Annotated in this window: 93 protein-coding genes, 9 tRNA genes, 1 rRNA gene and 1 other RNA gene (2 of these 104 only partly in view); 87 read left to right on the forward strand and 17 right to left on the reverse strand. The window is 39.6% G+C overall.

The genetic code is table 11. The features are described 5' to 3' along the window. From PQ456_RS00540 to hisJ, 25 genes are all read left to right on the forward strand, one after another. A 23S ribosomal RNA gene (locus tag PQ456_RS00540) occupies positions 1-2251 on the forward strand; it begins 672 nt to the left of the window's first position. 78 nt (positions 2252-2329) lie between these two features. Further along, positions 2330-2421: transfer RNA gene (locus PQ456_RS00545), tRNA-Ser, on the forward strand. 60 nt (positions 2422-2481) lie between these two features. Continuing rightward, positions 2482-2558 (forward strand) — tRNA-Met (locus PQ456_RS00550). A gap of 10 nt (positions 2559-2568) precedes the next feature. After that, a tRNA-Val gene (locus PQ456_RS00555) sits at positions 2569-2644 on the forward strand. A 6-nt stretch (positions 2645-2650) separates the two neighbouring features. Then, a tRNA-Thr gene (locus tag PQ456_RS00560) sits at positions 2651-2726 on the forward strand. Positions 2727-2752: 26 nt separating this feature from the next. Then, a tRNA-Asp gene (locus tag PQ456_RS00565) sits at positions 2753-2828 on the forward strand. Positions 2829-2864: 36 nt separating this feature from the next. Next, positions 2865-2940 (forward strand) — tRNA-Phe (locus PQ456_RS00570). Positions 2941-2956: 16 nt separating this feature from the next. After that, positions 2957-3041 (forward strand) — tRNA-Tyr (locus PQ456_RS00575). A 25-nt stretch (positions 3042-3066) separates the two neighbouring features. Then, positions 3067-3139: transfer RNA gene (locus PQ456_RS00580), tRNA-Lys, on the forward strand. A gap of 155 nt (positions 3140-3294) precedes the next feature. Continuing rightward, the gene (locus tag PQ456_RS00585) at positions 3295-4455 is read left to right on the forward strand and encodes a PucR family transcriptional regulator (protein WP_273614370.1); all 1161 of its coding nucleotides are present in this window, start codon (positions 3295-3297) and stop codon (positions 4453-4455) included. Between the two features lie 290 nt (positions 4456-4745). Next, a complete protein-coding gene (locus tag PQ456_RS00590; protein ID WP_273614371.1) occupies positions 4746-5876 on the forward strand; it encodes an ABC transporter ATP-binding protein in 1131 nt (376 codons plus the stop codon). Positions 5877-6238: 362 nt separating this feature from the next. Beyond that, a complete protein-coding gene (hprK, locus tag PQ456_RS00595) occupies positions 6239-7177 on the forward strand; it encodes an HPr(Ser) kinase/phosphatase (RefSeq protein ID WP_204826883.1) in 939 nt (312 codons plus the stop codon). A 12-nt stretch (positions 7178-7189) separates the two neighbouring features. Continuing rightward, complete coding sequence (gene lgt / locus PQ456_RS00600; protein ID WP_273614372.1) at positions 7190-8245, forward strand: prolipoprotein diacylglyceryl transferase; 1056 nt, start codon at positions 7190-7192, stop codon at positions 8243-8245. A gap of 7 nt (positions 8246-8252) precedes the next feature. Then, on the forward strand, positions 8253-8906 hold the full coding sequence (gene ppaX / locus PQ456_RS00605; RefSeq protein ID WP_273614373.1) for a pyrophosphatase PpaX: 654 nt from the start codon (positions 8253-8255) through the stop codon (positions 8904-8906). Next, a complete protein-coding gene (locus PQ456_RS00610; protein WP_273614374.1) occupies positions 8903-9442 on the forward strand; it encodes an acyltransferase in 540 nt (179 codons plus the stop codon). The genes ppaX and PQ456_RS00610 overlap by 4 nt, the downstream gene beginning before the upstream one ends. A gap of 123 nt (positions 9443-9565) precedes the next feature. Then, positions 9566-10780 carry an acyltransferase gene (locus tag PQ456_RS00615; RefSeq protein WP_273614375.1) on the forward strand — a complete coding sequence of 405 codons (1215 nt, stop codon included), beginning with the start codon at positions 9566-9568 and terminating at the stop codon, positions 10778-10780. Between the two features lie 310 nt (positions 10781-11090). Further along, positions 11091-12293, forward strand: coding sequence for an ATP phosphoribosyltransferase regulatory subunit (locus PQ456_RS00620; RefSeq protein ID WP_273614376.1), 1203 nt, complete (start codon positions 11091-11093; stop codon positions 12291-12293). A gap of 46 nt (positions 12294-12339) precedes the next feature. Beyond that, positions 12340-12981, forward strand: coding sequence for an ATP phosphoribosyltransferase (hisG, locus tag PQ456_RS00625; protein ID WP_273614377.1), 642 nt, complete (start codon positions 12340-12342; stop codon positions 12979-12981). Between the two features lie 88 nt (positions 12982-13069). Beyond that, complete coding sequence (hisD, locus tag PQ456_RS00630; RefSeq protein ID WP_273614378.1) at positions 13070-14353, forward strand: histidinol dehydrogenase; 1284 nt, start codon at positions 13070-13072, stop codon at positions 14351-14353. 46 nt (positions 14354-14399) lie between these two features. Beyond that, on the forward strand, positions 14400-15005 hold the full coding sequence (gene hisB / locus PQ456_RS00635; protein WP_273614379.1) for an imidazoleglycerol-phosphate dehydratase HisB: 606 nt from the start codon (positions 14400-14402) through the stop codon (positions 15003-15005). Between the two features lie 3 nt (positions 15006-15008). Beyond that, positions 15009-15635 carry an imidazole glycerol phosphate synthase subunit HisH gene (hisH, locus tag PQ456_RS00640; RefSeq protein WP_273614380.1) on the forward strand — a complete coding sequence of 209 codons (627 nt, stop codon included), beginning with the start codon at positions 15009-15011 and terminating at the stop codon, positions 15633-15635. A 104-nt stretch (positions 15636-15739) separates the two neighbouring features. Then, positions 15740-16471: a 1-(5-phosphoribosyl)-5-[(5-phosphoribosylamino)methylideneamino]imidazole-4-carboxamide isomerase gene (gene hisA / locus PQ456_RS00645; RefSeq protein ID WP_273614381.1), complete on the forward strand. Its 732-nt coding sequence runs from the start codon at positions 15740-15742 to the stop codon at positions 16469-16471. A gap of 29 nt (positions 16472-16500) precedes the next feature. Continuing rightward, positions 16501-17259: an imidazole glycerol phosphate synthase subunit HisF gene (gene hisF / locus PQ456_RS00650; RefSeq protein ID WP_273614382.1), complete on the forward strand. Its 759-nt coding sequence runs from the start codon at positions 16501-16503 to the stop codon at positions 17257-17259. Beyond that, the gene (gene hisIE, locus PQ456_RS00655; RefSeq protein WP_273614383.1) at positions 17256-17993 is read left to right on the forward strand and encodes a bifunctional phosphoribosyl-AMP cyclohydrolase/phosphoribosyl-ATP diphosphatase HisIE; all 738 of its coding nucleotides are present in this window, start codon (positions 17256-17258) and stop codon (positions 17991-17993) included. The genes hisF and hisIE overlap by 4 nt, the downstream gene beginning before the upstream one ends. An 18-nt stretch (positions 17994-18011) precedes the next feature. Further along, positions 18012-18836: a histidinol-phosphatase HisJ gene (hisJ, locus tag PQ456_RS00660; RefSeq protein WP_273614384.1), complete on the forward strand. Its 825-nt coding sequence runs from the start codon at positions 18012-18014 to the stop codon at positions 18834-18836. A gap of 97 nt (positions 18837-18933) precedes the next feature. On the opposite strand, the gene PQ456_RS00665 is transcribed toward hisJ, so the two are convergent. From PQ456_RS00665 to PQ456_RS00675, 3 genes are all read right to left on the reverse strand, one after another. Beyond that, complete coding sequence (locus PQ456_RS00665) at positions 18934-20184, reverse strand: ABC transporter permease (RefSeq protein WP_273614385.1); 1251 nt, start codon at positions 20182-20184, stop codon at positions 18934-18936. Beyond that, on the reverse strand, positions 20168-21478 hold the full coding sequence (locus PQ456_RS00670; protein WP_273614386.1) for an HlyD family secretion protein: 1311 nt from the start codon (positions 21476-21478) through the stop codon (positions 20168-20170). The genes PQ456_RS00665 and PQ456_RS00670 overlap by 17 nt, the downstream gene beginning before the upstream one ends. A 137-nt stretch (positions 21479-21615) precedes the next feature. Beyond that, positions 21616-22137 (reverse strand): MarR family winged helix-turn-helix transcriptional regulator, encoded by a 522-nt coding sequence (locus PQ456_RS00675; RefSeq protein ID WP_273614387.1) that lies wholly within the window; start codon positions 22135-22137, stop codon positions 21616-21618. A gap of 239 nt (positions 22138-22376) precedes the next feature. Here PQ456_RS00675 and PQ456_RS00680 point away from each other — a divergent pair, with 239 nt between their 5' ends. From PQ456_RS00680 to PQ456_RS00715, 8 genes are all read left to right on the forward strand, one after another. Next, positions 22377-23324, forward strand: coding sequence for a ribose-phosphate diphosphokinase (locus tag PQ456_RS00680; RefSeq protein ID WP_069325830.1), 948 nt, complete (start codon positions 22377-22379; stop codon positions 23322-23324). Positions 23325-23512: 188 nt separating this feature from the next. Then, positions 23513-24892 carry a tetratricopeptide repeat protein gene (locus PQ456_RS00685; RefSeq protein ID WP_273614388.1) on the forward strand — a complete coding sequence of 460 codons (1380 nt, stop codon included), beginning with the start codon at positions 23513-23515 and terminating at the stop codon, positions 24890-24892. Between the two features lie 50 nt (positions 24893-24942). Next, on the forward strand, positions 24943-25896 hold the full coding sequence (gene trxB / locus PQ456_RS00690) for a thioredoxin-disulfide reductase (protein WP_273614389.1): 954 nt from the start codon (positions 24943-24945) through the stop codon (positions 25894-25896). Between the two features lie 303 nt (positions 25897-26199). After that, the gene (locus tag PQ456_RS00695; protein WP_273614390.1) at positions 26200-27147 is read left to right on the forward strand and encodes an ROK family glucokinase; all 948 of its coding nucleotides are present in this window, start codon (positions 26200-26202) and stop codon (positions 27145-27147) included. Between the two features lie 51 nt (positions 27148-27198). Next, positions 27199-28092, forward strand: coding sequence for an RNase adapter RapZ (gene rapZ, locus PQ456_RS00700; RefSeq protein ID WP_204826902.1), 894 nt, complete (start codon positions 27199-27201; stop codon positions 28090-28092). A gap of 12 nt (positions 28093-28104) precedes the next feature. Beyond that, positions 28105-29097, forward strand: a complete 993-nt coding sequence (locus PQ456_RS00705) for a gluconeogenesis factor YvcK family protein (RefSeq protein ID WP_273614391.1) — start codon at positions 28105-28107, stop codon at positions 29095-29097. Positions 29098-29102: 5 nt separating this feature from the next. Next, positions 29103-30041 (forward strand): DNA-binding protein WhiA, encoded by a 939-nt coding sequence (gene whiA / locus PQ456_RS00710; RefSeq protein ID WP_204826904.1) that lies wholly within the window; start codon positions 29103-29105, stop codon positions 30039-30041. A gap of 148 nt (positions 30042-30189) precedes the next feature. Further along, complete coding sequence (locus PQ456_RS00715; protein WP_069325823.1) at positions 30190-30459, forward strand: HPr family phosphocarrier protein; 270 nt, start codon at positions 30190-30192, stop codon at positions 30457-30459. A gap of 72 nt (positions 30460-30531) precedes the next feature. On the opposite strand, the gene PQ456_RS00720 is transcribed toward PQ456_RS00715, so the two are convergent. Continuing rightward, the gene (locus PQ456_RS00720) at positions 30532-30993 is read right to left on the reverse strand and encodes a stalk domain-containing protein (RefSeq protein WP_273614392.1); all 462 of its coding nucleotides are present in this window, start codon (positions 30991-30993) and stop codon (positions 30532-30534) included. Positions 30994-31287: 294 nt separating this feature from the next. On the opposite strand from PQ456_RS00720, the gene PQ456_RS00725 reads away from it, so the two are divergent. Next, positions 31288-32049, forward strand: a complete 762-nt coding sequence (locus tag PQ456_RS00725; RefSeq protein ID WP_273614393.1) for an SIMPL domain-containing protein — start codon at positions 31288-31290, stop codon at positions 32047-32049. Positions 32050-32404: 355 nt separating this feature from the next. Beyond that, positions 32405-33562, forward strand: coding sequence for a PdaC/SigV domain-containing protein (locus tag PQ456_RS00730; RefSeq protein ID WP_273614394.1), 1158 nt, complete (start codon positions 32405-32407; stop codon positions 33560-33562). A 158-nt stretch (positions 33563-33720) separates the two neighbouring features. Here the strand turns inward: PQ456_RS00730 and clpP are convergent, their stop codons facing one another. Both clpP and PQ456_RS00740 read right to left on the reverse strand, forming a co-directional pair. Next, positions 33721-34317, reverse strand: a complete 597-nt coding sequence (gene clpP, locus PQ456_RS00735; RefSeq protein WP_273614395.1) for an ATP-dependent Clp endopeptidase proteolytic subunit ClpP — start codon at positions 34315-34317, stop codon at positions 33721-33723. Between the two features lie 357 nt (positions 34318-34674). Beyond that, positions 34675-34749, reverse strand: a tRNA-Arg gene (locus PQ456_RS00740). A 250-nt stretch (positions 34750-34999) separates the two neighbouring features. On the opposite strand from PQ456_RS00740, the gene PQ456_RS00745 reads away from it, so the two are divergent. The 21 genes from PQ456_RS00745 to PQ456_RS00845 all read left to right on the forward strand — a co-directional run bounded on the left by PQ456_RS00745 (position 35000) and on the right by PQ456_RS00845 (position 57305). Next, positions 35000-36031: a sugar-binding transcriptional regulator gene (locus PQ456_RS00745; protein WP_069325818.1), complete on the forward strand. Its 1032-nt coding sequence runs from the start codon at positions 35000-35002 to the stop codon at positions 36029-36031. 131 nt (positions 36032-36162) lie between these two features. Next, a complete protein-coding gene (gene gap / locus PQ456_RS00750; RefSeq protein ID WP_273614396.1) occupies positions 36163-37167 on the forward strand; it encodes a type I glyceraldehyde-3-phosphate dehydrogenase in 1005 nt (334 codons plus the stop codon). A 134-nt stretch (positions 37168-37301) separates the two neighbouring features. Beyond that, a complete protein-coding gene (locus tag PQ456_RS00755) occupies positions 37302-38483 on the forward strand; it encodes a phosphoglycerate kinase (protein WP_273614397.1) in 1182 nt (393 codons plus the stop codon). Positions 38484-38587: 104 nt separating this feature from the next. Continuing rightward, a complete protein-coding gene (tpiA, locus tag PQ456_RS00760) occupies positions 38588-39340 on the forward strand; it encodes a triose-phosphate isomerase (protein WP_204826911.1) in 753 nt (250 codons plus the stop codon). After that, complete coding sequence (gene gpmI, locus PQ456_RS00765; RefSeq protein WP_273614398.1) at positions 39341-40885, forward strand: 2,3-bisphosphoglycerate-independent phosphoglycerate mutase; 1545 nt, start codon at positions 39341-39343, stop codon at positions 40883-40885. It begins immediately after the preceding gene. Between the two features lie 81 nt (positions 40886-40966). Then, positions 40967-42271 (forward strand): phosphopyruvate hydratase, encoded by a 1305-nt coding sequence (gene eno / locus PQ456_RS00770; RefSeq protein WP_204826913.1) that lies wholly within the window; start codon positions 40967-40969, stop codon positions 42269-42271. 340 nt (positions 42272-42611) lie between these two features. Next, positions 42612-42842, forward strand: coding sequence for a preprotein translocase subunit SecG (secG, locus tag PQ456_RS00775; RefSeq protein WP_069325812.1), 231 nt, complete (start codon positions 42612-42614; stop codon positions 42840-42842). A 425-nt stretch (positions 42843-43267) separates the two neighbouring features. Further along, positions 43268-46030: a ribonuclease R gene (rnr, locus tag PQ456_RS00780; RefSeq protein ID WP_273614399.1), complete on the forward strand. Its 2763-nt coding sequence runs from the start codon at positions 43268-43270 to the stop codon at positions 46028-46030. A gap of 175 nt (positions 46031-46205) precedes the next feature. Continuing rightward, positions 46206-46688: an SsrA-binding protein SmpB gene (gene smpB, locus PQ456_RS00785; protein ID WP_273614400.1), complete on the forward strand. Its 483-nt coding sequence runs from the start codon at positions 46206-46208 to the stop codon at positions 46686-46688. A gap of 383 nt (positions 46689-47071) precedes the next feature. Continuing rightward, positions 47072-47436: a transfer-messenger RNA gene (gene ssrA, locus PQ456_RS00790) on the forward strand. Between the two features lie 206 nt (positions 47437-47642). Beyond that, positions 47643-48764 (forward strand): protein kinase family protein, encoded by a 1122-nt coding sequence (locus PQ456_RS00795; protein WP_273614401.1) that lies wholly within the window; start codon positions 47643-47645, stop codon positions 48762-48764. A gap of 88 nt (positions 48765-48852) precedes the next feature. Then, positions 48853-49116, forward strand: coding sequence for a hypothetical protein (locus tag PQ456_RS00800; protein ID WP_273614402.1), 264 nt, complete (start codon positions 48853-48855; stop codon positions 49114-49116). A gap of 185 nt (positions 49117-49301) precedes the next feature. Next, on the forward strand, positions 49302-49745 hold the full coding sequence (locus PQ456_RS00805) for a MarR family winged helix-turn-helix transcriptional regulator (protein WP_273614403.1): 444 nt from the start codon (positions 49302-49304) through the stop codon (positions 49743-49745). After that, positions 49742-50329: an AAA family ATPase gene (locus PQ456_RS00810; RefSeq protein ID WP_273614404.1), complete on the forward strand. Its 588-nt coding sequence runs from the start codon at positions 49742-49744 to the stop codon at positions 50327-50329. The genes PQ456_RS00805 and PQ456_RS00810 overlap by 4 nt, the downstream gene beginning before the upstream one ends. A 239-nt stretch (positions 50330-50568) precedes the next feature. Further along, a complete protein-coding gene (locus PQ456_RS00815) occupies positions 50569-51729 on the forward strand; it encodes a uroporphyrinogen decarboxylase/cobalamine-independent methonine synthase family protein (RefSeq protein ID WP_273614405.1) in 1161 nt (386 codons plus the stop codon). A gap of 177 nt (positions 51730-51906) precedes the next feature. Continuing rightward, the gene (locus tag PQ456_RS00820) at positions 51907-52200 is read left to right on the forward strand and encodes an AbrB/MazE/SpoVT family DNA-binding domain-containing protein (RefSeq protein WP_273614406.1); all 294 of its coding nucleotides are present in this window, start codon (positions 51907-51909) and stop codon (positions 52198-52200) included. 1 nt (position 52201) lies between these two features. Continuing rightward, positions 52202-52594, forward strand: coding sequence for a type II toxin-antitoxin system death-on-curing family toxin (locus tag PQ456_RS00825; RefSeq protein ID WP_273614407.1), 393 nt, complete (start codon positions 52202-52204; stop codon positions 52592-52594). Positions 52595-52776: 182 nt separating this feature from the next. Continuing rightward, on the forward strand, positions 52777-53568 hold the full coding sequence (locus tag PQ456_RS00830; protein WP_273614408.1) for a carbohydrate-binding protein: 792 nt from the start codon (positions 52777-52779) through the stop codon (positions 53566-53568). Positions 53569-53663: 95 nt separating this feature from the next. After that, positions 53664-53861: a hypothetical protein gene (locus PQ456_RS00835; RefSeq protein ID WP_273614409.1), complete on the forward strand. Its 198-nt coding sequence runs from the start codon at positions 53664-53666 to the stop codon at positions 53859-53861. Next, on the forward strand, positions 53845-54435 hold the full coding sequence (locus tag PQ456_RS00840) for an ATPase (protein WP_273614410.1): 591 nt from the start codon (positions 53845-53847) through the stop codon (positions 54433-54435). The genes PQ456_RS00835 and PQ456_RS00840 overlap by 17 nt, the downstream gene beginning before the upstream one ends. Before the next feature lie 83 nt (positions 54436-54518). After that, positions 54519-57305, forward strand: coding sequence for a glycoside hydrolase family 3 C-terminal domain-containing protein (locus tag PQ456_RS00845; RefSeq protein WP_273614411.1), 2787 nt, complete (start codon positions 54519-54521; stop codon positions 57303-57305). A 139-nt stretch (positions 57306-57444) separates the two neighbouring features. Here the strand turns inward: PQ456_RS00845 and PQ456_RS00850 are convergent, their stop codons facing one another. Further along, positions 57445-57840 carry a type II toxin-antitoxin system death-on-curing family toxin gene (locus PQ456_RS00850; protein ID WP_273614412.1) on the reverse strand — a complete coding sequence of 132 codons (396 nt, stop codon included), beginning with the start codon at positions 57838-57840 and terminating at the stop codon, positions 57445-57447. Then, positions 57840-58103 (reverse strand): AbrB/MazE/SpoVT family DNA-binding domain-containing protein, encoded by a 264-nt coding sequence (locus tag PQ456_RS00855; protein ID WP_273614413.1) that lies wholly within the window; start codon positions 58101-58103, stop codon positions 57840-57842. The genes PQ456_RS00850 and PQ456_RS00855 overlap by 1 nt, the downstream gene beginning before the upstream one ends. Before the next feature lie 225 nt (positions 58104-58328). Here PQ456_RS00855 and PQ456_RS00860 point away from each other — a divergent pair, with 225 nt between their 5' ends. The 4 genes from PQ456_RS00860 (at position 58329) to PQ456_RS00875 (ending at position 68059) form a co-directional block, all read left to right on the forward strand. Beyond that, a complete protein-coding gene (locus PQ456_RS00860; protein ID WP_273614414.1) occupies positions 58329-62069 on the forward strand; it encodes an alpha-L-arabinofuranosidase C-terminal domain-containing protein in 3741 nt (1246 codons plus the stop codon). Between the two features lie 89 nt (positions 62070-62158). Further along, positions 62159-64696, forward strand: coding sequence for a LamG-like jellyroll fold domain-containing protein (locus PQ456_RS00865; protein WP_273614415.1), 2538 nt, complete (start codon positions 62159-62161; stop codon positions 64694-64696). Positions 64697-64948: 252 nt separating this feature from the next. Next, complete coding sequence (locus tag PQ456_RS00870) at positions 64949-66340, forward strand: MATE family efflux transporter (protein ID WP_273614416.1); 1392 nt, start codon at positions 64949-64951, stop codon at positions 66338-66340. A gap of 174 nt (positions 66341-66514) precedes the next feature. Next, positions 66515-68059 (forward strand): right-handed parallel beta-helix repeat-containing protein, encoded by a 1545-nt coding sequence (locus tag PQ456_RS00875; protein WP_420540633.1) that lies wholly within the window; start codon positions 66515-66517, stop codon positions 68057-68059. A gap of 22 nt (positions 68060-68081) precedes the next feature. Here PQ456_RS00875 and PQ456_RS00880 read toward each other — a convergent pair whose 3' ends face one another. Both PQ456_RS00880 and PQ456_RS00885 read right to left on the reverse strand, forming a co-directional pair. Continuing rightward, positions 68082-68402: an AzlD domain-containing protein gene (locus tag PQ456_RS00880; protein WP_273614417.1), complete on the reverse strand. Its 321-nt coding sequence runs from the start codon at positions 68400-68402 to the stop codon at positions 68082-68084. Beyond that, entirely contained in the window at positions 68395-69087 is a 693-nt protein-coding gene (locus tag PQ456_RS00885) for an AzlC family ABC transporter permease (protein WP_273614418.1), read from the reverse strand. Before PQ456_RS00885 ends, PQ456_RS00880 begins: the two co-directional genes overlap by 8 nt. 190 nt (positions 69088-69277) lie before the next feature. Here PQ456_RS00885 and PQ456_RS00890 point away from each other — a divergent pair, with 190 nt between their 5' ends. Then, a complete protein-coding gene (locus PQ456_RS00890) occupies positions 69278-69847 on the forward strand; it encodes a helix-turn-helix domain-containing protein (RefSeq protein ID WP_273614419.1) in 570 nt (189 codons plus the stop codon). A 239-nt stretch (positions 69848-70086) separates the two neighbouring features. Here PQ456_RS00890 and udk read toward each other — a convergent pair whose 3' ends face one another. After that, positions 70087-70722: a uridine kinase gene (udk, locus tag PQ456_RS00895; RefSeq protein ID WP_273614420.1), complete on the reverse strand. Its 636-nt coding sequence runs from the start codon at positions 70720-70722 to the stop codon at positions 70087-70089. Positions 70723-70933: 211 nt separating this feature from the next. On the opposite strand from udk, the gene PQ456_RS00900 reads away from it, so the two are divergent. From PQ456_RS00900 to PQ456_RS00945, 10 genes are all read left to right on the forward strand, one after another. Beyond that, complete coding sequence (locus tag PQ456_RS00900; RefSeq protein WP_273614421.1) at positions 70934-73444, forward strand: SIR2 family protein; 2511 nt, start codon at positions 70934-70936, stop codon at positions 73442-73444. Positions 73445-73719: 275 nt separating this feature from the next. After that, the gene (locus PQ456_RS00905; protein ID WP_273614422.1) at positions 73720-74946 is read left to right on the forward strand and encodes a Zn-dependent hydrolase; all 1227 of its coding nucleotides are present in this window, start codon (positions 73720-73722) and stop codon (positions 74944-74946) included. A gap of 238 nt (positions 74947-75184) precedes the next feature. Then, positions 75185-75700 (forward strand): hypothetical protein, encoded by a 516-nt coding sequence (locus PQ456_RS00910; RefSeq protein WP_273614423.1) that lies wholly within the window; start codon positions 75185-75187, stop codon positions 75698-75700. Positions 75701-76086: 386 nt separating this feature from the next. Then, positions 76087-76689 (forward strand): hypothetical protein, encoded by a 603-nt coding sequence (locus PQ456_RS00915; RefSeq protein WP_273614424.1) that lies wholly within the window; start codon positions 76087-76089, stop codon positions 76687-76689. Between the two features lie 162 nt (positions 76690-76851). Continuing rightward, positions 76852-77130 (forward strand): hypothetical protein, encoded by a 279-nt coding sequence (locus PQ456_RS00920; RefSeq protein ID WP_273614425.1) that lies wholly within the window; start codon positions 76852-76854, stop codon positions 77128-77130. Positions 77131-77415: 285 nt separating this feature from the next. Further along, positions 77416-77646 carry a hypothetical protein gene (locus PQ456_RS00925; RefSeq protein WP_273614426.1) on the forward strand — a complete coding sequence of 77 codons (231 nt, stop codon included), beginning with the start codon at positions 77416-77418 and terminating at the stop codon, positions 77644-77646. Between the two features lie 673 nt (positions 77647-78319). Beyond that, positions 78320-78829, forward strand: a complete 510-nt coding sequence (locus PQ456_RS00930) for a hypothetical protein (RefSeq protein ID WP_273614427.1) — start codon at positions 78320-78322, stop codon at positions 78827-78829. Between the two features lie 327 nt (positions 78830-79156). Beyond that, the gene (locus PQ456_RS00935; protein WP_273614428.1) at positions 79157-79441 is read left to right on the forward strand and encodes a hypothetical protein; all 285 of its coding nucleotides are present in this window, start codon (positions 79157-79159) and stop codon (positions 79439-79441) included. Between the two features lie 232 nt (positions 79442-79673). Then, positions 79674-79901 (forward strand): hypothetical protein, encoded by a 228-nt coding sequence (locus tag PQ456_RS00940; protein ID WP_273614429.1) that lies wholly within the window; start codon positions 79674-79676, stop codon positions 79899-79901. A gap of 145 nt (positions 79902-80046) precedes the next feature. Then, positions 80047-81183, forward strand: a complete 1137-nt coding sequence (locus PQ456_RS00945; protein ID WP_273614430.1) for a threonine aldolase family protein — start codon at positions 80047-80049, stop codon at positions 81181-81183. Between the two features lie 496 nt (positions 81184-81679). Here PQ456_RS00945 and PQ456_RS00950 read toward each other — a convergent pair whose 3' ends face one another. Continuing rightward, positions 81680-83188, reverse strand: a complete 1509-nt coding sequence (locus tag PQ456_RS00950) for an FAD-dependent oxidoreductase (protein WP_273614431.1) — start codon at positions 83186-83188, stop codon at positions 81680-81682. Positions 83189-83327: 139 nt separating this feature from the next. Between PQ456_RS00950 and PQ456_RS00955 the strand changes: the two genes are divergently transcribed. From PQ456_RS00955 to PQ456_RS00980, 6 genes are all read left to right on the forward strand, one after another. Further along, on the forward strand, positions 83328-83990 hold the full coding sequence (locus PQ456_RS00955; RefSeq protein WP_273614432.1) for a peptide-methionine (S)-S-oxide reductase MsrA: 663 nt from the start codon (positions 83328-83330) through the stop codon (positions 83988-83990). Between the two features lie 695 nt (positions 83991-84685). After that, a complete protein-coding gene (locus tag PQ456_RS00960; protein ID WP_273614433.1) occupies positions 84686-85684 on the forward strand; it encodes a LacI family DNA-binding transcriptional regulator in 999 nt (332 codons plus the stop codon). 12 nt (positions 85685-85696) lie between these two features. Beyond that, complete coding sequence (locus tag PQ456_RS00965; RefSeq protein WP_273614434.1) at positions 85697-86692, forward strand: N-acetylglucosamine kinase; 996 nt, start codon at positions 85697-85699, stop codon at positions 86690-86692. Between the two features lie 73 nt (positions 86693-86765). After that, positions 86766-88103, forward strand: coding sequence for a 6-phospho-beta-glucosidase (locus PQ456_RS00970; protein ID WP_273614435.1), 1338 nt, complete (start codon positions 86766-86768; stop codon positions 88101-88103). Between the two features lie 84 nt (positions 88104-88187). Then, positions 88188-89456 carry a family 8 glycosyl hydrolase gene (locus PQ456_RS00975; protein ID WP_273614436.1) on the forward strand — a complete coding sequence of 423 codons (1269 nt, stop codon included), beginning with the start codon at positions 88188-88190 and terminating at the stop codon, positions 89454-89456. Positions 89457-89715: 259 nt separating this feature from the next. Then, a complete protein-coding gene (locus PQ456_RS00980; protein WP_273614437.1) occupies positions 89716-90546 on the forward strand; it encodes an endonuclease/exonuclease/phosphatase family protein in 831 nt (276 codons plus the stop codon). A 108-nt stretch (positions 90547-90654) separates the two neighbouring features. On the opposite strand, the gene PQ456_RS00985 is transcribed toward PQ456_RS00980, so the two are convergent. The 4 genes from PQ456_RS00985 to PQ456_RS01000 all read right to left on the reverse strand — a co-directional run bounded on the left by PQ456_RS00985 (position 90655) and on the right by PQ456_RS01000 (position 97198). Next, a complete protein-coding gene (locus PQ456_RS00985; RefSeq protein ID WP_273614438.1) occupies positions 90655-93681 on the reverse strand; it encodes a DEAD/DEAH box helicase in 3027 nt (1008 codons plus the stop codon). Continuing rightward, entirely contained in the window at positions 93678-94925 is a 1248-nt protein-coding gene (locus PQ456_RS00990) for a hypothetical protein (RefSeq protein WP_273614439.1), read from the reverse strand. The genes PQ456_RS00985 and PQ456_RS00990 overlap by 4 nt, the downstream gene beginning before the upstream one ends. Before the next feature lie 422 nt (positions 94926-95347). Next, the gene (locus PQ456_RS00995) at positions 95348-96478 is read right to left on the reverse strand and encodes an MFS transporter (RefSeq protein ID WP_273614440.1); all 1131 of its coding nucleotides are present in this window, start codon (positions 96476-96478) and stop codon (positions 95348-95350) included. 180 nt (positions 96479-96658) lie between these two features. Beyond that, positions 96659-97198, reverse strand: a complete 540-nt coding sequence (locus tag PQ456_RS01000; protein ID WP_273614441.1) for a TetR/AcrR family transcriptional regulator — start codon at positions 97196-97198, stop codon at positions 96659-96661. A 208-nt stretch (positions 97199-97406) separates the two neighbouring features. Between PQ456_RS01000 and PQ456_RS01005 the strand changes: the two genes are divergently transcribed. The 10 genes from PQ456_RS01005 (at position 97407) to PQ456_RS01050 (ending at position 114899) form a co-directional block, all read left to right on the forward strand. Then, a complete protein-coding gene (locus PQ456_RS01005) occupies positions 97407-98039 on the forward strand; it encodes a LysE family translocator (protein ID WP_273614442.1) in 633 nt (210 codons plus the stop codon). Between the two features lie 264 nt (positions 98040-98303). Then, entirely contained in the window at positions 98304-99881 is a 1578-nt protein-coding gene (locus PQ456_RS01010; protein ID WP_273614443.1) for a response regulator transcription factor, read from the forward strand. A 251-nt stretch (positions 99882-100132) separates the two neighbouring features. Beyond that, positions 100133-101923: a cache domain-containing sensor histidine kinase gene (locus tag PQ456_RS01015; RefSeq protein WP_273614444.1), complete on the forward strand. Its 1791-nt coding sequence runs from the start codon at positions 100133-100135 to the stop codon at positions 101921-101923. 762 nt (positions 101924-102685) lie between these two features. Next, the gene (locus PQ456_RS01020; protein WP_273614445.1) at positions 102686-103969 is read left to right on the forward strand and encodes an ABC transporter substrate-binding protein; all 1284 of its coding nucleotides are present in this window, start codon (positions 102686-102688) and stop codon (positions 103967-103969) included. A gap of 171 nt (positions 103970-104140) precedes the next feature. After that, positions 104141-105043, forward strand: coding sequence for a carbohydrate ABC transporter permease (locus PQ456_RS01025; protein ID WP_273614446.1), 903 nt, complete (start codon positions 104141-104143; stop codon positions 105041-105043). Beyond that, the gene (locus tag PQ456_RS01030) at positions 105036-105860 is read left to right on the forward strand and encodes a carbohydrate ABC transporter permease (protein WP_273614447.1); all 825 of its coding nucleotides are present in this window, start codon (positions 105036-105038) and stop codon (positions 105858-105860) included. The genes PQ456_RS01025 and PQ456_RS01030 overlap by 8 nt, the downstream gene beginning before the upstream one ends. An 800-nt stretch (positions 105861-106660) precedes the next feature. Further along, positions 106661-109744 (forward strand): beta-galactosidase, LacZ type, encoded by a 3084-nt coding sequence (gene lacZ / locus PQ456_RS01035; RefSeq protein WP_273614448.1) that lies wholly within the window; start codon positions 106661-106663, stop codon positions 109742-109744. Between the two features lie 355 nt (positions 109745-110099). After that, positions 110100-110717, forward strand: a complete 618-nt coding sequence (locus PQ456_RS01040) for a VC0807 family protein (RefSeq protein ID WP_273614449.1) — start codon at positions 110100-110102, stop codon at positions 110715-110717. A gap of 122 nt (positions 110718-110839) precedes the next feature. Continuing rightward, on the forward strand, positions 110840-111391 hold the full coding sequence (locus PQ456_RS01045) for an MOSC domain-containing protein (RefSeq protein ID WP_273614450.1): 552 nt from the start codon (positions 110840-110842) through the stop codon (positions 111389-111391). A 31-nt stretch (positions 111392-111422) separates the two neighbouring features. Beyond that, on the forward strand, positions 111423-114899 hold the full coding sequence (locus PQ456_RS01050) for a DEAD/DEAH box helicase (protein WP_273614451.1): 3477 nt from the start codon (positions 111423-111425) through the stop codon (positions 114897-114899). Between the two features lie 50 nt (positions 114900-114949). On the opposite strand, the gene PQ456_RS01055 is transcribed toward PQ456_RS01050, so the two are convergent. Next, positions 114950-115343, reverse strand: the final stretch of a protein-coding gene (locus PQ456_RS01055; protein WP_273614452.1) for an HD-GYP domain-containing protein. 707 nt of this gene lie beyond the right edge of the window; only the last 394 of its 1101 coding nucleotides appear in the window; the start codon falls outside the window, past its right edge — the gene reads right to left on this strand; it ends in the stop codon at positions 114950-114952.

Here is a 115343-nt window from a genome sequence, read left to right on the forward strand (position 1 = left end):
CAGCGAAAGCGAGTCTGAATAGGGCGACTGAGTACGTGGACGTAGACCCGAAACCAGGTGATCTACCCCTGTCCAGGGTGAAGGTACGGTAACACGTACTGGAGGCCCGAACCCACGCACGTTGAAAAGTGCGGGGATGAGGTGGGGGTAGCGGAGAAATTCCAATCGAACCTGGAGATAGCTGGTTCTCCCCGAAATAGCTTTAGGGCTAGCCTCGGAAGTTGAGTCGTGGAGGTAGAGCACTGATTGGATGCGGGGCCCGCAAGGGTTACCAAGTTCAGTCAAACTCCGAATGCCACAGACTTTATTCCGGGAGTCAGACAGTGAGTGCTAAGATCCATTGTCGAAAGGGAAACAGCCCAGACCATCAGCTAAGGTCCCCAAGTGTGTGTTAAGTGGGAAAGGATGTGAAGTTGCACAGACAACCAGGATGTTGGCTTAGAAGCAGCCACCATTGAAAGAGTGCGTAATAGCTCACTGGTCGAGTGACTTTGCGCCGAAAATGTAACGGGGCTAAACACACCACCGAAGCTATGGCTTGATACTTTGTATCAGGGGTAGGGGAGCGTTGAATGAAGATTGAAGGTGTACCGCAAGGAGCGCTGGACCTCATTCAAGTGAGAATGCCGGTATGAGTAACGAAAAGATCAGTGAGAATCTGATCCGCCGAAAACCCAAGGATTCCTGAGGAAGGCTCGTCCTCTCAGGGTAAGTCGGGACCTAAGGCGAGGCCGAAAGGCGTAGTCGACGGACAACAGGTTGAAATTCCTGTACCACCGAAAGCCGTTATGAGCAATGGGATGACGCAGGAGGATAGTGACGCGGACTGATGGATGTCCGTTCAAGCAGTGAGGCTGGTATGTAGGCAAATCCGCATACCCCAAGGCCAGGCTGTGATGAGGAGCGAAAATTACAGTAGCGAAGGTCATGATTTCACACTGCCAAGAAAAGTCTCTAGCCAGGAAGCAGGTGCCCGTACCGTAAACCGACACAGGTGGGTGAGAAGAGAATTCTAAGGCGCGCGGAAGAACTCTCGTTAAGGAACTCGGCAAAATGACCCCGTAACTTCGGGAGAAGGGGTGCCCCGGTAGTGTGAATAGCACGAGGGGGCCGCAGTGAAAAGGCCCAAGCGACTGTTTAGCAAAAACACAGGTCTGTGCGAAGCCGCAAGGCGAAGTATACGGGCTGACGCCTGCCCGGTGCTGGAAGGTTAAGGGGAGTGGTTAGCGCAAGCGAAGCTATGAACCGAAGCCCCAGTAAACGGCGGCCGTAACTATAACGGTCCTAAGGTAGCGAAATTCCTTGTCAGGTAAATTCTGACCCGCACGAATGGCGTAACGATTTGGGCGCTGTCTCAACGAGAGATCCGGTGAAATTTTAATACCTGTGAAGATGCAGGTTACCCGCGACAAGACGGAAAGACCCCATGGAGCTTTACTGCAACTTGATATTGAACTGGGGTGCGATTTGTACAGGATAGGTGGGAGCCGTAGACATCGGAGCGCAAGCTTCGGTTGAGGCGCCGTTGGGATACCACCCTGATCGCATTTGAGTTCTAACCTCGTACCGTGATCCGGTACAGGGACCGTGTCAGGTGGGCAGTTTGACTGGGGCGGTCGCCTCCTAAAGTGTAACGGAGGCGCCCTAAGGTTCCCTCAGAATGGTTGGAAATCATTCGAAGAGTGTAAAGGCATAAGGGAGCTTGACTGCGAGACAGACACGTCGAGCAGGGACGAAAGTCGGGCTTAGTGATCCGGTGGTACCGCATGGAAGGGCCATCGCTCAACGGATAAAAGCTACCCTGGGGATAACAGGCTTATCTCCCCCAAGAGTCCACATCGACGGGGAGGTTTGGCACCTCGATGTCGGCTCATCGCATCCTGGGGCTGAAGTAGGTCCCAAGGGTTGGGCTGTTCGCCCATTAAAGCGGTACGCGAGCTGGGTTCAGAACGTCGTGAGACAGTTCGGTCCCTATCTGTCGTGGGCGTAGGAAATTTGAGAGGAGCTGTCCTTAGTACGAGAGGACCGGGATGGACGCACCGCTGGTGTACCAGTTGTTCCGCCAGGAGCATCGCTGGGTAGCTACGTGCGGAAGGGATAAGCGCTGAAAGCATCTAAGCGTGAAGCCCCCCTCAAGATGAGATTTCCCAGTATGTAAGACCCCTTGTAGACGACGAGGTTGATAGGTTGGGGGTGGAAGTGCCGCAAGGCATGGAGCTGACCAATACTAATCGGTCGAGGGCTTATCCAATAAGCTAACACGCGATGTTTTCGTTTTCGGATTCAGTTTTCAGGGAGCAACTAACCTGTCTGTATATGATTTAATATTGGAGAGATACCCAAGTGGCTATAAGGGGACCCTCTGCTAAGGGGTTAGACTGCGTTAGCGGTGCGAGGGTTCGAATCCCTCTCTCTCCGCCACTAGAACTTATTTATAAATTTTTAGTGGATAGCAATTCATGACGATTGGTTTTTAAATGTGGCGGTGTAGCTCAGCTGGCTAGAGCGTACGGTTCATACCCGTGAGGTCGGGGGTTCGATTCCCTTCGCCGCTACCATACATATCCTGGAGATTTAGCTCAGCTGGGAGAGCATCTGCCTTACAAGCAGAGGGTCGGCGGTTCGATCCCGTCAATCTCCACCACCATATGCCGGTGTAGCTCAGTTGGTAGAGCAACTGACTTGTAATCAGTAGGTCGGGGGTTCAAATCCTCTCGCCGGCACCATTTTTATTTCTATGTATTATAACCCTGGAACCGTGGTGTAGGGGTTAACATGCCTGCCTGTCACGCAGGAGATCGCGGGTTCAAATCCCGTCGGTTCCGCCATTTTTTTAATTAAATAAAATGTAATGAATACAGTATGGCTCGGTAGCTCAGTCGGTAGAGCAGAGGACTGAAAATCCTCGTGTCGGCGGTTCGATTCCGTCCCGAGCCACCATTTTTTTGTTCATTATGGAGGCTTAGCGAAGTGGCCAAACGCAGCAGACTGTAAATCTGTTCTCTCCGAGTTCGGTGGTTCGAATCCATCAGCCTCCACCAGTTTTATTTACGTTAAACTTAATATGAGTCATTAGCTCAGTCGGTAGAGCACCTGACTTTTAATCAGGGTGTCGAAGGTTCGAGCCCTTCATGACTCATCATATGAAAAAGCATCTTGCTATTAAGCAAGGTGCTTTTTGTTTTGTCTGCTTTTTTGTATAATTTGAGGGAGTAGTCTTATTTTATTTATTTCTGATTAATAGTGTAGGGTAGCCATCAGTGTACGATTCTAGCTATGGAAGGAATTTATGATATGCATTGGAGTACATTAAAAGAACATATTGAATCAATCATAGATTACCGTATTGAAGAACAGTCTGTGGCTTTGAAAGATTGGGCATCGGATACGTATCAAGCAGGTCTAGAAGAAAGTGGATGGATCGCTGTGAAGCAGGATCTTACTGTAGTCACATTATGGCAGATTCAACCGAAAGCTATTTCTCCAAGTAATTCGAGTCTTTCGCAAGAGTTACTAGATAGTGATCATCAACAAGTCATAGGCAAGCTTAAATCGTTGTTAGAGTTATTGTTGCCTGCTTTTACAGCGTCTATGGCTATAGGAAATCATGCTTCTTCGTTGTCTATTCGTGAACAAGGGATACAAGAGTTAAGTACCTGGATGATGGAACAACTAGATAGCGGACAGTCAAAAGCGAGTATTCCTAATGGATACCTTTTGAAAGAAAGATTAACCAGCTCGATGATTCCGTTTCTACTGGTAGCTGATAGTGTACAAACAGGAACATTAGCAACCAAAGAGTTAGAAAAGTTGCTATATAGCTATTTTGGTGGAGAAGTACTGTTATTGCCATTATCTGAAAATGAGTGGTTTATTCTGACGAATCGTGAATTGATTGAAGATAGTTCTGATCTCAAGCAAAGTAGTAGTCGGGATGCTAATGTAGAGATAGAAGATACAGAAGAAGATATACTGATGGAATTTTCGTTAGGGTTATATGAATTGATTGCTAGCGAATGGGTAGGTATATTCCATATTGGAGTGTCTAAGCCTATTATTCCTAGTGAAAAGTTATTATCTGAAGTCTCTTTATTGAAGGAAACCGTTGCTTTGGGTAGATTATTTCATGTGAAAGATCATATTCATCTTCCGTGGGAATTGTCTTTGGAACGTTTATTATATCGGATTCCTGATGAAGATCGTGCTGATTTTGTAGCTAGAGCTGATCGTTATTCCGATATGTTGGATGATGAAGAAACGGTAGCTACGTTAGAAACCTTTTTCAAAATGGATTGTAATGTTAGTGAGACTGCGAAGCAATTATATATCCATCGGAATACGTTATTGTATCGTCTGGACAAAATTAAACAAGAAACTGAATTGGATGTTAGAAAGTTTGAAGATGCTGTTTTGATGAAGTTAACACTACTATTGTATAAAGTGACAAAAAGCTGACGAATTTTTTGTATAGTTTGTCGATAGATGTCTACGCGCGATTAGGGTAAGATAATAATAGAAAAAGAAATCGGTTACATAGGCGATTGGATCACCTTCGCAGCCGTAATTCATAGCTGATTTTACGATTGAGCTAAAGGTAGAACGTCCCACATGATGTTGTACATTTCACTCATTACTGTAGATCAGACTACGAATTGATTAAGACATATGGTTAATTGCCATATGCTGACAAGCTCATTTATTATGTACTTAAAAAATTACATTCATATTCTAGGGAGGCTATTATTATGGCAGGCGTACGCTTAGAACACATTTTCAAAAAATATCCGGGTTCTGATAAAGCAACAGTTATTGACGTTAATTTGGATATCAAGGATAAAGAGTTCCTAGTATTGGTTGGACCTTCTGGTTGTGGTAAATCTACAACTCTTCGTATGATCGCTGGTCTGGAAGAAATTTCAGAAGGTAAATTGTACATTGGCGATCGCGTTGTTAACGACGTAGCTCCAAAAGACCGCGATATCGCGATGGTATTCCAATCTTACGCGTTGTACCCTCATATGGATGTATATTCTAATATGGCGTTTGGTTTGAAATTGCGTAAAGTGAAAAAAGAAGAAATCGAAAAACGTGTACGTGAAGCAGCTAAAATTCTCGATATCGAGCATTTGCTAGATCGTAAACCAAAAGCACTTTCTGGTGGTCAACGTCAGCGTGTTGCTTTGGGACGTGCGATTGTCCGTGATCCTCAAGTCTTCTTGATGGATGAGCCTCTTTCTAACTTGGATGCTAAACTTCGTGGTCAGATGCGTGCTGAGATTACTAAACTAGCGAAACGTCTGCAAACGACTGTTATCTATGTAACGCATGATCAGATCGAAGCAATGACAATGGGTGACCGTATCGTTGTTATGAAAGATGGTATTATTCAACAAGCTGCTTCTCCAGAAGAATTGTACAATCACCCACGTAACATGTTCGTAGCGGGCTTTATTGGTTCTCCTACAATGAACTTTATCCGTGGTACATTGTCCGAAAAATCTGGCGGTCTAACATTCAGCGCTGCTGGTGTTGAACTAGCTATCCCTGGTGGTAAAGCGCAAATCTTGAAAGACCAAGGATTCACAGGTAAAGAAGTGATTCTGGGTGTTCGTCCAGAAGATATTCATGAAGAGCCTGTATTCTTAGAAGCTTCTCCAGCTACTGCTTTTACTGCTAAAGTAGATGTATCTGAGAACTTGGGTCATGAAATGTTGCTATACTTGAGCGGTGTAGGTACAGACACTGTTGTTGCTCGTGTTGATGGACGTTCCACTACTCGTGATAACGCTACAGCAACGATGGCAATTGATATGAACAAAGTTCATATTTTTGATACAGAATCTCAAGATAACTTGTTCTACACAGATCCTTCTTAATTCGTTATTAAAGGTAACGTAACAGAGTTCGGATAGAACATTTGATAAAAGACTTACTTATTCTGGTTTCGATCAGAAAGGTAAGTCTTTTTTTATGATAAAATGTGCATATTAATAAATGGACGTATCTCATAGCGAAGCTTTGAAATAATCGGTACAATGGTAAGCGAATATGCCAATATAATTGATTTAACTAGCATTTTCTATTACGATGAGTACATTGGACATATTATGTACAGTGCGGAAAAGTCAGGTTTGTGAAAAATCTATCTTTTTGGCGATGATCGTTTGGCTTTAGATGATGAATCACATAGAATACACAATACAGAATCAGCAACCTACTTAGAGAAAGGAAGAACAGAATGGCCAAACATGTGAAAGTTTCAGAATTGGTACAAATGTTCCAGCTTGAAGTTGTGTCTGGAGGACTTGGTTTAAAACGAAAAATTACTGTAGATGATCTGAATCGACCTGGATTAGAAATGGCAGGATATTTTGAATATTATCCTACAGAACGTGTACAGATTCTGGGTAGAACCGAGCTTGCGTTTTTTAAAATGCTTACGCATGAAGAAAAAGCAGATCGTATGAAGCGTCTTTGTAATGATGAGACGCCTTGTCTTGTGATTACACGTGGACTTGAAGTACCTGAGGAGTTAATTGAAAGTAGCGAAGAGCATAATGTTCCGGTACTTCGTAGCAATCTGGCGACGACTATTTTATCAAGCCGGATTACAGGCTTTTTGGAGAAAAAATTAGCACCAACTGCGACAATTCATGGCGTATTGGTAGACCTTTATGGTGTAGGGATGCTAATTACAGGTAGTAGCGGTATCGGTAAAAGTGAAACTGCTCTTGAGTTAGTAAAACGTGGGCATCGATTGATTGCCGATGATGCGGTAGAAATCCGCCAAACTTCGGATAATCAACTGCATGGTACGGCTCCTGAATTGATTCGTCATTTACTTGAAATTCGCGGAGTCGGTATTATCAATGTAATGACATTGTTCGGTGCGGGTGCAATTCGTAACAACAAACGAATTACTTTGGTTGTACGTCTAGAAGCATGGCAACAAGACAAGCAGTATGACCGTATCGGATTGGATGAAGAAACAACTCGTATCATTGATACAGATGTACCTCTAGTTACGATTCCAGTTCGTCCAGGACGAAATCTAGCTGTTATTATTGAAGTGGCAGCCATGAATTTCCGCTTAAAACGTATGGGTTATAATGCAGCATTGCAATTTACTCATAAATTAACAGAGACGATTGCTGAAGATCTCGACGAACTGGATTAAGGAGAGTGCTGTATGGGGACATCATTAATTAACCCGATTGCTTTCTCGATCGGAGCGCTTCAGGTGCATTGGTATGGATTGATTTTGGGTACTGGCGCATTAGTCGGGTTATTACTATTAATTCGCGAAGGACGTCGATTCGGGATTCCACAAGAGTTTTTTATGGATCTAGTGTTGTTCGGTGTTCCTTCCGCTATTATTGCTGCACGTATTTATTATGTTGCTTTCCGTTGGCCTGATTATAGAGATAACTTATGGGATGTCTTTAAAATTTGGAATGGCGGTATTGCTATATATGGTGCATTAATAGGTTCTGTGATTTGTGCGATTATTTATACGCGTAAAAAAGGATATAGCTTCTGGCGAATTATGGATTTGTGTGCGCCTTATTTGCTTGTTGGACAAGCGATCGGACGTTGGGGGAATTTTGTCAATCAGGAAGCTTATGGCGGACCTGTCGAAGAATCTTTTTTAAGAAGTAATTTGCATTTACCTGATTTTATTGTGAATCAAATGAATGTTAATGGTGTATTCCATCATCCTACATTTTTGTATGAATCGCTATGGAATCTGGTTGGTGTAATTGTACTATGTGTATTACGTCGTCGTGCATTTGTGCGTAGTGGAGAAATTTTCTTCTCTTATCTTATCTGGTATGGTATCGGGCGTTTCTTTATTGAAGCACTTCGTACAGATAGTCTTACCTTTGAAGGCCCGCAATGGTTGGTAGCTATAGTAAATGGTCTGTGGACTCCTATGACATGGTTTGGCTTCCAACAAGGAGCGATCGAACCTGGATACGGAAATATTCGAGTATCACAGTTATTGTCGCTTGTGTTGATTGTAGCCGCTATTCTATTGATGATTATTCGTCGTCGTGCTGGTCTAGCTAATGAACATTATAGCGATCCAATTGTGTCATCCAAAGTGGCACAACATGAATTGGTTACTGATCATGATACCACTACAGGATCTTCTTCAGTGCCAACAGTAGATTCGTCATCTTCTTCTAAAGATAGACATGATCTGAAAAAAGAAGATACGATTCACAATGAACGCAAGGAGTAGTGAATTTATGATTGATACGGTTTTATTGGATTTGGATGGAACGATTGTAGATACCAATGAATTGATTATTGCTTCATTTATTAACACATTGGAAAGTAATGGGTTAGCTCCATTGACGAGAGAGCAGATTATTCCGCATATGGGATTAACGTTGGAGCAGCAACTTCGTGCTTTTTCAGGTGTCGATGATGTGACTTCTTATGTTACGGCTTATCGTGAATATAGTGCGATTCATCACGATACGATGGTGGCTCCTTTTCCAGAAGTCACCGAAGTGTTAACACGTCTCCAAGCAGAAGGTATTAAGCTGGGAGTCGTGACGACTAAAATTCGTCCGAATACACTCAAAGTGCTGGAAATGTTTCAATTGGATCAATTTATGGAAGTGATTATTACGCAGGATGATGTTGAGCATACCAAACCTCATCCGCAACCGATTGAACGTGCTATGGAAGCTCTTGGTTCGTCTCCTGAGCATACATTGATGGTGGGCGATAGTCCTGCCGATTTGCAGGCTGCATCCGCAGCAGGTGTTATGTCAGCGGCTGTAGCTTGGTCTCTTAAAGGGGAAGAAGAACTATCCAAGTATCATCCACAGTATATTTTGCATACGATGAGTGATTTGTATGAATTGGTGCTTGGCGATACGGTCGATCGATGAGAAAGACCGAGCGTTTTCCTGTAAAAGAGGGACCTAATGCCTTGCGTCAAATTTATCGCACAGTCAGCCCATGGAAAGGCGTTCGGAACTTTATATGTATTCAAGTAGCGCGGTATTGTCCAGTCCTGGAATGGAAAAACTGGATTTACCGCCACTTGCTACATATGGAAGTGGGTAAAGATACGGCTTTTGGATTGATGGTGATGGTAGATGTATTTTTTCCGGAAAAAATAAAGATAGGGACGAATACAGTGATTGGATACAATACCACTATTCTTGCTCATGAATATCTGATTCGTGAATACCGATTAGGCAATGTTATCATTGGTGATGAAGTGATGATTGGTGCAAATAGTACTATTTTGCCAGGTGTAACAATTGGCGATGGAGCAGTGGTTGCAGCAGGATCAGTCGTACATACAGATGTAGCCGCAGGTACATTTGTTGGTGGGAATCCTTTACGCGTATTAACACGTCGAAGTCCAGAACATACGGTAGATCTTACAAGTGATAAGGATGAAGATCTATTGCATTAAATAGTTGTATCTGAGCGTTGTGGTACAAGGGCGCAATCTTTTGGACTTGTTCGGGAACAGAATAAGCCGACATTTTGCATCATATAGATGTACCATTTTAAAGAATAAGGGGATGCTTTTACATTGAATCAAATAAAGAAGGAACGGCTGACACAGCTTGATTTCTTCCGTGCGATTGCCATTATTGGGGTACTGCATGTTCATTCTACATCGGTGGCAACGACAGAAGCGATGAATACGTCGATTTATTATCTGTTTAACTTTTTGAATATTTTCTTTAAATACGGAACGCCTTCATTTATCTTTTTGAGTAGTTTTGTATTGTTTTATAATTACTATGACAGACCTCTTACAGGCAAATTAATCGGGAGCTTTTATAAAAAAAGAATGCTCTACATTTTGCTGCCGTATGTTTTGATATCTGCTTTATATTTCTGGTATAAGCTTGCTCAGCGTGGTCAATTGGATGATCCCCCAATGCAATTGTTAGGGGATTACTGGTATGCGATCACTCATGGTTCTGCGTATACACATCTTTATTTTGTATTTATTAGTGTGCAGTTTTATCTGTTATTTCCGATTATGCTTGCTTTGCTAAAAAGTCAGCGTTGGGTAGCACGCTTTGCGATTCCTATCGGTCTTGCGTTACAGTGGGGATTCGTGATCTGGAATAAATACGATCTTCATTATGCAACAAAAGGCAGTCTAGCTATTTCATATTTCTCTTATTATATGATGGGTGCATTTGTAGCGATTTATTTCAAACCTTTCCGCGGATGGCTGATGAGCAAATGGACAGACATGTCAGAAAGACAAAGAGTCAGCACAATATTGCTATGGGGAAGCTGGCTGGTCACCGGATTGATCTATGTACAAATCTGGTATGATGCTCGAATGACCAATGAATGGTTAGATTCGTTAGTGTATGAACTGATGTGGAATGTCTATACGATGTTATCTTCATTAGTGTTGCTTCATTCGGCATTTATCTTAAATCGAATAGCACCGAAATGGATACTGGCGATTTTGCGTCGATTAGGAGAACTATCTTTTGCTATTTACTTAGTTCATCCATTTATACTGGCTTACTATCGCGATACAAGAGAATATCTTACTTTAGGCACATTAGGTTACTTTGTCTGGATTTATGGCGGTATGTTGTGTGCTCTAATTATTTCAGCGGTATTTGTACAGATGGTGTTTAGAAGAGTATCATTCTCATGGGTATTGTTAGGCAGTATTCCAGCTTCATTATCTGGACGACATAAAAACAAAAAACAAGCAAAAGTGAGCGGTCGGACGACCAAAACGGATGCTGTAAAAAGACCAAGCCCTTAAAGTTGTCATGACATGATTCATCTAAAAATAAGCTTTGAAAAACCACCTTTATGATGAAGGTGGTTTTTTTATTTTCCGGGAAATAATTAGAGATCTAGTTAGCTTCGATTAGTTAGGTAGCAGGTGTGGTTAATGATACAATTAGAAATAAAAATATGATCTAAACAGAACAACTTTGTGATCTATAACAACAGATGCAGTTGCGTTGACGGTGGATATCGATTTATGTTATTATATCAAATATCCTTTACTTTATTAGCAAAGTAACACTTTAAAGCGTTAAAATATTGATCAATTAGAGGTGACTGTTTTGTCCAAGCCCAAAGGATTCGAAAAGCCCGCAGGTGTACGTGATTATCTACCGCATGTTGTATCCAAATTGCGCCATATTGAACGCAATGTATTGGACTGCATGTCCGAGTGGGGCTACCGTCAGATTATAACGCCTACAATGGAATATTATGATACGGTAGGTGTAGCTAGTTCTACATCAGACCGCAAACTATATAAAATGTTAAATAACCGTGGAACAACGATGGTGTTACGTTCTGATATGACGACACCGATCGCTCGTGTGATGGGTTCTCTTTTAAAAGAAGAATCATTGCCTGTGCGTTTGTCTTACCATGCGAATGTATTTCGTTCGATTGAAGAAGAAGCTGGACGAGAAACTGAATTTTTTCAAACCGGTGCTGAATTAGTCGGAAATGATTCGGCTGAAGGCGACGCTGAGGTCATTGCACTTGCGATTGCTTCATTACAAGCCGCAGGTGTAGAAACATTCAAAATTTCGCTCGGACATGTTGGATTTTTAACAGGATTGTTGGAAGAAGTATTGCCTGACAAAACCATCGAACAAGAAGCGTTAAAAGAAACATTACTTAATCGAGATTTTGTTGGATTTCGTGAGCGTTTATCGCATTTCCAATTATCGGTGGAGCAACGTCAAGAATTAGAAGGATTGCTTCGTCTACGTGGAGCTCAAGATATTTGTCTTCAGGCGACAGCATTGAGCAGTAATCCACGTGCGATTGCTTCGATTCAGCACTTGTGCAAAGTGTGGGAAGTGTTAGAAGCTTATGGAGTCTCTGAGCATGTGATGATCGATTTAACGATGATTGGAGACTTTTCTTATTATACCGGTATGGTATTTGAAGGGTATGCAGCAGAACTTGGCTTCCCTGTATGTAGTGGAGGACGATATGATAACCTGCTGACTCAATTCGGACGTTCTGTGACGGCTACCGGATTTGCTTTGAAAACGAATCGGATACTGGATGGAGTCGATCTTCATTTACCAGAAGAAGAACCACCTGTATTGATCGCTTATGATGTAAATAGTCGGCGCGAAGCATTCACACATGCAGCACAACTTCGCCAGCAAGGCAAAATTGTAATTACAGAACATATAGAAGCAACAGAGAAGCTAGAATCAGCTACTCCATCTGATTCATCTGTAGTTACGTATAGTCAGGTGATTCGCTTTACAGATGGACGAGCAGTTACGGTATAAACATAAATTAAGATACACAGTAAATAACAGGGAGATGTACCCTTCTATGACACAAATTCTTAAAGTTGCGATGCCAAAAGGGCGTATCTATAAAAAGGCAGCAGAGCTTTTCCGTAAAGCAGGAATTGAAGTTCCATTGGATGTTGATGATTCTCGTAAATTGATTGTACATTTACCTGAAGTGGGAATGGAATTTATTCTAGCCAAACCAGTCGATGTGCCTATCTATGTAGAGCATGGTGTTGCTGATATCGGTATTGTTGGCAAAGATGTATTGATTGAGGAAAATCGAGCTGTGTATGAGTTGCTTGATCTAGGAATTGCTCGATGCCGAATGTCTGTGATTGGTCTACCGGATTGGAAGCCAGGTATTCAGCAACGTGTAGCTACCAAATATCCTAATGTGGCTTCTCAATATTTCCGCGAGCAAGGACAACAAGTAGAAGTGATTAAATTAAATGGTTCGATTGAGCTTGCACCGATGATAGGTCTGGCTGATCGTATTGTCGATATGGTAGAAACGGGAGAAACGTTACGCGAAAATGGATTGGTGGAAATGGAGACCATATTCGGTATCACCAGTCGATTGATTGCTAACCGTGTCAGTTACCGCATGAAAAATGAAGAAATTCAAAAACTATGCGATCAATTGCAAATGGTGATTCCAGAGCCAGTTCTGCACCAATAAATATATACTAACTGAACATTAACTATAACGATAAAAGATATCACTCGATCAATAGCAAAAGGGTAGGACGGATAAGGGGGAACCGATAGTGAAGATCGTATCTGCACAAGATTTTGATTTGCGAAGAGAAGTAGATTATGGATCGCCAGAGCAAAATGCTGCAGTAAAGCAAATTGTTCAAGATATTAAGCACACAGGAGACAAAGCTTTGTTGCAATATACGAAGCAGTTCGATGGGGCAGATCTTACAGCTGATTTGCTTCGCGTGACCGATAAAGAATTGCAAGCAGCGTACCAAGAAGTCGAACCTTCTTTTGTCCAAGCGATCACAGCTGCCGCGCATAATATTCGTCAATTTCATGAAAAGCAAAAACGTAACTCATGGATGGATCTACAACCTGATGGCAGTCTATTAGGGCAAATTATTCGTCCACTCAAACGTGTCGGTGTGTATGTTCCGGGTGGGAAAGCAGCTTATCCTTCATCTGTATTGATGAATGTGATTCCAGCTCAAGTCGCAGGTGTACCTGAAATCGTGATGGTCACCCCTCCTTCTACAGGTGGCAAAGAAGGAATTAACCCTTATATTCTAGTGACTGCCGCTGAAGCTGGAGTAACAGAAATGTATCGTGTAGGTGGTGCACAAGCGATAGCAGCACTTGCTTATGGTACTCAAAGTATAGAACCGGTTGATAAAATCTGTGGACCCGGCAATATTTATGTGGCGCTAGCGAAGCGTGAAGTGTATGGGGTAGTTGATATTGATAGTATTGCTGGCCCAAGCGAAATTGTAGTGCTAGCAGATGAGCATGCAAATCCTGCTTATATTGCAGCAGATTTATTGTCCCAAGCGGAGCATGATGAAATGGCTTCTGCTATTCTTGTCACTTGTTCTGCACAGCTTGCCGCGGCTGTTGCTTCTGAAGTACAACAGCAATTAGAAACATTGCCTCGTCAACATATTGCTAATGCTTCGATCCAGAATCATGGAGCGATTATTGTTACAGAAACGATCACAGAAGGTATCGATGTAGTGAATCGACTGGCTCCTGAGCATCTGGAAATTATGGTCGAACAACCGATGAACTATGTAGGCATGATCGAAAATGCAGGTGCTATTTTCCTCGGTAATTATAGTTCAGAGCCAGTAGGTGATTATTTTGCTGGCCCAAATCATATTATCCCGACCAACGGAACAGCTCGTTTTTCTTCACCCGTCGATGTTGACGATTTTATCAAAAAATCGAGTATGATCTATTATAGTAAAGAAGCTTTGCTTGCGAATGGCAATACAATTATGGAATTAGCACGTCATGAAGGATTAGAAGGTCATGCACGCGCCATTGCTATTCGTTTGGAACAAGAAGGTTAATATTTAATTCTATAGATACTTTATAGCCCAAGCAGGAGGTATATGTATGTCAACTGAAAACCAGAGCACACGTCAAGCAGATGTCAGCCGTAAAACCAATGAAACGAATATTCAGCTTGCTTTTAATGTAGATGGAACAGGAATTTCTGAAATTGAGACGGATGTTCCTTTTTTAAATCATATGCTCGATCTATTCACCAAGCATGGACATTTTGATCTGAATATCAAAGCACAAGGTGATATTGAGATTGATGATCATCATACGGTAGAAGATATCGGAATCTGTCTTGGACAGACGCTACGTGAAGCATTAGGAGATAAGCGCGGCATTAAGCGTTACAGCAGTGTATTTATTCCGATGGATGAAGCTTTGGCACAGGTAGTGATTGATATCAGCAATCGTCCGCATTTTGAATATCGTGCCGAATACCCTTCTAATCAAGTGGGAAGCTTCCAGACTGAATTGGTACATGAATTTTTGTGGAAATTTGCACTCGAAGCACGTATCACACTACATGTTATTGTACATTACGGACAAAATACGCATCATATGATTGAAGCGATTTTCAAAGCATTAGGACGTGCTGTAGATGAAGCAACAACAATTGATCCGCGCGTGACAGGAGTACCTTCGACGAAGGGAGTGCTATAACATATGGCGATCGCTATTGTTGATTATGGAATAGGCAATCTGCATAGTGTCAGCAAAGCGATTGAACGATTAGGCTATGAGGGTATAGTCACAGGAGATCGTGATGAGATTCTACGTGCAGAAGGTGTTATTTTACCAGGTGTCGGTGCTTTTGGTGATGCGATGAATCATATTCGTGAAGGCGGTATGGATCATATTGTTAATGAAGTCGCTAACAGTGGTAAGCCTTTATTAGGGATTTGTCTTGGTATGCAGTTATTGTTTACCGAAGGTGAAGAGCATGGTATTCATCAAGGGTTAAACATTTTGCCAGGTAGAGTCGTGAAGTTCGAAGATGAAGATTACAAAATTCCACATATGGGCTGGAATCGATTAGAGTATACACAACCGAATCATCCGTTAGTACGTGATCTGTACAATGGGCATGTATATTTTGTTCATTCTTATCATGTAAAGCCAGATCATGCAGATGATCTTATCGCTATATGTGATTATGGACAACCGGTTACAGCGATCGTAGGAAGAGACAATGTATACGGTATGCAGTTTCATCCCGAAAAAAGTGGAGAATTGGGTACATTGTTATTGCGTAATTTCTTGGCGCTGTGTACAGGTGAACGGATAGATTAATTGATAGATGAATTATTCCAAAAAGTGAAGTTGTAGCCAAGTGTAATGATCGGTAGAGCAACATTTTTGTGCAAAGACTTATTATAATCAAGGGGGAAATCATATTGTCTTCTTTTACTATTTATCCTGCTATTGATATTCGAGGAGGTCGCTGTGTACGTCTGATTCAAGGCGACTATAATCAGGAAACCGTCTATAATGACGACCCTGTAGCTGTAGCTACTGATTTTACAGTAAAAGGAGCACAATATGTCCATCTTGTCGATTTGGACGGAGCCAAAGCAGGTCATCCAGTGAATCATGAGTTGATTGGTCGTATTGCTAATGCTGTCTCTGTACCTGTACAAGTTGGTGGTGGATTACGTACATTAGCTGATGTTGAAAATCTTCTAAATCTCGGAGTAAGTCGTGTTATTATCGGCACAGCAGCTATTGAAGATCGTGAATTTACAGAATCTGTACTAGGTACATATGGCAATCGTGTAGCGATCGGGATAGATGCTCGTAATGGATTGGTAGCGACTCGTGGCTGGTTAGAGACTTCAGAAGTGAAAGCAGAAGTACTGGCAAAAGAATTAGCGGCTAAAGGAGCAGAAACGTTTATTTTTACCGATATTTCGCGCGATGGTATGATGCAAGGACCTAATATCGATGCGATTGCTGCGATTGCTCAAGCTTCAGGTAAGCAAGTTATTGCTTCTGGTGGCGTAACAGTATTGGATGATCTGGTGAAATTAGCGGCACGTCGTGCAGAAGGAATTAGTGGCGCGATTGTAGGCAAAGCGATCTATACAGGCAATATTGATCTGGAACTAGCATTACGTACGATTCAGTAAAATGTTATAAAGCTTGAGGAGGACAAATCATGCTTGCAAAGCGTATTATTCCATGCCTTGATGTCAAAGAAGGCCGAGTCGTCAAAGGTGTGAATTTCGTTAATCTGCGTGATGCAGGTGATCCGGTAGAGCTAGCTGCTCTGTATGATCGAGAAGGTGCAGATGAGATTATATTTCTCGATATTTCGGCTTCGGTTGAAGGTCGGGAAACGATGATTGATGTGGTTCGTAGAACAGCAGGTGAAATATCGATTCCATTTACTGTTGGTGGCGGGATATCCAAAGTTGAAGATATGAAAAATATTTTACGTGCCGGTGCAGATAAAATAGGGATCAACACAGCAGCCGTACTGAATCCGCAATTGATTAATGACGGTTCACAACGATTTGGAGCACAGTGTATTGTAGTCGCTGTTGATGCGAAGTTCAACCCGGAATGGGGCGAATGGGAAGTGTATACTCATGGAGGACGTAAATCGACAGGGATTCGTGCGATCGCATGGATCAAAGAAGCGGAACAACGTGGAGCAGGCGAAATTCTGCTGACCAGTATGGATGCGGATGGAACCAAAGATGGATTTGATATTGATCTCACTTCGGCGGTGTCTGAAGCGGTGAATATTCCAATTATTGCGTCAGGTGGAGCAGGTACATCAGAGCATTTCTATGATGTATTTACTAAAGGCAAAGCGGATGCAGGTCTAGCGGCAACTATTTTTCATTACAAAGAAATCGGTATTCCTGAACTCAAAAATCAGTTAAAAGACAAAGGAGTGGAGATTCGATGAATTCGTCTGATTTTCAACATGAGATTATTCATCAGTCTTTATCCTGGGAACAACTGGTGGCAACGATTAAATGGGATACCGATGGGCTCGTACCTGCGATTGTACAGGATCAGAGCAGTAAGCAAGTATTAATGTTGGCTTATATGAACCAAGAGTCGTTAAAGCGCTCGTTAGACTCGCAAGAGACATGGTTCTGGAGCCGTTCTCGTCAAGAATACTGGCATAAAGGTGGAACATCAGGCAATACACAACAAATCACATCATTATCATATGATTGTGATGGAGATACATTGTTAGTGATGGTTCATGCAAATGGTCCTGCTTGCCATACAGGCAGAATAAGCTGTTTCTATAATGAGGTGAATGAAGTGGATAATCAACCAACATTTAATAATAATGAAGAACAACATACAACTCCATCGGATTCTGGCAAAGAACGGTTTGCGATTTTAGCAGAATTGGAGCAAATGATCTCAGATCGTGACCGCGATCGCCCAGAAGGAGCATATACAACGTACCTGTTTGAAAAAGGGATCGACAAAATCTTGAAAAAAGTAGGCGAAGAAACAGCCGAAACGATTATCGCAGCCAAAAATCAAGATAATGATGAGCTTCGTTATGAAGTTAGCGATCTGATCTATCACCTATTGGTATTGTTGCAAGAGCGTAAATTGCCTTTAGATGATGTACTGGCTGAACTGGATCGCCGTCATGAGCGTCCACGTAAAGACTAAGAGCGGAGGCGAAAGTCTATGCTAATAGATTATCACACACACCATGTACGCTGTGGACATGCAGTGGGTGAACTTGAAGAGTATGTGCAGCGCGGTATAGCGATCGGATTGTCCCAACTAGGGTTATCAGATCATTTGCCATTGATTCATGTCGATCCTGCAACGTATTATCCTGAAATGGCTATGCCGATGGATGAATTACCTCGTTATGTTGAAGAATGTCTGATGCTCAAAGAAAAGTACCGTGATCAGATAGATATCAAAGTAGGCTTAGAAGCTGATTATATAGAAGGATATGAAGAAATGATTCAGAATATTCTAAATCAATATCCTTTTGACTATGTGATTGGGTCGGTTCATTTTCTAGGTGAATGGGATATTTCCGATTTTCGGCAGACTCAGGGTTGGGAAGGCAAGCATGTACTGGACGTATATCGGCAGTATTATGATGCTATCGGCAAAGCCTGTGCGACAGGATTTTATGATATTGTCGGGCACTTGGATGTGATTAAGCGCTTTGGCTATGTGCCGTTGCCAGAAGAGACAGAGGAACGTATAGCTCTTGAAGATATGGCACTACAAGCAGTGAAAAAAGCCGATATGGTGATGGAACTTAATTCGTCCGGTCTATCGAAAGTGTGTAAAGAAATTTTTCCAAGTCGTCGGATTGTACAACAAGCGATTGCGCTGGATATCCCGCTGACACTTGGTTCAGATGCTCATGATCCTTTAAAATTAAGTGATCACTTGGATGAAGCAAGAGCTTTGTTGCAAGAACTAGGTGTACAGCAATTAGCAGTATTTGAACAACGGCAACGTTCTTTTGTGCTTTTACATGGATAATAAAAAAAGCCCTTTGACTGCATAGCAGTGCAAAGGGCTTTTTTGAATAAAGCGTAAAAGATACGCTTATTGATGAAAAATGAATTTGAGATCATGATTATATTTTTTGTGGTTTGCCACCTGAAGGTAATGTAGCAGAAGAATCAGTCGTTGTACTATTAACATCCGATGAAACCACTGTTGTAGGCTCATCTGGAGTCGTATTTAATCCTTCGCGTTCTGCTTTACGTGCTTTACGACGTTCGTTCAAGATCAATAAGAAGATCACGAACAAAATACAAGTGATCAGAATCAAGAATCCACCTATCTCCTGTGAAAAGTATTTCAAATCGCCACCACGGAAACCAAGTCCGCGTAAAAATTTAAAATGCCAGGATAGAGGTAACGCATGACTGACTTGTTGCAAAATAGGTGGTAACAAAGCAACCGGAATCTGCGCACCACTTAGAATAAACGATGGTAATAGAATCATCGTGATTCGACCTGCTGCTTTAGCAGGAGAAGAAGCATTCCAACCGACCATCATACATAACAAGGATAACGCGATTGTATACATAATGAATGGAATAAATAATTGAAATACATTCGCTTCAAATCGTAACCCACCTACTTGCTTCAGACAGCCCATAACCAGATACATTGAGGCTGTTGCTATCAAAGAGTAAGGGATGACTCGAAAAACGATACTGAGCGGTTTCTGTACCATGCCTGCAAGTAAACCTTGCTCACGTAGACGAGGTACAATCGCTAAAGTAGCACCACCCAGAATAGATAGAAATACTGTATTTACAAATCCGATAACCGAACTCATTAACATATTGTTGGTCGGGTTATACAGTAATCGAGTCTGCAAGTTCAGTCCAGTTGATAAATTTGTTGCCTGTGTAGCGTTCAGTCCCATCGCTACAAGCTTACCAGAGGAAGCAGTAGAGTTCTCTGCTGTAATCACCTCGGTAACCCCTGTACGCAAGCTAGCAGTTGCTGTAGACAAAGCGGTATCTACATAGAATCCAATATTACTTTGATTTCCTTGAGCACGGGCTTTCTCCAGACCTGCTGGCAAATAAATAACACCTAAATATTTTTCGTTATATAAAAAGTCATTGGGATCAGTGTAGTTATACGTAATGTAATTAATATCGATATACTGATCAGCATTAAGTTGTTCTATCAAATGTTGACTGTATGTGCTGTGATCCATATCGACCACAGCAACAGGAGCTTCATTTAACTGATTGTTTTTGAAAACATAACCAAAAGCGGCTGAAATAATCAATGGAGCAATAACGATAATAAAAATAAATTTACCATTCAGTATGAGCTTAAATTCATCAATAATTGCTTTCATTGGTTAGAACCTCCACCGTCATTCCCGGCAGCAATTCAGATGTGCGTTTCACATCGACACGCACAATGAAAGAAGTAGTGTCGGCTTGACCTTTTTCACGACTCATACGTAGAGCAGCATACTGTGGTGCAGAAGTAATATAACGAACAGTTCCTTGTACATCTTTGTTGAGTGAAATAACATCTGTTTTCACTTTAGAGCCAGCTTTAAACGCTTTGATGTTTTCTTCGCCAACGTATAGATCATAATACAATTTACCTGTCTCGATCACGACTACCGGTGTACCCGCAGATACGTTTTCGCCTACTTTTGGCACAACACGAGTGACTTTACCATCTACAGCCGCTTTAAGTACACGACGATTTTTTTGCACATTCAATGTATCCATATTGATTTGTAAAGAATCTTTTTGTTTTTGCAATAATTCGATATTGTACTTACCGTTACTGATATCTTCTTGACCTTGTTGAATTTGTTTTAGCGCTTGTTGAGCTTGTTCTACTTTCAGATGCGCTTGTTCACGATCTTCAGCAGTAGCACCATTTTTCATTTTCTCAAGTGCTGTTTCTTGAGCTTTTACTTGATTACCTGTAAGTTCTACTTGTTTTTGCGCAGTTGCTAATTGATCTTGTGCGCTTTGTAATTGTTTATTAGCCGTATCGACAGCATTTTGAGCGCTATCTACACTTGCTTGAGTTGCTAATCCATTATCGAAAAGCGATTTGTTACGATCAAAGCTTGTTTGTGCAAAATCAGCAGCTTGTTGAGCAGCCGATACAGCAGTTTGAGCAGAAGTTACTGAATTGTTAGCAATTTCTACAGATTTTTTAGCTGAATCAACAGCGATTTCTTGGCTGGTAATATCTTCAGCACGTGCGCCTTGATTAACTTGTGTCTCAGCTAATTGAGCAGCTTGAATATTTAATTTAGCATTTGCTTCTTGTTCTGCTAATTTGTTAGCTTGACTGGATAAAGAGCTTTTAGCTTGACTGATCTGCACATCAATTTGAGACATTTGTTCTTTGATTCCTTTGATTTGCAAATTAATATCATTTGTATCAAGCGTCATCAACACTTGTCCTTTTTTAACATGTTGTTCTTCAATGACTTTAACCGAGCTTAATTTACCAGATTGTCCTTCAAATGAACTGTTCACCGTATCTATAGTGAGGACACCTTCTTTTTTGAGAGCAGCCATTGAAACAGCGTCTTTACCATGCATAGTCAGTAAGTATCCACCTATACCGAGGGCAGCAATTAATACAATAATAGGAATTAGTTTTGCAATTTTCACTTTTTGTGCTCCTGTTCTTCATAAATTAAATATTATTTTTTTAACATTAAATTCAAACTATCGCATCGTAATTATCTTAAAAAGATATGGTACGGGGGCTGATAGTAAGGTTCCGTATTACTTTGCCAAAAAAAAAGTTAACCTTGTTTAGATGTTTCTAGTCCTGCTTGAATCTTGTACAATAAACGGTGTAATACTTTTTGCTCATCCTCGGTTATATGAGACATTAATTGATTAATCTGTTCCATATATACAGGAAGCGTACTATGAATCAATTGTTTGCCTTCATCGGTTAAATGAATAGATGTCATCCGGCGATCTTCATGTGCACCCCGTCGAATAAGTCCATCTTTTTCCAAACCGTTAATAAGTCCGGTCATTGTTGAACGTGTTACACCTGAATATTCAGCAAGATCAGAAGGCAACAGCGGCTTTTTGCGTAACAGCAATGGGACTAAAATACGCATTTTACTAGGCGATAATCCATGTCTAGCAAGTAAAGTTGATGTTTCGTTAAATATTTCATGCGAAGTGCGAATCAATAAAATCGAAGTCCGCATACAATCGATATTGAAATCAGGGTATAATTTACTTAATTCGCTTAATTTATCCATCTCTTCTGATGGAACATGATCATCAGATGAATCTATTATCGACATTTTCTTCACCTTTCTTTAGGGCAGGACATATATTTGCATAATAACTGCTTGTACTTGATTATCATATTGTACGGTTCCGTACTATATTTCGTCAAGAAAATTTTATGAAAGTTTCAGAATACCGTTTTCTTTAACGCTTTATACAGGTTTACGGTATGATAGAAATAAATAATCTGTCTGTAACTACCGATAATATAATGTTGAGTGGACGGAGTCTGGATATGAAATAGGAGGCGCTTATGAAAGATAAATTACGTATTTTCTCAGGATCATCTTGCCCGGAGTTAGCAGCTCAGATCGCCGAACGACTGGGTGTACAACTAGGCAAAATCAAATTATCTCAATTCAAAAGTGGCGAAACCTATGTTCATTATGAAGAAAGTATTCGTAATATGGATGTGTTTCTAGTGCAATCATTATCACATCCAATCAATGAAATGTTTGTCCAACTCTTAGTGATGATCGATGCGGCTAAACGTGCTTCTGCAAGAACAATCAATATTATTGTTCCGTATTATGGATATGCAAGACAAGAGCGCAAGTCAGCTCCCCGTGAGCCGATCTCTGCCAAAATGGTTGCTGATGTTCTGACAACAGTAGGCGCGCATCGTGTGATTACGATCGATCTACATGCGTCTGCGATTCAAGGATTTTTCAATATTCCTGTTGATCATCTGACTGCTCTTGATCTGATCAGTGGATATCTCAAAACGAAAAAAATAGAAGACGCTGTTGTCGTATCTCCAGATGCAGGTCGAGCTTCGATGGCAGAAAAGTTAGCCAATCGTCTGGATTCGCCTTTTGCGATGATGATCAAAAAGCGTCCAGCGCATAATGAATCGGTAATTACCCATGTGATCGGTAATGTAGAAGGCAAAACGCCTATTATTATCGAAGACTTGATCGATACAGGTACAACGATTATTAATGTGGTCGAAAGTCTCAAAGAACGCGGAGCCAAAGAAGTGATCGTTTGTGCGACACATGGTCTTTTTTCAGGAGCGGCTTTGCAACGTCTAGATCATCCGTATATTCGTGAACTGGTTGTGACCGATTCGATCAGCTTGCCACCAGGACATCTTGATCGCTTAACTGTATTATCGGTTTCTCCAATGCTTGCGCATGCTGTGCGCATCATCATGGAAGGCGGATCTATCGCTACATTGTTCAGTGATGCAGGTATTTGATCTCACGTGAATATGACAAAAAAGAAGTAACTATGAATAGTTTAGGGTCGTAGCTTTAGTGTGCTTCTGGGATATGATATACTTATCCGATAAGAATTTTTACTTCCCAACTCATAGTCGGCTAATTTTAAATATATGATTAACTATTGATAAAAGTGGTATAGAAACAAAGGAGGTGCCTTGATCCGGTGAATGATTATAAGCGAAAAGTAGGAGAAGATGAACGTAAAGTCATCTCGCTTCATTGGGATGCTAATTTCTTTTTTGAAAGAGCTGTCCGTTCATTAGACCGTCATCGTTATGACAAGGCATTGAAGTATTTTGAAAAAGCTGTTGAATATGAACCTAACAATCCTGTGAATCATTGCAATATGGCGGGTATATTATCAGAGATAGGTAATTATGAAGCTTCGAATCAAGTGCTTGCTAATATTCTGGACGTAGTTGATCCTGCTATGGTTGAATGTCATTTCTATATGGCGAATAATTATGCCAATATGAGTCACTTTGAACAAGCAGAAGCATCATTGCTAACTTATTTAGAATTGGACAAAGACGGTCAATTTCTAGATGAAGCTGGAGAAATGATGGAGTTATTACACAAAGAATTGAAGCGTTCATCAAGTACGAATCATGATACGAAATTACCTGTTAATGATTATGATGCGGCACAAAGCTTATTGGAGCAAGGGCAGTTTGTAGAAGCGGCTGAACAGTTTGAGCAGATTATAAAAGTGCAACCCGATCTTCATACAGCACGTAATCATCTAGCTATTGCGCTGTACTATCAGGGCAAAATGACCGAAGCAGCTCTACAGATTGAAGAAGTGCTCATGCGTGATCCGCATAATCTTCATGGGTTATGTAATCAGGCGATTTTGATGCAACATCTAGGACAGACCGAGCAAGTGAAACAACAAATCGACGTGTTAACACGTATTATTCCTTTTCAACAGGAGCATTTGTTAAAGCTAGCTACAACACTTGGAATGTTAGGTGATCATGAATTAGCGTATACTTATTTTCGCAAGCTGATCAAACAGCAAGAATCTGTTCATCAATGGGCGCTGTATCATTATGCGGCAACAGCAGCATGTCATTTGCACAAAATAGATGAAGCTCGCAAGTTATGGAGTATGATTTTGCGTTTTGAACCGGAGGCTGAAGTACCATCATTTTATATGGAACATGTGGAACAGATTAAGCTTGGCAAGTTGATGCCATCTTATCATTATCAGTTGTCATTTCAGCCCAAAAGTGCAGCTCATGCTAGAGTGAATATAGAAAATTATATGTATGCAGAACCTACACATATTCAATTGCTCCATATTTTAGCGCATGGCAATGAACAACAACAGCTACGTGCGATTGAATCGTATGTATTAGATGATAATGAAGAAGTGTATCAAGCTTTACGTCATTTATTACAGGAACCACAGATTTCAGATCGGTTACGTACAGAAATAAAACGCGTATTACGGCAAAGTGTAAATACACAGGCATTATCTGCCGATTATTTTAGAGTAGACACAGAGTCTACGGTATCGAATCTATCTGTTTTAGATTAGTTTATGTGTGATAACTATACTTTTAACTACATCAAGGAGGTTTTCTATTTATGTATAAAACAATCGTTATTGGTACAGGACCTGCTGGATTAACAGCAGCTATTTATTTGGCTCGTGCAAATCTACAACCTTTGATTATTGAAGGTTTACAACCAGGTGGACAATTAACTACAACTACAGAAGTAGAAAATTTCCCGGGCTTTACAGAAGGTATTATGGGACCGGAATTAATGGACAACATGCGTAAGCAAGCAGAACGTTTTGGTGCAGAATTCAAATCAGGATGGGTAGAAAATGTAGATCTTTCTCAACGTCCTTTCAAAATAAAAGTAGAAGGCATGGGCGAGTTAGAAGCTGAGTCTGTTATTATTTCTACAGGTGCTTCTGCAAGATACTTGGGTATTCCAGGCGAGCAAGATAATGTAGGACGCGGTGTAAGTACATGTGCGACTTGTGATGGATTCTTTTTCCGTGGTAAAAAACTAATTGTTGTCGGTGGCGGCGATTCAGCGATGGAAGAAGCAAGCTTCTTAACTCGTTTTGCGACAGAAGTAACAGTAGTCAATCGTCGTGATGAACTACGTGCTTCCAAAATCATGCAAGATCGTGCACAAGACAATCCTAAAATCAAATGGCAATTAAACCGCAAACCGGTTGAAGTAGTAGCGGATGGTATGGGTGTTAAAGGTCTAAAAGTGCTAAACAATGAAACAGGACAAGAAGAAATCATTGAAGCAGATGGCGTATTCGTAGCGATCGGTCATACACCGAATACCGGTTTCTTGGGCGAGCAAATTCATACTGACGGACATGGTTATGTTATGGTCACTCCAGGCACAACAGAAACCAATATCCCGGGTGTATTCGCTTGTGGTGATGTGCAAGATACACGTTATCGTCAAGCGATCACAGCAGCAGGTAGTGGCTGTATGGCGGCAATGGATTGTGAGAAGTATCTTGAAGGCAGTATGGTACACGACTGGAGCGAATCACTGAACGAGTAAGAACACCAATGGAGAAGGGAGCCATGATGGCTCCCTTTTTGGCGGTATTAGACAAGACAACAGAGCCACGGGTTCGCTTGACCAGAGTCTAAGGTTCGCTTATAGTGGGATACGTACATTCATCAGAAGCATGTTCTATCTTATATATCCAAACCTAATCATATTCCTATGACAAAAAGTCATCATTTTGTTTACTTTCGAATCACTCAAAGGATGATACAATTACGTATAATCATAGTAATGGTTAGAGATTTTATAAATCACGAACTATTAAATTTTGAATGGAAAAGGTGGATCGGTCATATGTCTGAAAATATTTATATTGGTGTTGATCTTGGCGGCACAGCTATTAAAGTAGGTATCTGCAATCAAGAAGGAGAATTGCTCCATACGTACGAAGGTCCGACTGAAAAAGAAAAAAGCTCAGATGCGGTTATCGGGAATATTGAAAAATATGTACGTTATATCGTAGAGCAATCGCCGTATGAGTGGGATCAAGTCGTAGGTGTTGGAGCTGGTGTTGCTGGCTTCACCGATGTGCGTGCTGGCGTTATTTTGATGGCTCCTAACATCAATTTTCAGAATGTGCCGATCCGTGCTATTTTGGAAGAACGTTTAGGCAAAACGATTCGTGTCGATAATGATGCTAACGTAGCTGCACTGGGCGAAGCTTGGAGTGGAGCAGGTAAAGGCATTACCGATTGCGTCTGTTACACATTAGGTACAGGTGTAGGTGGCGGTATTATTGTGAATGGCCATATTTATCAAGGATTTTCAGGATTAGCAGGAGAGATCGGTCATATTTCTGTTGTGCCTGATTTGGAAGCGATTAAATGTGGTTGTGGCAAAATGGGCTGTCTTGAAACGGTATCTTCTGCAACAGGTATTGTACGTATGGCAGTAGAAGCAGTAGAACGTGGCGACCATACTTCTTTATCTGCAATCGAAAAAGTATCGGCAAAAGATATTTTTGATGCAGCCAAAGCAGGCGACGAAGTGAGTATCCGTATTATCAATCGGGCTGCTTTTTACTTGGGTAAATCGATGGCTGCAGTAGCAGCAACATTGAATCCAGAACGCTTTATTATCGGTGGCGGTGTGTCCAAAGCTGGCGATATTTTGTTCAATGAAATCCGTAGAGTGTTTGCTGAATTGACACCTGAACCGTTGCAACGTGGAGTAGAAATTATTCCTGCGAAGCTTGGTAACGATGCAGGGATTGTTGGAGCAGCAGGTCTATTGTTGCGTTAATTATAACTATCATATCAACGTCTAGAGTCGTTAAAGGGAGGGTACTTGAGCATGAGCAAAAGCGAAAATTCATCGACAGCAACAATGATCATTATTACCGGAATGTCTGGAGCAGGCAAAACGATTGCTGTACAGAGTCTTGAAGATCTTGGATTCTTCTGTGTAGATAATTTGCCACCTGTACTTATTCCGAAGTTCGCTGAATTAATAGAGCAATCCAATGGTAAAATCGGTAAAGTTGCACTTGTAATTGATTTACGTGGACGTGAATTTTTTGCTGCTCTGTCTGAATCCCTAAGCTATATCAAAAACCACTATACGATTCATTCTGAAATATTATTTTTGGATTCTAGCGACTCGGTACTGGTTCAGCGGTATAAAGAAAGCAGACGCCGGCATCCGCTAGCGCCTGAAGGTATGCCGCTGGATGGTATCCGTTTAGAACGTCAAATGTTAGATGACCTCAAAACATCTGCGACTCAGATTATAGATACAAGTATTATCAAGCCTGCTCAATTAAAAGAGAAAATCATTGCTCGTTTTTCTCATTTGGAATCCAATCGGTTATCGATTAATGTAACTTCATTTGGCTTCAAATATGGTATTCCGATTGATGCCGATCTCATTTTCGATGTTCGTTTTTTACCTAATCCTCACTATATTGACCATCTAAGGCCACATACCGGACAGGATAGTGATGTGTACGAATATGTAATGAAATGGCCAGAAACACAAGCTTTTCTGACTAAATTATTAGATATGTTGCACTTCTTAATCCCTCATTATCGGAATGAAGGCAAAAGCCAGGTTATTATAGGCATTGGTTGTACAGGCGGTAAGCATCGTTCTGTTGCGATCTCTGAATATCTGGGTCGCATGCTTGGCGCAAGCGAAACAGAAACTGTACGTGTTAGTCATAGGGATGCTGATCGCGATCGGCATTAAGGAGTGAAAGATATGTCTATTTCACAACCCACTTTACCTGTGGTTCGTCCGCGAATCGTGGTTATGGGTGGTGGCACCGGGTTGTCGGTAATGCTTAGAGGTCTCAAAGAAAAGCCACTGGATATTACAGCTATCGTTACTGTAGCAGATGATGGTGGAAGTTCTGGTATTCTTCGAGACGAACTAAAAATGCCGCCTCCGGGTGATATTCGTAATGTACTCACCGCTTTGGCGGATGTAGAACCTCTTTTATCAGAGATGCTCAAATATCGTTTTCAAAAAGGCGAAGGACTTGCAGGTCATAGCTTAGGTAACCTGATTCTGGCAGCAATGACAGACATATCGGGTGATTTCGTGACTGCTGTTCGAGAATTGAGTCGTGTATTTGCTGTGCGAGGACAAGTGCTTCCAGCAGCAGAACAGGCTGTTATTCTACACGCCGAGATGGAGGATGGCTCTATCGTCACTGGGGAGTCGAAGATTCCTGAAGCCGGTCAAAAAATCAAACGCATTTTTTTAGAACCTGAGCATGTAGAACCATTGCCTGATGCGGTACTCGCTATTCAGCAGGCAGATGCGATTCTGATCGGACCTGGCAGTCTGTATACGAGTCTGTTGCCCAATTTGCTTGTGCATAAGCTTGCAGATGCGATATTGAATTCAAATGCGCTCAAATTATTTATCTGCAATGTGATGACACAGCCGGGAGAAACAGATCATTATACAGTAAGTGATCATTTGAATGCGATCTATGAGCATGTCGGTCATCGCTTATTTGATTATGTGATTGTGAATAACGATCCTATTCCTTTGAAAATGCAAAAACGGTATGCCGAACAAGGAGCGAAGCCAGTAATCCTGGATCTGGAAACGGTGGAGTCGCTCGGGTACAAAGTTATTGCAGACAAACTGGTGCTCTATGGAACCTATCTTCGTCATGATGCAGATAAGTTAAGTCATCATATTTATGAACAAGTTAAAAAATCTATGTTATCGAAAGGGTGAGTCCATTGTCATTTGCGGCGCAGACGAAAAAAGAATTAACGATGGTAGAGGCTGATGACTGTTGTGAACATGCAGAACTGTCTGCGCTTATACGGATGAATGGTTCAGTGCAAATTTCCAACAAGAAAGTGATTTTAGATATTTCTACTGAAAATGCCGCTATCGCAAGACGGATCTATTCCCTGATCAAAAAGCATTTTGCTGTGCATACTGAATTACTGGTGCGTAAAAAAATGCGTCTCAAAAAAAATAATGTCTACATTGTTCGTATTCCGATGGGTGTACAAAGCATTCTGACTACACTTAAAATTGTGTCTGAAGGATTTATGTTTACCCCGGGCATTAATACGGAAATGGTACGCAAAAACTGCTGTAAACGTGCTTATTTACGCGGTGCTTTTATGGCAGGTGGATCGGTGAACAATCCAGAAGGATCATCGTATCATTTGGAGATTGCATCGATGTATGAAGAACAATGCCAGGCGCTTGTTGATCTTGCGAATGAATTTGAATTGAATGCTCGCTGTATTGAACGCAAAAAAGGCTTTATTTTGTATATCAAAGAAGGCGAAAAAATTATTGAGTTTTTGAGTATTATCGGAGCTCATCAAGCGCTATTCAAATTCGAAGATGTTCGTATTATGCGAGATATGCGTAATTCCGTAAATCGTATCGTAAATTGTGAGACAGCTAACTTGAACAAAACGATTGGTGCAGCAGTTCGTCAGATTGATAACATCAAATTTATTCAGCGCCGTATTGGACTTGAACAATTGCCTGATAAATTGCGTGAAGTAGCAGAGATTCGTCTAGCACATCCTGATATGAATCTCAAAGAAGTAGGCGAAATGCTTAAAGGTGGAGTCAGTAAGTCTGGCGTCAATCATCGACTACGCAAATTAGACGAGATGGCTGAAAAGATGCGCAATGAACACTATGCTTGAATAAAATAATCTCACGTAAGCTTTATTTTTTTCTAGTACGGTGCGTGCTATAATGGTATAGTGTTATGAACATGGTATTAAACACTGTGAGTTGCGTATGCACGCTCAATAGATGTAATGAATATGTATTATAGGGGGTAACGATCTCATGACAAAACACCCGGTTGTTGTTCGATTGAAAACGGGATTACACGCAAGACCTGCAGCATTGTTTGTACAGGAAGCGAATAAATATTCTTCAGAGATTTTTGTTGAAAAAGATGATAAAAAAGTGAATGCTAAAAGCATCATGGGCATTATGAGCCTTGCAATCAGCTCTGGCACTGAAGTATACATTAGTGCTGAAGGCGCAGATTCAGAATCTGCTGTAAACGCTTTAGTCAGTCTAGTAAGCAAAGAAGAATTAGAAAACCAATAAGCCCCCCATAACATATATGGAGGGCACGCCGTCACAGAATGCTGTGGCGGTTTTTTGTATAGTTAGCATCAATTAGCTTAGAAAAATGCCTTTTTTAGCAAAGTTCAATTTCAATTGAAACGCATTCCATGAACTTTGATATCCGAAGCCATCTCGCAATACAGCAAATGGAATATACATACGTCCATTGACCACTGTAGCATCAGGCCCATTCCATTGATGATTATTCAGACGCATTGTTACGCCAGAATTGCTCATGATCATATCAAGCTGATCATCATTTTGCAATAATGTATATGTTTTGACGCCAGATTCATAGCGTAACGTCATTCCTATAGAGTCACGTAGCATAACGACTGGAATCATCGTATTACCACCGATCAAAAGACCATTTTGCGGAAGGCGTGTTCCATTCCATTCTAACTTCACTTCACGCGGCTTGGCTGGAGTGGCAGCTTGAACGGCTGTTGTATTAAAAATTAGAATACTCATCATAAGCAAAATGGAACTCCATAGATATTTGTTTTTTGACATGGTGACTCTCCCCTCATTCTATTATTCCCGATCTCGTGTACTCATTATAGCGCTAAAGTCCATAATGGTGGGATTATATGAGATTATAAAAAAAATAATCTAACTTGTCACGATGAACTTGAACAATGCTCAACTTGTTGTGTGAAATACATACTCTCTTGTCTGATCTCTCTCTATTTTTCGGCCGAGTTTGAAAAACAACTCCTCTCTCCATAATCGCTCAAATAATCAATGATGCAACTTTTATTTGCTCCTTATCGTTTAGTAGGTACAACCAATTAAGGAGTGAATAAAATGAAAAGAACAAGTAAATCCCTAGCTTCATTGATGCTCGCAGGTACATTACTAACTGGTATGAGTGCGTTTGTAGCACTGCCTAGTCATACAACTTATGCAGCGGAAACGGCAGTTACAACAGCACCAGGTGTGATTAATGTGAGTGGTACAGGTAAGTTAACAGTCAAACCAGACATCTCATATCTAACGATCGGAGTACAGACAACTTCAGCGACTGCTGCCAAAGCCCAATCAGCAAATGCTGAGAAAATGGCAAAATTGAATACTTTGCTCAAAGGAGAATGGAAAATTCCAAACGCGGATATTGAGAGTGTTCAATTCTATGTACAACCCAACTATGATTATAACGGTAAAGACCCGCAAAAAGTTACAGGTTATACGGCATATCATAGTTTGCAAGTGACTTATCGTGATTTGGACAAATTAGGTTCATTGTTGGATGCTGCTGCTAAATCAGGAGCTAACAATATCGGTTCTGTTAGCTTTGGGATCGAAAATGAAGATACCTATCAAGAGCAAGTTATTGCCAAAGCAATGTCTAATGCAAAAGTAAGAGCTCAATCGATTGCAAAAGCAGCAAACCTTTCACTTGGAAGCTTGTTGTCCGTAAGTGATCCAGGTGTAAGTGCACCACCTGTTGTATATATGGAAAAACAAAGTGCTAAAGCGCTGGATACTCCTGATGCTGCCGGTACAAATATTGAGCCAGGTACGATTGAATTGAATGCTACACTTAACGTGCAGTATGCTATGAATTAACAGATTGAAGCGTGAATGAATCTGATTAGAGCAAAATAATCAGAATTGTAACTAATTATACGTGCAAATCCACGTATCGTTTCAGTATAGTAGAAGTTTACTAAAGCAGAGCAGTCCTCAAATTAGAAACGTTTATCTTGTTCAATATCTACATGAGCAAGATAAACGTTTTTTTGATATTCAGCAGAAAAACCTAAAAATGTTTTACAGTTTCATCATTTTTAGTAGGGCAATCGTGACTATGTTGTAAATTGATATTGAGTGATTTGTAAATCTCTTGATAAATGTTAAGGATATAATAAAGAAGGTTAAACCAAATATAACATGATACATAATGTTAAAGGAGAGATAATGAATGAACACGAATCAAAACAATACATCTAAAGCACATTTGAAAAAAATCTCTGCGTTTCTGTTAGCAACAACGATGGCTACTGTAGGAACGGTAGCTGTTCTACCAGGAACTTCTTATACAGTACAAGCGGCTGCTGCAACATCGTCTACTGCTAAATCAGCTATTCATGTACAAGTAGAAGGAAAAGCGATCGCTACAACAGGGATTGTGAGTCCAAATGGTAGTTCGCTACTTCCTTTAAAAGACACAGCCAAAGCAATCGGGGCTACAGTAACGTACAATGCTAAAGAGAAAACAGTTACCGTGACCAAAGACAAAAATAAAGCATCATTTGCTCTAGGAGTAGATGTAAATGACGGTGTATTTGTTACCTTAAATGGTAGTACGGTTGGAGATAGTTATGATGCTAAAATAGTCAATGGTACTTCTTATGTAGCTATCAAAGCAGTTACAGATCAATTCGGATATCGTGCGGTATGGAATGGTGCTACACGTACTGTAAATATAACAAAAGAAGGCATGAATAATATTGAACTAACAACAGCTACTCTAAAACCGACCAAAACGAACAGCTATACAGAGATCAATATTAAATATCCAGTCATATCTGGTTTGGACAATTCAGAAGCTGAAGTAGCTATTAATAAAGCTTTCAAAGCTCATGCGCAAACTTATTTGGAACAAACACAAAAACAAGCTAAAGAATTAGGGGCTCCTCCTAAAGATTCAGCTATGACATATGAAATAGATAGTGGTTATAAAGTAACTTATAATCGTAACGGTGTATTAAGTGTGTTAGTAAACGACTATGAATTTCTCGGCGGTGCACACGGCGGGGCTACGCTAACGGGAATGACATTCTCGTTGAAAGACGGCAAGCAAATTCAATTGAGTGATCTACTCAAATCCAATAGCAATTATCGTAAAGACATCGACAAAGTCATTAATGCTGAAATCAAAAAAGAAGATCTTTACTTTGCAGATAGTTTTAAAGGAATTGCTGCTAATCAAGGATATTATTTAACAGATAGTGGACTAACAATCTATTTCCAACAATACGAAATTGCACCATATGCAGCAGGTACACCAGAGTTCTCATTTACTTTTAAAAAATTGTTGCCTACAGGTGTAAATCCATTGGATGCGTACAAAGCTTAATTTTGATAATATAAGTGATCGGATGATAGAGTAATTGCAATATTATGAAGTAAATGTAGCAGTTATTAGACTGACTATTATAAAAAAGAATACAAAAAAGCCTCCGGTTTATATCCCGGAGGCTTTTTCGCGTGTTGTTCCAGCATGCTGGAGTAAAATTATACCCCTTGTGGAGGTGTATTTTCAATCACTTTATCAACTATGCCATATTCTTGTGCTTCAGCAGCAGTCATAAAGTAATCGCGGTCTGTATCTTTTTCAATACGTTCCAACGGTTGACCTGTGCGATCAGCTAGAATTTTGTTCAATTTGTCGCGCATTTTAAGAATACGACGAGCACGGATTTCGATATCTGTTGCTTGTCCTTGTGCGCCACCAAGTGGTTGGTGAATCATGATTTCGCTGTTAGGCAAAGCAAAACGTTTACCTTTAGCACCAGCGTTAAGCAAGAATGCACCCATACTTGCAGCCATACCTACACAGATAGTAGATACATCAGCTTTGATAAATTGCATTGTATCGTAAATAGCCATCCCCGCAGTGATCGAACCGCCTGGACTGTTAACATATAGGTGGATGTCTTTCTCCGGGTCTTCGGCTTCCAGAAACAGCATTTGTGCAATAATCGCGTTAGCTACAACATCATTAACTTCAGAACCTAGAAAAATAATGCGGTCTTTTAACAGACGAGAGTAAATGTCATAGGCACGTTCTCCACGACTGCTTTGTTCAACGACCATTGGAATATAACTCACTAGAAACCCTCCTTCAAAGTTGTACATCATAATAGATTAATTATAGATCAAATATTGTATTAGAAGATACTCATTGTTCTTACCACATTATAGGATAATTCGAATCAAAAGTCAAAGAAAGTCAAACTATCCTGACCAAAAGTGTAGGAACATCAGTAAAATCGGTTAATGAAGAAGAGGGCAACCCAAATTTGGGTATAAAAATAACCAGCATAGGCTGGTTAAAGGGTGTTCTGCATTTATAAGTCAATCACTTAATGTTGCGCAAATAGTTCTTAGATATGATAGAACATATCAAAAGGCATTCGATCATACCGATTACTTATGTAAAAAAGATAATGAAATAAAAAATATAAATGGCGCGCCCGCCAAGAATCGAACTTGGATCTCAGGCTTCGGAGGCCTACGTCATATCCATTGGACCACGGGCGCACATCAAAACAGCAGTACGATTGATTATAGGATATCTACCTATAAAAAGCAAGTTGGCTTGGGAGGAAATCACGGATAAAAACGATAACATCAACCTCTCACAGAATAGTTGTGTTAAAAACTTGCTTCTGCATGAAAAATTGGTTAAGATAGACGTGGGACTTAAAAAGTTATGCCGGGACATTTTGAGTCCATTAAGAATCGCGGATATAATGAACACTGAGCGAGATAAGTTGCAGGAGTGGAATGCATGCGGAAAATATTAGAAATACAAAAGCAGCTTCTGCCCGATCTCACCGAAGTACTCAAAAAAAGATATACGATTCTGCATCAGGTTATGATGGTAGGGCTGGTTGGAAGAAGATCACTCGCCACATCGCTTAATATGACTGAACGCGTCTTACGTGCAGAGACCGATCTTCTCAAATCGCAAGGGTTACTTGAGATTGAAAGTACGGGAATGAAGGTTAGTGAAGCAGGCAAGCAATTGCTTGATGAGCTGGAACCTATTATTCAGGAACTGCTTGGATTATCGAATCTGGAAGAACGTATTCGCACTTTCTATAAGTTGAGACAAGTAATTGTCGTTCCTGGTGATAGTGACATATCTATTATGGCTAAGCAAGAGCTTGGACGAGCAGGAGCCAAAGCGCTGCTCAGTGTCATCCGTGAGGACGATGTCGTTGCTGTTACAGGAGGCTTTACATTAGCTGAAGTCGCTGAGCAACTCAGTCCATCCATACCGGCACCTCTCAAGAATGCCTGGTTCGTACCGGCAAGAGGCGGACTTGGAGAGAGTATGGAATTTCAGGCGAATTCGATTGCTTCCACTATGGCAAAGCGTGTAGGCGCACAATATCGATTGTTGCATATTCCAGATTTATTGCGTGAAGATGCTTATGAATTGCTTTATCAGGATCAGAATATCCGCGAAATTGTCGGTCTGATTCGTAAAGCACGTATCATCATGCATGGAATTGGAGATGCGATGGAGATGGTGCGTCGCCGTAGACTTGAACCCGAGGCAGCGGAAGAAATTCATGCCGCTGGAGCTGTTGCTGAATCATTCGGTCATTATTTTAATGAACAGGGTGAGACGGTGCACCAGATGTTAACGATGGGACTTCAGCTCGATGATATTTCCAAAGCGGAAGTGGTTATCGGTATTGCTGGAGGTCGTAGCAAAGCCAAATCGATTCATGCTGTACTCAAATTCGGTCAGGAAGATATTCTGGTCATTGACGAAGCCGCTGCTAGAGAAATTGTGAAAGAACTAGACTAGTCCTTTTGCTTCATTTTCGAACGTCTAGCAGTCGGCACACAAGATTTACTCTATAATGTTGTCTTGACATGCCTTTTATAAGGTATGTCTTGAAATAAATTAAATACACTATCTCTAGGAGGAATTAACTCATGGTTAAAGTTGGTATTAATGGTTTCGGACGTATTGGACGCTTGGCTTTCCGTCGTATTCAAAATGTAGCAGGTATTGAAGTAGTAGCAATTAACGATTTGACTGACGCTAAAATGTTGGCTCACTTGTTGAAATATGATACAACTCAAGGTAAATTTGACGGCGAAGTTGAAGTTCATGACGGATTCTTCAAAGTAAACGGAAAAGAAGTAAAAGTTCTAGCTAACCGTAACCCAGAAGAACTTCCTTGGGGAGATCTTGGTGTGGATATCGTTCTTGAATGTACTGGATTCTTCACAACTAAAGAAGCAGCTGAGAAACATTTAACAGCTGGTGCTAAAAAAGTTGTTATCTCTGCTCCAGCTACAGGCGAAATGAAAACAATCGTTTATAACGTAAACCATGAAATTCTTGATGGTACTGAAACTGTAATCTCTGGTGCTTCTTGCACAACGAACTGTCTTGCTCCTATGGCTAAAACATTGCAAGATCAATTCGGAGTAGTAGAAGGCTTGATGACTACAATTCACGCTTACACTGGCGACCAAAACACTTTGGATGCTCCACATGCTAAAGGTGACTTCCGTCGTGCTCGTGCAGCTGCTGAAAACATCATTCCTAACACAACTGGTGCTGCTAAAGCAATCGGTTTGGTTATCCCTGAATTGAAAGGTAAATTGGATGGTGCAGCACAACGTGTTCCTGTAGCAACTGGTTCCCTTACTGAATTGGTAACTATTTTGGAGAAAAAAGTTACTGTTGATGAAGTTAACGCTGCTATGAAAGCTGCTTCTGATGCTGAAACTTATGGTTACACTGAAGACGAAATCGTATCTTCTGATATCAAAGGTATGACTTTCGGTTCTCTATTCGATGCTACTCAAACTCGTGTTCTAACTGTTGGTGACCACCAATTGGTTAAAACTGTAGCTTGGTACGATAACGAAATGTCTTACACTGCACAATTGGTTCGTACTCTTGAGTACTTCGCTAACAAAGCGTAAGAATCTTACGTGAACTGAAATAAATATTAATTCCATAAAGCGGAAACAGGTTTCTTGTGTTTCCGCTTTTTCTAAATGAATATCTGTTTTAAATTGCTCGTTAATCAAAATTCAGGGCATGGAGGAACAATATAATGAATAAGAAAAGTGTTCGTGATGTAGAAGTAAAAGGTAAAGTGGTATTTGTACGTGTAGATTTCAACGTACCTATGGAAGACGGTAAAATTACAGATGACAAACGTATCCGTGAAACTTTACCAACAATTCAATATCTAGTTGAAAAAGGTGCAAAAGTTGTACTTGCAAGTCATATGGGTCGTCCTAAAGGTGAAGTGGTTGAATCACTACGCTTAACTCCACAAGCAGAGCGTCTATCTGAATTGCTAGGTCAACCGGTTGCTAAAGCTGACGAAGCTATTGGCGATGCAGTAAAAGCAAAAATCGCTGAATTAAAAGAGGGCGACGTTTTGGTTCTTGAAAACGTACGTTTCTACCCTGGTGAAGAGAAAAACGATGCAGACTTAGCTAAATCTTTTGCAGAATTGGCTGATCTATTCGTAAATGATGCATTTGGTGCAGCTCACCGTGCGCATGCTTCAACAGAAGGTATTGCACACCACTTGCCAGCAGTATCTGGTCTTTTGATGGAGAAAGAATTAGATGTATTGGGTAAAGCATTGACTAGCCCAGAACGTCCTTTCACAGCAATCGTAGGTGGATCTAAAGTAAAAGACAAAATCGATGTTATCGATAACCTAATCACACTTGCAGACAACATCATTATTGGTGGTGGATTGACTTACACATTCTTCAAAGCTCAAGGTCATGAAGTAGGACAATCTCTTCTAGACGAAAGCAAATTGGATGTTGTACTTGGATTCATGGAAAAAGCAAAAAAATTAGGTAAAAAATTGTATCTTCCAGTAGATATCGTTGTTTCTGACGATTTCAGCGCAGATGCTAACACAGATATCGTAACGATTGATAAAATCCCAGCAGCTTGGGAAGGCGTAGACATCGGTCCTAAAACTCGTGAAATTTATGCTGATGTAATCAAAAACTCCAAATTGGTTGTATGGAACGGACCAATGGGCGTATTTGAAATCGCACCTTTCTCTGGTGGTACAAAAGCAGTAGCAGAAGCATGTGCAACAACTGAAGCTTACACTATCATTGGTGGCGGTGATTCCGCAGCAGCAGCAGAGAAATTCGGCTTGGCTGATAAAATGGACCATATCTCTACAGGTGGCGGTGCTTCCCTAGAGTTTATGGAAGGTAAAGCTCTTCCAGGCGTTGTGGCATTGAACGATAAATAAGTTTAAAATGTATATAGATTTGAGTGCTTTGGATTGTACAAAGCACTTCAGTGTGGCTTTGATCAGAACACTGTAGTTATGCAAACAGAAGGAGTGATATCGCAGTGAGAACACCAATTATTGCAGGGAACTGGAAGATGTTCAAAACCGTTCCTGAAGCAAAAGCGTTTATTGAAGATATCAAAGGCAAAGCAGAAGTAGATGGCGTAGAAAGCGTGATTTGCGCTCCTTTCACTAATCTTCCTGCTTTGGTTGAAGCAGTAAAAGGAACTTCTATCAAAATCGGTGCACAAAATCTTCATTTCGAAGACAATGGTGCTTACACTGGCGAAATCAGTGGTGTAATGTTGAAAGATCTTGGTGTGGACTATGTAATCATCGGTCACTCTGAGCGTCGTCAATATTTTGCTGAAACAGACGAAATCGTTAATAAAAAAGTACATGCTGCTTTCCGTCATGGTTTGACTCCTATCGTATGTGTAGGTGAAAAGCTTGAAGAGCGTGAAGCTAATCAAACTAAAGAAGTATGTAAAGTACAAACAGAAGGTGCTTTTGTCGGATTAAGTGCAGATCAAGCGAAAGAAACAGTAATCGCTTATGAGCCAATCTGGGCAATCGGAACAGGCAAATCTTCTACATCCCAAGATGCGAATGAAGTTATCGCTTATATTCGTGAATTGGTTAAAGGTCTATACAACGAAGAAGTGGCTAACGCAGTTCGTATTCAATACGGCGGTAGCGTGAAACCGGAGAATGTGAAGGAGTACATGGGACAAAGCGATATCGATGGCGCACTTGTCGGCGGCGCAAGCTTGCAACCTGATTCTTACATTCAGCTCGTTGAGGGGGCGAAGTAAATGTCAGCACCCAAACCAGTAGCACTAATCATTATGGACGGATTCGGTCTGCGCGCAGAAGTAGAAGGCAACGGCGTTGCTCAAGCGAAAAAACCGAATTATGATAGATATCTAAGCGAATACCCACACACTACACTAACTGCTTGCGGTGAAGCTGTAGGTCTGCCTGAAGGGCAAATGGGTAACTCGGAAGTAGGTCACTTGAACATCGGTGCAGGCCGTATCGTATATCAAGATTTGACTCGTATTTCCAAGTCGATTCGTGATGGAGACTTTTTCCAAAATGAAGCGTTGGTTGGCGCATTTACAAATGCAAAAACAAACGGCAAAAAATTGCATGTGTTCACCCTGTTATCCGATGGCGGTGTACATAGTCATATCGATCATTTATTCGCTACACTGGATATGGCTAAACGCGAAGACTTCCATGATGTATTGATTCATGTATTCTTGGATGGACGCGACGTATCACCAGATAGCGGTAAACGTTATATGGAACGATTGGTTGCTCAAATAGCAGAAGTGGGCGTAGGTAAAATTGCTACCGTTCAAGGTCGCTATTATGCAATGGATCGTGACAAACGCTGGGAACGTGTGGAAAAAGCTTACCGTGCTATCGCTTTTGGCGAAGGTCCGGCATTCAAAGATCCAGAAAACGTTATTTCTTCTTCTTACCAAAATTCAGTATTTGACGAATTCGTTGAACCATCTGTTATTGTGGATAGTGAAGAAAAACCAGTCGGTACAGTAAGTGATGGAGATTCAATCATCTTCTTGAACTTCCGTCCTGACCGTGCAATTCAATTATCTCAAGCTTTTACGCAAGAAGCATTTGAAGGATTCGATCGTGGACATGCACAACCGCAAAACCTGTACTATGTATGCTTAACCACATACAGCAATACAGTAAGTGGAACGGTAGCGTATGGCCCTAAAGATCTGAGCAACACGCTTGGTGAAGTCTTAGTACAGCATGGCAAAAAACAATTGCGTATTGCTGAGACTGAGAAATACCCGCACGTTACATTCTTTTTCAGTGGCGGTCGTGATGTAGAACTTGAAGGCGAGACTCGTATCTTGATTAACTCTCCTAAAGTCGCTACGTATGATCTACAACCGGAAATGAGTGCACGTGAAGTAGCAGATGCTTGTATTGCTGAGATTGAAGCAGAGCGTCAAGATGTTATCATTTTGAACTTTGCTAATCCTGATATGGTAGGTCACTCTGGTAAGCTAGAGCCTACAATCAGAGCGGTAGAAACAACAGATGAGTGTGTAGGTAGAGTCGTAGATGCGATTCTAGCTAAAGGTGGCGTAGCCCTAATTACTGCTGACCATGGTAATGCTGAGACAGAGATTGATGAATTGGGTCGTCCGCAGACGGCACATACAACAAACCCTGTACCATTTATCGTCACAGATAAAAATGTTACTTTGCGTGAAGGTGGTATCTTAGGTGATATCGCTCCAACCATTCTTGATTTTGCACAATTACCTAAACCGGAAGAAATGACAGGTACATCTATTGTCAACAGCCGTAAGTAATTGCTCGCTATAAAGATATGACTTAAAATGTAATGATCATGTATGATCTAAAATAACGATTTAAAAGGAGAACATTTAACCATGACTATTATTTCTGATGTTTATGCACGCGAAGTTCTTGACTCCCGCGGTAACCCTACAGTTGAAGTTGAAGTATACTTGGAATCTGGCGCTTTGGGTCGCGCTATCGTTCCTTCTGGCGCATCTACTGGTGCTCATGAAGCTGTAGAACTTCGTGATGAAGACAAATCTCGTTACTTGGGTAAAGGCGTTCTTAAAGCAGTAGAGAACGTTAACGAAATCATCGCTCCAGAAATCATTGGTATGGATGCTTTGGATCAATTGGGTATCGATAAAGCAATGATCAAATTGGATGGTACTCCTAACAAAGCTAAATTGGGTGCTAACGCTATTCTTGCAGTATCTATGGCTACTGCTCGTGCAGCTGCTGATGCTCTTGACCTTCCATTGTATGTATACTTGGGCGGATTCAACGCAAAACAATTGCCAGTACCAATGATGAACATCATCAACGGTGGTGAGCACGCTGATAACAACGTTGACGTTCAAGAATTCATGGTATTGCCAGTTGGAGCTCCTAGCTTCAAAGAAGCTCTTCGTACAGGTGCTGAGATTTTCCACAGCCTTAAATCTGTATTGAAAGCTAAAGGACTTAGCACTTCTGTAGGTGACGAAGGTGGATTCGCTCCTAACTTCACATCTAACGAAGAAGCATTGACTTCTATTATCGAAGCAATCGAAAAAGCTGGTTACAAACCAGGTGTTGACGTATTCTTGGGTATGGACGTTGCTTCTACTGAGTTCTACAAAAACGGTAAATATGAACTTGCTGGCGAAGGTAAATCATACACTTCTGCTGAGTTCGTAGACTTGATGGCTTCATGGGTTGATAAATACCCAATCATTACAATCGAAGATGGTTGTTCTGAAGATGACTGGGAAGGTTGGAAATTGTTAACTGAGAAATTGGGAGACAAAGTTCAATTGGTTGGTGACGACTTGTTCGTAACAAACACTGAGCGTCTTGGTCGTGGTATTGAAGAAGGTATTGGTAACTCTATCCTTGTTAAAGTTAACCAAATCGGTACACTTTCTGAAACATTTGATGCGATCGAAATGGCTAAACGCGCTGGTTACACAGCTGTTATCTCTCACCGCTCTGGTGAATCCGAAGATAGCACAATCGCTGACATCGCTGTAGCGACAAATGCTGGACAAATCAAAACAGGTGCTCCTTCACGTACAGACCGTATTGCTAAATACAACCAATTGCTTCGCATCGAAGATCAATTGGGTGACCTTGCTAAATACGATGGTCTTAAATCTTTCTACAACTTGACTGCACACAGAGGCTTGACTAAATAATTGACTTTTAACTTTGGATTCATATTCTTTTAGAAGAAGATGATCAAAGGTCAAAAGATAGATCACAACCATCCGGTATCATGCCGGGTGGTTGTTTTTTTATAGATAGGTGTTGGCTAAGATTATGAATATGTTAACACGTAAAAAAGAAGAGTAAGCTTCAAAAACTGACTTAATCATACATATCGGAGTAAAAAGATTGCTTTTCACTTGAAAAATATGCTAAAATAAGAATGCTGTTTTCTATACGATTATTACATACGATAGTGATAGTCAATCGCTATTGTTCTTATATGATAACGATAGATGTTCGGCGTATTCGTTTGAGGAGGTGGAATTCATGTTATTGACTTTGAAAGTACTGCTTATGATTTTTTCCGTTGGGTTGATCGTTATTGTTCTACTTCAAAAAGGTAAAAGTGCTGGACTTTCTGGTGCCATCTCCGGCGGTGCGGAACATCTTTTTGGTAAAACCAAAGCGCGCGGAATGGAACTGGTGTTGGAACGTACAACAGTAGGTCTAGCTATTGGATTTTTTGTTTTAGCTATTCTTGTAGCGGTCTTTAGTTAAATCATGAATCGCCTGATTCGGTAGAGCATCATTTTACCGGTTCAGGCGATTTTTATATGTTAGGCAAAAGATTGTTCTTTGGTTAATCATTGTTCATAGAGAATTCATATAAAGGAACTATACTTGGAATTGTTCCCGAGCTTGTCCATTATTCCCATGCAAGACATGTAAGACCGAAGTCCATGATGTGCAATACTTTTCAGGCAGTTTTGTTATTCCCAACCAAGGAGGGGATAATAGAACTGCCCTCTTTTTTTATACAGATCAATACAGGCAACTGAATATTTGAAGCGAATTGAATGAGTGAGATTAATTTAGTGTATACTAGGGTATGAGTATACTAAACGCTACAATGCATACAGTTGTACATACGGATCAAGAAGGGAACATAAGCTTACCCTGAAGGTCGTCCGAGGTGAAATGATATGATTACTGAACAACAAGTATTAGATGTAATAAAGAGTATCGATTATAAACCAATGACTTATCAAGAGTTGGAGCAGCAGTTAGAGATTCAAGCAGCTTCTGATTTTAAAGAATTGGTCAAAATATTAAATGAACTTGAGCACACAGGAGTGATCGTGCAGAACAAGTCTCATCGTTATGGTCTACCTGAACATATGGATCTGGTTCGTGGACGTATTCAAGCCCATGCCAAAGGATTCGCCTTTCTGATTCCTGAGGAAAAAGAGCATGGCGATGTCTACATTAATGCCAATGATATGGGAACGGCAATGAACGGTGATATCGTGTTTGTGAAAGTCACTTCTCGCAGTACGACAGGTGGTCGTATGGAAGGCGAAGTGGTCCGCGTGATTACTCGCAAAAATACACGCATTGTTGGTGTATTTCAAGGACTCGATACGTACGGGTTTATTATCCCTGATGACAAGCGGATTAACCGCGATATTTTTGTGCCTAAAGAGTCATTCGGTGGCGCAGTTGAAGGGGAAAAAGTGGTGGCTGAAATCGTCAGCTATCCAGAAGGCAGAGCAGCAGCAGAAGGACGAATCGTTGAAGTGTTGGGTCATAAAGATGATCCAGGCGTAGACATTTTGTCTGTTATTCGCAAGCATCAATTACCAGAATCATTCCCTGATGAAATTATGGACGAAGCGCAAGCAGCTCCTGATTCTATTACAGATGCAGAGATCGTCGAACAAGGTAGACGTGATCTACGCGACAAAAATATCGTAACGATCGATGGTGAAGATGCCAAAGACTTGGATGATGCGGTCAATGTAGAGCGTCTAGACAACGGACATTACCGTCTAGGCGTTCATATTGCAGATGTAGGCTACTATGTCAAAGAGGGCTCTAAGCTCGATATTGAAGCCTACAACCGCGGATGTAGTGTGTATCTAGTGGATCGCGTCATTCCGATGCTACCTCATCGCTTGTCTAATGGTATCTGTAGTCTACATCCACAGGTAGATCGCCTTACCCTTTCATGCGAAATGGAATTCGATGAGCATATGAAAGTCGTGAAGCATGAAATCTTTACCAGTGTGATCAAAACCAAAGAGCGTATGACCTATACGAATGTACGCAAAATTTTGGAAGATGAAGATCCAGAATTGTTAGAACGTTATGCTCCGCTTGTCGAAGATTTCAAATTGATGCGTGAATTGGCGATGCAGTTACGTGATATGCGTGCTCGTCGTGGCGCAGTTGATTTTGATTTTGACGAAGCGAAGATTATTTTAGATGAAAAAGGTAGACCCATCGATATCGTGAAGCGTGAGCGTTCGGTAGCAGAACAGATTATCGAAGAGTTTATGCTAGCAGCGAATGAGACGGTAGCCGAGCATTTCAGTACGCTTCAAGTGCCTTTCTTGTATCGTATTCATGAGAATCCAGATCAAGAGAAATTGCAGAACTTCTTAGCATTCGCTTCGAACTTTGGTCATGTGATCAAAGGAACAGGCGATCATATTCATCCACGTGCATTGCAACAATTGTTGCAAGATATCAAAGGTGAAAAAGAAGAAACAGTGATCAGCACAATGATGCTTCGTTCGATGAAACAAGCAAAATACTCCGCAGACAGTTCAGGTCACTTTGGACTAGCTGCAGATTATTATAGTCACTTCACATCGCCGATTCGTCGTTATCCCGATCTGGTTATTCACCGCGTGATTCGTGAAGTGATCGAAAATGGTGGTAAGCTGAAGCCGAAGCGCCAGGATTACCTCAATTCTCGTATGGCAGATATTGCGCAACAATCTTCAGAACGTGAGCGTGTGGCTGTCGATGCAGAGCGTGATACCGATCAATTGAAAAAAGCAGAATACATGCTGGATAAAGTGGGCGAAGAGTTCGAAGGTATTATCAGCAGTGTGACAAGCTTCGGTATGTTTATCGAGCTGGATAATACAGTAGAAGGTCTGATCCGCTTAGGGATGCTGACTGACGATTATTATCATTTTGACGATAAACAAATGATCTTGCTTGGCGAACGTACTTCCAAAATCTATCGTATCGGTGATGCAATTACGGTACGTGTAGCCCGCGTGAATATGGAAGATCATACGATCGACTTTGAGCTCAAAGATATGCCGAAAAGCAATCGTCCTGAGCGTGCAGATCGTGGTGCTCGTCCTCCACGTGGAGATAGCGACCGTAGAGGTGGACGTGGCGGAGATCGTGGTAAAAACAAAGCAGCTAGTAAAGCGGCGAAATTCGGTAAAGCAGCGAAGGCTGCCAAAGCGACCAAAGCTCCTAGCACTTCAGTAGCGCCTACTACAGATACAGGCAGTAAAAAGCCAGGCAGACGCAAACGTAAATCATCTGCGGCAGCTTCCGGTCAGACGACTGCGGTAAATGTACCGACTACTCAACCACGCAACCTGGACAGTACGACAGCTGTCAATGCAGGTGAGGGTAAGCCTAAAAAAGCGAAAGGCATTTCGACCAATGCTCCGAAAAGTTCGGGTAAAGACAATTCTCGTAACTTTAACTTCGGTTCAGGAAAAGGTGGATATAACAGCCCTGTCGAAAGTAGCAAAAAGCGTAAAGGTAGCCCGGCACCAAGACGCAAAAAGATAGAAGGCCCTGTATTCGATCCAGAAGCAGGCAATATCCAAACGTCTTCAGCTAAAGTAGATACAGGTAAAACAGGTGGCGAAGTGAAAAAAAGTCGTCCACGCAAACGTAAACCAAAATCTACCGAGCAAAAACCTGAATAAATAGCGATAGATCGGCTTTCTTCTTTCTCTGTATACCTTAGAATGAGGAGAGAGGATGAAGAAATGCCGGTCTTTATTTAAAATGATAGGTACACAAGTATAGATAAGAAAGTAAACCTGCAAGGTATAACATAAGTAATAGTTAACTAATCCGTTTATAAAGGAGTGAACCCTTATGGCACCTAAAAAGGGTGAAAGTAAAGTTCTTGCACAGAACAAAAAAGCATCACACGATTATTTTATCGAAGATACGTATGAAGCAGGAATGGTTTTAACCGGAACAGAGATCAAATCATTGCGCCGCGCAAGAGCGAATATTGGAGATGCGTTCTCGACGATTCGTAATGGCGAAGTATTTTTGCACAATATGCATATTAGCCCTTTTGAAGAAGGCAATCGTGCGAATCCAACCGATCCGACACGTACTCGTAAATTGCTATTGCATAAAGGTCAGATTAGCAAATTGATCGGTGCTTCTAAGCGAGACGGGTATACCATCGTTCCGCTCAAAATCTATATCCGCAACGGGTATGCCAAGCTGTTAATCGGTCTAGGAAAAGGTAAGAAACAGCATGATAAACGTGCGTCTGCTGCCAAAAAAGATGCAGATCGCGATATTCAACGCGCACTACGGGATAATCAGAAGGTTTCTCGTTAAGTCAGTAAACGTTGAAAAGCGAAGTCATCATCATTTTGTAGTGAGTTAGTTACAATTAACAGGCAGATGGGTAAATGGATAGTGAAGCTGGTGTGAATCAGCGATGATGTTAGTATGTTCTGGCTGACAGAGCAGATAATGGCTAGAGGAACAACATTGTAAGGATCTCAGAACAACGTTGGCGCATTTGCACAACTGTTCACAGAGCCTAAAATGTGGTATACTCATAGTCTGTGGTCAATGTATATTCTTTCAGTAGAAACAGCATATTGCTGATACATGACACACTTTACAGTTCTTTCTTATGGAGGGAAAGACTGTTGCTGTATATTCGGATAACGAGACTCATGTGATCCGTTCTAATCCAGCACCCTTTTTATTAAGGGGGCGTTTATGGATTCGACGGGGGTAGTTCGAGCATGGGTAGCGGGTAGTGGGGACGCGTCCGCTTTATCAACGCTAAAGCCTATTAAACGGCAAACAACAAACTAACTACGCTTTCGCAGCTTAATAACCTGTGAGCGTGCTCTCCCCTCGCATCGCCCATGTGCCAGGACGAGGGCCCAACTAATAGTGGGCTACGCTGTCACATCTCCGCCTGAGGTGTGCTGAATAAGATAACCAGGCTGACCCAAAGGGAATCCGGTGACAGGGAGTTCCTAGGGTGACATCAAATCTGTCACTACACCCGTAGAAGCTTATGTAACGTTGCCTTCGGACAGGGGTTCGACTCCCCTCGCCTCCATTTTGATTTACCAGAAACGGACACCAATTGGTGTCCGTTTTTTGTTTGGTAGTGGTTATCTGAAATTTAGCTTTGCTTTTTCATTCAGACGCTTGAGCTATACAAGATAGGATTAAATATAATACTCGTGTGTTGACGCCTAATTATAGATGTGAGACCATAAATTCAGTATATTATTCTAGAATTATTTTAATTCGAGGAGAGATCATATGTTAGTACCTGGAGATAATGTGAATTTTGATAGTACAAAAAAATTTAAATATCTTGCTCCTTTAGGATCAGGAGGAACTGGTGATGCACATCTTTTTCAAGATGAGACAACTGACATGTTATTTGCTTTTAAAAAATATTCTCCTAAAGGTACAAATAATATAGATGAAAATTATCAAAGATTCATTGATGAAATAAAAATTTTATTTAATATATCACACAATAATATCGTTAGAGTTTTTAATTATTATTTATATACCGAAGCTAAAACAGGATATTTACAAATGGAATATGTTGAAGGAATATCGATCCTAGATTTTGAACCGAGTTTTGGAAAGGATTGGGAGGATATTTTCAAAGAAATTATATATACGTTTGAATATTTAGAACAAAAGAAAATACTTCATAGAGATATACGACCTTCAAATATAATGATAGATAAAGATGAACGTGTGAAGATTATAGATTTTGGTTTTGGAAAGAAGTTAGAGATTGAGGAAAATGAAGGTAAAAGTGTACGACTTAATTGGCCTGTAACACAGTTAGAAGGAATTTATAATCACCAATCAGAAATTTATTTTGTAGGTAAGCTTTTTCAGAATGTTCTTAGACAAAAAGAAATAGAAAAGCAATTTAAATTCAATTATATTCTAGATAAAATGATTAAAATTGATCCGAGCGAACGATACGCTTCGTTTAACGATATTTCTCAAACTATTTCTGAAGGAGTAATAAGTGAAATAAGCTTTTCCAGACAAGAGAAAAATGCTTATAGAAATTTTGCCGATGCTTTAATAAGTCATATCAGTTACTTTAATGAACAATATGAATTAATAAATGATATAGATATTATATTGAACAAGTTAGGTATACTTATTCGAAACAGTTCACTAGAAACTACTATACAGGATAATTCACAACTGATTAACTGTTTTGTCAGAGCAAACTATAATTATAACGAAAAACGTGATATAGATGTAGTTTGTGTTAAAGATTTTTATCAACTATTAGCACGTTTAGATCCTTACAAGCAAAAAATTGTAATTGATAATATACAAAATCGTTTGATTGGTATAAATATTTTCACTATTAATATTAGTGACGATGATTTGCCATTTTGATTGTAAAATATCGTTGTAACTGGTTTGGGTGCTATTTATGTAGGGGGTAGTATCATCTGCCCAGAATGATGATAAGGAGGTATTTTGAATGGAATTTTTAAATCGTTATATCATGACGATCATGCAATCTTTGGCACTGCTTATTTTATCACTGGTATTAACTGATTTTTACCAAACCAATGTACCTATGTTTTTCCTTGTCTTTGCGGTCATTACTGTTGGGAATTTTATAATAGAGTCACTGTATAATAAAAATAATTATCAACAACAGACCAAAGCTAAAAAAATGGGAATGACTATGATCCCTATTAATACTTTAGTACTCTTGGTTTTTGTTATGGTTCTTTTTTAAGAAATTCAGGATTTTGTAGTTTATATTATGTAAAAATAGATAGTGATCTAGTAGCAGAAAGACCATCTTTTATAGATGGCCTTTTGTATTTCTATTCTGGTGTAGTTAATCTTTATTGATAAGTCTCTCAATATCATTTATTATTGTTAGGTAGCCTAACTCACTAATTTTCAAAAGGAGAACCTATGACTATTTTTAAAAGTATGGATACGTGCTATAAGTTCTTTAACCGCCAATTAAACGCCGAGTTTTTGAAAGCTGGATATGGCGAGATGACCTTCAATAGTTATCAATATTTAATCGCTATTTATAAATTACATAAGGATGGAGATCGAGCTACGGTTACCGAGATTGCTCATCGATTAAGTGTGAAAAAGTCGTCTGTTGTTGAAATGGTCAAAACGTTGTTAAAGCATCAATATGTGATCAAAAAAGAGAATCTGAACGATAAAAGAAGATTTACACTAGAACTGAGTGATAAAGGGTTCGACATGATGAAGATCGAAGCAGCATTTTCAGAGAAAATGATCCGATTTTTCTATGATCCGCTTGAGCCAGAAGAAGCTGAGAAGTTTGAAAAGATTTTGGGGAAAGTAGCACAGCATTTAGAAGATGAGGTGTTCCAATGATTATTTGGATTAATGGAGCTTACGGTTCTGGCAAATCGACTTGTGCGTATGAGTTGCATCGAAGACTGCCCCATTCATTCGTATATGATCCTGAGAATGTTGGCTATTTTATTCGTAAAAATATACCTATAGCTTTACATAAACCTAATTTCCAAGACCATACGCAGTGGCGTTCGTTTAATTACGATATGCTAAAATATTTATCATCTACATATGAAGGGACGATTATCGCACCTATGACATTGATCGATCCTCGCTATTATGAGGAAATTATTGGTCGTTTAGTGAGAGATGGTGTAGAAGTACATCATTTTATTCTTTATGCAGAAAAGGAAACGATTGAGAAACGACTCAAAAAGCGCTTTGAACGGGGAACATGGACGAGGGAAAGAATTGAGCCGTGTATGTATGCTTTTGACCATATCATTACAGAAGAGAAAATTATAACAGACGATAAAAGTATCGATCAGATCATCGAGGAGATTGCAGATCGAAGTCAGCTTCACTTAATAAAGGATTCTCGAAGTGCATTTCAGAAAAAGATGGATCATTATAAAACTACGCTAAAACAGATACGGTTTTAAATTATTTTTGTCGTCTGGGATATAAGTTCTGCTGTATCCGCTAGAGGAAATATAATGGATGTTTGAGTGTATAAAAATATGCATTGGAGTTAGAAATTAATCCTATACATTGCTTTTTGTTTTGCCATAGCTAATAACTATAACCAGATATACCTTTTCAGCTTACGTCAAGAAAGTCTCCCCGTGTTAAAATAAACAAATCATCATTACACGTGAACAATACCAAGGGGGACTTTAATATGAGTGATAAATTTCAAATCGTAGGTAGTTTGTTGCGACCGGCTGAGTTGTTAGAATATAAAACACAAATCGAGCATCGAGACGATATTCACTATCCGTTCTATCAGGAATTCGATGGATACGAGCAGACCGAAGCGAAGGCAATCAAATCTGTTGTGGAAAAAGAAATCGAAAATGATCTGTCGATCATTACAGATGGCGAATATTCCAAATCGATGTGGCATCTGGACTTTGTCTGGGGCTTTCAAGGGATCGAACGTTATATTGCAGATCATGGATACTTTTTCCGCGATACGGATGGTAGCTCCAAGTATGAGACACGCAAAGATATCGGGCTACGGATTACAGGTGAACTAGGTGGAAAAAACCATCATTTTATCGAAGTATTCAAAAAGCTAAAAGATCATGCAGGCGATCGTGAGACGAAGCTGTGTGTACCGTCTCCATCTCATATTTTCGGTGAATTGTCCTGGTCGGATAATATCGGTGGAACGGATGCGGTTTACCAAAATTCCAAAGAACTCAAAGCGGGTCTAGTGAAAGCTTATACTGAATTTTTGAAAGAATTTGCCGACGCTGGTGGTAAAATCCTGCAATTTGACGATTGCTTATGGGAACTATTTGCCGATGATAACCCGAACTCTCCTTACACTGGCGAGCATATCAACCAAGAAGAAGTACAGGCGCTTGCGACTGAATTTATCGATATTAGCAATACTGTTATCGACTATGGTCACAGTTTGGGACTGAAAATGTGGACACATAACTGCCGTGGTAACTACGATTCTCGCAACATGGGTGGCGGATCGTATGTGAAGATTGCGAATCTGTTCTTAAAGCAATTGAAATATGATCGCTTTTTCTTAGAGTGGGATGACGAGCGTGCAGGTTCACTTGAAGCGCTTGCTGTGTTCAAAGACAAGCCAAATACTGAGGTTGTCTTGGGCTTACTATCTTCCAAAACAAGTACGTTAGATGATGAAGAACGTGTTCTTCGACTGTTGGATGAAGCGTCTACGATTATTGATAAAGATCGTTTGTTACTTTCCCATCAATGCGGATTTGCTTCTTGCGATGGTGGTAATGAATTGACTGAAGCAGAGCAGTGGAAAAAAATCAATCAAGGGCAGAAGATTGCTGAGCAGTATTGGGCGAAGTAAATTTCTACTTAATAATAAACGATACAGATTATGATATTACTCTATTATAGTAAAAGAGAAGCCATTCATTATATTTTAATGAGTGGCTTTTTGATATTGACTATGATATCCTCTACTCAAAGTTATAACAGTTATAACTTTGTAACTTCAAAGATTAAATAAATAGAGGTGATTACGGTGAACAAAATTATAAAACTAAATCAAAAAACGTCAGATCATAAAGTATATTCTCGTAAAATTGGTCGGATGGGAAATAGTCTTGGAGTTAGCTTTCCAAAGTTGCTTGCTGAGAAGTTAGATATTTCTCAAGGAGATGAAATTGAGTTTATTGAAAATGATGATGGTGAGATTATATTAAGAAAGGTTCGTCAAATAGAGCTTCCTGAACATGTTCGCCCTGAAGTGTTAGAAGCGTTTTATGATGTATTTGAGGAAGATCGTGCGATATTTGATGATTTGAAGGACAGATAATATGACTCTGTTTTTAACCAAAGAAGAAGTCATTGCTGCTCATTATTACATGATGAGACAAATGAACGATGTGGATCAGGCAGGAATCAAAGATCATACCTTGCTTGATTCTGCTATACATAGACCCGTGCAGAGCTTATTTGGGGAAGATGCGTATCCTAGTTTGTTTGATAAAGCGGGAGCGTTATTAGAATCTCTTGTTAAAAACCATTGTTTTCATAACGGCAATAAACGTACAGCTTACTTAGTGGTGAAATCTTTTTTAATGATTAATGGTTATCATTTGAGAATGGAACGTGTATTTGCTGTTGAATTTATTGTAGATATTGCGAAAGGGAATAGTTCTTTTGAGCAAATTGTCACTATACTTTATGAGCATTCTGTATCCAAATAGTGTTTTATTGAAATTGTGAAAATAAATATAAAAACAAACGTATCTCGACCTAGTATAGATATTTCAGTTTAAATATGATAGCGTTTTCTCTAGCTAGTATTACATATATCTGTCTCGTTGAAAGAGCTCTTGATCAACTTTTCAAGCACTATAAATAAAACAATAGAACGGAGCCAAAGCCCATGACCAACCTATCTCTTGAAATCCAAAACGCTACAGACAAAGTCTTAGCTTCTCATACCGACACCAATCAAGTACATCTTGTCTACACCCAAGCGTACCAACCCGAAGATATCATTGTCCTCAAATGCTCTAACTCCAATACATACCTCATGATCCAACTGGAGGACTCGATGGGTGAAGCTTTTGTTTATTTTACAGGTGAAGAATACCGATATTCTATCCCTTTTGCTGAAAAAAGAACCTCATACTCACCGAAATCTTTTACAGGCGAAATGCATCTATTAACTGCACGTCTAGCAACAAATGAAGAGATACAGTCTTATCGAAATTTAGCCTATAACCCGTATGACCAACACATCAATGAAGTCTGCTATCCACATGCATCGGCAAATGTAGAGACGCGTGGGGAAGCGGTTTTTGCAGCGCGCAATGCGATCAATGGGAATCGTGCCAATCATTCGCATGGAGAATGGCCTTATGAATCTTGGGGGATTAATCAGCGTGCAGATGCGGCGATTACGATTCATTTTGGACGTAACGTATTGATCGATCAGGTGGTACTGACGTTACGAGCAGATTTTCCGCATGATAATTATTGGGAACGTGTGACATTAACTTATTCGGATGGAAGTTCAGAACAAGTGAATCTGGTCAAAACACATCAACCGCAAACGATCTCTATTGAAAAAAGAACAGTGGACTGGGTCACATTGAGCGAGTTAATCCAATCCGATGATCCTTCTCCTTTTCCAGCTTTGACTCAGTTTGAAGTGTATGGTCGGGAAGCTTGATGAAAAAGTGATGTTCTCTTTAGAACGCAAAAATTATTTTAGATTATGATATAATAAATAGAATAAATAGCTTATTTTTAGAGGAGGAAAATCTTATGCTACTTAGTAGAGAGCAACTTCAACAAGCCTTCCAACAAGCCAACATAAATGTGCGTTTAAAAGCGAAAGAAGCAGGAGCTTCTATTTATTATATAAAAAATAATAAACGTCTCCGTGAAGATGCTAGCGGACAAAAATATGAGATTGTTTATAGTGAATCAGGAGAGCGTAAAGAGTATGAATATCACGAGTGAATTGAAGCCAGTGATGACTATTTTTGCTGGAACCAATGGTGCAGGTAAAAGTACGCTGAGTTCACAACTTAAAGATTGGATAGGTATAATTGTTGATCCCGATCAAATTGCTAAACGATTAAGTCCTGAAGATCCAAGAAGCGCAGATCTATCAGCAGGAAGAGAAGCAGTTAAACAAATACGAGCATTAATCCAAAATAAGCAGAATTTTGCTGTAGAGACTACACTATCAGGGACATTCTTTTTAAGACATATGCAAATTGCTAAAGAATATGGATACCATATTGTGATGTATTATATAGGTCTTCAAGATGTGCAAATGCATATCGATCGTGTAGCTTCTCGTGTAGAACAAGGTGGGCATTGGATTGCAGAAGAAGATATACGTTGGAGATATGGACAATCCCTTTATAATCTAAAACCTGCTTTAGCTATAGCAGATCAGGTCATTATTATAGATAATACATATGAGCTTTCTATTATTGCTGAAATAGAAAAAAATAAGATGATTTATTGTATAGCGGAAATTCCAGAATGGTCTTATGATACATTAGCTTTGTTCAAAGAGTATTAACTCTTGAGCATCGCTATTTTTTGCTTTTACACACGATGAAGTACATAATATAGACAGACGTATGAAAACAGGAGGCGATAGATTTGAGTACATCTACAATAGGTGTTCCATTGAAAGGTTTTGCAGAATTCAGTCGTAAAGTAGCTGCGGAAGGCGCCGTATTATTGAAAAATGATGATCAAGTTCTTCCGATTCAGAAAAAAGAAAGCGTTTCAATATTTGGACGCACACAGGTGAATTATTATCGCAGTGGGACAGGCTCAGGTGGTAGTGTACATGTAGCGTATACGACTAACCTTTTAGATGGATTGCGTAGCAAAGCAGACATTACTGTTAACGAACAACTGGCTTCGGTGTATGAGAAATGGATCGAGGAAAATCCGTTTGATAACGGTGGCGGTGGTTGGGCAGCAGAACCGTGGTTCCAGAAAGAAATGCCGTTAACCAATGAATTGGTAGCTGAAGCGCGCAAACATTCAGATAAAGCAGTTATGATTATCGGGCGTACTGCTGGTGAAGATCAGGATAATGCAGATGAACCGGGAAGTTATAAGTTGACGTTAGAGGAAAAATCCATGTTGCAACATGTAACTACTCATTTTGACAAAACCGTTGTGATCTTAAATGTATCCAATATTGTAGATATGAGCTGGATCAATGATACAGGATACATACACCCGATTAGCAGTGTAATCTACGCATGGCATGGCGGCATGGAAGGCGGTAATGCGATTGCAGATGTGCTTGTCGGCGAAGTGACACCGAGCGGGAAGCTAACCGATACTATCGCTTACTCGATTGCGGATTATCCATCTACACGCAATTATGGTAATGAATTTAAAAGTATTTATGAAGAAGATATTTATGTAGGTTATCGCTATTTTGAGACATTTTGTCCGGATAAAGTACAATTCGAATTTGGATATGGATTGTCTTATACGAACTTCACTATAGATCCTCAAGAAGCGAAAGTGATCTCCCGAGATGGAGCAGACCATATTGAGATTAATGTAAATGTGAAAAATAGCGGTTCTACGTTTGCAGGTAAAGAAGTGGTTCAAGTCTATGTCGAAGCACCGCAAGGCGAGCTTGGACAACCGACTAAAGTATTAGCGGCTTTTGCCAAAACCAAAGTATTACAACCGGGAGAAACTGAAACGTTAACGATTACGTTCCCTATGCATTCACTCGCTTCTTATGATGATAGTGGTGTTACCGGGTATCCGTCCGCATATGTGCTGGAACAGGGTACGTATATTTTTCATGTAGGAACCAGTGTGAAAAAGGTACAACCTGTACAGGTCGAAGGACAAAACGGTTATGTATTGGAGCAACTGCAAGTGGTTGAGCAATTAGCAGAAGCGATGGCTCCACTAGAAAGCTTTTACCGTTTCAAACCTGGTGCTCGCAAAGAGGACGGTTCGTATGAACTGAGTTCGGTTGAAGTGCCTACCCGTCAGATTTCGTTAAAAAATCGGATTCAGCAGAATCTACCAGAACCTTTGCCACAGACAGGTGACAAAGGACACAAACTCAAAGATGTTGCAGATGGCAAAGTCAGTATTCAAGACTTTGTATCTCAGTTAAATGATGAAGATTTGGCTGCTCTGGTACGTGGCGAAGGGATGAGTAGTCCGCTCGTAACGTCGGGTACAGCATCTGCTTTTGGCGGCGTGAGCGATAGTCTATTTGGTTACGGAATTCCAGTAGCTTGTACAGCAGATGGCCCGTCTGGTATTCGTATGGATAGCGGAGAGCAGTCTACTCAAGTGTCGATTGGAACACTACTGGCGGCAACATGGAATAGTGAACTGGTGGAAGAATTGTATGTGCTGGAAGGTCAGGAAATGCTGATTAACCATATTGACGCATTGCTTGGGCCGGGACTGAATATTCGCCGTAGTCCGTTAAATGGACGTAATTTTGAGTATTTTTCAGAAGATCCGTTGATCTCAGGTGTATTCGCAGCTGCTTGTACACGAGGCATTATGAAAGGCGGTTCCAATGCAACACTGAAGCATTTCGCTTGTAATAATCAGGAGAAGCATCGTAGCAAAGTCGATGCTGTCGTGTCTGAACGCGCACTTCGTCAGATTTATCTCAAAGGATTCGAGATTGCTGTGAAGCAAGGTGGCGCAAACTCGGTCATGACTTCATACAATCCGATTAATAGTCACTGGGCGGCTTCTAACTATGATCTGAATACAACCATTTTACGTGGTGAATGGGGCTTCAACGGTATTGTGATGACTGACTGGTGGGCGATTATGAATGATCCAGCAGACGCAGGGCCGGCTGATCGTAAACATATGCATGCAATGGTACGTGCGCAAAATGATCTATACATGGTTGTGCCTAACTATGGTGCAGAGACCAATGCATGGGGCGATAATATTATCGAATCATTGGCAAATGGAGCTTTAACTGTCGGTGAGTTACAACGTTGTGCGATCAATATTTGTGAATTTATTATGCAAGCGCCTGTATTTGGGCGCAAAGAAGCGTTTGTTGAAAGTGTAGATGTTTTTAAAGGAAATGCTAATCTATCCGCAGAACAAGCGCAAAAAGTGAAGCCAAACCAACCGATTCCACTGGATACGAATGAATCGACATTTATCGAAGTCAAAGAAGCCGGTATGTACCGATTGTTCGCTTACGTGATGTCACCTGAAAATGATCTAGCGCAAAGTGCTTGTAACTTAACGTTTAATGATCAGTTAGTGACGACGATCCAGACCAATGGTACAGAAGGCAAATGGATCACGCAGAAGTTAGTCAAAGTGGAATTAGAAGCAGGCGTATACGAATTGAAGTTTGAATTTGTGAAGCCGGGCATCGAAGTGAAGCATCTGGAATTAAGAAAAGTATAAATATTTCATTTAATTTCAAAAGGAAGAAAGCCACTAGTTGCATGTAGACTAGTGGCTTTTTGTTCTTTCATGCTATTTTTTGGTGACTGTAACCACATGATTAAAAAATAAATACTACAAAATATAAGCACATAGAAATTTAAAAAGAAACAGAATAATTCTTAATCATGTCAACAATTTCCTCAAAAGTGTACATATGATTAACCATGTTTACTGTGAAATCTGTAGCTTGTTTGGGTTCCATTTTAAAATGGTAGCCGTTGTAATGTAGAAAAATAACGAGAGCAGTGAAGGCTGTTCTTTTGTTTGCATGTTGAAAAGCATGATTTTCACCAAGAGATTGAAATAAAGCAGTCGCTTTTTCAAAAATAGAGGGGGATGCTTCTTCGAAGGCTGAAGATTGAGGACGAAGAAGAGCAGATTCCAATAGACTGTTACTTTTAATACCGATTTGCTCCCCGAGACTATACTTCTGGATAACCGCAATATTGATAGCGACAACTTCTGCTACAGAAAGATAACGAATAGCATCCATTATCTATCTTTCAATTCTTTGAGAGTCGTATCGTATTGCCCCATAACTTGCGAAAGGGTATCTAAAAAATCTGGGCTGATGCCAGCAGGTAAATCTACTTTTTGCACTTTTTTGATCACAATTTCTTCGCTATTTTCTTTAATATTGACCTCTACTTTATCTCCAGCTTCTAATCCGAGTTGTTTAAATGCTTCTGTCATCGTTAAACCTAAGCTGTTGCCAAACTTAGAAACTTTACGTTCTAAGTGTAATGATTTACTCATATCATCAATTCCTCCTGTAAAATAATTATACTGTTATAACAATTATACATCACTTAAAAGCGCTTGTTAACATAAAAATATTTTCTTCTGCTATCTATTTTCCAACGATTACAAAATTAAGCATTGAAAAGTATAACCATAGTAGAGTAATATGACTATATAATATGCAATTATATTAATTTATTAATATTTTTATTAACTATAGATAGAGATAGGAGAATAGCAATGACTCAATTACACGATAAGTTAGTTGTACAATATAAGTTTGATAACGTAGAACATATCGCTCAAGATTCTTCAGGAAAAGCAAATGATGGGATCGTTGCAGGCACGACCAAGCCTGTGATTGCTGAAGTGTATGGTAGAAATGCAGTTACGTTTGCAGGTGGACAAAATGGTAGTTCATTTATCCAACTTCCTGTTGATGCACTGCAAAATGTAAGCGATAACAATGGAATAACAGTTACGACATGGGTGAATTTGGGGATGGGCGTGAGTATCTGGGAGCGTCTTTTTGATTTTGGTAATGGAGAAGGAAGTCCATCTTTATTTATGACACGCCAGATGCGTGGAACATTAACAGCAGATGGGGATTTAGCGATTGATCCGGGCAAAGGATTTGTACGGGATGAATGGATGCATGTAGCTCTATCTGTCAAAGGAACCGAAGGTGGCACACTGAGTAGTGCAGGGCCTGTCGTCTACGTAAATGGTGAAGTGCTTGCAGATGGGTCAATTAGCCAGACATCTAGCGGGAATTATGCACGTCTGCGCCACTGGTTCAAAGCCTTTGCAGAACAGACTAGCAAAGAAGCCAATTATATCGGACGTTCTCAATTTGTAGCCGATGACGATTTTGTCGGCTCGTTATCTGATTTCCGTATATACGAAGCAGGATTATCTGCGGACGAGATTATAGAAGTGATGTGCGATTCGTTAACCGATGAAGAGATTATTCGATTAGCACGTGATAAATATCTTTCATTTCCAACAACGATTATTACCAAAGATATCTTATTACCACAGCAATTAATGGGTGGGCGTGTCAATGTAGCATGGACATCTAATCAACCGAAATGGTTATCTGATCAAGGACAGATCGGAGACGTGACCGAGCCACAAGCGGTGACTTTGACCGCAGTGCTTACTAGAGGCACAACTACGCTGGAGAAAAGTTACCATGTGTCTGTACTTCCTGCACATGTACCACCATATACGCTTACGATTCATGGCGACCGGGAAGTATTGGACGTGAGCGAAGTGATGTATGGCTTATTTTATGAAGATATCAACAATGCGGCAGACGGTGGTATCTATGCGGAGCTGGTGCAGAACCGTTCGTTTGAATCGTTTGCATTTGATACATATTCTCATGCTTCTGGAGAATGTGGATGTTCTACAGGGCGTAATCGTGAGCCGTTATTTGCATGGTTCGGCGATACAGAGCAGATGACTCCACAATCCAGTGGAGGGTTAAATGAACACTTTGGTGTACAAGATCCAGAAGTGAATTCGTATTATGTAACAGTAGCCGATGAAGCGACTATTTATAACCGCGGATTTGGGGATACGAATCATAACTGTGCGATGGCGATCCGTACAGGAGCGCAGTATGATTTCACGATCTGGGCAAAATCTGAATCTGCCGGTAGTATCACGATCCAGTTACAGTCTGCTGAACATGACAGTCTTAGCGAACCAATCACCATTCTGATTGAAGGCAATCACACATGGAAAAAGTATGGTGTAGAGACTCCGATTACATTGACAGGAATAGCGAATGGATTTGGACAATTAGCACTGACTTTTGACGGAGATATCTCGATTGATATGGTGTCGTTAATGCCTCGTGATGTATGGGGAGCGACAGAAGAAGTGTCTTCGTCTTCTGCTCATAGTAATTATACAGGCAATCCGAATTACCGTTTGCGCAAAGATCTGGTCAATGCACTGGTCGATATGCATCCCAAGTTTTTACGTTTTCCAGGAGGCTGTATCTCAGAAGGTTCGTTTATCTGGGAAAATGTATACGATTGGAAAGACTCGATCGGAGATATCGAATTACGCAAAGAAAACTTTAACGTCTGGGGCTATATGATGACGATGGGTCTGGGTTATATGGAATATTTCCAATTAGCCGAAGACTTGAATGCTCTTCCACTTCCTGTGATGGCATGTGGAGTATTGTGTCAGGCACGCTCGGATTATGCACATCCAGCAGGTGGGGAATTACGGGATTACTTTATTAAGAACTTTACCGATCTGATCGACTTTGCGATTAGTACTGATTTTGAACATAACGAATGGGCAGCGATGCGTCGTCATATGGGGCATGAAGCACCATTTGATCTGCGTTACTTAGGCGTTGGAAATGAAAACTGGGGCGTAGAATTTTTTGCTAATTTTGAAGTGTTCAAAGTATCGATTGATCAATATATGGAGAAACATTATCCTGATCATGAACTGCATATCATCTCAACAGTGGGTGCACAGGCAGACGATGATGCGTATCAACAAGGATGGAAATTTTTGAGTGGAAATATGGAAGGATCGGCAGAAGTAGCTTTTGCAGACGGACAGAAAGTGATCGAAGAAACAGTCACATGGTACAAAGACCAATCTAACTATATGGATACGATTGCGGATGAACATTATTACCGTTCGAATGAATATTTGCTAAGTAATGCAGATCGGTATAACTACTACTATAGAGCGTATCAGCCAGATGGCAGTATCGACTGGCAACAATCGTCCAAAGTATTTGTCGGTGAATATGCATCTACTGATAAAAATACATTAGCAGGAGCGGTAGCCGAAGCCGCTGTAATTACAGGATTTGAAAATAATGCAGATGTAGTGCGTCTCGCCGCTTATGCTCCACTATTTAACAAAGTATTAACCGATGGAACTTATCGCTGGACTCCAGATTGTATCTGGTTCGATGATGAAAGTGTCTGGTTTACACCGAACTATTATGTACAGCATTTATATGCAAAATATCTGGGAAATAAAGTACTTGATACTTCCTTCTCCACTTATAAAAATGGTAAATCGATGGAACTTATTCCTCGTGGCGGAATTGAGATTGCAACAGGAAATGGAGAAGTGATCATCAGCCATGTCAAAGTCACATCTAATCGGGATCGTTCAGTACTGTTAGAGCAAGATTTCACACAACCACTCCAATCGATCTGGCAAGAAATTCCGGGTTCTGTTGGTTATACGATCGATCCAGTGCAAGGGTTAGTATTGCACGCTCAAGCCAGTGGCTTAAATGGTCTCTATGTACTGAACGAGGAATGGACAGATTACACAGTGGAGGTGATTGCTTCTAGAGTATCCGGTACAGATGGTTTTTACGTAGGTGCAGGTCTGACCGATATCTCTGCGGAGAACAAAGACGTGATCGAATATGCGATTGGTTATGGCGGTCAGGCTACAGGTGTCAAAGTGCATAAGCAAGGTGTCGAAAGCTATACACTGGGCGATTATTCCACCAGTACAGCAGCAGGTAATCTAAGAGCAGCAAGCTATGAAGCTATTACCGATCATACACCGTATACCATCACTGTTAATTACGGGGGAGATACTGGCAATCGTCTTATCTGCTCCTACACGAACGGTCAGACGGCAAGTAAAGTACTGGATTACAAATTAGAAGCTTACAATCGTGAAGTATTCCATTCGGTTACCAAAGACGAGCATCATGTCTATATCAAATTAGTTAATGCAGATGATGCAGACAAAGCAACACGTATTGATCTGCAAGCATTTACCGTATCCCAGACAGCCAAATGGATTACATTAACAGGGGATGCTGAACTGGTACATGTTCCCAATGTGAACAAAAAGAACGACGAGAAAGTAGTTCCTCAAGAGCAACAAGTACAGATCGATAATCAGTCATTGGTTGTCGTATTACCTGCCAATTCAGTCAATGTACTTGTACTTGATGTACAGTCATAATTCATTGTTATTGATTGCTTATTAATAGTATGACAGAGCGGGTTAATCATATCCGCTCTGATCTTTATAATGCGGAAGGGGCATAAGTAATGAATAAAGGTTGGATTCAAAAAGCGACAGCCTTCACATTAATGATCTCATTAACAATCCCAACATTAGGTTTTGGAGGGGCTTCAACAGTGCGAGCAGAAGAGTATGATCTCAAGCCAGCAGTCACAACGCCTACTTTTTCCAATGTATCGGTACATGATCCATCGATTATCAAAGCAGGTGGAACGTTCTATGTATTTGGTTCGCATATCTCGGCTGCCAAGTCTCCAGATTTAATCAATTGGACTTCATTTGCAAACGGTTACACCACTCCTGGCAATACATTATACGGCGATCTTTCCAAAAATCTAGCTGGCTCTTTCAAATGGGCAGGCGAAAATGATGCAGATAGTAAAGGTGGCTTCTCGGTCTGGGCTCCTGATGTGATCTGGAATCCCAAATATGTGAATGCCGATGGAACCAAAGGTGCTTATACGATCTACTATTGCACATCATCAACGTATATCCGCTCTGCGATCGGAATGGCAGTATCGCAAAAAATAGAAGGCCCTTATACGTATGTTGATACGATGATCTACTCTGGTTTTACCAAAGACAAAGCATTTGATAATAACAGTACTGTTGATAAAAAATGGACAAATACCAATATCCAGACGCTTATTGATCAGAAAAAAGTAACTGGTGAAAATGCAGCATGGTTTAATGCAGATGGAACATATGCCAATCAAACGTATCCAAATGCGATTGATCCGACTATATTTTCAGATACCAAAGGCAAGTTATGGATGACTTATGGTTCATGGTCTGGCGGTATTTTTGTATTAGAAATTGATGCCAAAACAGGCAAACCGATCTACCCGGGCAAAGATGGTAAAACAAAAGATGGGCGCTTAATTGATCGCTATTTCGGCACCAAAGTAGCAGGTGGTTATGGTCAATCAGGTGAAGGCCCTTATATTCAATACAACAAAGAAAGTGGTTACTACTATCTGTATATGACCTATGGTGGATTAGCAGCTAATGGGGGATACAATATGCGTGTCTTCCGCGCGACTAAGCCAGATGGCCCTTATCAAGATGCCAAAGGACAACAAGCAACATGGCCTGCACAAACGTCTAATGTGACGTATGGTAACAAGCTCATCGGTAACTATCTATGGGATAGTAAAGTAGGCGATCCTGGATATGGAGAAAATCTAGGTTATGTCTCTCCCGGTCATAACTCCGTCTACACCGATAACAAAACAGGACAGACATTCCTTGTATTCCATACTCGCTTCCCGGCTAGAGGAGAAGAACACGAACTTCGTATTCACCAGATGTATATTAACAAAGACGGTTGGCCTGTTGTATCTCCTTACCGTTATACAGGTGAAAATTTAACTAAAGTCAGTGAAGATACGATTATAGGCGATTACCAATTTATCGATCATGGTAACGATTCTTCACCAGCGATCAAAAATACCAAATATATTCGTCTAAACAAAGATCGTACCATCTCTGGTGAGCTTCAAGGCACATGGAGACAAAAAGGAACAGCTGATGCTGTATTAACAATCGAAGGCGTCACCTATACAGGCGTATTCGTGAAAAATTGGAATCCAGTATCGAAGCAATATACGATGACATTTACAGCATTGTCTACCAACGGAACGATGGGTTGGGGCAGTCGTTTAGCAGATGTCTCCGATAAGCAAGTGGTTGCCGATGTGTATGGTGATCTTAGTCTAGGAGATACTTCTAATATGGTCAGTGATGTCGTATTGCCTACAGTGGGTAGTCGCGGAACATCGATAGTATGGTCAAGCTCTAATCCAGCTGTAGTTGCGAATACAGGCGCAGTCACTCGTCCACAAGCAGGACAGGCACCAGCGAATGTAACACTGACAGCTACTATTACTAAGGGTAGCAGTAAGCAGACCAAAGTATTTCAGGTGACAGTACAACCATTTGTAGAAGCTACGTTAACTGCTCAATATAGCTTTGAGAATAATTTAAAAGATACAACGTCTACATTTGGACAAGGAACAGTGACAGGAGAACGCTTGGATTCAACAGTAGGCACGATTACGTATGGCACAGGAGTTCAGGGACAATCTGCTATTTTCGATGGAAAATCAGGTATTCGTTTACCACAAGGATTAATCTCGAACAATTCCTATTCGGTGTCTTTATGGGTGAAGCCTGATCAATTAACTACCTATTCGCCAGCCTTTTTCGGAGCGAAAGATACCGATCATTGGGTAAGCTTGATCCCGCGTGGTGCAACAGCAGACAATGCTATGGTCTGGTCTGGAACGGCGTGGTACGACGGAGTGACCGGAGTAACTATTCCAGCGAATCAATGGACACATCTAGCTTTCTCTGTAGATGAAGGTCGCTTAACGATCTATGTGAATGGAGTACAGAAGTTCAGTGGCGATAACTTCCCGAATATTTTTACAGATAATAATGCTAGCTTCGGACTCGGTGTGAACTACTGGGATACCCCGTTCAAAGGACAGATGGATGAACTACGTATTTATAAAGGTAGTCTAACCCCTGCTCAATTATCCGAATTAGCGAAAGGAAAATAAATCACTTAAGATTGCGTCAAAAGTATTGTTCTTTCATGTAAAGAGTGATATATTCATGTACGCAATCGACGAACATGCGCTTGGCAACAAGCCTATTATAGTTAAGATATCATCCATGCTCTTCAGTTGCTTTCTCATCTGAAGAGCTTTTTTTATATTATTTTTTGAAATGATTGTATCAAAAACTTTTGATACACGAACGTCGGTCTATTGTTACGTATGCCCATTCTAATGTAAAAGAAGTGAACTATGATGCAACCATTTGAACTTAAGTTTAAGCGAAGTCATCGGCTACTGGATAAGTACTTTTCAGGCTCAAATATTCATTACCGCCAGATGATTGCGCTGTTTGTACCGATTTTGATCGATCAGATTTTTATTATGGGATTGAACTTAATCAATACAGCGATGATCAGTTCAGCAGGAGTCGCCGCTGTCAGTGCAGTCAATATGATCGATTCGATCAATATTTTTCTACTGAGCGTATTTATTGCTGTGGCTACAGGCGGAACGGTGGTCGTAGCCCAATACAAAGGGCGTGAAGATGAACGAGGAGTTTCCGAAGCGAGTGCAGGGGCGGTATCTTCCGTTTCTTTACTGGCGATAGCAGTCGCGTTGTTCGGGATTATTTTTCATGCACCGCTACTTAATATCCTTTTTGGATCGGCTGAAGCAGATGTAATGAATCTTGCGCGAACGTATTTAATCGGAAGTTGTACTTCTTTTCTAGGCATCGCAATTGTTGAAGCAGTCTGCGGAGCATTGCGCGGGGTAGGGAGTACACGAGCTTCATTGATGTTGTCGCTGATTATGAATGTGATCTATGTATTATTAAATTTTGTATTTATCAACGGGTTACATATGGGCGTATTCGGAATGACGCTTTCGGTCAATATCGCAAGATATTTGGGTGCGGCTTGTGCGATCTATTATTTGTTCAAAATGGATGTAAACCTCAAAGTTCAATTGCGTGAGATTCTGATTATAAAGTTCTCTATGCTCAAAAGAGTACTATTTATCGGGATTCCTTTTGCCGCCGAACAAATGTTTTTCAACGGTGGCAAAATTTTAACGCAAATCTTTATCGTTGGGATGGGAACGTATGCGATAGCGACCAATGCTATCTGTTCTTCGTTGGCAGGGGTAATGCAGATTCCAGCAAATGCGTTATCACTTACTATTATTACCGTAGTCGGGCAGTGTATCGGTAGCGGGCATATCCAAGATGCACGCAAATTTACCAAATCGTTTCTGATGTTATCGTCTCTTTCTTTTGTTGTTATGGGACTGCTGATCTTCCCATTCTTCAATCCACTGATCTCTATTTTCAACCCGCCGGCAGAGATTGTAGATGATATTTTCTTAGTCTTATTTATCAATACCATTGCTCAAGTGCCATTATGGGCGATTGCTTTTATCACACCTTCTTCGTTACGGGCAGCAGGTGATTCCAAGTTCACTTCACTGGTATCGATGTTGTCGATGTGGTTATTCCGGGTTGTTCTTGGATATGTGCTTGGGATTACGCTAGGTTGGGGTATTCTAGGGATCTGGATTGCGATGGATTGTGAATGGGCAGTCCGCGGATTGATCTTTATGAAGCGATTCAGGGGTAAAAAATGGCTGCAACATCGAGTCATTTAGCATAATTAGTCAAAGTCTTGATTGCGGACGTACACTACCGTAATCAAGGCTTTTTTTCGAATAAGGATCTTTCAATAAAAACTACCGAATATATAATCGTATGCTAGACAGCGATCAGATTACGTTTATAATGGGACATGTTCAGAACTTTAGTCAGGAAAGGATGATCATCCATTGCGAAAATATCAATTATATAGCTTGATCGGTCTAGGCTGTATATTATGTATAAGTTTATTAGTATATAGTGCTCCACCTTCAGCAGAAGCAGCGACTACTCAATATTATGTGTCCCCTACAGGCAAAGATAGTCAGGCAGGAACGATCACTTCTCCCTGGAAAACGCTCCAACACGCCGCAGATACAGTACCAGCAGGTAGTACTGTGTATATACGCGCAGGAGTGTATAAGCAACAATTAGCGATCACTCGTTCAGGTTCAGCAAGCAAAGGCAATATTACATTTACCAATTACCGTTCTGAAAAAGCTATTTTGGACGGCACAGGGCAATCTGTAGATGGACTGCAAGGTATGGTCGATATTCAAGATGCTAGTTATATTACGGTCAAAGGATTAGAGATTCGTAATTACACTACCACTCATGTAGATGAAGTTCCTGCAGGCATAAGTGTGCAAGGAGCAGGTAGTCATATTCAAATTACAGGCAATAAAATTCATGATATCAAAAGTACAGTCTCATTATCAGGTAACAATGCGACAGGTCGAGATGCACATGGTATAGCAGTCTATGGCAACAAGGCGCCAGAGTCATTGCATGATATTACGATCAATAATAATGAACTGTACAATCTCGTATTAGGTTCTAGCGAATCGTTAGCCATCAATGGAAATGTAGAGAAATTTACTGTGAGTCATAATCTTTTACATGATAACGATAATATCGGGATCGATGTGATTGGCTATGAAGGAACAGCACCTGATGTCAAATACGATGTCGCTCGTAAAGGATTAATTAAAGGCAATACGATCTATAATATCTCATCTAATCGCAATCCCTTTTACGGAAAAAAGATACCCAATAACAGCAACTCGGCAGGAGCTATCTATATTGATGGAGGGAAAGATACGATTATCGAACAAAATAAAGTCTATAACAACGATATCGGTATCGAAATTGCATCCGAACATAAAGGTAAAGCGACAGATAATATTACAGTACGTACCAATATGATCTACTCTAACCGGTTAACAGGTATAGCTATGGGTGGATATGATACCGAGCGAGGGTCTACCACCAACAGTCATATCATGAACAATACTTTGTATAAAAATGATACGTTAAATCGTGGTAATGGACAGTTATATGTTCAATACGATACCCGTAACAATGTGATCCAAAATAATATTATGGTCGCTGGAGCATCGAACGTTCTAATTTACAATGAATACACCAAAAACAGTGGCAATATTATCGACTATAATCTGTACGATGCACCGGATGGACGTGCCGAAGCCACATGGATCTGGAAAACTAAAGAGTATACAGGCTTCCCGGACTATCGTAAACGTAGTGGAAATGATGCTCATTCGTTATTTGCCAATCCTGTATTTGTTAATCCAGCTCAGCACAATTTCCATCTACAACAAAGTTCACCCGCGATTGATCAAGGAGTTGCCGATCTATCGCTTATCAATACATTAGATATTGATGGAGAAATTCGCAAAAAAGGCGCTAAACTCAATATGGGTGCCGATCAATAGAAGGTAATGGCTTGGTGTTATGTTAACTGGATAGCAAATAACGTATCCCAAGCCCTACAAGTACACCGATGATTACAGTAGGTAAAAAGGAACGTGTAACTTTAATCATCAGTGTAGCAGCCACAGCACCACCTACAATCGGCAATGAGATTGACGTCGATCCCTGATCAGTTATAACGATCTGATCTACAATAAGCGCCACCATCATCGCAATCGGCACATAGTTAAAATACAAACGCAGGGTTGGATGCAATATTCGCCCTGCCATCATTTCAACGCCTATTAGACGTGATAGAAAAGTTACTATACATAGAACGAGAATCAAAATCCACTGTTCAGACATGTTGTTGCCTCCTTGCAATATACATTCCAACGAACGGAGAAATGACACCTGTTATGATTAGATTGAATTCATTAGTAGGCATTATATAATGCAATATACTGGCGATACCGAGTGCAGTTACTGCTGTAGCGATGATAGATTTGTCAGTAAGAGAAGGAATAAGTAAAGCTACAAATGTAATCGGAAACGCTAAATCCAATCCCCAACGCACCGGATCAATTAAATCCCCGATATATGCACCAATATAAGAAGCAATCACCCATGCGCTATAAAATAATCCTGCTACAACGCCAAAATACAACGGATCTGCTCCATACTTCTGATAACGTATATTTCCCAGTACAAATGATTCATCAGAGACGCCAAATGCCAGTAACCAGCGATATTTGCGAGAAGCAGGGGCTAAATTATCTGCTAATGAAGCTCCATATAACAAATTACGCAAATTGAGCAATACCGCAGTGATTATCATGCCCGGTAATGTAGCACCAGATATAACCATAGCTATAATCATCAACTGCACTGAACCTGAAAAGACGAGCACAGACATCATGATAGTACTCCAAAGACTCCAATGTGCCTGAGTAGCAAGCACTCCGTAAGATAATCCATAAGCGGCTATCGCTAATGCCAGCGGAAAAGCTTCAAGTAAAGCCGTTTTAACCGTATGTGGTTTGGTGAGCATCTACGTATTCTCCTTGTGTTCTATTTTTCTAAAGTATAAAATAATAATTAAATAGTATATTATAATTAACTTTTATCAGATTATAGTATAAAAAGATCATAAAAGTAAAATAAAATTAACTATTAGTACTTTAAAATATACATTATAAGAAGAATAATAAAGAGAATGCTTGATATAAAAGGAGAATACAATGGATAAAAATACTGGATTTCAAGCTAAAGAAGAAGAGGTTGGCAAGCAGATTGGTATAAATTTACGACAATTTCGAACAGCAAAAGGCATTACGATAGAAGCATTTGCCAAGCAAATCGGTGTTAGTAAATTAACTTTGATTAAGATTGAGCAAGGAGAAGCGAATCCTACTTTATCGGTAATCTGGAAAATTGCAGATGGTTTGCATGTTCCTATCGCATCCTTGTTATCTGGAGAATCCGATGTGTCTGTTATTCGCAAGCAAGATAGTGTGCAATTAAGAAGTTCTGATGAGGTTTTTGTAGTAGAGCCGTTATTTCGCTCGAATGGATTTGAGTTGTACCGAGGGTATTTGCAACCGCATAGTTCTTACACTTCCGAAGCCCATCAAGCGGGAGTGACCGAATTGGTCACTGTGATGTCTGGTCAGCTTACGGTAGAAGTGAATCAAGAACGATATGATCTGGTAGAGGAAGAATGTATTCGTTTCAAAGCCGATCGTCAGCACACGTACATCAATCCATCTGAACAGAGTACTGTTTTACATTTCGTCATTACGTATCATTAAGAGGGAAGGTAGCTTTTTAATAAATAACGACACTAGGTATTATCAAAAGTCATGTATTCCGTTATATGTGTCACATGATGTTCCAGTGTAGCTCTCAAGCAAGAGCATGAATAGATTGATTAAAAAAAGCTGTTGGATCAATTATCCAACAGCTTTTATAGTAACACAGTCGCAGGCTAACATCATAAAAGGTGTGTAGCCTGTTCTTTTTATATTATTCTAATTATAGATGGGTGAATTTACGCTTCGCCCCATGCACGATCACCGGTTAAATACTTTTCGGTCAAAATAGAAAGCAGTTGAATACCCACTTCATTTTGTCCGCCTTCAGGAATAATCAGGTCTGCATACTTTTTGGAAGGTTCAATAAAAGCTTCATGCATCGGTTTGACTGTTGTTAAATACTGCTGGTGAATCGACTGAATACTACGTCCGCGCTCTTCGATATCTCGCAATACACGACGCAAAATCCGCACATCTGGATCGGTATCGACAAATACTTTGATATCAAGCTCTGCACGCAATTTCTCATCAGATAGTACATGTAGACCTTCAACGATTGCAATATGATTCGGATGCAATTCAAGCGTCTGATCCACAAAACGTGAATCAGTTGTAAAATCGTATACAGGAGCAAATGCCGCCTGTCCTTGTTTGAGCAAATATAGATGTTCGATCAGTAGTTCATTATCAAAGGCAAACGGATGATCATAATTAATCAATCGGCGTTCTTCCGCAGTCAATCGGGAGTGCTCTTTATAATAATTATCCTGAGATATAAAAGTGACTTTGTCTGTGCCAAGACGTTCAATCACTGAACGAGCGACAGTTGTTTTTCCTGATCCGGTTCCCCCGGCAATACCAATAATCAGCATAGTGATTACTTTACCCTCCCTAAATGTTCCCAATACAATTCTAATATTGTAGCATAGCAACCACGTTTTTTCATTATATTTAGTAAAGATCAAAAATGTACTGGTATTAAAAATTAATTACATAGTAATATTACATTTTATTTGCTATATTGTTAAATAGTTACTATAAAGTAGTATCTAGGATTTATAATAGAATAGGAGCTAGATAAAAATGTCTGATATACAAGTTGTACCAATGGAAAACGAAAAATTAAAAAAAGATTTAATTAACTTTATGAACAGCAACCGATTAATACCAGTAATTGGGTCAGGTTTTTCAAGATCAAGTAAAGCTACAAATGGAATCGTACCCAGTGGTCAAGACATGAAAATATATATGATTGCTAAATTAAAAGAAAAATTTCCAAACGAAAAATTTTCTGAAGATTTTAGTAAAATAGCTCAGCAATATGAGAACCATTGCGATATCAATGATAGAAAAAAATATTTGAGTAATAATTTTACTAATGTTCAATTAGAGTGGTATAAAAGAGATTTTTTAAAAATAAACTGGCCTTACATGTATACTCTAAATATTGATGATGCCATTGAATCTAATAGTGACTTTAAGGTAGTGTTGCCTTTAAGTGAAATCAATCAAGAATACGAAGCTATTTTAAACAATCGTTCAATCTATAAAATACATGGAGATGTAAAACATTATTTGCTATATAAAGAAAGTAAGATGTATATATTCTCACAAACGCAATATTTAAACAGTTTAAAACAAAACAATTTTTTATTGAATAAAATTTCGACTGATATTAGGTCCAATTCTGTAATGTTTATAGGATGTAGTTTATCTGATGAAATAGACTTGTTATATTCTTTAAATATTCATGGGTATACACCTTCTTCTATGAAGACAACATATTATGTTACTGATCGTGAAATATCTTTGTTACAGCAAAAAGATTTAGAAATGTATGGTATAGATACAATTATAAAAATTGAAAGTTATGAAGATTTCTATATGTACTTAAATGATATTAATGAAATGGCAAAACGTATTCCAACATCGGATATAGATAATTTTCTGAATCCAAGAATGATTTATGAGCAAGAAGGGTACAATGAAAATATAGAATATATTTACAAATCTAATAAAATATATAATGATTTTGAAAAGAAAAAAAGTATCAAACTTCCTAACTTCATAATTCAAAGAGAATTATTTAATAAACAAGAAGATTTTAGAATTAATTTCATAGATAAAAACTTAATAGTAATATATGGTCATAGGTTCTCTGGTAAAACATATTTTTTGATAAACTTGATGAGAAAATTACAAAATGAAAACTTCTTTTTTATACCTTCTTTATATAAAATTAATCAAGAAACTCTTAATTCGTTAATTAATGTTGAGAATGCTACTTTATTCTTTGATACAGGATCAATTGACGAAATGCAAATTGAATTTATATATAATAAATTTGAAAAAGTAATAAAAAATAATTGTAGAATAGTATTTTCTCTTGATTCTTCAGAAAAAGAAAATTTGAATGCTTTAAACAAATTCAGAACGAGTAAAGAAATAGAAAAAACAATAAGTATAAATTATTTAGATAATAAATTTTTAAATAAAGAAGTATTGGAAATTAATAAAAAGCTAGACTCAAATGCCATAGGAAGATTTCGGGAAAATAAAGAAATAAAGCAAAAGACAAAACAAAAGATAAAGAATAACTCACTAACAGTCCTAGATAATATTTTCGAGATAGTAAGAAGCGCTCCTAAAAATGATTTGAAAATGAGTTACTTTAAAAATATCCATGAAATGGAAATAGATAATGACCGTATGATAGCATTAATAATTTTAGCCACTAAAAATAGATTAAGTGCTCATGATATGAGTTTATATAAACTTAATGAGAGTATAGGAAAATTTATTGAAATGTTAGAGCCTATATCACAGTTTGAATATACTAATAGCTTTGAAAAAAATTCATCTGATCATTCTGGCACAAAAGTTATAATAAACTCGAAATATTGGGTTTTACACGAATTGGGCGAATTCTCTCTTCTCAAAAGAAACATCCCTTTAATATCACGGGCTTATAAAAATATTGTGGAAAGTATTTTAAATAATTATTCTTCAGATTATAAAGGAAGAAGACAGGCAGCAAAAAAAATATCTGAATTTATAAAGTTCGATGTTATAAATGATATTTTTCCAAAAGAATCAAAGGGCTCATTGTTAGTTATTAAAGATATTTATGTGAATTTAGAGCAGCTTTTAAAAGATGATTATCAATATTTTCATCAGAGAGCTAAAAGCTTAGCATGGACTAATAATGAAGAAGATCTTCAAAACGCACTTATTTACGCCACAAAATCGAAGCATGATATGGAAATAGAAATTAGAGAATATAAAATCAAATTTTCATATATGCATGTTTGTTATACAATTGCCTCAATACTTGCAAAACTAGCACAAATTCACAATTATAAAGATAAAACATATATTGAGAAAGCTACTAATGCTATACATGAAGCGTTAGAGTTTGATGAGAACCTAAACTATTTAAAACCATCTGATGGACAGCATATACCAAGAGGATCACAAGCTATAGTTGAACTCATTAAACACATATCTATTAATGGCAAAGAGTATGGCTTGAATTCAGATATAACTAATGAATTATTTTCTAAAACTAGACAGTTAAATAGATATATTAAATAAGCGATTTAAAAAATTAAAGCTTTTATTTAATATAGTGTATAAAAAGCAAAGGCTCTATATAAAGAGTCTTTGTTTTGTAATGTAAAGTAACTTTGAAATCTTATAAAATATTACATTATGTCAAATGACTTTTCTCAATAATGCGGTAAGATGTAAGATACATAAATGGTATATTCATAGATTGAAATAAGCTCTACAAGTTGTGATGTTCACCATGACATAAACGTATCATATTAGCAGTAGAACATATCTCAAAATAGGATAGGGTGATCGCTATGCAACAACAAAAATTATTTATTAATGCTCAACGATTAGCAGATACGATCGAACAATTTGCTGATTTTGGACGGACAGCCAATAATGGTGTGACACGATTAGCATTAAGTGAACAAGATATTGCGGTACGCGGTTACTTTCACTCCTGTTGTGAACAATTAGGGATGACAGTCGTTGTCGATGATATGGGATGTATGTACGCCACATTAGCAGGAACAGAAGATACGCCTCCTATTGTACTCGGTTCTCATATGGATACAGTCAAAAAAGGTGGTCGTTTTGATGGGATATTAGGAGTGATCGCCGGGCTGGAAATTGTCCGCACTCTGGTAGATCATGGTATTACGCCCCGTATTCCAATTACAGTGATGAATTTTACCAATGAAGAAGGCGCACGCTTTGAACCTTCGATGATGGCTTCTGGAGTATTGTCCGGTAAATTTGCCAAAACAGATATGTTAAATAAAAAAGATAGCGACGGCATTACATTTGGCGATGCGTTAGTCCAAAGCGGGTATGCAGGAGAAGAGAGCAACCGAATCCAAGCAGCAACAGCTTACCTAGAATTACATATAGAACAAGGGCCTGTGTTAGAACGCGAAAAATTACACATTGGTCTGGTAGATTGTGTGGTTGGTATGGTCTGTTATGAGATTGAGATTACCGGTGAATCGGATCATGCAGGGACTACGCCTATGGATATGCGCAAAGATGCTTTTTTTGCGATGAATGATCTGGTAAGTACACTTCGCACGCAATTAAGTGCTTTGGATTCGGAATTAGTCTATACTATGGGACGAGCTAATATATATCCCAATATTCATACCGTGATCCCGAACAAAGTCATTTTTACACTAGAAGCCAGACACAAAAACGAAGAGGTCGTCCGCGAAGTAGAGCGTATTATTCAGTCTTTACCTGCGGTACAAGGAGATTGCGAAGTGACTACCACCAAATTATGGGGACGTGATACCGTCTGGTTCGATCCTGCCATTTGCGAAAGACTGGAAAGATCGGTTCAGACATTAGGATATTCCTATAAAACAATGGCAAGCGGAGCCGGACACGATGCCCAATTTGTCGCTTCTTTTTTGCCCTCTGCAATGGTATTTGTACCGAGCGTGAATGGAAAAAGTCATTGTGAAGAAGAGCTGACTTCATATGAGGATTGTGAGAAAGGGATTAATGTGTTGCTGGATACGGTGTTAGGGATATTGGAAGGTTAAGTTGGACTCCTATTTGATAAATACGTAACCACCTTGCGCTTAAGTATGGCTAGGTGGTTTTTTTATAATAGTAATTAGGTCATTTAATAACAAAATCAGTGAAAATATTAACCTTATCCCAAGACACATGAGAATATTAGAATCGTGAAAGAGACTTTGTTATTTGAATGTATAGTATGATGATGTACATATAAGATATATTATTTATCAGAATAGCTTCTAACTAGGGGGAAGTAATATGGAAAGAGATAAAATGAACTACCAAAAAAAATGGGAGTTTTTAGATAAAAGGCGGTATAAAATTGGATTGATTATTGATGGCGAGAATGACATTGATCTATGGATGAATTATAGTCCGGAGGAAATAGTCCAAAACCATATAAATCAAGATTTAATCGAAGATTCTATGTTAGAATTTGTAGAAATGTTTTGGAGTATAGAGCCAGATTATCGATTATTAGAACTTGTGTTTAACAAGGATTTTACGTGTTTAGCAAATGGGAAATATGTAATGGTAAATACTGATGTTACAGATAAAAATAAGTTAGCAATTCCCAAAATTAAAGAAATCCATATGACACTTGATCCAGAGACAGAATATATTCAAACATTTGAACTTATTTTATACGAAATGCCTGATGTAAATATTTTGAATGAGAAAGTAAGACAAATATCTTCAAACTTAGTATTTGAGCATGAGAATAATAAATTGAAATTAAAGTTATCTGGAAAGAGTTTCATTATTTCTAACTGATCCTAATAATAAAAGAAAGAATCTATTGAATATATAACTTATATAAAACGTACATAAATTTTTTGAATAAAATAATAAATTAGGTAGGAGTAGGAGGTAGCAAATTGATAAGTATTAAAGAAGTAGATGCTAAACAATGGATAACTGATGATATTGAAGAGTTGAGAAAGCAAATAAAGTAATAGGTATTTTGAATGAAAAACCTTAGATAAACATTGAAATGTACGCTTTAAAATTTCTTGCTACAGACAAATACTACTGAAAACATCGTTAATAAAGGATAAAGACAGTAAAGCAACTACATATCTGAAAAAATAGCGCTAAATATGTTGTTCACGATAACTCTAAGTAAGGACAACAGCCAAAATAAGACTGGGGGCTGATGAATGAGTCATAGTAAATTTATACAAGATCAAAAGAAATTTGAAGAGACTCTAGATTGGGTGAAAAAGATGTTCAACTGTGAACAACGACTACCCGATCAAGTGTATAAAGTTCCCTTTAAAAGAAATGTTGTTATTGATTTTGATGATGTAATGAGTCCAGATTTTTGGGTTGAACTAGAAAAGTTGATTGATTTATCTAATGACTCATTTGTGATGATGGCTGTTTTAGATCCAGATCCTGTTGAGTATTATTATAGTGAATTCGCTTATTATAATTGGTGCATTTTACAAAAAGGAACTACGTCTGATGAATATTGGAATATACTTGAGCAAGGTCCTGTTGAAAGTCCTGCTGATGCTATTCTGTTTAACTCTGAAGTCGTAATATGGTTATCTTCTTCTATGAAGTGGGCAATATGGGGAGAACGGAGTTATGGTATTTGTATTCTAAGTTTTAATGAGGGTATGGATGACTGCGAAAATGAATATTGGTTTACCATGGAGCGAGCAATTACCGATCTAATATCACTTAATTTTAGAAATTATACTGTTCCTGAAGAAATTGCCTCGAAGTTGATGAAGTTCTATAGCGATATTGATTAAGCCTATTTTAGACTTTGAGGGCTGTAGTTTTCTCAAAAAAACATATACGGAGAATGTGCTGACATACTGATCCTGAAGCAAATACGGATGGACAGAAGAATAGCAGCAACTTACGCAGAGTCAGAGTTATGAATGATAAACTAATACCGTAGGTGATGCGAAATGGAAGAGATTAAAAGAGAAATTGAACGGTTATTCGAGGATTTGGGATTTGAACGTATTTTTATCAAAGAAGATACTGTATTTAAATCAGGAAAAGTGTATTGTAAGCTTACTTTTATTGAAACATTCAAAAGTTATGTAATTGAATATGCAAATAGTTATGAGGAAGCAAAAAATAATCTGTATGAAGACGGTGATTTGCATGCTATAACTCTTGATTTGAATGATTTACTTTTATCATTACGTAAAGAAATAGTTGCAAGCATGCAAAATGATTAAACGCATAGTTTGAAAAAACTGAGATTAAGGATTGTAATATATTGCTTTGAAAATCTAGCTCAATGTTTAATAAGATTGGATTTAACTATCAAATTTCAATATTTTTTAGAATATAGCCAGATCTTATGCCCTACTCTAGCGGATCATATTTTGCTAAATGATTGGAAAAAAGGGTGGAAATGAACATGTTGAATAGGAAAAGAAAATATAAAAGTGCCTATTTATATATCAATGTTATATTAGTAAAGATACATATCACACAATAAGAACTTAGGAGGAATTATTATGGAGCAACAAGAAATATTTATGCCAGCATATCTGGATAGAGATATTAAAATAACGTTTCTTGATAATTTGTTCGTAATCGGACTATATGTTCATTATTACTACTTCAATAATGTTATTGCGATTTGTCCTGAAGAGGCTCATGATGATACAAGACTTCTTGTTCCTATGACTGCTATCAAAAAAATAGAACCTTGGTACGCTTCAGGTGATTATGAATTAGAGGATTAGAATGCTCCATAAATTATGTAGTGCAATAAGAAAAAGCCTTTCCCAAAAAATAGAGAAAGGCTTTTTTTAAAATGATTATTTTAAAATCGATTTCATTGTAATTAGTAGATTAATAATTCACTTGAAAGGTTCCTGCATTTGCAACGACTGGAATAGTAGTAACTGCTATTTTATGTGGACCTACTAATTTTTCGTCGGATTTAAGTAGTGTTGTAGGGCTACTAACGCTACAACTCATTGCAGATACTTGGCAACCTGCACTATCGTAAATTTTAATATTAAAGTTAGCGTATTTACTCGGATTGATTTTTACTTCAAATTCGCCATGTAAAAATAGCTGTTCTGAACTAGTACCTACATTATAACGGGAGAAGCAGTAAACGATGGAGCTACACTTTGGTTGGAACTAGTTGCGTTTAGTGTGTTTGGAGTGCTAGAGAGCTCACTACCAAATCCAATAGGTGCAAGAGCGAGAGAAGCGGCGAGCGACAGGGCTGGAATCAAAATCAGTTTTTGTTTTTCATCATCCTACAAATGGATATTTCAGTTTGCAAGATCTGGAGACTGCTATTGGTTTTGAAATGGGTGAAATTAGAACCGTATTGCCTAATGGAGAATGAATTAGCAAATATGTTATATAAGAGATTAGCTTCTAACATAGGAGGAGAATATAATGCAACAAAATAAAAGTAATTATCAGAATAAATGGGGATTTTTAAATAAAAAACCTTATCAGCCGGGAAATATTATTGAAACCGTAGAGGATATCGATGTATGGATGGTAGATAATCCTTATATTATAGCTGAAAATCGAATTAATACAGGCTCAATCGAAGATACTATTTTAGAGTTTATAGAGCTTTTTTGGAGTATAGAACCAGATTACAGATTACTAAGTGTGGTATTGCAAGTGAACTTGGCAAAAAATTTCTATAAAGAGTATATATTTGTAAAAGCTAGTTATAAAAATAAAATAGGAGTTCCTAAACTTAAAGAAATTCATATGATGCTTGATCCAGATACAGAATATATTCAAACATTTGAACTTATTTTATATGAGATGCCTGATGTAACTATACTAAACGAAAAAGTAAAGCAGTTATCTCAAGAATTAGTATTTGAGCATGAGCATAATAAACTGAAATTAATGGTATCTGGAAAGACTCTAATTATTTCTAACTGATCAAAATAATAAAATAATGAGGTAAGTACTCTTGTTATTATCCAATTTAAGAAAAAAATATAGCATCTTATGCTTTAAATGTCATCAAGAATTGTACGGAGTAGGATTTGGAAGTGAGTCAGATAAACTAAAATGTTTTAACTGTAACGTGTATTATGATTACCATTTAAAAAGCAAAGTTCTAGAAGTGGATAACGATTATAGTAAGCTGTTAAAAAAATGGGATACAGGTAGCGGCGAATATCCTGGTATACCTACAAGCCAAATGTATAGCCCATGGTATTTGAAGATAGGTATTAGCTAATCAATAATATAAGAGGTGATTCGGTGTTTGAAGAAGAAAAATTAAAAAGATTTATACATATGTCTGAAAGTAGTTTATCTTTGGAAGGATTAGAAAATGTAACACATTATTTTCAACATGATGAATACGAAATGTCATTTGAAGGTTTAGTGATAGAACTTTATACAAGTAAAATGTATCCTGCAAAGTTCGACTTTATAGAATGGAAAGAACTTGCATTGGCTTTTAGATTAGATAAAGAATCTATTTTTGACGAGAAATTTTGGGATAACTTTTTTGAGTGGGGAAATGCGTTTAAGATTAAATGAATTATTAGATTAAACTAGTTATTTAGAAAAAAAAGATGACCATATTTCATATCGTTATAATATAGTAGTGGTTCTTTTAAAAAATAGTCACTAAAATAGTGTGAACAGCGAGAATAATGACATAAGTATTTAAAGGAATTTGGCTTCTAGAGATAGTTGTTAGTGTATGTAAATATCGATGCTATATTAGTAAAGATACGTATCATATTATAAAAACTTAGGAGGAATTATTATGGATCAGCAAGAAATATTTATGCCAGCTTATAGAGATAAAGGTATTAAAATAACGTTTCTTGATAATTTGTTTGTAATCGGATTGTACGTTAATTATTACTACTTTAATAATGTTATTGTGATTTGTCCTGAAGAAGCTCATGATGATACAAGAATGCTTATTCCTATGACAGCTATCAAAAAAATAGAACCTTGGTCTTTGGATGATTATGAATTAGAAGATTAGAATATACTATTTTTTATCATAAATAGACAAATTATTAATAGATAAATACTTTTTCGTACAATACATTACGCATCGCTAGATAGATATGATAACGTTGCTATAGTTACATATTCACTTCATCTGATATCCAAAGGAGCTTAATTCCATGTACAATACACCAGAATCTGCTTCATCCAAGCAACCCTCTTTAACCTTACGAGAAGCATTTGCACAAACGGAATATATCTTACCTGGTCATAGCGATCGGAATATAAATGTGTTGCAACAAGCATTTGCAGACATCGATGGTGATCTTTCCAGTGATCAGTATGGTCGTGGACAAGTGATCGAAGATTTCCAGAAACAGATGGCAGACGTGTTAGGCAAAGAAAGTGCAGTGTTCTTCCCAACAGGTACGATGGCACAACAGATTGCTTTGCGTATCTGGTGTGATCGCCACAATAGTGCAAAAGTGGCTTACCATCCTTTATGCCATTTAGAGATTCATGAAGAAGATGGATTGAAAGAATTGCACCATATTCAGTCGATTTTGCTAGCGGATCAAGATCGCCTGATTACCCTTGCAGATGTAAAGCAAATGGATCAAGATATTGCCTGCTTATTGCTTGAATTGCCTCAACGTGAGATCGGTGGACAATTACCACCATATAGCGAACTACAAGCTATCTCTGAATACTGTCGTAAACAAGGTATTTCGATCCATCTGGATGGCGCTCGTTTGTTTGAAATTTTACCGTATTACCAAAAAACAGCCGCTGAAGTATGTGCATTATTCGATAGTGTCTACATATCCTTTTACAAAGGCATCGGTGGTATTGCAGGAGCTATCTTAGCTGGGCCGAGCGATTTTACCGCAGAATCTAAAGTCTGGAAAAGAAGACATGGTGGCGATCTGATCAGCTTGTATCCGTATATTCTGAGCTCCAAATATTACTACGAACAACGTGTCGGCAACATGGAACAATACTACAAAGAAGCGGTGCAATTAGCCCAGTGGATGAACAAATGCACAGCTATTCACACGCTACCTGAAGTGCCTGTCTCCAACATGTTCCATATTCATTTCGAACTGCCCAAAGAACAAATCGAACCGATCTTAATCGAAATGTGTCAGGCGACAGGTGTAGGTATCGTGCAATACTTAACAGACAAAAAAGAAGGGGCTCACTGTTCGACTGAATTAGTAATCGGTGCTCGCTACGAACATGTTCCTCAAGATCGTATCCAAAAAGCGCTAGCATGGCTAGATCAACGTTTGAAAGAAGTCACAGCAAACCAATAGCTTATCTAGCCTAGCTAAGTTGGATAGAAGAGATATCATGATCTGTATGAAGTGATATTTATAATTAAAATAGAAAAAAATAGCTAAGTCGTTGATCCTACACATCTTTCAACTACTTAGCTATTTTAATTATTTAAAGTTTTTCCTAATTATTTTTACACTTATAAATTCTTTCCTCAAAAGCGTAACTCGACTACCAAAATAAAAAAAGAGAGCCACATTAGCCAATCTGCCAATGCGACCCTCTCTACAAGAACGGTTTTCAATGTTGAGAATATTATCTCCACACAGAGCTTAAGAAGAACAATGTTCTGAAAGAGCTACAAGTTTTTATAAGAAAACGGCTTCGGAAACTTCTGTCTATTCGCCTTTGAAGGCGACTGCCGACCGTTATCCAGTCTTATTAAGGGATTCATCTTCAACAGTGACGGCAAAAACCATATTTTTGCTGAAGCGGGTTCCCTTAGAATATCCTCATTTTGCAAACCAACCTCACTCAGTCCAACTTAATATTGTAATCCTCACTCAAATACCGATGAATTCGCTTGAAATCTTCTTCATTCAGATCACGTAATTTTTTCGTTTCCCGTCCTAAAATGATTCCCATCGTCTCAGCTGCAAGTGCGGTTGTTGGGGTAATACGTGCACTACCGTAAGCTTTGATCGAAGCGCCCACATTTTTGCCAGCTACCAGAACATTGTCGTAAGATTTCAATTCAAAGGAACGCAGTGGAATCCCGTAGAAATCCGGTTTGCCGTATCCTTTACCAGTTGGCACAGCACGTGTTCCTTGAATATCCATCGGGTAACCACCAATACTGACATTGTCCCAGAACATTTTACTAGCTACGACATCTTCGTAAGATAATACATAATCTGTTTCGAAGCGATTATAATCTCGAATATACAAGTAATCCGGGAATCCATTTAACTCTGCATGTTCATACCCCGGAATATTTTCTTTGAGAAAAGTTAATACACGTGGCGCTTCGGCTTTACCTTTAGCAATAGCCGATTGTACTGACTCTGGATTCGCAGGATCGACATCATAGATGAGCAGTGCATTGATAATCACTTCGCCATTTTTCTGATAGGTCGAGTTAATACCACGCAATTTGAGCTGTGGGTCTAGCGATTTGAAGTTTTCGGTAATCTTGTTAAAGCCTGTCCCAAAATCATAATCGACATACGTATTAGTACCGTATTTTGCTTCAAGATTGGTTAAAGGATAATCTAACAATGTCGCACTATGAAGCTTTAGCCAGTCTACGCCTTTGAACCGTAGCATATACGTTGCCGCCATATATTCAGGCTTGTCACCACCGAAAATCGATTCTACTCCAGGAATCCGAGTCACATGGAGCTTGGACGTGAGCGCATTGTAATCACTATTTTCAACCCAATACTTCGCTGCAATCGTATGGGATTGTTGGTCTGTTGTTTTATACGTTAGTGAAGTAATCGCATAGTTAGCATCTGCATCACTTTGCTGAATGCCTTCAATCTGAATCCCACTTTGAAGCGGAATCCCTTGAATTAAGCTGTTATAATAGTCTATAAATTGTTTTTCTGTACGAATATCGCCTACATTATAAGCATTGTATAGCTTTTTCATTTCACCTTGAACCAGACTTTTCTTTTTGTTGGTATTCGGTTCATCCAGTACAAGCATCTGTCCTTGTATCAATTGTCCACCGGGCTTTTCACGTGGATCGATAATCAGAACACTTTGCCCTTGATCGTGTGCGGCTTTGGCCATAAGAATCCCTTCGACTTCACTACCAATCACGACAAGGTCGTACGTTTTGGAAATGGTAGGTGCTACAGGTGCTGGCGCTGGAGTATCTGTTGGGTCGTATGTAGAATCTGTTGTCGTCTGGCTGGATGTAGGCGCTTGTTGAGCATTATTGGATGCGGAGAACATTTTCATGCCTAAAGGAATAAGAGCAATAATAATGACGACAAGTAAAAGACTCCACAAAAGTAAAGATTTCTGTCTGTTCACTGTTGATATAACCACCTTATGTATAAGTTTCATGGTACGGATCGAAAATATGCCGTATCCTTTCTAGTGTACTGTAAAATAGAGTGAGCAGGGTTACAAAATTTAAATGTCTATCTATATTGTAAAGGAGTAGCAGATGATGAGTACACAACACACAGAATATAGATCACAATCCGATGAGCAATTGACGTTAGCGATGGGATGCTTTTGGAGCCCTGAAGCATTGTTCGGACAATTCACAGGTGTGATCCAGACGGCAACTGGATATGCAGGAGGAACTACAAGTCATCCAACATACCGCGAGCTAGGAGACCATTCGGAAAGTATAGAGATGACATTTCATCCGCAAGAGATATCTTTAGAACAATTGCTCTGTTGCTTTTGGGACAATCACCGTCCTGATGCGATCAATGGATATAAAGGTAGACAGTATATGTCGATTCTTTTTTATCGTAATCAGCAACAATATGAAGTGATTTTACGTGTTCAACAGCAGTATGCACCAGAGTCGCTCAGTACAGAAATTGTTCCTTATACCGATTTTACAGAAGCAGAAGAGCGTCACCAGAAGTATTATTTGCAACGAAAGCCAGAACTGTTCAAGGGTTGGGTAGACCATTTAGGAAATCATGAAAATCTTTTTCACTCTACAATAGGTACACGATTAAATGCACTTTCCAAAGGACATATGACTTGGGCAGATATAATAAAAGAGTGGGAAAACAAAGAATTACAACACGTTGCCAAAAGACAACGGCATAATATATTGGAATGGATACAGCAAAGCTCTACAAATGACTAATTGAGCCTAAAAACCACGTTATAACAGAGATTATAGCTCATATATATTAAAAATCACTTGAAATAGTCAATAATCGTATCGTAAAATGGAAAATAAAGGTATTAAAAAATCAGAATAGACCTAAAATCTGCTTAAAATAAGCTTGTAATTGACTATAAGATCATCTATGATAGTACCAATATCAAAAGTTAAAGCGCTATAACTTTATAAAATGATCATAAGTGGTATCGGTAGAAAATTTTAAAAGTAGAGCGTATCTTTACAATAAGTTATCACAAAATATGCATAAATATGAATTTGTAATATCTAAGAATAAAAAGCTATTACAGAGTAATATTATGTGTAGGAGGTGAAATGATACCATCGATTTCAGTTGCAAGTGAATGCTTTATTATTTTTTATTTCGAAAGTTAAAGCGCTGTAACTTATGATTTAGGAAGAATATATTTCGTATGAATATTAGTCTAATCACGATGATATATCGCTATTTTACAACAAAATATCTTAATCTATAATGTCGCCCAAAGAAATTATCTGTCTTTAGTAAACTAAATAAATAACAATTTAGCGCATTACAGTGTAGTCCCTATCCTATATCATCCTGTATAATGAGCAAAAACAGGATGTTCGTTTTTTGTAAGGTAGCATATCTATAGCATACTTTCAAAAAATAGCATCAATTAGGAGAATATAAGATGAAAGCCAGTATATTTGATGTTGCTAAAAGATCAGGATTATCTGTTGTAACCGTTTCACGTGTGCTTAATGGTGCAGGAACAGTGCGTGAAAAAAATCGCCAAAAAGTGATGGATGCAATCAAAGAATTAGATTATCGTCCAAGCGCTGCTGCTCGTTCTCTTGCTCGTGGTCGTACCGGAATTATTGGATTGATTGTAACAACACTACATGATTCATTTTTTGATGCTGTCGCTAAAGAAATCAATGATACATTAGCGCTTCAAGGTTATTTTTTAGCAGTATCGGTATCTCGTAGCTTTGGTAATCAGGAAAGTCATTATTTGATTCAAGAAGATCGGGTCGATGGGTTGATTTTGTTATCTCCTGTAGAAGAAGAACGTTTTGTATCGGAATTGAAAAAGCGTAATATTCCTTATGTGCTGATCGATAATCAATTGTCTGAAAACAATGCGTCTGCGATCACGATTGATAATTACAATGGTGGTTATGAAGCGACTCGTCATCTATTGGAATTGGGACACACTAAGATCGCTCATTTGTGTGGATTAGATGTATTTACGAGTACAAGAGATCGTAGACAAGGATTTATCGATGCTTTGCAAGAAGCAGAACTGGAGCCATTTGCTATTATACAAGGTGATTACAGTATGGATTTTGGGTATCAGACAGGGAAAAAGTGGTTGGCTGATAACCAATTGCCGACAGCTGTTTTTGCAGGGGATGATTATATCGCTATCGGTCTAATTAATGCGCTGACAGAAGCAGGTATACGTGTACCGGAACAAGTCTCTGTTATTGGCTATGATGATCAGGATATCGCTTCACAGTTGCGTCCATTTTTGACTACGATGAAACAACCGGCAGATCAGATTGGACTAGCGGCGGCAGATATGATTTTGCGCAAAATCAGTAATCAGAGTAAGCGTACTACAGGACTCAAATTAAAATCAGAATTGATTATTAGGCAATCGACAGCGCAAGTTAGCAACGATTAGAGGTGACTCATATTGGAATATTACCTGGGCATTGATGCAGGTGGTAGCAAAACAATTGCTTACATTACCAATGAACAAGGTCAGTTAATAGGGCAAGGACGTGCGGGTGCAGGTAATCATCAGACGACAGGATTACTTGCAGGAGAACAGATTGGACTTGCTATCGAGCAAGCATTACAGCAAGCCAGTATTCAGCGTGACCAATTAACATCCAGTTGTTTTGGATTAGCAGGAGCAGATCGACCCGCCGATTATGCTATTTTGCATCCTATGATTCAGAGTCTTGGATTTCATCATTATGATCTGGTTGGAGATACCATGATTGGGCTTCGTGCTGGAACTACGAATGCTTACGGGATAGCGGTGATTTGTGGAACAGGAACGAATAGTGCCGGGATGAATCCAGCAGGTGAAAGTTATCAGTGTGGTGGATTTGATTATATGTATGGAGATTTTGGTGGAGGCGGATCATTATGTATCGAAGTGTTTCGATCGGTGATTCGAGCATGGGATGGAAGAGGTCATTCTACTGTACTCACAGAGCTTTTACTGGATATGTTGCATTATTCAGATGTGCATACATTATTTCACGACTATCTAGATCATCATTATCAAGTACCTGTACAAGTGGCTGAATTGCTATTTACAGCTGCCGCATGGGGAGATGGAGTAGCATTAGATATTTTAGCAAAACAAGGTCAGGAAATAGGAAAATCGATTACAGCGATCGTTAATCGATTGCAAATGCACACGTTATCATTTGATGTGGTGATGGCTGGAAGTCTGTTGACACGAGGAGATCGTGATTGGATTCGTCCGCAGATTGAGCAAGCCTTACAACAATCGGCACCGCATGCCTCACTGGTCAAATTAAAAGTCGAACCTGTGATCGGAGCGATATTACGTGCAATGGAACAGGCAGGACGTCATATTACACCCCAAGTGTATAAGCAGTTATACGATATAGGAAGCCTCACTACAGTACAAGCAAAAGAGCAATCTATCTAATAGCAATCACCACTACGCAGATCAAATGTACAGTATACGTCTATTATTTTATAAATACAGGATGTGATCATATATGAATAGGACTCAAGGGTTAAAGGTAGCTGTGATCGGTGGAGGTTCTTCGTATACACCGGAGTTAGTAGAAGGATTTATCCGCTATTATCAGGATCTGCCGATTCGTGAATTGTGGTTGGTCGATATTGAGCAAGGATTACACAAGCTTACTATTGTAGGTGAATTGGCTAAGCGTATGGTCGCTGCTTCAGGGTTGCCGATCAAGATACATTTAACAACGAATAGAAGAGAAGCAATCAAAGATGCTGATTATGTGAGCACGCAAATGCGAGTAGGTATGTTAGAAGCAAGAAGTGTGGATGAACGCATTCCTTTGCAGTACGGAGTGATCGGACAGGAGACGACCGGCCCCGGTGGAATGATGAAAGCACTACGCACTATTCCTGTATTACTAGATATTTGCCGGGATATTGAAGAGTTAGCGTCGAATGCATGGTTGCTGAATTTTACGAATCCGGCAGGTATGGTCACAGAAGCGATTCATAAGCATAGTAAAGTACGCAGTATCGGCTTATGCAATGCTCCTATCGGTCTGATCAAATGGTTAACTGCTCATTATCAAGTAGAGCCTCATCAAGTCTATGCCGAATTTGTAGGGCTTAATCATCTACATTGGGTTACTCGAATCGATATTGAGGGACAATCCAAATTAACAGAACTGCTAGCACAGCGTGAAGAGTATTCAGCCGCCAATGTTCCTCAGCAGGGTTGGGATGCTGAATTTCTACTATCGCTACAAGCATTACCTTCCTATTACCTCAAGTATTTTTATATGACTCCTCAGATGCTCCAAGACCAATTGTTAGCTTTTGAAAATGAAGGAACGCGTGCTCAGGTGGTACAGCGAGTAGAACAAGAACTGTTTGAGTTATATCGTGATCCTGAGCTACAAGAAAAGCCCAAGCAACTGGAACAACGCGGGGGTGCGTATTACTCGGAAGCCGCAGTGAACTTGATGCGTTCACTTCATAATGGCACAGGAGATATACAGACACTTAACGTTCCAAATCGTGGCATTATTGATTTTCTACCTGACGATGCTTGTATTGAAGTCAATTGCGTAGTGACTCAACAAGGCCCGTTACCGATTCAATTATCTACTGTACCGGATCATATTAAAGGGCTTATGCATGCGGTAAAAACCTATGAACAACTAACGATTCAGGCGGCAATAACCGGAGATCGTCAACTGGCTTTGCAAGCGATGGTTCATCATCCATTAGTGCCTTCGATAGCGATTGCCAAAGACATGCTAGACGAAATGTTAGAAGCGAATCGTGACTATTTGCCTTTATTTTTCCCAAAAGAACATCTAGCAGTAGCCGAAAGTAGATAAAATATCTGAAGCAGAAAAAGATGATTCGATCCTACTAGATTCAAAATATGACCTATTACATTATGCTAAGGAGGAATAACCAGTATGCGTACTTCATCGACAAAGGCACGTTGGCTTAGCTTCTCTCTTGTAATCATACTATTTAGTATTTCGTTATCAGGAATATTAGGATTATCGACGTCTGCTTATGCGGCTAATGAAAAGAAACCTTTTCCACAACAGGTGAATTATGCAGGAATCATCAAGCCCAATCATGTGACTCAGGCGGCGATGAATCAAACCGTAGCTTCTTATTATAGTTACTGGAAATCAACCTATCTCAAAAATGACTTGTCTTCTTTGCCAGGTGGTTATTATGTGCGTGGTGATATTACCGGTGATGCAGAAGGGTTTGACCCGCTAGGTACGTCCGAAGGTCAGGGGTATGGCATGGTGATTACCGCTCTGATGGCAGGGCAAGATACACAAGCACAGACGATCTATAATGGATTGTTCAAAACAGCCAGAGCGTACAAAAGTTCAGGCAATCCTGCTCTGATGGGTTGGGTCGTCGCTGATGATACTGCTGCACAAGGTCATTTTGGATCAGCAACCGATGGTGATCTGGATATTGCCTACTCTTTGCTTTTGGCACATACGCAGTGGGGTTCTGCTGGAACGGTAAATTATTTGTCAGAAGCTAAAAAAATGATCAGCGCCATCAAATCTAGCTATGTAACGTCTAATAATGGTATTAATCTGGGAGATTGGGATACCAAAAACAGCTATGATACCCGTCCATCGGATTGGATGCTCAGTCATTTTCATGCTTTTTACGATGTGACTGGAGATCAGACATGGCTGAATGTGATCAACAATCTGTACAGCAAATATGCGCAATTTAGTAGTAGCTATTCACCTAATACGGGCTTAATTTCAGACTTTGTAGTGGGGAATCCAGCGAAGCCTGCACCAGAGTGGTTTTTGGATGAATTTAAAGAGACAAATGAATACAATTACAATGCTTCTCGTGTACCGCTTCGAATCGTAATGGATTATGCGATGTATGGAGATACTCGCGGCAAGAATATAGCTAACAAAATAGCAGTCTGGATCAAAGGCAAAACCAGTGGTAAACCTGCCAGCATCAAAGATGGATATCAGTTAAACGGGACGGCGCGCGGTACCTATGCAACTGCTGTATTTGTCGCTCCATTTGTCGCCGCAGGTGTCACAGATCATGCCCATCAGACATGGGTCAATACAGGTTGGGATTGGATGAAAAATAGCAAAGAAAGCTATTTTAGCGACTCTTATAATCTACTGAGTATGTTATTTATCTCCGGTAACTGGTGGAAGCCTACTGCCTCTTGATGATAGGACGTACATGCATAGATGATTTGCATATAATATTATAACAACAGAGATCAGATAATATGCTTTTCAAATGTAGACATGTTCACCAAACCTCTACTCATTGCTGTCCTGCAATGAGTGGAGGTTTGTCTTGTTTTTCTCGCTAATGAATAGTGTCGCTTGCTTACTTTAGATGTCTATTTTTGGATTGTGGTATAGTGAGATAAAGTATCGCTCAGACAAAAATAATGAAAATAGATGGAGCAGGTGACCACTGTTGAAATGTTTAACTTTAAATACGCATTCATGGCACGAAACGAACCAGTTAGAAAAAATCAGTCAATTGGCTCATTTTATCAATCAACAACAATTTGATGTTATTGCTCTGCAAGAAGTAAATCAATCGATGAGTGAGCCGCATGTAGAGTTATCGGTATTAGAGGAATCACGTTATTACGCTACTGATCGAAATGTGAATATTCGGCAAAATAACTTTGCTTATGTGTTGTTACAGCAATTATCTTCTGATTATTATTGGACATGGGTTCCGACTCATCAGACCAGACAGACCTATGATGAAGGATTAGCGATACTGACTCGTACGCCGATCGTTCAAGCAAGCTACGACTTTGTCTCTCAACTGCAAGACTATAACAATTATCGGACACGTCGTCTGTTGATGGTGCAGACCGAGATCAGCGGACAGCCTGTATGGATAGCAGATGGACATTATGGATGGTGGCATGACGAAGAACATTTCCGTGGACAATGGGATCGTACAGAGCAGTTATTAGCACCATACCAAGATCAATTGATCCTCATGCTAGGCGATCTGAACAATGTGGCAGAGATTCGAGAAGAAGGTTATGACTATGTGATGAGCAAAGGCTGGTTCGACACCTATACATTAGCCAAAGTAAAAGACGATGGACATACCGTCGTCAAAGCTATCGCAGGTTGGGAAAACAATGCGACCAGTCTGCGTATCGATTATATTTTAACCAATCGTCCATTGTCTGTTCGTTCTTCTGCTGTGGCGTTGAATGGTGTGAATGGAGCTATTGTGTCGGATCATTTGGGAGTAGCTGTGGAGTTAGACTTGGAGTAATTCTATTAGCACGATAGAAAATTTTAAAAATTATAGTTCATTAAGACACTAAGAAAAGAGACCTTAACTAACAGGTCTCTTTTTGCTGTATCTATTTTATTGCTTTATTTATTCCGCCCATTCACGACGTAACGCAAATAAGTCTTTAAGGGCATCATTAGACAATTCAGTGATCCAGCCTTCTGAATTAGAAATAACATTATCACTTAACTGTTGCTTGCTCTCCAACATCTCATCAATTCGTTCTTCTAGCGTACCGAGGGAGATGAATTTGTGTACTTGTACATCACGAGTCTGACCCATCCGATAGGCTCGGTCAGTGGCTTGATTTTCGACTGCAGGATTCCACCAGCGATCCACATGGAATACATGGTTAGCAGCCGTTAAGTTCAGACCGACCCCACCAGCTTTGAGTGATAAAATAAAGACAGATGGCTTGGTGAAATCGCCTTCGACGGCAGGTGCTTGGAATTGCTCGATCATGCGATCGCGTGCTGTTTTGGAGGTGCTTCCGTTCAAATACAATACATTTTCTTGCAATTCTTCTTCCAAAATCTTCTGCATCAACTGACCCATCCCAATATACTGGGTGAAAATCAAACACTGTTCGCCTTCTTCACGTAATTCTTTGACCATTGCTAGCAAGCGTTCCAATTTGGCAGAACGACTGATCCAAGCTTCGGTATTGAATCGTTTACCTTTTTCCGGTTCAGGAGGCGCTTCTTTGGTCACAAGGATCGGATGATCGCATAATTGCTTGAGTTGGGTGAGCGCAGACAGAATCGCGCCTTTGCGCTTGATACCATCCAGATTGTTCATCTGTTGCATTAAGCTGTTAACCGCTTGATCGTACAATACCCCTTGTTCAGCAGTCAGATGAATATAAGTTTTCATTTCATTTTTTTCAGGCAAATTCAATTGAATATTAGGATCTTTTTTGGTACGTCGCAACATAAATGGCTTGACCAGTCGTTGCAAATGTAAAGTTCGTTCTTCATCATGATCTTTTTCGATCGCATTGCTAAACCGTTCTTGAAACCCTTTGGCTGTTCCTAGATACCCTGGCGTAATAAAGTCATATATCGACCATAACTCAGCCAATCTGTTTTCAATCGGTGTACCGGTTAATGCTACCCTGTGCATAGCGGATAGACTACGAACCGTTTGCGATTGTCTGGTCTGCGCATTTTTAATATTTTGCGCTTCATCCAGACAGATAGTTGCCCATGTATAGCTTTGGAGCAGTTCTTGATCCAGTGAAGCTGTCGCGTATGAAGTCAAAATCACATCGGCATGATCGATCAATTGCTGAAACTCCGCTCCCGAACGACGTTTACTTCCATAATGAAGCGCCACAGTAAGGGAAGGCGCAAAGCGACTGATTTCTTTTTGCCAGTTCCCAAGTACAGAAGTAGGGCAGATGACAAGAGAGGTCGGGCTGAAAATCGTCTCCTGATGCATATTTTGCATTTCTTCGGTTTGGTGAAATTGCTCGGCTAGTTGATGAATAGCAATCTCAGCATGTTCTTTAATATGCAGTAAATACGTGATTAATTGCACCGTTTTACCGAGTCCCATATCATCTGCTAGACAAGCACCTAAGCCGAATTTTCTTAGAAAAGATAACCATGAATATCCTTCATGCTGATAAGGACGTAATTGCGCTTGTAATCCTGCTGGAATCGGAGTGAGTGGAAGATCTACTTGCTGATTAATCTTTTCGATTAACGAAGTGAGATGTTCATTAAGTTCCACTTCCAATTCTACACGCGTACTTTCTTCTTCAATAGCTTCTTCTTCCGCTGCTTGAGCTATTCGATGTTGACGCATCAGATGAAGTTGCAATACATCTTGAAAAGAAAGTCCACGGCGCTTATCAATCCCGTTCATTGCACGCCGAATCTGCTCTAACAATTCAGGATCAAGTGCAATCCATTGTCCACGGAAAAGTACCAATCGTTCATTACGAGCCGCAAGTTCGAGGAACTCTTCTTCTGAAAGATCGGTATCTCCAATTGAGACACGCCAATCGAAATCGATCAATGCATCTAAGCCAAAAAACGATTTGCCATCTCGTTTTTCTTTTTCTTCGCTGACTTTAGCACGTAATTTAGGCTTTTTACGTCGTGCCGCTTCCCACCATGCGGGCAGTAGCACTAACCAGCCAGCTTGAAGCAATCGATTACTTTCTGTCGTCAGAAAGCGCCATGCTGTTTCATTGTTCATCGGACGCTGTAAAATATCCGACGTTTCGGCGAATTGTGCTCTTGGTAAAGTAGCTCGTAGATGTTCTAGCCAGCCAGAAGCCCGATCTTGCACATGAATATTCCATTGTTCAGGCCATTTTCCATTAACATGTCCGTCAATTCCCAATTGTACAGGCACAAGCACCGTTTCATCGGCTTTGTCTTGCAGTACAAACTGTAATCGCCAGCCACTGTTAGCATCTTCCGGTTCTAGCAATTGAAGTGCCGGGCGAAAAGGAGCCGTGTCGCTTTTCCAACCGATGGAGACTAACCATGTTTCTTCGTCTAGTCCGGCTGTACTCTGGTTACGATCAAATAACTGCGGATATTCCCGCCGTAGATCAGCGGCTTCTGCTTCACTGTTGTAATATTGGCGGAATACAGTAGCAGAGAATGCCGCTTGTAGTCCTTGAACGAATTGCAGTTGAGACGAATTTTTGAGCAAAGCCCGAATATCACGTTCAACTCCGTCTTCCTGCGCCCATTCTAACAGCACATCTTGATCCCAGCTCCACTGCAATTTGCCTTTGCGATACGAGGCTAGACTCGGTAGATATTTACGTTCGTCCAGACAGCGCTCCAGATAAGGAGCTAACTTGCGAATCTGAGCAGTTTCACCTTCCCAATTCCACTGCACATGATGAAGTAAAGGAGCAGATGCAAAATAAGGAATAACCTGTTCAGCAGGCAATACAATCAGTTCTACTTCCGGTGTTTCTTCTACTTCAAGTTCTGTCCCGTAAAAAGAATCTTCATGCCATGCAAATAGCAGATGCTTGAGATAAGTAGCAGGTACAAATCCATAAGCTTCTTTGGAACCGTAGATTAGAGCATCGCCATACTCGCTGAGTCCCATCTGGACAGTGATGTGTTGAATATAATGACTCATGGTATCAGCTTTCCTTTCCGCAATTCTTCTTGAAGTGCACGCAAGCGACTATGACGCTGAGCAAATTGCTCGATAAAATCAGTCCAGCGTGGTTCTTGCTTTATTTTTTTATACAATTTGGCTAGGCGTTTGAGTAATTTGACTGCCGCTTTGTAGCCTTGCCTATTTTTGTGTGCCATATGACGCTCTACCGCTTGATGGTAAAAAGGCAACAACATCTCTGGTGCATTATTTTCTAAGGGTTGCAGTTCGGTCACTTTGTAATTGGCAGGATCATTGCCAGCCGCTAACTGATAATCCATCCATAATTGCCATTTGCCATAAGCTAATAATTTTTCTTCGTAAATGCGTCCGCCGACAGGCAATAACTTTTCCAGTGCAATCCACATCTGGGGTTCTTCTGCTGGAAGTTCTGCAATCACTTGCTCCCAGTAAGAAGCGTAATGTTGTAAATTTGACTGTTGTTGACGCAATACATCGGCAAGTTCAGTCAGCCAGTGGGCTAACCGTTGCCACTGTGCTTGCTGAGTCAAACGTTCCAGATAATCCGGTAACCGATCAGGATAAAAATCTTGCTTGGTAGCTGCGGTATGGATTAGAGCAAGTGCAACTTCATCATGCTCGGCGCCACGTTCAAAATGAATATAACTTTGTGCTAACCACCATGCTTGCTTGAGTGCGGAATGACCGGATCGCGGTTCTAGTTGTTCTAACAGCTCGACTTCCGCTTGTAGTAGTTGTTCCTTATCTTTCAAGGTGGAGTCAGCCACTATAGATATCATCCAGAGTCGTATATAGCTATCTAAAAAAGTAAACGAATCTCGTGATTCACTCAGCATTTCTAAGCGAATATAAGACAAGGTTCCACTTAAAAGTTTACTTTGTTCTACGGTTAGAGAATCGGTCAGGTGTAGCGATTCTGCGAAAAGATGCTGTAACGATTTCTGCAATTCAGCTACAGCCAAATGAGTATGATAACCGAGCGATGCCATGGTGCGACTTAGATGATTTTGCACAGGTTGAACGACGATTTGTAGCATATATAAATAAGCATTTAGCTTGAATAATGCTTGTTCTACAGGATCAGAGGGTAATTCTTTTTGGAAAATAAGCGTCAACGCTTCTGTTGTATACTGCACATTACGAATCCCTTGCCCGAGTGGTGCGATATCTTCAGCGAACTGTTGATGCCATTGTTGTACATGTATATCTATATCTTTTTTTAGATTTAATATCAACGTCATATCCTTTATTCTCCTAAGCACTTGTTCAAAATCGATTCGACTTCTTCTAGTGCAATTCAAAGTGATTTTTGCAAAGCATACTATAGTAGTATCAGCTTTTTAACACATAAGAGTTTACCAGTATAAACATATGTTCTCATTATATCATGACCTATCGAATCCTAGACAGGAATAAGCATGATTTACATACCAAAAAAAGACATCCTACGATGTCTTTGATACAGTCGATTATATATCTACAGATATTGGTTATTGTGTGCAATCAAGGATGATCTAGCTTTTATAAAAGGTCGTCGATCAACAGGTTTTCCGGCGAAGGAAGTAAATGTTCTTTTTGTTATTGGATCATCTGTTGTTGGTGAGCTTTAAGATGATTGGAAGAGAGATCAAAAGCAAGCTTACTTAGCGCTGATTGTTGTAAATTAATAGCTTGTATTTGTGCGGATTTTAATTGTAAGACCAACCAGTCCTAGTCCTGCAAATATAGCAAATCCGATCGGATACGAAAATAGATCAATCACGCTACCAGCGAGTAAAGAACCTATAAATTGACCGGCTCCAAGCAGTAAAAAAGATAGACTAATGCCCATCGAAGGTTGCTCAGGATAAATTCGTGTTGCCCATACCATACAGATACAGCTCAAAAAGATAAATGAACTACCAAATAAAATAGCGGATGCAAAGTTATATCCGATCGAGGGTACGATAAGCACTGCGGTTCCTAATGCCATCATGAGCATACCTAACCGATAAGACTTTGCCAGCCCTAAGCGATTAATCCATGATCCAGAACCGCCGGCGATCATACCGGATGCCCCCATTACAATCCAAAACCAGATCGCTGTTGTGTAAGATACTCCTTGTTCTACAGTCAAAAAGCTACGTGCAAAAGTCCAATACATAGCAGAACTACTTCCAATGAATAAAGAACCTACAAATAATGCTAGACTATGCGGCTGAAATATTTGTATTTTTTGCATAGGAGATGATGTAGAGTCAGTCTGTCTGCGGTTCGGTATATTTTTACTATTCCACCAAAGAGTCAAGATAGCAATAACAGCAAATAATCCATAACTCAAACGCCAATACTCGGTAAATAACAACGCAATAGGACCGGATAACACCATCCCAAAGCTTGTTCCACTATTGATCCATACATTGCCACGATCCCGATCTGCCACCGATAATTCAGTAGAAGCCGCATGACCTAGAGCAGGAGAGATCCAGCCTGTACTCCATCCAGCAAGAAATAGACTTATTGTTAATATCCATACATTGGGTGCTAATGCTACGCCAGCTATACCGACCGCTACACTTAGACCACTCAAGCGAATAATTTGATAATGTCCCCATTGCTGAATCGACCACGGAGCAGTCAACAGCGCTAGACAATAAGCAATATACATTACTGAACTGATTGAGCCTGCATCAGTTGCAGATAAAGAAAGGGAGTGCGAAATTTCAGGTAAAAACAATCCAAAGCTATATCGACCTAATGTGTAACAAACCGCAATCATCGCTATACCCGGCAAAATGATCTTGTTAGCATTCATCACGTAACACTCCTTTATGTATATAAAATATATAGAACGATCATTATACTTATAATGAAATAAAAAGTGAGTATCTTTATACTCACTGGTGTTTATGACTCGTGTTTATGATCAAATAAGTAGTCAAATAGACAGCATATAATGAGGCAGTGTCTGTTGATCATCATGTATAGGTTCTATTTAAGCTACACGTACAAATAGCTTTTCAGTCATATCAATAAATTGAGCACAGACAGTTGCTGTATCTTCCGTTTCAGCAAGTGCAGTAGAGCCTTCTAATAAAAGGGAAAATTGCAGAATCTGTTGATGTGTTAAAGAAGAATCCAGTTGCTTGATAAAGTTCATCACATTTTCTTTGTGACGGTTAACAGTCTGCACGACCGGATGAGCCGGATCACCTGCAAATTCTTCTTTAGCTCGTAAAAACATACAACCACGAGATTGAATATCCATCAATCGTTGGGCATGTCCTTTAGCTAGATTCAGCAAAATCGCTTCACGATCATCGGTGAGAAAGCGGTGCAGGTACTCCATATATTGTTGTTCACGTCGCTTTAACACTTCTACAATCAATTCATCTTTGGAAGCGAAATGATTGTATAACGTCATAATCGCAATATCTGCTTCTGTAATAATCTGCTTCAGACCAATCGCATGAAATCCATGTTCATAAAAAAGCTTTTCCGCTACCGTTAATAATGTTTCTCTTTTTTTGCTCACTTATATCCCTCCTTATATAGAACGATCATTATATTTATTGTGCAGGAATAATCAATTATTGTCAAATAACTAACATAAAGGTTAACAGATGGGTAGCAAAAGCGTATACTTTATAGCAATCTTACATATGTATGTATAAGTAGTAATCGTTCTATGTTTATTATCATTATTTGAGATCGACTGATTAAACGGTAAAGGAGAAATGGATATGATAAGCTTTGGAACGATGATTGCTTTTGCGGCGGTCGCTTTGGGGATGGTCTGTGCACCAGGTCCTAATATGATCTATCTTATCTCACGTTCGGTAACACAAGGAAGAGTAGCAGGAGTCATTTCATTATTCGGTGTAGTGCTTGCTTTTGTTGTCTATATTGTAGCCACTATGATGGGATTATCTGCGCTATTTCTAACGGTTCCCGTGCTCTATACGATGATTAAATGGGCAGGGGCTGTATATTTGCTCTGGTTAGCATGGAAAGCGATTCGCCCAGGAAGTGATCGCAATATATTAGAACCTCAAGCGTTAACAATTGAGTCTCCTAAAAAGCTATTTATGATGGGTTTTATGACCAATTTACTTAATCCCAAAGCAGCCGTATTATACGTCTCCTTATTACCACAATTTATCGATCCTACGCGTGGATCAGTATTGATGCAAAGTGCGACTCTGGGTCTGATTCAGATCAGTATTAGCTTTATTATCAATCTATTGATCGTACTTGTCGCAAGTCAGGTAGTATCGTGGTTTGGCAAACGCCCAATCTGGCTAAGAGTTCAGCGCTGGGTAATGGCAAGTGTACTGACAGCTCTAGCAGCAAGAATGGCATTAGATCGCAAGTAATATCAGCGATCTAATGCTATTTTTTATATTGTGTGTATGATATGAATGATCTTGGTATAGAAATACTTTTTATTGATTTATAGTACAGCTCTTCATTACGGCATCTATGAATATTCAAATATTTTGTCCCACGATTCTCTATTCTGTGTTAGCATAAAAATACTAAATAGATAAATAATAAACTATACGTTTGTAAACGCTACCATAAATGGTATTCTGTAAGATTCTTGTAGTCTTCAGTAGAGTTATATAGGGAGTGTCATAATGAAAGAACTATGTAGAATTTTGATCGTAGATGATGAAATTCTGGTAAGACAAGGCATCAAACACTATATGGTCTGGGAACAACATGGATTTCAGATCGTAGGGGAAGCTTCTAATGGAAAAGAAGCGCTTGAATTGGTGGATCAATTGCAACCTCATATTGTGATAACAGATATTGTGATGCCTATTATGGATGGGGAAGAATTTACGCGAATTGTGAAGCAACGGTACCCTCATATTGAAGTGATCGTACTGAGCAGTTATGGAGAATTTAGCTATGTACGATCTACTTTTCAAAGTGGGGTCGCTGATTATATTTTAAAACCGAAGTTGGAAACGCAAGAACTGTTGCAGGTATTACAAAAGACTGCACGCCGTATTCCATCTCTTCAATATAATGAACACAATGATCAAGAGTTATTATCAATTGACCATATTATTGAAAAAGTGATCTCTGGCTATGAAGTGAATTATGGACAAGAACTGATCAAGCAAGCTTTTCCGTATGATCATTATTGTCTGATCGGGGTTCAGCCTTCCGGTTATATCGCCAACAATCACACATCTGCTGCGGTACAAAGTCACTTATCTACTTTAGGCATGCGACTGGCAGAAGTGCTTGAATCGTTAGGGACATCGATTGTATTTCGACCTGCACCGGTTAGTGATTCCGGTCTAATTGTGTTTCTAGTTAACCTGGAAGCATCGCAATATGCTAGATTGGTAACTGTTATTCAGAAATTAGCAGATGATATCTATACCCAATCTCCGCAAATCGGCTGGGTAATGAGTGATCCGTTTGATGTATTTGAACAGATTGATCCAGTGTATCATCAACAGATTTTGAGATTGTTAGATTATCGCTTTTATTTCCCGGATCGCAGACTGATGTTAGAGTCGGAACTTCCGCCACCGGTTGCAGTACAAGGTGCATTTAATCTAAAGCAGTTTGCCGAAGAAATGAAACGAGAGCATTTTGAATTTGCTTTTCAAGAGTTGCGTCAGTATGTGACAGCAATGTCCGGTAATTATGTCTCGACTCCATTTGAGTTGAAGTCTTTTCTAGGTAATGTCGTATTCAATATTATTACATTGCTCGGCAATCTGGATTACGATATCGAACAACTGGATGCTGAGAAATATAATTATTTCAAACAGATCAATGAAGCGGTACACATTAATGAAGCAATCGATTTGCTAAATCGCTTTTTGCTAGTGGTGGATGAGCAGATTGCCGCACGCACACAGCCGAATAGTAACTCTAATATGAAAAAATTATTGGAGTATATCGATGATCATTTTGCAGAGTCGCTCAGTCTGACAGGCTTAGGGCAATATTTTCATTTTAACCCGTCGTATCTGTCTAGCTATTTCACTACGCATAATAAAGAAGGATTTAGCGAATATCTGAACAAAATTCGTGTTGAAAAAGCAGCCGCGATGTTAAAAGAAGACGAGTTCACGATTGCCGATATCAGTAGTAAAGTAGGCTATTCCGACCCTAGTTATTTTACCAAAGTATTCAAAAAACTAACCGGACTATCCCCAAGCCAATACCGCCGTAAACACTTGCGTTAAGCGCTTGGTACTATAAGCGCTAATAATTTCAATAAAAAATGATTTTTGCGAAGCAAAATATCTTACATCAAGCGCTTGGCACCATAAGCGCGACCAAGTCCAATAAGAGAATGATTTTTGCAAAGCAAAATATCTTACATCAAGCGCTTGGCATGATAAGCGCGACCAAGTTCAATAAGAGAATGATTTTTGCGAAGCAAAATATCTTACTATTTTATATGTATGAATGGGTTACAGAAAAGGGAATGAGTATGAAAAAAAGTATCGACAATTTCAAACAGCAAGGTCTGTTTTTTAAATTATTTATCGTGATGGTCGTGAGTATTATTGCTGTTTGTTTGTTGACTTCACTGGTAACGATTCGAATGTCAGAGCGGTTATTTGCCGAGACATTCAGTATTACCAATTCCAAAGTATTGAACCAGATCAAAACAAGCTTTGAGTCGTTTAACGATTCGATTGTAAATGCAGTCAGCCATGCGTCTCAGACAGCGACAGTCAAAAGCTTTCTCACCAGTGGAGAAGGGGATTCAGTCGCCACAGCCAGCTCTTATTTCAGTATGGGTCAACAGATGAAGCAGATAAAATCGAATGTAGATGCTTATGAAGTAGGGGTAACCGTTATCGGAGTGAATGGAAGAGGCTATTCTTCTGATTATGGATACTGGCCGATTCCGATGAATGCATTAACCAAAAGCCCGATTACCAAAAATACGATTGCTGAACCCAAACGATTGATGTATCAATATGATGAAGAATCGACAGATATCCATCAACCCCCAGAACATTATATTATTGCGTCCAAAGCATTGATGGAGCGTACCAGTAATTTTTTGTACGGAACGATTTATATAGCGATTCAAGAGCGAGAGTTCAAGCGATTTTATAGTAATTTTACTAGTACAGGTAATGATGTTCTTATCGTTAATGCAAGCGGTCGGATTGTATCAAGTAATCGAGATGATTTGATCGGTACATTTGCACCGGAATTGCTTAATTATGCGACTCAAATTAACAAAAAACATCTGGATTATATGGATGCAGATGTGATGGGCAAAGATCATATTATTTTATCGAACTATGTACCTGAATATGATTTTTATCTGGTCAATCTGGTTGATCGTGAATTTGCAGTTGGACAGATCATTAATGTGCGCTCTGTGGCGCTGATCTGTATTGCGATTGTCAGCGGAGCACTATTGATCGTATTTTTAATCTCGCGCCGATTGACGCAATCGTTAACCCGTCTGGTGAAGCAGATGTCTACAATTACCGAAAAGAATTTTGACAATTATATTCAAGTGAGTGGAAGTTATGAAGTTCAGGAACTGGGTCGTGCGTATAACTATATGCTTGATGAGCTGAACGATTATATCGAACGTTTACTTCAGACACAGAAAGATCAGCGGAATGCCGAATTGGCTGCACTACAACGACAGATCAATCCACATTTTCTATACAACACGCTGGCTTCGATCAAAATTCTGGTGCAAAAAGGCAACAAAGAAACAGCCGCTGAGACCATTAATGCTTTGATCTCGTTATTGCAAAATACGATCAGCAATGTGAGTGAAACGATTACTATTGAACAAGAACTCGGCAATATGAAAAATTATGTATTTATCAATCATGTGCGGTATGGACAACGTGTACAGGTAAATTATTTTGTGTCGCCCGATTGTCTCGAATACCATGTGCCCAAGTTGATTATTCAACCGTTTATCGAAAATGCGTTTTTCCATGCGTTTAATGAGAAACAAAATGGAATCATCTATATTATGGTCTCACAATCAGATGGCGTACTTACCTGCGAAGTGGTCGACAATGGAGACGGTATGGAAGGTCTTTCCGCAGAGAGCGAACACAATCCGCTCCCGAATCCGAAAAGCAAACGCCAACTATTTACAGGCATCGGCATCCAAAACGTCCACAACCGCATTACACTGCTGTATGGCGAAGAATACGGAGTCACAATCTCCAGTACCAAAGGCGAAGGCACCAAAGTAAAAATCACCATGCCTTTAATTCTGGAACAGCAGTAAAAAGTAAAAGAGCCGAAAACACTCACAACATCGTATCTGCTTACAGATCTATGAGCAATCTCTTACCATTTTGTTTGCTAGTCTATTCTTATTCATATCCCTTACTAAATAACAATAGAAAATACCAACCCAAAATAATTCCACACAAAAAAGGTAGACACTTCTAATCAAGTGCCTATCTTTTTTTGTGGTTGAAACCACTCCATAATCTTTCTATCCAAAAATATTCCTATTCAAATCATTCAATCTCATCCATCACATTCAAATCTAAACAAACCCGAACAAATTGAACTTTATAGTACAACACATAATGACGTACCCACCTAACTCCTACTCCCATCTTTCCTGCCCACCCCACCCAAACACCAGATTTGTGCACTCCCATAGTTAAGTACCCACCCAAAATCCTCCCAGCACAGAGCGAAGGGGAATCTATTCTTTCTGAAAGTCGCCTTTAAGACTCGGATATCGACCGCCTGCGGTCAATTCAAGATATCCGGTCTTACCAGCGACGCCAAGAAAGAATAGATCCCCAAAGCGGTCTACCTATGTCCAGTTCCACTTCCAACCCCAACAAATCCAATGTTTAATTTCTACCATTATCCAAATATATTACTAATGATAACGCTATCAAAAATTTGAAATATAACAAAATCACAAATCCTTACAAAGATAGTCATACCGTATTCAAATTAAGAGGTGTTAAGATAAATATACCAAATGGTAAACGCTTTCAAAAAAAGAACAGGGGTTGAACACAAAATGAAAAAAATGATGTTTCTTTTACTAGCAACCGTTTTCATGTTATCTGCATGTTCCAGTAATTCGGGTAGCGGTGCAAGTTCTGATCCAGCTAAAAAAGAAATTACAGTATGGGCATGGGACCCTAACTTTAATATCGCAGCATTGAATTTAGCTAAAGAAAGATATATGGCAAAACACCCTGACGTAAAAATCAACATTGTTGAAAACGCTCAAGCGGATATCGTACAAAAATTAAACACAGGTTTGAACTCCGGTACAACAAAAGGTCTTCCAAACATTGTGTTGATCGAAGATTATCGTTCACAAAACTTCTTGCAAGCGTATCCAGATGCTTTCCGCGATATGTCTGATTCCATCAAAGGCACAGACTTCGCAGACTACAAAGCAGGCCCTACAAGCTACAACGGTAAACAATATGGAGTTCCATTTGATTCCGGTGTAACAGGTATGTACGTAAGAACAGATTACCTTAAAGAAGCAGGTTACACACCTGAAGATATGCAAGATATCGATTGGGATAAATTTATCGAAATCGGTAAAGCAGTTAAAGCTAAAACTGGTAAAGATATGCTAACTCAAGATCCGAATGATTTGGGATTGATTCGTGCAATGATCCAATCTGCTGGTTCTTGGTATCTGAAAGAAGACGGTAAAACTCCTAACATTGCAGGAAACGCAGCTTTGAAAGAAGCGATGGAAAACTACAAAGCAATGTTTGATGCAAATATCGTAAAAACAAACTCTGACTGGAGTCAATTCTTGGCTGCATTCAACAGTGGTGCTGTAGCATCTGTTCCTACAGGTAACTGGATTACACCTTCTATCAAAGCAGAAGCTTCACAATCTGGTAAATGGGCTGTTGTTCCATTCCCTAAATTGAAAGATACACCAAACTCTGTTCACGCATCTAACATCGGTGGTAGCTCATGGTATGTGATGAACGTTGATGGTCAAGATACAGCAGCAGACTTTATGAAAGAAACATTCGGTTCTGATAAAGAATTGTATCAAGATATGTTAAACAAAATTGGTATTATCGGTACGTTGAAATCTGCTTCTTCAGGTTCAGCTTATGACAAAGCAGATGAATTCTTTGGCGGACAAAAAATCTATGCTGACTTTGCAAAATGGACAACAGAAGTTCCTAACGTAAACTACGGTCTACACACGTATGCTATCGAAGATATCATGACAGTAGAAGTACAAAATTACCTTGCTGGTAAAGACATCGACTCCGTATTGAACGATGTTCAAGCTCAAGCAGAAGCTCAATTGAAATAAAATAGCATACTGTACCCGATCTGCTCAGGCAGTGGATAGAGAAAGCTTGCTGGGCGTAAGGCGATAGACACAGCAATGAAACCTTGGGCTTCGCCGTTCAAGGTTTTATTGCCGTATCTAAGCTATAAATAAAAAAAATAACCCACAAGCGATATAAAGGAGATGAAAGAAATGAAAGCAGCTCAACCTCAATCCAAGTTCGGCCCTCGTTTCAAAGCTGGCTTAACCGGATGGTTATTTATTGCAATCGCGGTTCTAATGATATGTGCGTTTTACTTTTATCCAATGATTCAAGCACTTATTCTTTCGTTCCAAACGGGAACAGGCTCTAATCTGAAATTTAACGGTATTGATAACTATGCTCGTTTATTTACAGATGATATGTTCTTGACTGCAGTAAAAAATACCTTTATTTATTTGATTTTCCAAGTGCCTTTAATGGTTGTGCTTGCTTTGTTTATCTCTGTATTACTGAACAACCCTCGTTTAAGATTTAAAGGATTTTTCCGTACAGCTATTTTCTTACCTTGTATTACATCGCTTGTTGCTTATTCCGTTGTATTTAAATATCTATTTTCTTCCGATGGCTTGGTCAATGCGTTGTTACTGAAATTGCATTTGATTGGTGCTCCGATTGAATGGATTGCTGATCCGTTCTGGGCAAAAGTAACAATTATTATCGCGATCACATGGCGCTGGACAGGGTATAACATGATTTTCTATCTATCTGGATTACAAAATATCGACAACTCTATTTATGAAGCAGCACGTATTGATGGTGCTTCCGCAATTCGTCAATTTTTCAGCATTACGATTCCTATGCTAAAACCTATTATTTTGTTCACATCGATCACATCGACAATTGGTACGCTGCAATTATTTGATGAAGTCGTCAATATTACCAAAGGTGGACCAGGTAATGCGACCACATCGATTTCGCAGTATATCTACAATCTGTCGTTCAAATATTCAGCAGACTTTGGTTATGCAGCAACTGTATCGTATTCTATCGTAATTATGATCATCATCTTAGCATTTATTCAATTCAGAGTGGCAGGTGATCGCAATGAATAAATCGAAAACGTTTTTCACTTATATTTTCTTGAGTATCGCCGCATTCATCTCTATTTTTCCATTTTTCTGGATGATCGTCAGCTCAACGAACCTTTCGGTAGACGTCACCAAAGGTAAATTGTTACCGGGTTCACATTTAATCGAAAACTTCCAAAAATTAACGAGTTCTGTAGATATTATGGGTGCTCTCGGAAACTCTGCTAAAATCTCGATCAGTACTACGATTCTAGCATTGTTAATCGCTTCTCTTGCAGGATATGGATTTGAAGTATACCGCAGTAAAGCGAAAGACATCGTATTTAACATTTTACTATTATCGATGATGATTCCTTTTGCAGCGATGATGGTTCCGTTATATCGGATGTTCGGTAAAATCAGTAATGTTGTACCAACGATCGGTATCGACACATTAGCATCAGTGGTTATTCCGACCGTAACAACAGCGTTTTTGATCTTCTTTTTCCGTCAAAGTACCAAGATGTTCCCGAAAGACTTGCTTGAAGCAGGTCGTATGGATGGTCTTACCGAGTTGGGATTATTCTTCCGTGTGTACATGCCAACGATGAAAACGAGTTATGCTGCTGCGGCGATTATTACGTTTATGTCGAGCTGGAATAACTACCTATGGCCTTTGGTTGTTTTACAATCGCCAGAAAATCAAACGATTCCGTTGTTAATTTCTAACTTGGGATCAAGTTATGCGCCAGATTATGGTGTGATCATGATCGCTATCGTATTCTCTACATTACCTACTGCAATTGTCTTCTTCGTAATGCAAAAACACTTCGTAGCAGGAATGGTTGGATCGGTAAAATAAATCTCCCAGTTGTGGAGATGGACTGTGGCTGTTGATGGGGACCGCTTCGTCTAAGGAATTGTCCTTGCCGCCGCTGGTAAAGATAAATGCTTTGAATGACTGCCAGGCAGTCGCATTTATCTTTAAAGGCGACGTTCAGGACAATTTCCTTAGACTCCGCTCCGCCGCATCACAGCCACTTTGCCACGTCCACAAGAAAGAGATTTCATTTTACTTCGAGTAGGTAGTAGGGGAGATTTAGAGAGTTAGGGATATAGGGATTAAGGATTGGGGAATTTTAAATTGGAATTTAGGATTTAGGATTAAAAGAATAAAAGAATAAAATAGTAAAAGATTTAAGGATGCAAGGGTTAAAAAGATTTTATGGTTTTGACTTGTTTGATGCTTTACGTTTATTTGATTTTGAGAGTAACGTGAAATGAATTAGTTTAAGATCAGCGGCATCATTATATCGATGCTAAAGCGAATAGCAATGCTAGAGCGAGACTAACATCATTATTTTATGCAATGAAAAAACCATATAGCCAAAGCGCATATGAGCTAAAAACTCCAAAGTGGTCATTTACTCTAAAGTAAGGATCTAAGGTTGAGGTTTTGGTTCTACTATGGAGACGCATTCAAATGGAGTAGCAGTTACATCTAGCGGAGGGGAATCGTTATTCTGAAAGGAGCCTTTAAAATTCGGATATCGACCACTTAGTGGTCTAATCAAGATATCCCAGTTTTACCAGCGGCGGCAAGAATAACGATTCCCCGGAGCGCTAGTCACTCTAAAACAAAGAAAAGTCGGGGGTATGGACATGAATCAACAAAAGCCTAGTTTGGACTGGTTAACCGATGTCAGTGTATTTGCTGTGAATCGCTTGAAAGCGTACTCAGATCATAAATATTATGAAACGTTAGAAGAAGCACAGACACGTGGCGATATGAAGCTTCGTTCTTCACTTAATGGTAATTGGAAATTCAACTATGCTACCAATCCAAGCACGCGTCCGCAAGGATTTCAAGAAACAGACTTTGCTTGCGACGGTTGGGGAGATATTACCGTTCCGGGTCATATTCAACTACAAGGTTATGGACAAATGCAATATGTGAATACAATGTATCCATGGGATGGACATGAAGATTTGCGTCCATTGTTCACATCAGAGACAGCTACAGTAGAAAATAGTCTGTCTACTCAATCGAATCCGGTCGGCAGTTATGTGAAGTACTTTACAGTGCCTCAACATTTACTAGAGCGTCCATCTGGAGATCAATCGCCTATCTATATTTCGTTTCAAGGGGTAGAGTCTGCTTTTTACGTTTGGCTTAATGGACAATTTGTCGGATATAGCGAAGATAGCTTCACACCGGCTGATTTTGATCTGACACCTTATCTTCAAGCAGGCGAAAATAAATTAGCAGTTGAAGTGTACCAACGCAGTACAGGTTCATGGTTAGAAGATCAAGATTTCTGGCGTTTCTCCGGTATTTTCCGTGATGTGTATTTGTATACTGTACCGTCTGTGCATGTTCGCGATCTTCATGTAAATGCTGGATTGGATGATGCTTATACGCAAGGTCAGTTGTCGGTACAATTAACATTAGAGCAAGCGATCTCGGCAAAAGCAATGATCGAAGTACAAGATGCGACAGGGGCTAATGTAAGTTCGCTTGAAGCTACATTTGTCGATGGAAAAGCAGAGCTTACTACCATTATTGATCATGTACATACATGGAGCGCAGAGCATCCGTATCTGTATACATTGTTGATTTCTATTTATGACGAATCCGGTCGTTTGGTAGAAGTGATTCCACAGAAATCAGGATTCCGCCGTTTTGAAATGATCAACAAAGTGATGTGCTTAAATGGTAAACGAATTGTGTTCAAAGGTGTCAACCGTCATGAGTTTAATGCTCGTACAGGACGCGCGATTACAGCAGAAGATATGCTATGGGATGTTCGCACAATTAAGCAAAACAATATGAATGCTGTAAGGACATCGCATTATCCGAACCAGACGCTCTGGTATGAGCTATGTGATGAGTATGGTCTGTATGTGATTGATGAGATGAACTTAGAAAGTCATGGTTCATGGCAGAAGATGGGCGCTGTTGAGCCATCCTGGAACGTTCCAGGTAATTTGCGAGAGTGGCAAGATATCGTTATGGATCGTGCGATCTCTATGGTAGAACGTGACAAAAACCATCCATCGATTCTGATCTGGTCTTGTGGTAATGAAGCATATGCAGGTGAAGTGATTCTGAATGTATCCAACTACTTCCGTACGACTGATCCTACACGTTTGGTTCATTATGAAGGTGTATTCCACAATCGTGATTATGATGCAACAAGTGATATGGAAAGCCGGATGTATGCCAAAGTGGCTGATGTGGAAGAGTATCTGAATAATGATCCGCAAAAACCATATATCAGTTGTGAATATATGCATGCAATGGGTAACTCGGTTGGAGGTATGTCTAAATATACGGATTTGGAACAGAAGTATGAGATGTATCAAGGTGGATTCATCTGGGATTATATCGATCAAGCAGTCATGAAAGAAGATCGTTATGGTAAAGAATATTTAGCATTTGGTGGCGATTATGATGATCGTGCTACCGATTATAATTTCTGTACAGATGGTATCGTATATGCCGATCGTAAAGTTTCTCCTAAAATGCAAGAAGTGAAATTTTTATACCAAAATATCAAACTTCTTCCTGATGTAAGTGCGATTACGATTGTAAATGAAAATGTATTTGTCGGCACTGATGCGTACAATCTCGTCTATAGCCTTCACCATGAAGGTGTAGAAGTATATACGAATACGATGCCTGTTCAAGTCAATGCACAATCACAAGCACGTATTGAATGGGTATTGCCAGATATGCATACTCAAGCAGGTGAGTATGTAATTCATGCGTCGCTTGTACTGAAAGAAGCAGAACTATGGGCAGAAGCTGGTTATGAAGTCGCATTTGGACAACATATTTTCCACGTGGAACAAAAAGAAGAATTTGCACTTCCTATAGGTACATTACGTGTAGCGCATGGTGATGTGAATATCGGTGTACATGGTACAGGATTTAGCGTGATGTTCTCTAAAGGAGCAGGTAGCTTAACTTCTCTACGTTATGGACAACGTGAAATGATCTCTATGCCACCCGCACCATTGTTCTGGCGTGCAACAACAGATAATGATAAAGGAACAGCTAGAGGATTCCATGCAGGGAACTGGTTTGCAGCTAGTCTAGCTCGTCAATGTGTAGGTATTGATGTGAATGAGCAAGCAGACCATGTAACGGTTACATTCCATTATGGATTCAGTATTCATGCTGATCTGAAAGTAACAACAACCTATACTGTGTATGGAGACGGAAGTGTGAAAGTACAGTCTACTTACAACGGTGCGACAGGACTTGCGAATCTACCGATCTTCGCTTTATCGTTCAAAGTACCGGCAGATTATGATCAATTGGACTGGTATGCGATGGGACCTGATGAGAACTATAGTGACCGCGCATTTGGTGCTCGTTTAACACATTTCCAGAATCAAGCATCTGATAATGTATCCGGTTATGTTGTACCGCAAGAATCCGGTAACCGCACAGGTGTACGTCGTGTGGATATTACCGATCAACGTAAACAAGGGATTCGGATTACAGCACCGTCGACAGCACCGGTAGAATGTAATATTTCGCCGTATACTGCTTTTGAATTAGAAAGTGCTTATCATCAATATGAATTGCCAAATGTGTACTATACGGTAGTTACTGTAGCTGGCAAGCAAATGGGTGTAGGTGGGGATGATAGCTGGGGTGCTCCTGTATTAGATGAGTATCAGATTCCTGCGGATCAACCGTTAGCATTCGAATTTACGATTCACCCGCTAGTCTAAATTAGATACAACCTAAAGGCTTTCCTTTCCGAACAATTATGTTCTGGATTAGGGAAGTCTTTTTTGATGAAAATTAACGCTAAAGAGCATTATCATTTACGAATTATTCACTCAAGATGTATTTTTTAAATAATTTGAGCAAAAAAGGTGCAATTCATATCATGGCAATAATGAAATGGGTTTCTTCTTAATCAGCTGCTTACTCCTTTGTCTATCTAGAGATATACTTCAACACTAACCTTGCGGTAGATTTTATTTGTTGGTCATCCTGTTAAGATTTAATTACAAGATGAAGTAGAGAACGAACGAGGGTAGTAGCATATTTTAACATTATATAATCAAAGGAGTGTTCATCATGCTTAATATGTCAACGCGTAGTTATATCATATTTACACTGGTTATTAACGGTCTTATTCCGTGGGGAGTCTATGTATGGCTGTCACTGTATGTAGGAGGACTAACTGCATTATCGATTGCGACGTTAATTCCTTTGGTTGATAATGTATTTCATTTTGCCAGACATCGGAAGATTGATGTATTCGGAGGTTTGATGTTACTAACTTTTGTGCTCTCATTGGTGATGGTATTGCTAGGAGGTAGTGAAAAGCTTCTTCTTTTGCGAGAATCAATGATTACAGGTGTAGTTGGTATCTTATTTTTGGGTTCATTATGGGTGGGCAAGCCACTTATTTATTATATAGCTAGTCGCTTTAGTACCATTTCAGATTTTGAGCAAAAATGGCAATATGCTTATTTCCGCAAAGTCATGCGTAATATGACACTGATCTGGGGCGTGCTACTTGTGCTAGAAGCTGGTACTAAAATAGTGATGGTCTACGAACTTAGTGTTATTCAGGTGCTTGCATTATCGAGTATCGTATCTTATAGCTTTATCGGTGCAGCTATTGGTGCGACTATCCTTTATCGCCGTAAAGCAGCAGTTAACATGAAGCAGCAACAATCTATTTCTTAGATCATTTCTGGATAGAAGCCTGTAAGATAGGGCTTCTTTTTTATGTGTATTTCCTCTATGATATTCACATTGTATATACAACAAGAATGAGATTAAAGTATCTATACTAAAGGAGAAATTCAATGACCGATCAGATCATCACCGTACAACAAGTATTAATAGCAGATACTCCCAAAAGCTTTATTACTCGAGAATTACCTTCGATTGCGGTAGAGCTAGCAGGTATTCCTGGCGATCGTCATTATGGATTATTACGCCCTGCTGATTCGAGACAGAAAATATATAAAAAAGGCACTCTGATTGCTAATCGCAGACAGATTAGTATTGTGTCTTATGAAGATTGTGAGCAGATTGCATTACGTATGAAATTGCCTGAAGTAAGACCTGAATGGCTAGGGGCTAATCTTATGATACGTGGATTCGATCAACTTACATATTTGCCAGCAGGAGCGAGATTGATTTTTCCTGATGGAACCGGTCTGATCTGTGAAGGGGAGAATCTGCCTTGTATTTTTCCAGGGAAAGTGATTGAAGAAGTATATGATATTCCCAAATTACGTTCCAAATTTGTACCGGCTGCCCGTAAATCAAGAGGTATTGTTTGTTCCGTAGAACGGGAAGGTACGATTTATCAAGGCGATACCGTACAGATTATCACAGCTCATTTATCCTAAGTAATACATTTGTAGACAGGAGGATTCTAACGTGAGTACCGAACTTCATTTGCCAACGATCGAATTATGGTGTGGAAAGACTGCTTTTGCGAAAGGGAAATCGTATTACCGTAATGGTAAAGTATCCTTCATTCAATATGATCAGCAATCTTCGATGTATCAAGCGATTGTGAATATTAGAGCTAAGCTGACTGAACAGGTTTCTATAAATGTGGATGAAGAAGGGGAAGTGTATGCTCAGTGTAGTTGCCCTTCGCTATCCTCTTATGATCATTATTGTCAGCATATTGCGGCGGTCTTAATTCATATCTATTATGCACAACAGCAAGGGATTGTACCTATTCTGGTAGAGTCCTCTGCGAAGCCTGAACGGTCTTTGGCTGAAGAAGAGCAAAAGGTAGATACTTCGCAAGAAGATAATCGTCAGATACAACAACAGCACAACGATGCACTACAATTAACCCGGCATATGCTTTCTTTATTTGCCGATCAAAAGCAACGTCCTAGTGGCAGTCGAACGTATTTCGAGACTCGAACAACTCTTCAAGTAGAATGGATCTGCAAGCCTATTGCTTACGGTAATCGGCAATACCGAATAGGCATCGAAATGAAAGTTGGACCCAAACGTGTCTATATTGTACAGCAGTTGATCGAATTTCTAGAGCATGTGAAGCGGCGGGAAAGTTATTATTTTTCCAAATCGTTCACATATGATCCTGAACTACATAGCTTTGCTCGTACAGATGATCGTCTTATTCAGCATATGCTCGATATTATTCAAGAAGAACAACAATACGGAAGCTGGGAAGCGCAAGGTGCGATTGCTGGATACCATCAACAGCATCAGCGGTTAGTATTAATTCCAGCTTCACACTGGAAAGAAATGCTTGAGCAATTGTCTCATGCATCATCCACTGCTTTGGAATATAACGGTCAGCAATGGGGTACAGTGATGCCAAGTCAGGAATCGTTGCCGATTCAATTTCAACTGGATCGTTATGAACCAGAATCCAATAAGGGTAGCAGAGATACAACATCTCTTAGCGCCCCACCCCGATATGAATTGCATGTAGAAGGGCTAGAGCACCTTATTGTACTGGAATGGTATGAAACGGTTATTTCTTATGGTCAATTGATTCATGTACCTGAGAACGAGTGTCAGCGTCTGAGTGAGCTTCAATCGATGTTGCAAGCGTCAGAGCAATATCGCACTCATCAGACGATGACTATTCCAGAAGAGCAATTAGAGCCTTTTATCGAGCAAGTGATTCCAGGATTGATGACATTAGGTCAGGTTCATATGACTCGCGCTGTTTCTGAATATATTGTACGTACTCCGCTCCAAGCACGATTGTATCTGGATCGTGTGCGAGATCGGCTATTAGCAGGGTTAGAATTTCAATACGGGCAGGTCACTATCAATCCGTTAGATCTACAAGTGCCTTCATTACCAGAAGGGCAGATTTTATTAAGAGATGGTAAGCAAGAAGAAGAGATTATGATGTTGTTGGACGAAGGTTCTTTTGTACAGACCGAAGGCGGTTATTTTTTGACAGATGAAGATGCTGAATATGAATTTTTGTATCATATTTTGCCTCGTCTGGAACAATGGGTCGAAGTGTATGCGACTTCAGCAGTTAAGGCCAGAGTATATAATCCTTTATCTGCACCCAAATTAAAAGTGAATACAGACCCGCGTCATGATTGGTTGGAATTGACTTTGGAGTTGGATGGTATAGCAGAGTCTCAGATTATAGAAGTGCTCAATTCGCTACGTGAACAACGGCGCTACCATCGTCTACCTAATGGAGCGTTATTACCTTTAGAACAACAAGAATTCCGCAAAATTATCGCTTTTATTCAGCAAACGGGTATGACGAAGTTTATGCCATTGGATCATGATCTGCTGGATCATACAACCAATGAAGAGCAGACCGGACAGTTGGTGATGCGGATGCCGCTCATTCAAGGACTCGCAGGGCTAGATCAAGAGTCAACGAACGAAAGTGTCCAGTTCGGCAAGTCGCTGCGTTTGTTGTTAGACAATATGCGTAACCCTGATCTACGTGAAGAGCATGTACCTGCACATTTAGCGCCTATTTTGCGGGATTATCAGCAGTATGGTTATCAATGGATGAGAACACTGGCTCATTATGGCTTCGGTGGTATTCTGGCAGACGATATGGGGCTTGGCAAAACGCTACAAAGTATTACTTTTCTAGCTTCTATGTTGTCTGATATCCGGCGTAGTGGTCAGCCTGCATTGATCGTAACGCCAGCTTCACTGATGTATAACTGGCAACATGAGATTCGGCGCTTTGCTCCTGAGATTCATATTTGTCTGATTGATGGAAGCAAAACGGAGCGTAATCGGCGCTGGTATCAATCGTTGCCACAGCAGTCGTCAGAACCCGAGGGGAGTGATCGACCTGCGGTGGATGTCATTATCACTTCCTATCCATTATTGCGTCGCGATCTAGAGCAAGTGTATCGATCTTCTTTTCACACGTTGATCTTAGATGAAGCACAGACATTCAAAAATGATCTTACTCAAGTTGCAAAAGCGGTCAAACAGATCAAAGCGCAGTATCGTTTTGCATTAACAGGTACACCGATAGAAAATTCGATCTATGAATTATGGGCAATTATGCATGTGGTATTTCCGCAACTATTAGGCGATAAAAAGTCATTTGCTGATCTGTCTAACGAAACGGTTGCTAAGCGGATTCGTCCATTTGTACTGAGACGATTGAAAAAAGATGTACTCAAAGAATTGCCTGACAAACAAGAACATATCCTGATCTCTGAATTATTGCCAGAGCAGAAAAAACTGTATGCTGCTTATCTAGCCAGACTACAACAAGATGCTTTGAAGCATTTGAATGACAAGGCTGTACCGCAAAATAAAATCAAAATTCTAGCAGGACTTACGCGTCTACGCCAATTGTGCTGTCATCCTGCTTTATTTGTACAGCAGTATGAAGGTGGATCAGCCAAGCTAGAACAGCTGTTAGAAATTGTGGAAGAAAGTCTGGATGCAGGCAAGCGATTGTTGATCTTTTCTCAATTTACCGAGATGTTGGGAATTATCGGACAGGAGCTCCAACAAGCGCAAGTTCCTTACTTTAATCTAGATGGAAGTACCCCTGTAGCGGAACGAGTAGAGTTATGTAATCGATACAATCAAGGAGAGCGTGATATCTTTTTAATTTCGCTCAAAGCAGGCGGAACAGGGCTTAATCTGACCGGAGCGGATACGGTAATATTATATGATCTATGGTGGAATCCAGCAGTAGAAGAACAAGCGGCTGATCGTGCTCACCGCATCGGACAGCAAAATACGGTGCAAGTGATTCGCTTGATTGCGCAAGGTACTGTAGAAGATAAAATGTTCGAATTGCAACAGACCAAAAAGCATTTGATTGATGAAGTGATTCAAGCAGGCACCGAACAACCTGCGTTAACAGCGTTAACCGAAGAAGAGATTCGCCAGATCTTAATGATCTGACGAATCTCTTTGTATAGTTAAGCCTGTATAACTTTAGTTATAAGCGTAGATTACGTGTGCATATGTGTGTTTAGACCTTCTACACCTGCAATAACGATAGAATGGTGAGCAAGTAGATCTAGATCATAAGGTGAATCTAATCGTTCACCAGCTTCATTATATAGAATCCGAATAATAGGACGTTGAGTAATCGATTTGTGAATATGCACAACAACACCTTTGAGACCATTGCTCAAAATGACAGTTAGACCGATCGGATAGATAGCGACCCGACTTTTGAAAACTTCCATCATATATTTATCATACATCGTGCCATATCCTGCATATAAGACTTCGAGCGCTTGATGAGGCAAAAGGGCAGAGCGGTACACACGACTTGTGGTCAATGCATCGTATGAATCAGCAATCGCGATCCATTTCGCATATTCATGGATATCCGGTTCG

Origin of the sequence: Paenibacillus kyungheensis (assembly GCF_028606985.1) — a bacterium.
GTDB lineage: Bacteria > Bacillota > Bacilli > Paenibacillales > Paenibacillaceae > Saccharibacillus > Saccharibacillus kyungheensis.

Coding starts and splice junctions, on each gene's coding strand:
- PQ456_RS00585 (WP_273614370.1), top strand. CDS start 3,295: ATGCATTGGAGTACATTAAAAGAACATATTGAATCAATCATAGATTAC.
- PQ456_RS00590 (WP_273614371.1), top strand. CDS start 4,746: ATGGCAGGCGTACGCTTAGAACACATTTTCAAAAAATATCCGGGTTCT.
- hprK (WP_204826883.1), top strand. CDS start 6,239: ATGGCCAAACATGTGAAAGTTTCAGAATTGGTACAAATGTTCCAGCTT.
- lgt (WP_273614372.1), top strand. CDS start 7,190: ATGGGGACATCATTAATTAACCCGATTGCTTTCTCGATCGGAGCGCTT.
- ppaX (WP_273614373.1), top strand. CDS start 8,253: ATGATTGATACGGTTTTATTGGATTTGGATGGAACGATTGTAGATACC.
- PQ456_RS00610 (WP_273614374.1), top strand. CDS start 8,903: ATGAGAAAGACCGAGCGTTTTCCTGTAAAAGAGGGACCTAATGCCTTG.
- hisG (WP_273614377.1), top strand. CDS start 12,340: ATGACACAAATTCTTAAAGTTGCGATGCCAAAAGGGCGTATCTATAAA.
- hisB (WP_273614379.1), top strand. CDS start 14,400: ATGTCAACTGAAAACCAGAGCACACGTCAAGCAGATGTCAGCCGTAAA.
- hisH (WP_273614380.1), top strand. CDS start 15,009: ATGGCGATCGCTATTGTTGATTATGGAATAGGCAATCTGCATAGTGTC.
- hisF (WP_273614382.1), top strand. CDS start 16,501: ATGCTTGCAAAGCGTATTATTCCATGCCTTGATGTCAAAGAAGGCCGA.
- hisIE (WP_273614383.1), top strand. CDS start 17,256: ATGAATTCGTCTGATTTTCAACATGAGATTATTCATCAGTCTTTATCC.
- hisJ (WP_273614384.1), top strand. CDS start 18,012: ATGCTAATAGATTATCACACACACCATGTACGCTGTGGACATGCAGTG.
- PQ456_RS00665 (WP_273614385.1), bottom strand. CDS start 20,184: ATGAAAGCAATTATTGATGAATTTAAGCTCATACTGAATGGTAAATTT.
- PQ456_RS00675 (WP_273614387.1), bottom strand. CDS start 22,137: ATGTCGATAATAGATTCATCTGATGATCATGTTCCATCAGAAGAGATG.
- PQ456_RS00680 (WP_069325830.1), top strand. CDS start 22,377: ATGAAAGATAAATTACGTATTTTCTCAGGATCATCTTGCCCGGAGTTA.
- trxB (WP_273614389.1), top strand. CDS start 24,943: ATGTATAAAACAATCGTTATTGGTACAGGACCTGCTGGATTAACAGCA.
- PQ456_RS00695 (WP_273614390.1), top strand. CDS start 26,200: ATGTCTGAAAATATTTATATTGGTGTTGATCTTGGCGGCACAGCTATT.
- rapZ (WP_204826902.1), top strand. CDS start 27,199: ATGAGCAAAAGCGAAAATTCATCGACAGCAACAATGATCATTATTACC.
- PQ456_RS00705 (WP_273614391.1), top strand. CDS start 28,105: ATGTCTATTTCACAACCCACTTTACCTGTGGTTCGTCCGCGAATCGTG.
- PQ456_RS00715 (WP_069325823.1), top strand. CDS start 30,190: ATGACAAAACACCCGGTTGTTGTTCGATTGAAAACGGGATTACACGCA.
- PQ456_RS00720 (WP_273614392.1), bottom strand. CDS start 30,993: ATGTCAAAAAACAAATATCTATGGAGTTCCATTTTGCTTATGATGAGT.
- PQ456_RS00725 (WP_273614393.1), top strand. CDS start 31,288: ATGAAAAGAACAAGTAAATCCCTAGCTTCATTGATGCTCGCAGGTACA.
- PQ456_RS00730 (WP_273614394.1), top strand. CDS start 32,405: ATGAACACGAATCAAAACAATACATCTAAAGCACATTTGAAAAAAATC.
- PQ456_RS00745 (WP_069325818.1), top strand. CDS start 35,000: ATGCGGAAAATATTAGAAATACAAAAGCAGCTTCTGCCCGATCTCACC.
- gap (WP_273614396.1), top strand. CDS start 36,163: ATGGTTAAAGTTGGTATTAATGGTTTCGGACGTATTGGACGCTTGGCT.
- PQ456_RS00755 (WP_273614397.1), top strand. CDS start 37,302: ATGAATAAGAAAAGTGTTCGTGATGTAGAAGTAAAAGGTAAAGTGGTA.
- gpmI (WP_273614398.1), top strand. CDS start 39,341: ATGTCAGCACCCAAACCAGTAGCACTAATCATTATGGACGGATTCGGT.
- eno (WP_204826913.1), top strand. CDS start 40,967: ATGACTATTATTTCTGATGTTTATGCACGCGAAGTTCTTGACTCCCGC.
- secG (WP_069325812.1), top strand. CDS start 42,612: ATGTTATTGACTTTGAAAGTACTGCTTATGATTTTTTCCGTTGGGTTG.
- rnr (WP_273614399.1), top strand. CDS start 43,268: ATGATTACTGAACAACAAGTATTAGATGTAATAAAGAGTATCGATTAT.
- smpB (WP_273614400.1), top strand. CDS start 46,206: ATGGCACCTAAAAAGGGTGAAAGTAAAGTTCTTGCACAGAACAAAAAA.
- PQ456_RS00795 (WP_273614401.1), top strand. CDS start 47,643: ATGTTAGTACCTGGAGATAATGTGAATTTTGATAGTACAAAAAAATTT.
- PQ456_RS00800 (WP_273614402.1), top strand. CDS start 48,853: ATGGAATTTTTAAATCGTTATATCATGACGATCATGCAATCTTTGGCA.
- PQ456_RS00805 (WP_273614403.1), top strand. CDS start 49,302: ATGACTATTTTTAAAAGTATGGATACGTGCTATAAGTTCTTTAACCGC.
- PQ456_RS00810 (WP_273614404.1), top strand. CDS start 49,742: ATGATTATTTGGATTAATGGAGCTTACGGTTCTGGCAAATCGACTTGT.
- PQ456_RS00815 (WP_273614405.1), top strand. CDS start 50,569: ATGAGTGATAAATTTCAAATCGTAGGTAGTTTGTTGCGACCGGCTGAG.
- PQ456_RS00825 (WP_273614407.1), top strand. CDS start 52,202: ATGACTCTGTTTTTAACCAAAGAAGAAGTCATTGCTGCTCATTATTAC.
- PQ456_RS00830 (WP_273614408.1), top strand. CDS start 52,777: ATGACCAACCTATCTCTTGAAATCCAAAACGCTACAGACAAAGTCTTA.
- PQ456_RS00835 (WP_273614409.1), top strand. CDS start 53,664: ATGCTACTTAGTAGAGAGCAACTTCAACAAGCCTTCCAACAAGCCAAC.
- PQ456_RS00840 (WP_273614410.1), top strand. CDS start 53,845: ATGAATATCACGAGTGAATTGAAGCCAGTGATGACTATTTTTGCTGGA.
- PQ456_RS00850 (WP_273614412.1), bottom strand. CDS start 57,840: ATGGATGCTATTCGTTATCTTTCTGTAGCAGAAGTTGTCGCTATCAAT.
- PQ456_RS00855 (WP_273614413.1), bottom strand. CDS start 58,103: ATGAGTAAATCATTACACTTAGAACGTAAAGTTTCTAAGTTTGGCAAC.
- PQ456_RS00860 (WP_273614414.1), top strand. CDS start 58,329: ATGACTCAATTACACGATAAGTTAGTTGTACAATATAAGTTTGATAAC.
- PQ456_RS00865 (WP_273614415.1), top strand. CDS start 62,159: ATGAATAAAGGTTGGATTCAAAAAGCGACAGCCTTCACATTAATGATC.
- PQ456_RS00870 (WP_273614416.1), top strand. CDS start 64,949: ATGCAACCATTTGAACTTAAGTTTAAGCGAAGTCATCGGCTACTGGAT.
- PQ456_RS00880 (WP_273614417.1), bottom strand. CDS start 68,402: ATGTCTGAACAGTGGATTTTGATTCTCGTTCTATGTATAGTAACTTTT.
- PQ456_RS00885 (WP_273614418.1), bottom strand. CDS start 69,087: ATGCTCACCAAACCACATACGGTTAAAACGGCTTTACTTGAAGCTTTT.
- PQ456_RS00890 (WP_273614419.1), top strand. CDS start 69,278: ATGGATAAAAATACTGGATTTCAAGCTAAAGAAGAAGAGGTTGGCAAG.
- udk (WP_273614420.1), bottom strand. CDS start 70,722: ATGCTGATTATTGGTATTGCCGGGGGAACCGGATCAGGAAAAACAACT.
- PQ456_RS00900 (WP_273614421.1), top strand. CDS start 70,934: ATGTCTGATATACAAGTTGTACCAATGGAAAACGAAAAATTAAAAAAA.
- PQ456_RS00905 (WP_273614422.1), top strand. CDS start 73,720: ATGCAACAACAAAAATTATTTATTAATGCTCAACGATTAGCAGATACG.
- PQ456_RS00910 (WP_273614423.1), top strand. CDS start 75,185: ATGGAAAGAGATAAAATGAACTACCAAAAAAAATGGGAGTTTTTAGAT.
- PQ456_RS00915 (WP_273614424.1), top strand. CDS start 76,087: ATGAGTCATAGTAAATTTATACAAGATCAAAAGAAATTTGAAGAGACT.
- PQ456_RS00920 (WP_273614425.1), top strand. CDS start 76,852: ATGGAAGAGATTAAAAGAGAAATTGAACGGTTATTCGAGGATTTGGGA.
- PQ456_RS00925 (WP_273614426.1), top strand. CDS start 77,416: ATGGAGCAACAAGAAATATTTATGCCAGCATATCTGGATAGAGATATT.
- PQ456_RS00930 (WP_273614427.1), top strand. CDS start 78,320: ATGCAACAAAATAAAAGTAATTATCAGAATAAATGGGGATTTTTAAAT.
- PQ456_RS00940 (WP_273614429.1), top strand. CDS start 79,674: ATGGATCAGCAAGAAATATTTATGCCAGCTTATAGAGATAAAGGTATT.
- PQ456_RS00945 (WP_273614430.1), top strand. CDS start 80,047: ATGTACAATACACCAGAATCTGCTTCATCCAAGCAACCCTCTTTAACC.
- PQ456_RS00955 (WP_273614432.1), top strand. CDS start 83,328: ATGAGTACACAACACACAGAATATAGATCACAATCCGATGAGCAATTG.
- PQ456_RS00960 (WP_273614433.1), top strand. CDS start 84,686: ATGAAAGCCAGTATATTTGATGTTGCTAAAAGATCAGGATTATCTGTT.
- PQ456_RS00970 (WP_273614435.1), top strand. CDS start 86,766: ATGAATAGGACTCAAGGGTTAAAGGTAGCTGTGATCGGTGGAGGTTCT.
- PQ456_RS00975 (WP_273614436.1), top strand. CDS start 88,188: ATGCGTACTTCATCGACAAAGGCACGTTGGCTTAGCTTCTCTCTTGTA.
- PQ456_RS00985 (WP_273614438.1), bottom strand. CDS start 93,681: ATGAGTCATTATATTCAACACATCACTGTCCAGATGGGACTCAGCGAG.
- PQ456_RS00990 (WP_273614439.1), bottom strand. CDS start 94,925: ATGACGTTGATATTAAATCTAAAAAAAGATATAGATATACATGTACAA.
- PQ456_RS00995 (WP_273614440.1), bottom strand. CDS start 96,478: ATGAATGCTAACAAGATCATTTTGCCGGGTATAGCGATGATTGCGGTT.
- PQ456_RS01005 (WP_273614442.1), top strand. CDS start 97,407: ATGATAAGCTTTGGAACGATGATTGCTTTTGCGGCGGTCGCTTTGGGG.
- PQ456_RS01010 (WP_273614443.1), top strand. CDS start 98,304: ATGAAAGAACTATGTAGAATTTTGATCGTAGATGATGAAATTCTGGTA.
- PQ456_RS01015 (WP_273614444.1), top strand. CDS start 100,133: ATGAAAAAAAGTATCGACAATTTCAAACAGCAAGGTCTGTTTTTTAAA.
- PQ456_RS01020 (WP_273614445.1), top strand. CDS start 102,686: ATGAAAAAAATGATGTTTCTTTTACTAGCAACCGTTTTCATGTTATCT.
- PQ456_RS01025 (WP_273614446.1), top strand. CDS start 104,141: ATGAAAGCAGCTCAACCTCAATCCAAGTTCGGCCCTCGTTTCAAAGCT.
- PQ456_RS01030 (WP_273614447.1), top strand. CDS start 105,036: ATGAATAAATCGAAAACGTTTTTCACTTATATTTTCTTGAGTATCGCC.
- lacZ (WP_273614448.1), top strand. CDS start 106,661: ATGAATCAACAAAAGCCTAGTTTGGACTGGTTAACCGATGTCAGTGTA.
- PQ456_RS01040 (WP_273614449.1), top strand. CDS start 110,100: ATGCTTAATATGTCAACGCGTAGTTATATCATATTTACACTGGTTATT.
- PQ456_RS01045 (WP_273614450.1), top strand. CDS start 110,840: ATGACCGATCAGATCATCACCGTACAACAAGTATTAATAGCAGATACT.